This window comes from Candidatus Zixiibacteriota bacterium (assembly GCA_019038695.1).
Lineage (GTDB): Bacteria > Zixibacteria > MSB-5A5 > GN15 > FEB-12 > B120-G9.
In genome coordinates this window covers 230,686-346,028 of sequence record JAHOYZ010000007.1, presented here as the reverse complement: position 1 = coordinate 346,028, position 115,343 = coordinate 230,686, and the positions used below count along the sequence as shown (strand labels likewise).

Below are 115,343 nucleotides of genomic sequence, written 5' to 3'. Positions count from 1 at the left end.
GCCTACCCCGGGATCCCTTCGACGGAAATCCTTGAGACCCTTGCGGTCAAATTCCGATCGGTATATTCGCAGTGGTCACCCAATGAAAAAGTGGCCTATGAGGTAGGCATCGGCTCCTCGCTTGGGGGAGCACGAACGCTGGTGACAATGAAGCATGTCGGTGTCAATGTCGCCGCCGACCCGTTCATGACCCATGCCTACACCGGAGTCAATGCCGGGTTTGTGTTGGTATCGGCGGACGACCCGGAGATGCACTCATCGCAAAACGAACAGGACAACCGTTTCTATGCCCGGTTTGCACAGGTACCAATGCTGGAGCCGTCCGATTCTCAGGAATCCAAGGATATGCTTATCACGGCATTGCAAATCTCTGAAGAGTTCGACACGCCGGTGCTGTTGCGTATGACAACCCGTATCTCGCATTCCATGGGAGTTGTTGAGTTGGGTGAGCAGATAAAGGTCGGGGCGAGAAGTTCGTCAAAGAACCATCCAAGTATGTGATGGTTCCCGGTCATGCTCGCGGACGCCATGTGGTAGTCACTAAGCGTCTGGAGAAACTGAAAGAATATGCCGAAACGACGGTATTGAATGTGATCGAGAACAACGGTTCGAAAATCGGCATTATCTCCGGAGGTATTGCTTACCAGTATGCCAAGGAAGTCCTGCCGGGTGCTGACTATCTCAAGCTCGGGTTTAGCTACCCCCTCCCGATGAAAAAAATAAGCGACTTTATCGCATCTCACGATCAGGTAATCGTAATCGAGGAACTGGAACCGTTCTACGAAGATCAAATGAAGGCGATCAAAACCAGAGTGAAAGAACGATTCGTAGAAATAAATCTCAAAGCATTTGAACGCGGTCGGCAGCTTAACTCAACCGGAGCGAAGGGGTAGGGGGAGAGCAGTGACGAAAAAAATGCTGATAGTCAATCCGGGTTCAACCTCCACCAAGGTTGCTCTCTTTGAAGGTGAGACGCAGCAGTCCGAAGAAGTCATTCGCCACGATGCCGACGAACTGGCCCGATTTGACAATGTTGCTGACCAGTTTGATTTCAGAATGGAGGGCATCAATGGGTGGATCGACTCACTGCATCTTGAAGCGGGATCACTTAGCGCCGTCGTAGGACGTGGCGCTCCTCTCAAACCATTAGAGGGCGGCTCATATGGGATTAACGATGAACTTCTCGAGGCAGTGCGGACCGGCAAATACTCAAATCACGCTTCCAATCTGGGTCCGCTCATCGCGGCTCACCTTGGAGTGAAATACGATATCCCCTCGCTCATAGCCGATCCTATCACGGTCGATAACTTCACCGATGTTGCCCGGGTTAGCGGCTTGCCGGAAATCCCCCGTAAATGTCGCGCCCATGCCCTGAATATCAAGGAAGTATGCCGTCGAGAGGCCATCAAGCTGGGCAAGTGTCTTGAGACCACCAGTTTTGTAGCGGCTCACATGGGCGGTGGTATCTCCGTAGCGGCTCTTCAGCATGGCAAGATCATTGATGTCAACGACGGCTTGCTCGGAATGGGGCCGTTCTCGCCCGATAGAGCGGGTGCGTTACCCGTAGGCGGATTAGTGAAGTTGTGTTTCTCAGGCAAGTATACCGAGAAGGAATTGGTCACAAAACTTTCCCGTCAATCCGGGCTGACGGCTTATCTCGGTGAATCCGACCTACGCGAAGTTGAGAAGATGATCGCCAAAGGTGACGAAAAAGCCAAACTGTGTTTCAGTGCTATGGCTTATCAGATCGCCAAAGAGATTGGCAGTGCGGCGACAGTTCTGTGTGGCGTCCTTGATGCGGTCGTGTTGACCGGTGGTATGGCCAACTCAAAGCAACTGATAGCCGAAATCACCAAGTACATTTCATATCTGGGTGATATCCGGGTTGTGCCTGGCGAGTTCGAAATGGAAGCACTGGCCGCCGCCGGGATGAGATATCTGGGTGGCGAAGAAGAATTGAAAGTCTATTGATCGGGTTGGATCGGTTATGACATTGCAGAAGAATCCTATTCATTCCTCCGATGAACTCGTCGCCCACGCGATTGCTATAGCCGATGCGGGCCGTAAGAAAACCGTTGCTGTAGCGGCCGCGCAGGATGCAGATGTGATCGGAGCTGTGGCTCAAGCTCAGGCCGACGGATTCATCAATGCTATTCTTGTAGGTGATGCAACCGCGATAAACAAACTCGCCAAAGATAACAAAATCGACATCGGTCACCTTGAGGTGATCGACGAGCCGGATATCAGCAAAGCCGCCCATCAGGCAGCGCGGCTGGCTTCTGAAAAAAAAGCCGATCTGATCATGAAGGGCTTTTTGCCTACCTCAGCGTTGCTGCGTACTGTTCTCGACAAAAAATATGAACTGCGCGGCAAGACTACGTTGTCACATTGCGCCGTACTTGATATTCCCGGCTACCACAAATTACTGAATTTCACCGATGGTGGCATGGTGGTCAGACCGGACCCGGAGGCGAAACTAATGGTGTTGGAGAATGCCATCATGGTGGGACGTGCGCTCGGTCTTTCGCCGGTGAAAGTAGCAGTCTCGGCCGCCATTGATCGCCTTTCCGACCGGATGCCGCATACCCTCACCGACCATGACTATGTCATTCCCCAAGCGATGAAGAAGTTTGATGACATTGTTATTCAGGGACCACTGACCTTCGATCTGGCCACTTCCAGCGAAGCAGCCGGCTACTACACCAGTACCGGGCCGGTCGTGGGGGATGCCGACATCTTTCTTGTGGACTCCATCGAGGAGTGCAACATCGTATGTAAAGCTCTCATCGGATTTGCTCAGGCAGTATTCGCAGGAGTGATTGTCGGGGCTAAAGTGCCGGTCTCGCTTGTCTCACGAACAGACACGATCAAAAACAAAAAAGCGTCGCTGGCCATTGCCTGTTTGCTTGCGGATTATTACGACCAGAGCCAGATCTGGGATGATTAGGAGCACGAAGTTATGACTTCCGATATCATTACAGCCGTTCCCGAAGTTACCAGCTTTGACCAGATTCACGCTCTCGCCAAAGAAAAAGCAGCGCGGAAAAAACCAAGAGCGGTACTGGCGGGTCCGACCCATTCAGATATTTTCGAAGCCTTAGCCGGTGCTATGAAGACCGGCCTGATTGATCCGGTCATCGTTGGCGAACGCGCTACGATTGAAAAAAACGCGGCCGAAGCGGGAGTCGCTCTCGATGGTATTGCCATTAATAATTGTACCGCCAATGCGTCGGCGGTGGCAATGGCCTGCGGTATGGTCACAGATGGGAATGCCGATCTTATTATCAGGGGGACAATTCCCACCGATCAGTTAGTTCAGGAACTGTTTGACGATGACACCGGTTTTGTCGGACGCGGACAATTGGCAAGTCATGTGTCGGTGATCGAAGCGGAGCGCTACCAGCGCCTGTTATTGTTGACTGATGCGGTCGTGATGCCCATGCCCGATCTCAAACAAAAAATTGGATTGGCCAACAACCTGATAGCTGTCGGTCATTGTATCGGTATCGACACACCTCGTGTCGCGGTGTTGGGCGCGGTCGAGGTTGTCTATCCGCAAATGCCGGCCACGGTCGATGGAGCAGTGCTGGCTAAGATGTCCGAGCGACACCAGATCAAAGGTGGGTTTGTTGACGGTCCTCTTTCGTTTGATTGTGCAGTAGACCCGGTTGCGGCGGAATCAAAAGGGATCACAACTTCCGAAGTGGCAGGTCGGGCCAACGCTATGCTGGCTCCGAACATCGAGACGGCGCATGGCGTGTACAAAGCGATGGCGCTCTATGGCAATGCCAAAGTCGGTGGAGTAATATTTGGTGGTCGTGTGCCGGTTGCTCTGGCGGCCCGTTCCGACAGCGCGGCGAGCATCCTCAACTCGATTGCCCTGGCTGTGCTGGTGGGGTAAACCAGGTGTTATGCTCGGGAGATGGGTAGCGGTATAGAACTCTTTAATGGATTCGTCATTCACGATTGACAAAGGCCAACACATGACACAAATCACTATCCACGAAGGCGTTGAATCCATCTCCAAAGAATCCATCCTCGCTCTCTACAACTCCGTGGGCTGGTCGACCTACACCAAGGATCCTGACGAACTCATGAAAGCGATCACCAACTCCACCTATGTTGCCACCTGCCATATTGAGGACAAACTGGTCGGGCTGGCCCGGTGTGTCTCCGATGATAGCTCGATTTGTTATCTTCAGGACATTCTGATTGATCCCGACTTCCAGCGCCGTGGCATAGGTCGGCAACTTCTTGAGCGTTGTAATGAACGTTTCAAACATGTGAGAACACATGTCATCCTCACTGATGACGAAGAACGCCAGGCTCAGTTCTATGAATCAATGGGCTACAAAAACACCCGTTCACTCAAACGCACACTACTCAACTGTTTCGTTAAAATGACCAATATGAAGCTGGAATAGGTCCCGTTCGACTCAGGTCGAATTCGAGTTGTGTTCCGAACCTATCCTCTGCAAGCATTAGGTTACTTCCCAACTCGGAAATCTTTTCTTGACTGTCGGTTGAGTCCCTGATATTATCCTGTGAATAGATGGGCTGTAAGTGAGGTTTTGGCTGTGGTTTACGGTGTAATACTGGCTGGTGGACGAGGCGAACGGTTCTGGCCGCTGTCTCGCGCCAAACGTCCCAAACAATTTCTCAGGCTTACATCGGATAAGATGATGCTTGAGGAGACTATCGACCGTGTGCGTCCGCTTGTTCCGTTGGATCAAATCCGTATCGTAACCGGCGAAAAAATGAAGGCGCTAATCCTGGAGAATATCTCCGATATCAGCGAGGATCATATCCTGGCCGAGCCTGTCGGGCGCAACACTGCCCCGGCGATTGGTCTGGCTGCCGCTCATCTGTACAAGAGCGATCCGGAAGCTGTGATGCTGGTGCTGTCCTCCGATCATCTGATCCGTCCCCAGGAGAAACTCCTGAGTATTCTGGAAGCGGCAACACGGATAGCCTCAAGCGATGATGCGTTGATAACTATCGGTATTGTGCCAACGCGACCCGAAACGGCCTATGGCTACATCAAGATGGGTGATCTCTACCGACACGAAAACGGCTACGAGGTACACAAGGTTTCGGCCTTTACTGAGAAGCCCAATGCGGCGGTGGCCAGCGAATACTATTACAGCTCTGACTATCTATGGAACAGCGGCATGTTCGTCTGGTCGGCCGAGACCGTATTGCAGTCTTTTCGAGATTGTGTCCCCGCTTTGGGAGAAGCTCTCGACAGTTATTTAGAGAAGATAGGCACTGCCGACGAGAAGGTTGCCCGCAATGATTTCTATGAGCAGGTTCAGAACATATCAATAGACTTCGCGCTTTTGGAAAAAGCCAACAATGTGTTTACTATCAAGGCTGATATTGTTTGGGATGATGTTGGCGACTGGCGGGCGCTTGAGCGGTATAAGGAATTGGACCGAGAGAATAACATTGTAGTCGGACAGGCTGTCACCGAAGAAACTTACGAGACGACGGTGTGCAACTACTCCGACGGCATAATCGCAACTCTTGGTGTTTCGGATCTTATTATTGTCCGATCCGATGACATCACCCTGGTGGCTCACCGCAGCAAAGCCCAGGATATCAAAAAGCTGCTGGCTCGACTGAATGAGAATGAGGACATTCGTAAATATCTGTAATATCGCACTGGTCCTGATCCTGGCCGTTGCACCCCTCGGGTGTCTGCGCCCCGGACCGGTCGGTGATGAAAAGGCTTCGGAAGCTCCATCTTCGTCCGAACCTGAGCGGCGGTTTGATCCCCTCGATTTACCAGCTGATCTGGAGATTATCCCCGAAGTGTCTCCATTGAATTCCGATCTGACCCGTGCAGGTATTATCGTTACGCGGGACCAGGTCGATACAGCCAGCTCTAATGTCGACTATTCTGAGGTTCCGCTCGGCATTGACAGCGCCAACAGTCAAGCCTTTCGTATTCAACTTCTCACCAGCAAGGTTTATGGTGAAGCCCGTCGGGCGGTGAAAGTGGCCGAAGAGATTTTTGACCGTCCCATCTATTTGGACTACGAGGTTCCGTATTTCAAGGTCCGGGTCGGTAGTTTCCATGACAGGTTCCAGGCTGAGGAATACCTTATGCGAGCGCGGGCGGCCGGTTACAAAGAAGCCTGGGTGGTAGTGACCAACATAGCGGTTCGTGAAGCGGCTCCCCTCTACCTTGATGAACCCTATCCGGCAAGTTATGACAGTATCGACGAAGATAGCTATTATGATCCGATCTTTGAGTCGGATGATGAGCCGGTGACAGATGACTGAACCGAATGTCAAACGGATCGACTCCGGGGAACCAGCCCAGGCTCTGATTGACCAGGCTGTGAGGGTGCTCGAGGATGGCGGATTGGTGGTTGCCCCTACCGAGACCAGATATGGCTTGTTGGCGAGAGCGGATCAGGCGGGGCCGTTGCAGAAAGTGTATCGCCTCAAGAAACGTTCTACCGAGCTACCTACGGCCGTTTTCGTTGGCAGTATTGAATTAATGATACACTATGCCAACCTCAACCCGATCGCGCAACGTCTGGCCCGTCTGTTTCTACCTGGTCCGTTGACGCTTGTTCTTCCGGCCATCGGGACCTATCCTGACGTTGTCGTAACAGAGGACCGGATCGGTCTGAGAGTGTCTTCTTCGCCCGTAATTCAGAAGATTATACAATGCGTTGGTTTTCCCGTCAGTGCTACATCAGCTAATATCAGCGGAGAAGTTACATCGGGGCGGTGTGAAGAAATTGCTGAGATATTTGGTGATGAGATTAACCTGTACCTGGATGCGGGCCGATTGGCCGGCCAGACCTCAACCGTAGTCGATTGTTGCGGCCCCGAACCAGTGGTATTGAGAACGGGCGCGATCAGTGCGGCCGATATTGAGGTGGCAGTCAAGGGAGTGACAAAGTGAGCAGGAAATTTGTGATCCTGTTTGTCTGCACTGGTAATACCTGCCGCTCACCAATGGCAGAAGGTGCTCTGCGTGTGTTGTTGAATAAAGAGCGTCCCGACCAGTTCGAGGTCCTTTCTTCTGGCACAGGGGCGGCGGTCGGATTTCCGGCTACACTGTATGCGATCGAAGCCGCCAAAATCTGGGATGCTGACATATCCAAGCATAAATCGCGACCATTGACCGCTGAGTTGATTGACCGTGTTGATTTGATCTTCGGGATGGCATCCTCGCATGTGAAGGAAGTTCTCCGTTTAGAGGACAAGGTTGAGGACAAGACGTTTCTTCTGAAAAGCTTTCCGGACAACAATCCTGAGGGTGAAGGTGTCGAAGATCCTATTGGTCAGCCTCTTGATCGATATAACGAGACGTTCCTGGAGATCGGTGAATATCTGGGCAAGCATCTCGTTGAAATAGTGAAACGTATAGACGAGAATACCGATGCTACCTAAGTCGATAATGGGGCATGTGTTCCTGTCGGTCCTGATTATCGTGGGGCTGATTCCTCTGGGATATTTTGTAACGGTTGAATTTGAGATTGCCCATGCGTCCAGCGACATTGCGTCCGACAGCACTTCTACGGTCAGTACGCTGGATCGCGTTGTTGAAAACGTTGCCTTTGGAATCGGTGAGAAACTGACTTTTGATATCAACTATGGGTTCATCAATGCGGGTACGGCCACTATGGAAGTAGTAGACCTTATCGAATACGAGGAACGCCCCTGCTATCGCATAGTGACCCGCGCCAGATCGAACAGCTTTTTCTCCAGCTTCTACAAGGTCGATGACCGCGTTGAGTCCATCTGTGATGCGGTCGGCCTATTTAGCTGGCGCTTTGAGAAGAACTTGCGCGAAGGGAAATATCGCGCTGACCGGACGTATGAGTTTGACCCTGTCAATAGCCTTGTCTATTACAAGAAGGACACGATTGAGACGCCCCCGGCGGTGCAGGATGCTCTTTCTGTCTTCTATTGGATTCGCACTCAGGATATGAAAACTGGGAAATCAATCTACGTAGATAACTTCACCGACGGCAAACTCTACCCGATGGAAGTCAGGGTGCTCAAGGAGGAGACTATCACGGTGGAGGCCGGTACTTTCGATTGTCTGGTGGTTGAACCGTTGACTCAATCGGTTGGTGTGTTCAAACACGAGGGAAAACTGAAAGTGTGGTTGACTAATGACCGTCTCAAGATGCCGGTGTTAATGAAATCACAAGTCCTGGTCGGGTCCATTTCGGCCGAGCTGACGGGCTATCAACTGGGCGATATCGATATTTTCTAATCATGACCGACAAGTCACCAAAATCATCACCGGCCGATCTGTCAAAGATCAAACGGCGCCATATTGCTGACCGATCCAACAAAACGGACATCAAGGCTTTTGGTTGCCCGATGGAGCAACTCGACGGTGTAGATTTTTTTGAATCACTGCCTGATTTTCTGAAGGCCGCTGATCTGAAAACATTTATTAACACTGTGGCTCTGTCCCGTCAGAATGCCCGACCCTTTCATTTACTGCTGGGTGCGCATACGATTAAGGTCGGTCTGTCTCCGATCATTATTGATCTGATGCGACGAAGTATAGTCACTGGCATCTCTTTCAACGGCGCAGGCATTATTCACGATCTGGAACTGGCTTTTTTCGGAGGAACATCCGAAGATGTACAGGCCGGCCTAACAAACGGGTCGTTTGGAATGGTTCAAGAGACAGCTAATTTGTATGCCGGAGTGACAGAAATCGCTTCTCAGCGCCAGGTCGGACTTGGAGAAGCCACGGGGCTTCTCATTAATGAACGCAAGGCCGAGTACCGCGAATTGTCAATGTTCGGCGTGGCGCAATCGTTGGGTTTGCCCGTGACGGTACATGTTGGCATCGGAACTGATATTGTGGCTCAGCATCCCGAGTTTGATGCCGCAGTTGTGGGTGCTGCCTCACATCTGGATTTTCGTACGCTGTGTACGATCTGTCATGAAATAGATGATGACGGAGTGGTTGCAAATGTCGGCTCAGCCGTTATATTGCCGGAAGTTTTTTTGAAGGCGCTGACTGTGGCGCGCAATCTGGCCGGCGGGGCGGGTCGTTTGACAACCGCCAATTTTGATATGATTACTCATTATCGACCGACCGTGAATGTGATCAATCGCCCGACACACAAAGTCGGACGAGGGTTTAATTTCGTCGGCCATCATGAAATCATGATGCCGCTTCTGGCCTGGGGCCTGCGACGAAAGTGTAAATGAAACTGTGTTCCGGAGACAACTATGGCTAAGCTCGTTGAATGTGTTCCCAATTATTCCGAAGGTCGTCGCCCCGAAGTTATCGATGCAATCTGCGACGCTATTACTTCCATTGATGGTGTGATCCTCCTCGACAAGGAGATGGACTCAGACCATAACCGTGCCGTTGTTACATTTGTTTGTCACCCATCGTTGGCGGTTGATGCTGCTTTTGAAGGCTACAAGAAGGCTGCCGAACTGATCGACATGACCACCCATTCGGGTGAACATCCCCGCATGGGTGCCTGTGATGTCTGCCCCTTCATTCCCATTTCGGAAATGGAGATCGACGAAGCTATCGAACTGGCCAACCAACTAGGCAAGCGCGTCGGTGAGGAATTGCAGATTCCCGCTTATCTATATGAAGACGCCGCTTCATCACCCAAACGACGTAACCTCGCCAAAGTCCGTAAGGGCGAATACGAAGGTATGCGTGACGCCATTGGTACCGACCCGACTCGCAAGCCTGACTATGGACCGAATAAGATGAACCTGAAATCCGGTGCTACCGCCATTGGAGTTCGGTTCCCATTGGTCGCTTTCAATGTCTATCTCGGCACCAACAATAAGGACATCGCTGACAAGATCGCAGATGCTGTGCGATCATTACGTGGTGGATACCGTTTTGTCAAGGCGCTCGGCTTTGAAATCAAGGAACGCAATCAGGTCCAGATTTCGATGAACCTGGTCAACTATCCCAAGACGCCAATTTTCAGAGTTTTCGAGACCATCAAGGCGGAAGCTGAACGTTGGGGTGTATTGGTGACATCATCCGAAATCATCGGCTTGGTTCCCAACGATGCTATGCTGGCGGTGTCTGACTATTATCTACGACTGGAAAATTTCACCAAAGCACAGGTACTTGAGGAAAAACTGGCCTCGATCGGCGGTAGTGTTACCGTAACCGAGACTTTCTATGATGAGGTCGCATCGTCGTCCCCGGCTCCGGGTGGCGGTTCGGTGGCGGCTTCGGCCGGAGCGCTGGCTGGTGCGCTGGCGGCTATGGTTGCTCGACTAACGGTAGGGAAGAAACAGTACAAGGCGGTCAAGGAAGAACTGTCTGGGGTGCGCGACAAGGCTGATGTCCTTCGCGCTGAACTTGAGACTCTTATCACCACCGACATGGAAGCGTTCAATAAGGTTATGGAGTGTTTCAAGTTACCCAATGGGACCGATGAACAAGCTGCCGCCCGTGACAAGGCTGTCGATGACGCCAACAAGGAAGCCGCCGAAGTGCCGCTTACGGTCATGAAGAAATCGCTCGAAGTAATGGCGTTGGCTCGAACGGTCGCCGAGAAGGGCAACGAGAACTCGATCACCGATGCTGGTGTGGCCGGATTGATGGGTATGGCGGCTGTTGATGGAGCGGGCTATAATGTGCGTATCAACCTGACCTCGATCAACGACGAAGCATTCGTAGCGAAGCTCAAAGGCGAAGCCGAGAAAATTACGACCGAGGCACGGAATATCGATAAGACTATTCGTGAGTTGGTTGAGAGTAAATTGTAGATGAGTTCTTTCGTTGATCTGCATATTCATTCCAATTTATCTGACGGTCTTCACACTCCGACGGATGTGTTGGCCGATGTTCGTCGTCGGGAACTGACCGCCTTTGCGGTTACCGACCACGATACGTTGGCCGGGTACAGAGCTGTTCGCGACCTGACAAATGATAGCGATCCTGAGTTGGTACCGGGCGTTGAATTATCTGTGTCCGGGGGGGAGTATGATCTTCATTTGCTGGCCTATTACCTGGACCCGGACTACACACCTCTCCTGAAGATTTTGGAGGATTTCTGCAATCATCGGAACCAACGTGCCGGGGTCATAGTAGAAAGACTGAACGGCTTGGGGGTCGAGATAACCCTTGATGATGTAATTCGGGTTGCTCAAGCGGCGGCAGTGGGACGTCCCCACATAGCGACTGCCATGCATGCGAGCGGTGCGGTTTCGAGTTATCAGATGGCTTTTGACAAATATCTCGGCAATGGCAAACCGGCCTATGTTCCCAAGAAGAACTTTGACCCAGAACTTGCGATCTCGCTTGTTCATGAAGCTGGCGGCGTGGTTGTTCTAGCCCATCCAGCAATAGAAGAGACATTCCAGCATTTGGAGATGCTGGTGGGGTTGGGACTGGACGGGATTGAAGTCTACCATCCCTCCCACAAACCGAAGCAGGTTGACCAGTTCAAACATCTGGCCGAACGCTTCCGTCTGATTATTACTGGTGGCTCGGACTCTCATGGGCGAGCGGGCCGGTATGGTGAAATCGGGTCGCTATCGGTGTCGGAGGACTTAATGCCGGCGCTCCGTCAACGCGCCCGACAAAGAAAGGAAAGAGCGTGAGAAGCTTTCGTTTTCTGTTGACTGTGTCATTACTTGGTCTGGTTATTGTTTCGTCAGTCGTCGCCATAACCCCCGAACGCCAGCGTGAGATTATTGAAAACTATATGTATGTTACGGGTCAGCTTGATGAACGCCCCGGGCAAGCCCTGACTGATGCCAACGGCGATCCTGTACCGATCAAGTGTGGTATGTCGGCTATCGCTGATTTTGTGCTCAATCGGGATAAGCTTGATGATGGCCTGATGAAATCTCTGGGTGTACAGATCATTGATCGTGATACGCTAATCCAGAACGAACTGACTTATGCCAGCCCTGGTGGGTATTTTCTGATTCATTATACTGTTACCGGACAGGACTCAGTTTATGAGGCCAGCGTCGATATTTCCCCCGCCAACGGTATTCCTGATTATGTTGATGGCGTGGCTATGGTTGGTGACTCAGTTTATAATCACATTGTCAATACGCTTGGTTACGCAGCTCCACCGGCTGACGGCTTCTATACCGATGGGGATGACCGATATGATGTGTACTTGAGAGATATCGGAACTGGTGTCTACGGCCAGACATGGATGGACTCTACTCAAATTGACGGGCCAGGGACTCTCCGCTCTACATCATTTATTGATCTGGACAATGACTACCAGAGTCTCTCTGCTTACAAAGATCGTCCAATGGATGCTGTTCGGGTGACGATGGCGCATGAGTTTTTCCACGCGATTCAGTTTGGCTATGATTTCTCGGAGGCCGAATCGTATCCTAATGACATTGTTGGTCGATACTGGATGGAGATGTCGGCGGTATGGATGGAGGAAGAAATATACGACGAGATCAATGACTTCTATTACTACCTGCCGTGGTTTTTCGACGACCCGAGCAGTTCTATTCAACAGTTCGATTCCTATGGTGACCTGCATCCGTATGCCAGCGCGATTTATCCGATGTATCTCTCCGAGACCTATGGCCGTGACATCATTAAGGACATCTGGGAGCAATGTGGTACAATGGGAATGGGTGCGAGCTTCCTCAAGGCAACTCACAATGCTGTGCTTGCTGCCAGCGGCAATACCGCTGGCTGGGCTTCTGCGTTCCGTGATTTCTCATTATGGAATTTCTTTACCGGTTCCCGAGCAACCATGGCTCCTCCAGGATACGGGTATTCGGAACGCCTAAATTTCCCAGCTTTTCCCGATGACAAATTGGCTATTCATACCAGCTACGAACCTCCGGTTTTCATACCGTCCAACGGCAATCCGTTCAAGCCATGTCACAACGGGGCAGCCATTATCATTCTCGATTACCCTGGGCTGGCCGCCAGGGAAGACACGACCCATTACGTCTGTGATGTCTTCGACTGCATCGATTCAACTGAGGTTCAGGGCTATGAAGACTACGATATGCGGTACCTGGATACTATTACTTGCGAACGCTCGTTCTGGGTTTGCAACGAAGATATTGGATCGGTATGCTTCGATTCTTCGGTCGTGCCACGTGATTCACTGTACGATTTCTTACACGTGGATTCGATGCTGGATATTCACCTGGCTCTGGGAGATGGACTTTGTGCGGGGGAGGAGACATTTCCTTTGCCGTGGGGGCTCAGTATTGTGTATCGCCTTGTCGACAATCCCAATCAGTATGAAATTGACCGGATACTGCTCCCGGATGATATCGTAACAGATATGGCTATTCCTTTTCCGGATTCGTTTTTGTCTATCGGGCTAATACTCACCGCGGCAACATACGAAGAAACGTATTATCAACCTCGTAATCCGCTCCATAGGATAGATCTGGGCTACTGGATAGAAGATCAACAGACTGATACCGCCGCGCCCGACCTGCCGAACGCGGTATTGACACCATATCCAAATCCGGCGGTCGTAGGCAGTATGACCGCAGCCGGTATTACTTTCCGTTTCCAAATAGCTACTGATTCGTTGGGGGTTCCTCTTTTCGGCAAGGTATATTTAAGCGGAGACGATAGACAACTTCCTCCATACCTTTCGGTTAACATCTACAACGTCGCTGGAGAAAGAGTTAAAACACTCGGAGGCTACTCGGAGACTGGTGCCTTGCCTCACCATGGGGAGTGGGAGATCGAATGGGACATGAAGAATCAAGCCGGCAATGATGTCGCCTCGGGAGTCTACGTTGCCTATGCTCGATTGTATTCCTCCGAGGACCGCAAAACACAATTGGCTGAAGAGTTCACTAAGGTAGTTGTGATACGCTGATGCGGCGACCGCACCTGGTCACACGCATAGCGCTTTTTGCGGCGCTGGTGTATGTTCTCTCGTGGGGAACATCCTACTTACCCAACATAAACTTCATTTTCTTCATTGTTTTTTCCGCCGGTTTTTTGTGGGGGGTGGTTCCCGGAGCGCTGGTGGGTATGATTGGCATGGCGCTCTGGACCGCTTTCAATCCGTATGGCCCGGCTATCGCCCCCGTTATGCTTGCACAGATTATCGGTGCCGGTAGCGGCAGTATGGTGGGGGCTGTCTTTCGCAAAGGTAAGTGGCAGAACTGGACCCGGCCGCGACTGATCGTATCCTTGTGGGGCGCTGCATTGATGTGTACAGTGCTATATTATCTGCCGGTGAACATTGTTGATGCCTGGATGTTTGGGCCGTTTTATGAGCGTTTTGTTGGTGGAATGCTGTTCTCCGCCATCTCGCTGGGAGCCAATCTGATCATTTTCCCGTTGCTTTTCACCGTGACACGGCATTTACATGCTCGTGAAAGGACGCGACTGTGAAATACCTTCTTCTGCCGCTATTGTTTGTGATGATGCCGTTACTCGTTGTTGCTGACGACGAGAACCAGGTCGACACATCCGATGTCGGTGACACAAGTTTGGTTACACCTACTGACGTACCGGATACTACGCTCCCCACCTACGGCCCGTTCCTTGATGACGATACACTGGGTACCGACTCGTATCTCTTCGATTCCCTCACAGCCGCCGAACGTACCCAGATAAGTCTTGATGAAAAATACGAGAAGCACCAGGAAGAACTTCGTCGTCGCCGACTTCCATCATTGTCTGTTCATGATACCCTCATTACCTGGTTCACCAGCCAACGGCTGAATCGCCGCGACGACCTCGATCGCTCATTCTATCACGATGCCGGGGACTACTTTCGTTTTGATCCATCGTTTTTCGTTCTCGAACATCAGGTAACGCCGATGCGAAAGACTGTTCAGCCGTATGGTGTGGGTGGTAACCGGTTGAACGTGCTTGCCGATGGCCACCGTTTTGAGCCGTTTGAGCACAACCCGGAACCTGATGGTCTGGTAGATATGAATGATATCCCCACTGCCCTCGACCAGGATGTTTTTGTGCTGAATGGTCCGATCGGACAGGTTCTCGGTGGAACCAGCGCATTAGCCTCGTTGATTACCCGTCCCAAACCGCCAGATACATACAAGTCTGAGAGTTCGTTGTTGGCTGACAAAGGCGGATTGGGGTATGCGTTCGTGCGGGGGCGTTACTCGAAGAAACATACCGACGGCCGTCTGGTGGATATGTCGGTCGGTTATCGAAAAGCCGAGGGACCTACGATTGATCTCCTGCGAGCATCAAATTCCTACCACTACTATGCTGACTTGTTTTTCCCATTGCGCGGCGGCACTGGTCTTAGGGCTTGGGGGCAACTGTATGATCGCGATGGACCTCTGACGGTCCGGCCGGATTCGTACGGGGCAACTATTAAGCGCTACAAGTTTGACCGGTCGGCTAATGTATCATTAACTCTTGACAACTCTACTCGCACCTCGCGCTATGAGATGGGCTACAAACATCTTCGGCAGGGTTCTTATCTCACCGGGATATCTGACGGGCGTTTTGACAAGACCGGGCACGGGGCGTTTGCTCAGCGCCAATGGTTGTGGTGTAAAACAATCATGTCAGTCCGGGTTGATGGCGACTATCTCGAATACGACGATCACCTTAACAAACACGACCACCTCAGCGGCGAAGCACTGTTGCAGATGGGTCTGTTGCGTGATGGCTGGCGATGCGCAGCCAGTATCGGATCTGCCTGGGTCGAAGAGTACGATTTCCTACCTCGTGCAGCCGGTGTGGTATTTCGTGAGGGGGATAAGTCTCTGGTCGTCTTGTCGTTTGGTTACTCAGAGAGAGCGCCGACTATGCATGAATTGTATCTTCGATTTCAGAAATCGCTCCTTTATGGCTCCGGAGCTACCGTGTATGCCGATGGCGGTGACAGTTTGCTTGTACCAGAAAGTCAACTGGTTGGCAGTTTTCAATATGAATATGGATCACTGGATAATCGCATCAGCCTCTCGGTCACAGGTGGGCAGATCACTGACGGTATAAATTGGACCAACGAGTTGGTCCTTGATGCGGATGGGGACTATAAGTTCTTCACGCCTGCCAACGGTGATATTTCTTTCGCCTCGGTAACACTCCAACCTCGATTGCAGCTGCGTGATTTTCTCACTTTCGTGGGTGGTGCGTCTTATCATCACGTGGACTACAAGGATTCTGATTCTCTGGCCTACACTCCGGAGTATCAGGGTTTCTCCGGTTTAGAGTTGCATTGGTTCTGGCGGGACAAGTTGATGGACTTGTTTGCTTATGGCGAAGTTGTGTACATTGGACCGTACGACGGCTACGATGAAAAAGGGTTGGGTGAGACGGCCGTAATCAATGTCAAGCTGTCCTTCGCACTGAAAGATTACCGGATGCACTTTGTGTTCCAGAACCTTTTCGACAATCAGTATCGTGCCCGCGAACGACTCACGTTCCCCGGACGTTTCTTCTACTACGGCTTCACCTGGAATTTTCTGGATTAGCTTCGACTTTCTCGCTGCATAGCTGACTTGCCGGTAAACTTGTTTGGCCGGGTGTACCTTGACACCGCATCAAAGTCTACGTTAATTTGCCTCTATGATCAATCTCCAGTTGTCCCGCAATGTGGCTTATGATCTCGTCGTTGACAAGATAGGAGTCAACAATCTCCTTAAGCATATCCTGGCGGTCGAAGCGGGGATGCGTCGTCTAGCCGAGTATCTCGGCGAGGATGTTGACTATTGGGGTCTCACCGGTCTGCTGCACGATCTCGACTACAATGAAACTGTAGACGATGAAGCGAGGCACTCCTACCTGACAGCCGAATGGCTTGAGCCATACGACTTACCGCAGGACATGCTGCATGCCATCAACGCCCATCCCGGACACATTCCCTGTGAGAGTCGTCTGGACTGGAGTCTCTATGCTGTTGATCCCGCGACGGGTTTCATCGTGGCGTGTGCGCTGATGCATCCCGACAAAAAATTAACCTCGATCGACGGCGACTTCATGTTGCGTCGCTTCAAGGAAAAACGTTTCGCTGCCGGAGCGAGCCGAGAGAACATGGCCGCCTGCTCCGAGGTAGGATTGGAGCTGGAGCAGTTCCTGCTACTGGTGCGTGAAGGTATGTTGACGATTTCAAAACAACTCGGTTTATAACTATGACTGCCAAAGACACCATCTGGAAAAAAGATATTCTGGGGTGGTCGCTTTACGATTTCGCCAACACTATCTACTCGATGAATATCGTCTCGCAGTATCTGAAGCGATATATCGTAGAAGACCTGGGACGGCCTGACTACTGGTTTGATATTCCGTTCACGATCTCGATGGTATTTGCCGCTTTGTTACTACCAGCTTTGGGGGCGATGTCGGATCATTCCACGCGCAAGAAAATATTCCTGTTTCTGTTCACACTCACCTGTTGTACAGCAGCGGGGCTGATGGCGTTTGTACCTCCCTCCCTTTTCATCCTTACTATTGTGCTGTTCATTATTGCCAACTTTGCCTATGAAGCCGGCCAACCCTTTTATAATGCTCTATTATATTCTGTGGCCGATGGTGCTCGTGCCCGGTTTATCTCCGGTTTCGGTGTGGCACTTGGCTACGTGGGATCGATATTGGGTTTGATTCTGGTTCTGCCATTTGTGAGCGGTGATGTGTTTGGCTGGGATGTTCCCTTTCTCGACGGATCGGGGAAGCAAGGGGCGTTTCTTCCGACTGCGATCCTGTTTGCGGTCTTTTCCGTTCCCCTCTTTCTATGGGTAAGGGAGAAGCCGGTCAAAATCCAGCGCCCCGGAGCGGGTTTCCGAGCCGCCTATCGCGATGTCTGGGATGGTGTCCGTCAGACGAAGAAGTATCCCGGCGTTCTGCGCTTTCTCATCGCCGACTATTTTTTCGAGGATGCCGCCACGACTGTGATCCTCAATATCGGGTTATACTGTGCCGTCGTGTTGAGTTTGTCTGACGGCGACATTGCAGGATTCTTAATTGTATCCACCGTGTCGGCTGTGATCGGTTCATTTGTCATGGGTAAAATCGCTCAACACTGGTCGTTGAAAAAACTCCTCGGACTCATCATCTGGGGTTGGGTCATCTGCCTTGTCATCTTTGTAGCAACCAACAGCATGGCTGTGGTCTGGGTTTTGGGATCAGTCATCGGCATTTTGTTAGGTGGTCTGTGGACAACATCACGCCCGCTACTGGCAGAACTGGTACCTCGTGAAGAATTGGGACGGTTCTTTGGTCTGTTCTCATTGTCAGGTCGGGCGGCTGCTGCCATAGGGCCACTTGTCTGGACGGCAGTGGTCTTGCTATTCAATTCCGAGAGACCTATGGGTCGATTGGTCATTGACTTGATGGACATCGATCCATCTGATTACGACAAACTGCCGTATAAAGTAGGAGTGCTCTCACTGGCTCTAATGATGATTGTTGGCCTGGTGATATTTCGCAAAGTTCCCTCAGGGGGGAGTGCAAGCGATGGGTAAGAAGATCGGTGATTGGTATCAGTATTCGGGGGCAGTGCATGTTCACACTACTGAATCCGATGGTACCAAGCCGCTCGAAGAAGTAGTCGCAATTGGGCAAAGGGCCGACCTCGATTTCATGATGCTGGCCGATCATATGACCCTGGCCACTCGCGACAATGGCAGTGAGGGAATGTACGGCAAGATGCTGGTAGTCATCGGTTACGAGCACAACGACCAGGATGATCGGCATCACTACTTGTTATTTGAGACGCCCCGAGTCTACCCGAACACTATGACCGTGCGCGAATACGTCGCCGCCGGTGAGGCTGATGGTGCTCTGGGTATCATGGCGCATCCCGATGAAATCCGCAATCGCATGGCTCAGTTCCAACCGTATCCCTGGACTGATTGGAAAGTGGAAGGTTTCGCTGGCGTTGAGTTATGGAACCAGATGTCGGAGTGGATGGAACGGTTGACCCCATTTAACAAACTTCCAATGGCTTTTTCTCCTCGTAAGTCGATGGTCGGTCCCACGGATCGTATCCTGGGGCAATGGGACCAGTGGAACCTGAAGCGTAAAGTAGTCGGCGTGGCCAGCGTCGATGCGCACGCCTTTCGTATCAAAGTGGGACCGTTTAAGGTTGAGATATTTCCTTACAAAGTTCACTTTCGATGTCTTCGAACCCACATCCTTCTGGACGAATCACTTTCCACTGACTTTGACAAGGCCAGATGTCAACTGTATGATGCCCTGCGGGATTGTAGATCGTTTTGCTCCAATATGCGTTGGGGCTCGGCTCAGGGATTTGAGTTCTATGCCGAGGACGACTCCCGCCGTGTTACCTGCGGAGGTGAATTGCCATCGCATGAGGGTGTACGGTTGGTGGTCAAGCTGCCCTCACGGGCACGTCTGAAACTGATTCACAACGGGGAGCTCGTTCTCCAGTCAAGCACAGACTCGCTGACCTATGCCATTCAAAGTCGGGGCATCTACCGCGTTGAGGCATGGAAGGGACGCCGGGGGTGGATCTTCTCAAACCATATTCGCATAGGAGTGTAACAGAGTGACCGCATCGCTGGCTTACAATTTCGTCGATCTGACGGGTGGTCTTCTCAATGGAGATCGTGGCTCCGCTCCTGATCGTTTCACCTGCAAATTCATGATTGTACGAGGGCCGGATGAAATCGTGATGATTCTCGGTTCCTTAAACGAATACCCCTATCATGCCAATTTGCTTGACCAGTTCTGCCACCGTCGGGAACTGGCCTCGATTTGGGCACGCGAACCCGATGTGGTTGATCTGCACGAACCGGGCTACGATATACTCGGGGGAGGTTACGTCGAGATCCAGCGGGCCGAATGGCGCCTCAGGTTCTCAGGTGCCTCGACAGCCTATGGAGCCTTTCCGCAGTATGAATTAAACGCCCTGGTTGATCATTGTCCCGTGTTTGAGCCTTATCAGATAATGATTACTTCTTGATATTTTTTTCACAACCTCTGGCTTCTGTTCCAATATGGATAATCACCGATAACTCGTACTGATGCATAGTGATAGCGTTCCAATACAATCTCTTGACTGATAAGTATTGACACATATAGTAAGACGCAATTATACTTGACAAGACGGACCAAGCGACTTAAAGTTCGTGGACTTATGAGGAGGATACTGGCCGCGTATGTTTGAAACATTCTATCCGATCTTGTTTCTGGTCGTTGTCGCCAGTGGCATCGCGCTACTTTTGATATTCTTTTCAATATTCCTTGGCTATCGAAGCAAGATGGGGCGCAAGGGAGAACCCTACGAATGCGGTCTGACTCCGGTCGGCTCGACCAAAGAGCCGGTTCCGGTGAAGTTCTACATGGTGGCGATTCTGTTTATTCTCTTTGACATAGAAGTTATATTTCTTTACCCGTGGGCGGTTATCTCTCGTCAGCTTGGATTGTTTGGTTTCTTGGAGATGGTTGTTTTTGTGATCATTTTACTGGTGGGCTATTTCTACATCCTTGGTCGCGGAGCGCTCAAATGGGACTAGAAGAAAAAATCCCCGATTCAATAATCCTGACCACGCTTGAGAAGGTCGCCAACTGGTCTCGCAAGCGATCTATGTGGCCACTTGGGTTTGGGTTAGCGTGTTGCGCAATTGAGATGATCTCTGCCTATGGTCCCCATTTTGACATGGCCCGATTTGGAATGGAAGTTATGCGTCCATCCCCGCGCCAGGCGGACCTGATGATAGTTGCCGGTCGGGTATCATTGAAGATGGCCCCGGTTGTTAAGACCCTATACGAGCAGATGCCTAACCCCAAATGGGTTATTGCTATGGGGTCCTGTGCCTCCTGTGGCGGCGTATTCAACAACTACGCCGTTTTGCAGGGAGTAGATCGTATTATTCCGGTGGACGTATATGTGCCTGGTTGCCCGCCGCGTCCGGAACAATTGATAGATGGAATACTCAAGCTGTATGAGAAGGTAGAGAAGACCTCTCTGAAGAATCATCCCGAAGAATGGGGACGCAGGGTCTGATAATGGAAGAGAAAGTCAGACAGTTTCTTCAAAGCAAATTTGGTGAAATCATCAAACGTGAAGATGGTTTCCGTGGCGAGCAGACATTTATGATTGACGCTGATTCGCTTTTTTCTGTCTGTGAAGCTCTGCACGACAATGACGAACTTGATATCAAGTTTTTGGCGGATATCACAGCGATTGACTGGTTTGGACATGAGTCGGCCGAGGAAGGACGATTTGAAGTCGTCTACAACCTCTATAGCCTGTCATATTGTTATCGATTTTTCCTTAATATCCGTCTTGGTGAAGATAATCCGACAGTGCGTTCGATTACCGATATTTGGGCGGGAGCCAATTGGCTGGAACGCGAAGTTTACGATATGTTCGGGGTCACGTTTGAAGGCCATCCTGATTTGACTCGCATTCTTACACCGGACGATTTTGAAGGTCATCCGTTGCGTAAGGATTTCCGTCAACCGTACGAACAGCCGACCTTTACCTGGAACAAAGATCAACCTCCTGAGGTTACTAAGTGACGACTGAAGGTAGAACATTGACTCTTAACATGGGTCCTCAGCACCCATCGACACACGGTGTGTTGCGCGTGGTTCTGGAGATTGATGGCGAGACGGTTGTCAAAGCCAAGCCGGTGATTGGATATCTTCACACCGGTATCGAAAAAACCATGGAGTCCAAGCTCTACCACAAACTATTGCCAATTACTGACCGCATGGATTATCTCGCCCCTATGTCCAACAACCTCGGCTATAGTCTGGCTGTTGAGAAGTTGATGGAAATCGAAGTCCCGGAGAAAGTCAAATGGGCGCGGGTATGTCTGGCCGAACTCACCAGAGTCAATTCGCATTTGGTCTGGGTGGGTACTCATGGTCTGGATCTTGGTGCCATGTCAATGTTACTCTATGCTTTCCGTGAGCGTGAGTCGGTCCTCGATATCTATGAAGCTTGCGGCGGACAGCGAATGATGACTTCGTATATTCGCATCGGTGGTCTGTCGCACGATCTTCCCAAGGATTTTGACAAACGAGTGCGCCATATGATCAAAAGAGTTCATGAGGGCCTCTCCGATTATGAGAAGTTGCTAACGGACAACGAGATATTTATTAATCGAACTAAGGGTGTGGCAGTCATATCGGCTGAAGATGCCATCAATCTCTCCCTGACCGGCCCGATGCTGCGTGGTAGCGGGGTCAAGCATGACCTGCGCAAGGATAACCCGTACAGCGGCTACGAAAACTTTGATTTCGATGTTCCGATTGGCAAGAATGGCGACGCCTATGATCGGTACATACTTCGACTTGAGGAAATTCGCCAATCATTGCGCATTTGTGAACAGGCTCTTGATGGTATGCCTGAAGGCCCTTTCCGTGCCCACGTACCGGGGGTTGTTCTTCCGCCCAAGGAAGATGTGCTCTCCAAGATGGAATCACTGATATTCCATTTCAAGATTATCACGGATGGTTTTGATGCCCCCACCGGTTCGGTGTACCAGGCGATAGAATCACCCAAGGGTGAGATCGGATTCTTTATTACTGGCGACGGCACCAACATTCCGCGCCGTGTGCGTGTGAGACCGCCCGCTTTTGTCAATTTGAGCTCACTACCCACCTTGGTAGAGGGTAGGCTTTTTGCTGACGTTGTGTGTGCGATTGGATCAATTGATATTATTTTGGGAGAGGTTGATCGATGATTCTGACTGAGGAATCGGTAAACAAGATCACCGAGAAGCTGGCTCAGTATCCTCAGCCCAAGTCCGCTATTCTGCCTGCCCTGACGATTGCCTATCGGCAGGTGGGGCATATCGATGCTGATATTTATACCGAAATCTCCCGCATCATAAATATACCGATGGTAGAGATCGCCGAAGCGGCGACTTTCTATACTATGTTCGCCAAGAAACCGCGTGGGAAATATCTTCTCCAGGTTTGTCATAACATTTCCTGTGCGCTGCTCGGAGCAGATTCCCTGGTAGGTTATCTTCAGGAAAAACTTGGCATTAAGATCGGTGAAACGACCGAGGACAACCTGTTTACGCTGGTGACGGTGGAGTGTCTGGGGTCATGTGCCACCGCGCCCATGATACAGATTAATAATGATTATTATGAGAACCTGACTCGCGAAAAAGTGGATCAGATTCTTGAGGATTTGAGAAACAAAGCGTGATGTTCTATTCTCCGGTAAGAACCAATGCCACCGAAGTGGCTCAGAGTGATCGACTACACCTCTTTAGGCATGTCGAAGACCCGGAGCAGATCAAGGTCGAGAAATACGAAGAGCATGGTGGGTACGTAGCCTGGAAAAAAGTGCTTTCCGGAATGGATCGAGACCAGGTAATCGCAGAAGTGAAAGGTTCCGGTTTGCGAGGGAGAGGCGGAGCCGGATTTCCCACCGGTCTCAAATGGGGTTTCGTTCCCAAGGATTCTCCCAAACCACGTTATCTCTGTTGCAACGCCGACGAGTCCGAGCCGGGTACCTGCAAGGATCGGGTACTCATGGAGCGTGATCCGCATGCGGTCATTGAAGGCATGGCTATTGCCTCTTATGCCATCAATTGCCACCTGATGTTTATCTATATCCGGGGCGAGTTTGCCTACTGTGCGGAACGGATGGAAGCAGCCATGAAAGAAGCACGTGCTGCTGGTCATCTCGGCAAAAACATCTATGGTAGCGGATATGATCTGGACATGATTGTCCATACCGGTGGTGGGGCGTACATCTGCGGAGAAGAGACATCCCTACTTAACTCGATTGAGGGGAAACGCGGCTTGTCCCGTATTCGTCCGCCGTTCCCGGCGGTTGAAGGTCTGTACGCCTGCCCGACGATTGTCAACAACGTCGAGTCGCTCGCCAGTGTACCGCATATTATCAACCGCGGCGCAGACTGGTATAAATCACTCGGGACCGAAAAATCCTGTGGAAGTAAGATATTTTCATTGTCCGGCCATGTGAATCGACCGGGTAATTACGAAGTGGAACTTGGTTTCTCACTGAAGAAACTGATTTATGACGAAGCCTACGGCGGTGGTATCCTTGGCGGCAAGAAACTCAAGGGCGTGATTCCCGGTGGATCATCGACCCCGTTTCTGACACCGGACATGATTGATGTCAACCTGGACTACGAATCACTGGTTGAGGGCGGCTCAATGCTTGGCTCAGGGGCGGTCATTGTGTTCCACGAAGAGTCTTGTATCGTCTGGATCATAAAAAAGTTGATTCATTTTTACCGCCATGAGTCGTGTGGCAAATGTACTCCATGTCGGGAAGGAACTGCCTGGCTGGAAAAATTGATCAATCGCATTGAGGCTGGTCAGGGCAAGCCTGGTGACGTTGAAAAGATAGAAGAAATCTGCGGTAACATTATGGGACGCACAGTGTGCCCGCTTGGTGATGCCGCTGTGATGCCAATCATATCGACACTCAAATTGTGGCGCGATGAATGGCAGTATCACATTGACCATAGCAAATGTATGGTGAGGTCGGAATTTGGATTCCGGTAGATTGTAGATGACCGAAGACACAAAAGATAAAACCCAGGCGAAGGCTCAGACGCCCGCCGTTACTTTCACGCTGAATGGCGAGGAAGTCACGGTTGCCAAGGGTACAACTCTCCTTGAGGCAGCTCGCAGCAACGGGATTCATATCCCCACTTTTTGCTGGCACCCCAAGCTTAAGTCGGTTGGATCCTGCCGGATGTGTTACGTCGAGGTCGAAAAATGGCCCAAGCTGGCTGTATCCTGCGCTACTGAAGCGATGGATGGGATGATCGTCCATACCGACTCCGACCTGGTCAAACAAGGACGAAAAGCGGTGTTGTCATTCATCCTGGCCAACCATCCCCTAGACTGTCCTACCTGTGACAAAGGGGGGGAGTGCGACCTTCAGGATTTGACTTTTACACACGGAATAGACGATAGCGACTTTGATTTCCAGAAAAACCGATTCACCAGCGGGGCGGAAGCCAGCATCTTCGACGACAAGCGTATCGGGCCGGAGATTATTCTCAATCGCAACCGCTGCATTCTCTGTTATCGATGTGTTCGGGCTAACAAGGAGGCCTTTGGCGAATATGATCTGGGCGTCTTTGAGCGGGGCAACATGGCCGAAATCGATGCCGCTCCTGGACGACAAGTCGACAATCCATTTTCAGGAAATCTTTCAGGCAATTGTCCGGTCGGCGCGCTCACCAGTGTTGACTGGCGCTACAAGATGCGTGTCTGGAAGGCCAAAACGACGCCCTCAATTTGTCCTTTTTCCAGTTCGGGTGCTAACACGCTGATCTATTCCAATAAGAACAAGAATATAATTGGCCGCGTAATGGCTCGTTGCAATGACGATATCGATGACGGCTGGTTGGCCGACATTACAAAATATGGCTACCAGATGGCCAATTCCGAAGAACGACTGCAGGTCCCGTTGATCAAGAAGGAAGGGAAGCAAGTCGAGGCTACCTGGGATGAAGCTCTCGAAGTCATCGGTCGTCGATTCAAGGAGATAACTGAGAAGGAAGGCAAAGTCTGTATCGGCGGGCTGGCCTCACCCAATCTTGACAACTCCTCCTTGTTCAGTTTCTCCAAGCTGTTCCGGACCGTACTCAAGAACAACAATATTGATTTCCGTACCGACTACCGCATGTTGCCCGACAAACACGACACCCATTTCGGAATGCTTTGCAGTCGTTCGTTTACGATTGCCGACATTGACGACAGTGATGTGATTGTGGTTGTAGGTTCTGATATGATAAGAGAACACCACAATGAATATTTGCGGATTCGCAAGGCGGTCAATTTCCACAATGCGCGTGTTTTTTCTCTTAATCCCTATGCGGTAAAATCGGCTGATATCGCCGAAGCAGAAATTGTCTATAATATTGGTACCGAAGAGGTTCTGCTGACGGCAATTGGCCTGGCCGCCATCGAGTTAGATTTGGTTGACCGCGAAATGGCGAGTGGTTTCGCAGACAAAGCGAAACTTGGCAGTCTGGCGGAAGCCGTTGGCCAATGCGGCGCCTCGGTCGAGACTGTGAGGATTCTTGCTCGTGCTTTGGTTGAGGCCAGGAAAGTCAGTATTATCCTTGGAGAACTGACTACCAGCTCCCGCAGACGGGAAGCGATTGCGGCGGCCATGTATAATCTCAATCGATTGTTTGGTTTTGATGCCAAGGGGCAGATGGCAGTGCTGGCACGCTATGCTAACTCACGAGGAGCGGAGTTGCTTGGTTTGTTGCCGTATCCGTCTGCATGGCAAACTGAAAAGCTCAAATCGCTATGGGGTGAGTTCCCGGATGCGGAGGCGCGTTCAACTGACGCTATTCTGGCACTGATGTCCAAAGAGGAGATCAGTGGTGGTTTAGTACTGGGCGCCAATCCCGTCATGCTTTATCCAGACCGGCAGTTTGTCCTGGAGGCTCTAAACCGGCTCGATTTCATGGTTGCCTGTGATCTGTTCGAGACTGAGACCACTGAGTTGGCTGATGTTGTTCTGCCGTTGTCCAGTTGGGCCGAGTATGAAGGTACGTATGTCAATCTGGAGGGCTGTCTTCAAGTGGGTGCTCAGGCTATCAAGCCGATAGGTCAATCCAAGCCGGCCTACGAAATTGTCAAACTGATTGCCCAAAAACTGGATGCGACCTTGTTCGAATCAGACCAGCAACTGATCTCCGAGATGGACGAGTTGTTGTCGCACGAACATGATGATGTGACACCGGACGATTTCATTGAAGTGTCAGCCGTGGCTGAGGACACTGAGGAAGAGTATCCGATCCCGTTGGTGGTCTGCGACGATCCGCATCACACCGGCCACTTGACCCAGAAATCCCCTTCACTGAGCAATTTCACCGGCGAGGCGTATGTTGAGATGTCCGCCGACCTGGCTGCTCGATTGGGAGTGACCGAAGGACAGCCGGTGCGAGTTGAATCGCCAGTTGGCAAAATAGTCGTACCAGTCAGGGTGTCGGAGTTTATCGAAAATGATATCGTTCTTATGCCGCGAAATTTCTCCCAGACCTGGGTGACGTCGTTGCTAATGCGTAAGAAACGAATTGACCGGGTTAAGATAACTAAGGTAGACGAGTAGTACTTATGTTGGAATTCTTGATCATAGCATCTCTCAAGGTCATTGTCGTCGTTGTGGCGGTGTTGACTGGATGCGCCTACTCAACCTACCTGGAACGTAAGGTTCTTGGCCGCCTTCAGCACCGCATCGGACCTCTGTATGCCGGTCCGCATGGCATACTCCAGCCAGTGGCTGATGGCCTTAAGCTGATATTCAAGGAAGACCTCGTTCCTGACAAGGTCGAACGTATCACCTACGCTATGGCACCTTTGCTGGCTTTTGTTCCGGCCATGTTGGTTTTTGCTGTGGTGCCGTTCTCCAGTGATTTCGAATTGTTCGGGCGTCCGATAACCGGTATCGTCTCTGATCTCAATATAGGCGTGCTATGGGTATTTGCTGTTACATCACTCGGCGTCTATGGTCTGGTGCTGGCCGGGTGGTCATCAGGATCGAAATACTCACTCATGGGTGCTATCAGATGCTCAGCGCAGATGATCTCGTACGAGGTGGCCTATGGCCTGTCCATAGTCGGTGTCATCCTGATAGCTAACACCCTTTCGATGCGTGAGCTGGTTGAACAGCAGGCAAGCATTACTGACTGGTTTGTATTTAGACAGCCGCTCGGGTTCCTTCTGTTTATCATTTGTGCCGTAGCTGAGACCAACCGCGCCCCGTTTGATCTACCGGAAGCGGAGTCGGAACTTGTGGCCGGCTACCACACCGAGTATTCTTCAATGAGATTTTCGACATTTTTCATAGCCGAATATGCAAACATGATTGCTGTTGCTTGTGTTGCCACCACGCTTTTCTTTGGTGGCTGGCAGGGGCCGTTCCTGCCCCCGGTGTTGTGGTTTTGCATCAAGGTGTTCCTGTTCATGTTTTTCTATATTTGGCTGCGAGCCACCTTCCCGAGGTTCCGCTATGATCAGTTGATGGCTTTCGGGTGGAAGGTGCTGTTCCCTCTGGCGTTGCTTAATACGATGGGAACGGCGGGATTGATAGTGCTGACGGATTGGTTGTGAGGTAGATAAGTAGTGAAGGAAATCATTAAAGCTATTGGCCACGTATTCCTGGCGATGCCAGTGGGGTTGATGACCACACTGAAGCATTTGTTCAAGAAACCTGTGACGCTTGACTACCCCCGCCAGAAAAAACAGATGTTTCCCCGGTATCGCGGACGGCATTTCCTGGAACGTTACGATGATGGTTCCGAGCGTTGCGTCTCTTGCGGTCTTTGCGCCGCTGCCTGTCCGGCGGATGCCATCTATATGGAACCGGAAGAAGGAGAGCATGGCGAGCGTCGTGCCCGGGTATATGAAATCAATTTGTTACGGTGCATCTTCTGTGGTTTCTGTGAGGAAGCCTGCCCTGAAGAAGCCATTTTCCTGGGACAGGAGTACGAGTTCAGTGATGACAATCGCAATTCCTTCCTGTGGGTGAAGGAGGATATGTTGGTGCCTCATCCGCGCAAAGATAATCCTCTGAAAATAATCATTCGTAGGGCAAGGCGAGTGTATGGGGTGACAGAGTAGTATTTATGAATTTAGATATAGCCATATTTGTGATCTCGGCAGCGGTGGCCGTTTTTGGCGCCACCATGATGATTGCCCAGCGAAACCCGGTTGCGTCGGTACTATACATGATTGTCTCACTGATTGCTCAGGCGGTACTGTATATTCAGCTGGGGGCGATGTTTCTTGGAGCCGTATTGATCATTGTCTATGCCGGTGCTATTTTGGTGCTATTTCTATTTATCATTATGTTGCTTAATCTTCGCGGCAATGAAGATCTGGGTAAGAAATCTTCCCCGGTGAGTCAGGCCACTAAATTCCTGGTTTCAATTCTGTTTGTTATTGAATTGGTTTTTGTTGTGCGCAGTGGGTTTGTTGTCGACAGGGTTGTCGGCGAAACAGCCGTGGCCGGATTCGGTTCGGTCGAAGAAGTGGCTATGCTATTGTTTACCCGTTACCTGTATCCGTTTGAGTTGGCCTCGGTTCTGCTGTTGGCGGCCATCGTAGGGGCGGTTGTGATGGCCCGACGTGAACGCCGTGACGATCAGCCGACAACGGTCGGGGAAGGAACGGAATAGAGACTATGATGATACCTGAGTCGGCTTTTGTGATTGTGGCCATGGTTCTTTTTGGAATCGGAACCGTTGGCGTGCTTATCTCGCGCAACATGATTATTATCTTCATGTGCGTCGAGTTGATGCTCAACGCTGCCAACTTGGTTCTGATAGCGTTCTCAAGATCACTGGGAATTATGGATGGCCACGCTTTTGTATTTTTAGTGCTGACCGTAGCTGCTGCCGAAGCGGCCGTTGGTTTGGCGATTATATTGGCAATATACCGAAACCGAGAAACTGTAAATATCGACCGCTTCAGCATTCTGAAATGGTAGGTGCGTCTTAGATGTCCGATAGCTTATATCTCATACCGCTGTTCCCGCTGCTGGGATTCCTGATTAACGGACTCCTGCTGGGACGTTTGCCACGGCCGGTGGTTAATGCCGTAGCATGCCTTTCGGTAGCGGCCTCGTTTGTGGTATCGGTTCTGGTCTTCCTTGGGTTGAAGGCGTTGCCTCCTGACGCACGCATTCTTGAGCAAAGCCTGTTTACATGGATTCCATCTGGGGCTTTGGATGTCAATTTCGGTCTGTTGATTGATCCGCTTTCGGCGGTGATGATTCTCGTAGTTACCGGTGTCGGGCTTCTGATTCACATATACTCGATTGGCTATATGTCCCACGACCCTGGTTTCGGGCGCTTCTTCACCTACATGAATCTGTTCATGTTCTCCATGCTGACATTGGTAATGGCCGACAACTTCCTGCTTATGTTTGTTGGATGGGAAGGGGTGGGGTTGTGCTCGTACCTGTTGATTGGTTTCTGGTTCCACAAGAAATCTGCCTCCGATGCCGGTAAAAAAGCTTTCATTGTTAACCGTATCGGTGACTTTGGTTTCCTGATTGGAATGTTTATCCTCTTCTGGCAGGTGGGGTCGCTTGATTTCCGCACCGTAATGGAACAGGCACCGGTCGTCTTTATCGCAGGGGGATCACTTATTACCGCCGTATGCTTGCTGCTGTTTGTCGGTGCTATCGGCAAGTCGGCCCAGATACCGTTATTTGTTTGGCTGCCGGATGCGATGGAAGGTCCCACGCCGGTCTCGGCCTTGATCCATGCGGCCACAATGGTCACAGCCGGTGTTTACATGGTTGTGCGCACTAATGTATTGTTCATGATGGCCCCCGATGCTCTGATGGTAGTGGCAATTATCGGTGCGGCTACGGCTTTCTTTGCCGCGACTATCGGCCTGGCCCAGAATGACATCAAACGTGTTCTGGCTTATTCAACCGTGAGTCAGCTCGGTTATATGTTCCTGGCCTGCGGGGTGGCATCCTTCGGGGCCGGTATTTTCCATCTGATGACTCACGCTTTCTTCAAAGCGCTTCTGTTCCTTGGTGCTGGCTCGGTCATTCACGCCATGTCCGATGAACAGGATATGCGGTACATGGGCGGTCTGAAAAAACATATCAAGATTACTTACCTGACAATGTTGGTGGCAACTTTTGCAATTACCGGTATCCCCGGTCTGTCGGGTTTCTTCTCCAAAGATGAGATTCTTTGGAAATCATTCTCATCACAGTACGGTCACCCAATTTTCTGGGTCGTTGGTTTTGCTACGGCCGGATTGACGGCGTTCTATATGTTCCGACTGATCTATTTGACTTTCCATGGTCAGGAACGCATAGACGAAGAGAAGCGCAAACATCTTCACGAATCGCCGAAGTCGATGACGGTTCCGTTGATGATATTGGCCGTGCTTTCGGTTGTTGGCGGTTGGGTTGGTATTCCCCATATTTTCGGCGTTACCAACTACTTCGAACACTGGCTCGAACCGGTCATTGGTGGAGTGAGTCATGAGCCGGTTTCCCATGCTCTGGCCTCCGGTGGAGGAGATGTCGGCATGGAGTGGGGGCTGATGGCGGCTTCGGTCGCCCTGGTGTTGATTGCGATTTTCCTGGCCCGTCTGTTCTATAAAACGAAGCCTGAACTTGCGACTGCCTGGCAGGAGAAACTGTCTGGCGTGCATCAAGTTCTGCTGAACAAGTATTATATAGACGAGTTGTATGGAGCGGTGGTCGTTCGACCGCTGGTGGGTCTATCGGAGTTTCTCTGGAAAGTAGTGGATGTAATTGTAATTGATGGTCTACTTAATGGTTCTGCTCTCGTTTATGAAGGTTTCTCGGAACTGTTGAGACGTACTCAGACTGGCCGGTTGCGGAGTTACGCAACCACCTTCGTTGTCGGAGTGGTTTTGCTCCTAGCCTATTTTGTGATGGATTAGAGGATGGAAGATCAGATTCTGACCCTGGTGACATTTTTCCCGCTGTTGGGTGTAATTCTCCTGCTGGCGGTTCCGAAGAATCAACATGATTCTATCAAGTCAGTATGCCTGATCGTGGCCTTTATCACGATGCTGCTGTCGTTCTGGTTGTATGCCATGTTTGATCCGATTTCGAACGGGATGCAGTTCGAAGTTGATATCCCGTGGATCACATCGCTTGGTATTCACTATCACATGGGCATCGACGGTATTTCGCTGCTGCTTATCGTCCTGACTTCGGTTCTAACGGTTCTGGCGATTCTATCTTCGTGGTCCTCAATCACTAAAGCCGTCAAGGGCTACTACATCTGTATGTTGCTGCTCGAGATGGGCATGATCGGCGTTTTCTGTGTACTCGATCTGTTCATGTTCTATGTCTTCTGGGAAGTGATGCTGGTTCCGATGTATTTCATCATCGGTCTTTGGGGTGGTCCACGGCGTTTGTATGCGGCGATTAAGTTTGTTCTGTTCACAATGTTTGGCTCGCTATTGATGCTGGTTGCGATACTGTATCTCGTATTTGCCTACCAGAGCTACTCCGGCGAGTATTCCTTTGATATTCTCAAAATGATGGACATGCCTCTGGCCTTCACCCCGCAACTCTACCTGTTTGCGGCGTTTGCTCTGGCTTTCGCTATCAAAGTACCAATGTTCCCGTTCCATACATGGTTGCCGGATGCTCATGTCCAGGCCCCTACCGCCGGCTCAGTTATTCTGGCTGGTGTGCTTCTGAAGATGGGCACCTACGGATTTCTACGATTCTGCCTGCCCATATTCCCTGAGGCGACAGTAGCATTCCTACCCTATATATGCGTTCTGGCTCTCATTGCCATAATCTATGGTGCTCTGGTGGCTATGGTGCAGAGAGATGTCAAGTCATTGGTCGCATTCTCGTCGGTTTCCCACATGGGTTTCATAATGCTGGGCATATTTGCGCTCAACCTGCAGGGAATACAGGGAGCCGTATTGCAAATGCTCAATCATGGTATTTCCACCGGCGCATTGTTCCTTATTGTGGGAATGATATACGAACGGAGACATACGCGCTTGATTGAAGATTTCGGTGGGCTTGCCAAGGTTATGCCGGTCTTTGCGACGTTCTTTATGATTGCCACACTCTCTTCTATTGGACTGCCGTTGACTAACGGTTTTGTTGGCGAGTTCCTGATCTTATTAGGTGTCTTCAAGGCCAACGTCGTCTATGGTGTCATCGCCTCCAGTGGTGTGATCTTATCTGCGTGTTACATGCTGTGGATGTATCAGCGGGTCATTTTCGGTGAGATAACCAAACCGGAGAACCGGGAACTGAAAGATGTCAATTTGCGCGAGAAGCTGATCCTTGTTCCGATCGTGTTGATGATATTCTGGATAGGCGTTTATCCCAAGCCGCTCCTTGACCGTATTGAACCTGCGGCACGTCAGGTGCTGACGCATGTGAGTCGGGCTGTCACGGTCGATCTTGGGGAAACCTTCCCAGCGGAAGAGGCGCGGTCGCATGATGATGCTGAAGTTGTGCTGAGCGATACACACCCGGTTAAGGTGGATGCGGAGGGAAGTACAAAGTGAGTGATGTAACAATTTACACGAAGGATGGCTGTCCGTACTGTGCGGCCGCTAAGAAAAGCTATACCGAACAGGGGATAGGTTTCGAGGAGATCAACATTAACCGGACGCCAACGGCAAAACAGAAGATTCTGGAGTTGACCGGAGGCGAAGCAATGGTGCCGGTGATTGTTGACAAAGGCGAGGTCAAGATTGGCTTCGGCGGAGGCTGAGGCTTTTAGAGTTCAGGTGGCGGTCGCTGCCTGCAAGATTGAGAAAGAATGATAGATTACACGTCCGCAGGAATAGACTTTGGGCTTATTGCCCCCGAGATTGCGTTGCTGGTAGCAGCGTTTGTGATTCTCCTGACTAGCAGTATCAGGGGGATTAGTGGTTTCTCATCATTAATAGCCCTGGCCGGTTTGGCTACGGCTTTGGTACTGAGTGGACAACAATGGGGACACCAGGCTTCAGGCTTCTTCGGTATGATCTCGTGTGATAACTTCGGTATCGCATTCAAGATCATTTTCTCGGCAACTTCGATTCTGGTCATCCTGCTGGGACAACGTTTCCTGGTTGTTAAAGGGATAGATCGACCGGAGTTTAGTGCGTTGGTGTTGATCTCCACTATGGGGATGATGGTTATGGCCAACACTACTGATTTGGTAGTGATGTTCATCGGTCTTGAGATCATGTCGGTACCTTTATACGTTCTGGCCGGGTTCGCTCGGCGGTCGCTACGATCCAACGAAGCGTCTATTAAATATTTCCTGATGGGAGCTTTTGCCAGCGCCTTCTTATTGATGGGTATCGCTTTCATCTACGGCGCTTCGGGAACCACCGAGCTACGGCGTCTGGTCGCTGACTTCAGTTTCATTATGAGTCGTCACAGCACCTATGTCTATGCCGGAGCGGCTATGATTCTGGTCGGGTTCGGTTTCAAGGTGGCGGCGGTTCCTTTCCATAGTTGGGTGCCGGATGTATACGAAGGTGCTCCGACACCGGTGACGGCCTTCTTCTCGGTAGCTCCCAAAGCGGCCGGATTCGCGGTTATGCTCCGTATCTTCCTGTTCGGACTTGAAGAGTTGGCTCTAATGTCCGACCTGTTCTGGATTCTGGCGGTGGTCACTATGACGGTCGGCAACGTCCTGGCCTTGCGTCAGGAAAACATCAAACGCATGTTGGCCTACTCGTCGATTGCTCATGCCGGGTACATAATGATAGTGCTCGCAGTTGGAGGTCCCGATGCGGTTTCAGCGGCGGTCTTCTATCTGGTAGCCTATGCTTCCTGTAATCTTGGTGGTTTCGCTGTTGTGACTCTGTTGGAAACGCGTTCAGGATGCCGGTCGAAGTTCTCCGAACTACCCGGACTGGCGGCTGCCCATCCGTATCTAGCGGCGATGCTGGCGTTGTTTATGCTGGGGCTGGCTGGTTTCCCACCTACGGTAGGTTTTTTCGGTAAGTTCTTCCTATTCTCGGCAGCGGTCAAAGCGGGCTTCATTTGGCTGGCTGTGATTGGTGTCATGAATTCGTTCATCTCCGTCTATTATTATCTGCGGGTAGTGAAGGCGGCGTATTTTGAGAAACCCGAGGATACCTTTATACCGGTTTCGTATTCTCCTGCTATCATCATCGTACTGATTATTACTTCAGCCGCCACGCTGGGACTGGGTCTTTTCCCGCAGCAGTTGGTGGAGTTTACGCGCGCCGCTTTCTTTGCATTCTTGTAGCGGGTTGACAGGCATCGCCTGTTCTTTGGCAGGCAGTCGCATTCTTATAGATTATTGAATGGCTTATAGATTATTGAGTGGTTTGAAACTGTCTTCGGTTTCGACAGGTATCGCCTGTTCTCTGGCTGAATGATGGCCAACAGCTTGCTGTAACTCAGTTCGATATGATTACACCACTCAGACGCGGTTGACAAGCTGCCATTCGTGTAGGTTGTTTCGCGACCGAGCCTGAGGCTCTACAAAAAGATTTGACAAAAAACAGCCACTCCCCAATGTGGGGAGTGGCTGTTCCAATCTACTCTATTCTATCTGTCCGCAGCTCCTAAGAACACGGCATCGGTGGCGGACCACCAGTGAACAAGTACGAAACCAGATAGGTCAGATCACCTATATTGATCTCGCCATTGCCGTCTATGTCAGCTTCTTCCAAGCATAGTGGCGTAGGACCACCAGTGAACAGATAGGCCACAAGGTAGGTCAGATCAGCAATATTGATTTCATCGAGTTCATCGTTGTCAACATTGCCGCGGATTCCAATACAGCAGGAAGTATTTTCAGTCATAGTCAGATCACCGTCAAGATAGAGAGTGCCAGTGAACGGTGTTGTCTGGAATGGGCTCTCACTCTTGCTTGCCGCAGAATCGAACACGATTGGTGTTGTCCCAATCAGGTAACCCGGCAGATCAGGACACAGACCATCGACGATTAAATATTCTTCCTGTAATTCCCGTAATGGATTAGGGTGGGCCAACCATACTACGAGATCGACAACATAGTAGATGTTAGTAACAATTCCATACGGATCGCCAATCACCGGGATTTCGATGGATATCGGAATCTCGGCGCAGCTGGCCCAATTCCGTAGATGTTGCAGGACCCATCGGTCACCTACCCAGGCAGGCGCGGCGATCTTGATCCAGTCAACGTTGTCGCACCAGCAATGCCAGGCGAAGCGCATCAGAACATCATTCGCCCAGGTTGGCACCGATCCCCGGTACGTGTGACACTTAGCGGCATAACCCTCAAACAACGGATCGTGTCCACTGGTGTCACAGTCCACGGTACCCCAGACAGTCAAGTCACCACCAACACAAGTATCAAACAGAGGATCGTCAATACCCTGATAGTGATACTCCCAGTTGAACGGCTTCAGAGTGTCAGGGCAAATGACATACGCGTACTCAATGGTTGTTATGAGTTCACCCAAGCCAGTATATGCGCCGTCAGCCGGTAGGTTGCAGTCCAGGAAGTTGGCGATATCCGCTGAGCCGACGGGATAGTAGTACACTTCCTCAACCGGGCGCGGATACCCAGGAATCGCGATCGGTGTGATATGGTATGGATCATGCTGGATCTGCGAATGCGGACCGCTGATATTGTCGGCATTGTTATGAATCGTAGAGGCATGAACCGAGCCAGCGGGCGGCTCACCTTCCAGCGCATCAAACCACGGATCGGAGATACAGAGCTGTCGACTATGAGTACAGTAGCCTGCTGTCGTAGTGTAGTGACCTCCGAGACGTGTATAATCGGTGCCAATCTTCTCATAGAAACCGAACAGCAGAATAACATCCTGACATTCCACTAGCTGTTCCACAATGTACTCGTACGTGGGACCTTCGACCAGTGTATCCCTGTAGGCCCATGACAATCCCTTGGAGGCAATGTACTGTCTGGTGCCTGATACCAGGGAATCAATATGGGTACCGTGGTAGATATAATCGCAGGTCTGCATATAAGATTGCAGGTCTTCTATGAAAGGCTGGACATTCATAATGTCATGATCGTCCCAGATAACAGCGTATGACTCCACGAGTGGATAGTTGTCGTTCAGGCCCGTGATGGGAAAGAATGGACGTGGATCAACTGGTGACGATTCGAACTTGGAATCAAACCACCACAGACAGTTCGCCACTGCTGCTGGGCCACACCAGGTCCAGACAGTGGAATCGTCAGGACACTGCCAATCTAACTGTTTCTGATCGAAATCAGGAATACCCTGTGGAGCGAAATCGACATACTGAGGTTTGTACCAATCACACGTATCCAATGGTGGGCCTGGAATTATTTGGGTAATAAAATCCGTTTTGTACGATTCCACATGAAGTTCAATGAGATCCCCGGCATTTGGTCCGTTGAGTACTTCGAATACGAGCCAATCGCAGTAATCAACATACCCATTACCGTTGTCTATCCAATCAACAACGCGCCACCTGTAGCCGATATTCGGCCAAACCTGGTACCAGTAGGTATATAGCGGGGAATACAGAGGTGCCACCATGAAGTTGCCACACTGGTAGTCAAAATAGAACGTATCGACACCATTGGCCAGCTTGAGCGTAGGTGTAACCTCCCAGATCCACTTCCAGATGAAGCAGTTCTTCGCGTGAGGATCCACGAACAGGACAGTATCATCATGTCCCAGAATGCCGTCACCGTTATCCATCCATCTCTCAAGATCCCAGGCTTCGCCGTGGTTAGGATACAGCTCCATCCACTCCGTACCTGTTGGATCCTGGCCGCCAGGTACAAAGTTTCCAATAACTTCATCAAACTCCCACTGGAACGGAGGAAGAGGAGGAGGTTCACCCGGTCCAGGAGGATCATCCGGAATCCATGGCGGTACCGGTTGGGATATGATGTCTGGTTTGTTATCCGTGATATGGTACGAAACCGAGCCTTCTTCCGAAGACATCCCGATGTAGTCACAGGAATCCAAATAGCCGTTACCGTTGTCCTCCCACCACTCAAGCCGGTGGACCACACAGTACTCGGGATACACCTCATGCCAGTACGTTCCGACCGGATTGTATCCAGATTCAGGATCACACAGATATACCGATATGAGTAAATCGACATCAACTCCAAAAAGATCAGATATGGTATACCAAGTACCATCATACGGACATGATGAGCGGAGGTGGCCGGTAGTTTCATCGTCTGAGAGGATGCACTCGTAGTCTCCGTCCGTACCACTACTAGAAAAAGCAATATGGAACTCACCATTAATGATCAGGTCGGTCGAGAAATTGACAGTGGTAGGAGCCGGGTAGAATGGATATGTTCCCCCCGGTATCACTGCCTGATCAACCTGTGTACCAGGGAAACCGCTCCCATCATCGATATAAACCGTCAAGTAGATATCGTCATTGCCACAGAGACCGGAGCCGTCATCAAAGATATACACTTCTGCCGAAACGAGTTCCTCCGGTTGCGTTGTAGTGAAACGCTGGGTATACATCTCTATACCGTAGTCCGGATGAGGCGCCCTCCAATAATAGGCTGGGTCCACAGCAGCCCATCCCTGCCAGTAACATTCGGGCTCTCCACCAAGCTCTTCAGGATCAATCAGATCCATATATATGGGATACTGGGGCGGTGACAACCGCTCCAGCTCGAGTGTTTGTGTTACTTCTTCGATGTGTTCCCAGGACACATTGCCGGTTGCTTGCTCAGTGAATTCAACATAGTCACAGTAATCTAAAACACCGGATCCGTTATCCCGCCAGTCTGTGATCTGCCAGTCGCGGCAATACGTGGGCCATAGCTCATGCCACATAGAACCCACTGGATCATCCTTCTTCGGGGTGAAGCTGTATGCGTGTCTTACCTTACCCAGAACGGGCGGAGGTGCTCCGGGAATGATCTCAAAACAGTGCGGACCATCCCAGTCAGGTAGTATACTGCCACCAGAGTGTGCCCAGAGCCAGGTCCCACTAGGGGGATAAAAGGCCGAATCCACACACAGATGCTTGCCGGAATCAGCAGAAAATACTTCTGTGCCAATCCACCAGATAGTACCATCCCAGCCATTTGGTATACCGGTCCCGGACATCATCTTGGCTCCCGCAAATCCAACCGTATCCTCTCCGGAACCGGTGCAGCTATGGTGATCGATCCAGAAACCGAGATCATAGAATGTGGGGAACCAGTCGGCGTCCATTCCGGACGTGTCACCGTAGGCTGGTGCCCAACTTGCGCCGTCAGGGGAATATATCCTAAATCCATTGGAACTGCCATTTATTGGAAAGCCGCTGTTGTTGCTCCCCGCAAAAACGAATTTGATATCCTGACCGGCCACAATGCGACCCATAGGGTTTAATCCCTCGACATGATCCAGAGTGATCTCCGTTGGTCCCTGGGGACGTTCATCAATCTCAAAGCAGTGTGGACCATCCCATTGAGGGTAGTGGGATCCTATTGATACAAGATTCCAGAGCCAGGTTCCTGAAGGTGGAAAGAAAGCCGAATCAATACAAAGCGTATCACCATCGTGCGCGCAACTCACCTGGGTGGAAACCGTCAGCACGACGTCATCATAGCCATTGGGCACGCCCCCCGTCATTGCAACCCCGCCAATATAGCAGGTATCAGCCCCGGAACCGTCAATACCGAAGCCGCCAGTAAAGACGCCCAAATTAAAATAATTATCCAGACCACCGGCACTGTCATATGTGATTGGCGTCCAGCTTGCTCCTGCTTTGGAATAGACTTCGAAGCCATTGGACATACCTGCCACGACATCGCCGGTGGAGTTAAACATGTTGATGATGAACATGAACGGCTCATCACAGTAAACCGTATTACCCGGTCCTACCGCCCCGGAAAGAGAACAAGACATACCGTCTGGTTGTTTCTCAGTCCGTTGAGCAGTCTGTCCGAATACGGGCAGAGGTCTCTTAACGGGTGTTAAATACTGACTCAGCGGTGCGTCTTTATTGACCGTAGCCGCTTCGGTTCCTTTGGAACCGATCGCCTCGTCAAGAGCCGTCAGCGCCCCACCCGCGAGCAGGATCAAAAGCACCAGTGCAATCGGGTAGATCACCCTAACGCGCCCTTGTTGATTTGTTAGAAGTTTTTTCACATTACTCTCCATAATGTATAGTGGTGTATAATTTTATGGCTACCTAATGCGGTCAGCCGATCTTTGATCCAATACTTCAAGTCTCCGACTTTCCTATTCCGAACCTCCAGGGATGAGCACATCATCAAATAGTATCCCCACCAACCACGAAAAAGCCGCCCATGTTTGGGGCGGCGGAATCTTGATCAATAACTGCCTCAGTTGTCGTTTGTTTTTCTGTCTCGCTGACAGAAAAACAAGCAAGCGAGAGTATACAGATGATACTTGTCAATTTGGTTTCCAATGCGTTCTCCCGAGAGATATCAACTAAGCTGTATAACAATTCTCCCTGTTCATAATGTAGCGCAGTACCCGGATAATTGAAGACACGCACAAAAACAGTACAAAATGGTTCTCACGCGCAGAAAGCATGTCTATCCTAGGTTATCCATTTCAATAATGTTAGTACCTTGGGCTTCTCTCTCCCCCGAAACATTGAGGTCAAATCGGAGGCGAAAGCGAAGGAAGAGAGTAAGAAACCCTGCCACACTCTGTCATAATGTATTGATAATTTAGTTATCTTACGGTGATAGCGCAAGCGGTTTTTTTAATTTCCGCTCATCCAAAACAGGCATTGTCAAATTACTAACCGAGAAACAAGTGAGCTATTTAGACATCCAGACGACGATGATCTACGCCCAAAGGTGGGTACTACCCCGTATAGTGGTCCCATCACATTGCTAAATAGAGACCCGTGGGGTAAGGCTCTATACAATAATATGTCCAATGAAACAGCCACTCCTCGGTGTGAGAAGTGGCCGTTCCAATCAATCATCAAGTCTGTACGTAACTCCTACGGGCAGGCCACTGGTGGTTGTCCACTGGTGAATAGGTATGCCACCAGATAAGTCAAGTCGGCTATATCTATCGAACCTCCGTCACCTGTTATGCCATCAACATTGGCCTCGTCGATACACGACGGTTCCGACCCTCCGGTGAACAGATAGGCTACGAGGTAGGTCAGGTCGGCTATATCAATGTGTCCGTCCGAAGGGGTGATGATGCCATCAACATTACCCCGAATCCCGTCACCGCTACAGCAGCATATATCTCCAACTCCGTCGCCATCGGTATCGATCTGGTCCGGGTTAGGATGATCCGGGCAGTTGTCGCATGCGTCACCAATAAGGTCACCATCTACGTCAGTCTGATCAGCATTGACTGAGTCCGGACAGTTATCACAAACATCACCTACTGTGTCGCTGTCTATATCAGACTGATCAGCATTGGCTGAGTCCGGACAGTTATCGCAAGCATTCCCAAATGAATCACTATCGTCATTGGTTTGGTCTTCATTAGATACATCCGGACAATTGTCGCAAACATTACCCACATTGTCACTATCACTATCGGCCTGTTCTTCATTGTCAACATTGGGGCAGTTATCGCAAATGTCGCCGTAGCTATCGCCGTCTAAATTTTGTTGATTAGTATTCGCATTTGTAGGGCAATTGTCACAAATGTCGCCCACGCCGTCTTCGTCACTATCTTCTTGTCCCGGATTGGGATCGTTGGGGCAATTGTCACAAATGTCGCCCACACCGTCTTCGTCACCATCTTCTTGTCCCGGATTAGGATCATTGGGACAATTGTCTTCCTCATTGACGACCCCGTCTCCATCAAGGTCCGGGTTGTCTTCACAGGCATACGTGACGGCTGAGAAGCCATCTATACCTGCTTCGACAATACTCTGTGGGTCGGCGTCATTGACCGTGAACCTTATCTGCATGGTCGCCGTGAGGCTCAGCCCCACGCCGAGGATGTCAGCGTCGGTGATGCTGTTATGTCGCCAGTTAAGACCGCCACTGGTAATATGGCGGGTCACCTCGACCCAGCCCGTACCGTCGTTAGCCTCCACCAGCAAATGGTCCACACCACCACCTGTATTGGTCAGGTTGAGGAAATAATCATACTCAACGGTACTGTTGCCGGCCGACATGTCGAAAACGGGCGAGGTCAGCCTGACAGCCCCTTCGTCCACATCGGAATTACCGTACTGATTTTCGGTCAGGTAACACTGCCCGCTGCCGTCGCCATCGGTGGCGGGATCGTACGCCCAGCCGGGATCGTTGACCGGTACGCCGCGTTGCCAGTAACCACTACTGGCACCCAGAATCTCGGTCGACCAGCCTTGATCGGTTTCGAAATCATCCTCTATCGCCACGATGGTGCTGTCAGCCACTACAGCTTGATAGCTGCCCCCGAAGGCCGGGTCCGTAATGGTCCCTTCCGTGGCTTCGTTGGCAGTGACATAGAAATCCACGCGACTGTAGCAAACGAAAACCGGCAGGGTGGCGTCGTAGTGATCGGGTGAGGTTTCAACCATGGGGATTGAAGTGTAAGCGTCACCGTCCACAGAATAGTGCAGTTGTCCACTACCTGAGACTTGCGTTCCACCATAAGTCGGCGTCACGACCACTTCGAAGGTCGTGGGCGTTAGTGGCGAAAGGAGCTCTGGAAGACCACCCGGGTAAGTGAAGACGAGCCCCGGACGGGGTCCTTCAGTGGCGTTGAGATAGTAACACGTGGCCAGGCCGGACTTGACCAGCTTTGTCATGTACGGAAAGCTCATCCAAGATGTACTATCCTGGTAAGTGTGGTAAACCGAGGAGAAGATGTACTCGATGATGAAGGTCACGTCATAGCCGTTCTGCTGGAAAGGGTAGTGATCCGACTGCGCGGATGTCCCCGATAGGTGCCCCGTAAGACTCAACAGGGAATCGGACAGGTCGTTGTAGACTTGCGAGTAGGTAACGTCAGAGCTGTGATAAACGGTTACTTCGGCGTCATTATCCTGGAAGCCGATCATGTCCATGTTAAACATGTAGACAATACTGTCACCATTGGCGACCGCTTCATCGGCGAAATGCCAGGAGCCGTGCAGTCCCTGTTCTTCAGCGTCAAAAGTAGCGAAAACGAATGTCATGTCGGTCTCGATATCCTGCAGGATGCGGGCCATTTCCAACACCCCGGATGTACCGGAACCATTGTCATCGGCCCCGGGCGATCCGGACACAGCGTCGCGGTGAGCGCCGACGATGATCTGGTGGTTAGGGAACCGCGTTCCGATCTTGTAGGCCAGGACATTCTGACACTCGGTGGGGGTACCGCTGATGCTGGCTACGAAGCTGTCGATAACTACCGAATCGTACCCAAAGGAGGAAAACTTAGCAGCAATCCAATCGCGCGAGGCGTAATTAGCTGTCGATCCTGTCAACCGGGGTGGATAGGATTGGAGCACCGAGTCATAAGAGTACAATGAATCCTGGCTTACGAGACTTATCAGGGATTCAAGGTCCATCATAGTACGGTCGGTCCGAGGACGGGCTTTGCGCGCTGCTTTGTAGAAGATTCTCAGCGGCTTCTCGCGCAGAGGGTGGAGTTCAGGCATTTCGCCAGCGGCGTAGAGAGCGCCCAGGTCAACCTCATACAGCCTGAGTTGGTCCTTTTGAAAAACCAACGGATAGCGCTCAAGGTTGGCCTCGTCTATCCGACCGTCCAGAGCCAGGCGAGACCTCTGGTGGCCAGCAGCCACAAACTGAATTTCCAGGGTCGAGTTCTGTAGAGCCTCAGCTGCTTCGGTATCGGCAAGAACCAAGTAGCTGTTATCCAGGCGGATGATTGCTTCGGCCTGAGTTTCTACCAGAAGACCCTCGTCGGCTTCGCTGTTGATGGTCACTTGATACAAATCGTCAGCCATCGCGCCTGCACTGACAATGAACACTAGGGCGGCTGCTGAAAAGATGAGCATCATAAGTGAATTTGTTTGGCCGAGCTGTTTGTGACTGGACATCGATGTTCCTCCATTCGATTCAGTGATGCGCTGAGTATTACAATCTGAGCACCTAGAAGTATAGCTCGAAATATACTCCAATGAGATAAAATGTCAAGTTTGAAGCCACAGAGTCACGCGTATGCCTTGACAATACATATAATATCGTCTATATTGATTATTATGGGGCTATGGGGTGGACGGGGTTGTCGCCGGGCGACAACTTACCCATAAGTTCCAGGTAAAAAAACATAAGGCGCAATACACATCTTCTTCGTAAGGGAGAATTGATATGTACCGATTGCAAGTGACACGGATTATTGTACTAACCGTGGCCGCAGTATCTATGCTTACCGCTGCCGACCTTCTTGATGGCGATCGTGGCTCAGAAGTCGTTGGCACCTACGAACCAACATCTCGCGTCTATGGCGAAACAAGTGTTTCTGGGGCTAATGATGGTTTGTCCGGTGATCCGGGAATACCGGATACAGTTGAATTTGTGCACTGGGCTATTCCCGGAGAATTACGTTTGGACATCTATGCTTTCTCAGACGAGAACCTAAAAGGTCTCTCAATGGGTATAACTTGGGACAATCCCAAGTTGCAGATGGATAGTGTCGAAGTCTCATCGCTCATTACCCCCTTTGAGTTTGGTCCATACGTTTTCGAAGATGACGATATTAATATTACCAACACCAATCAGCGTTTCTTACTTGGTGCAGCAGCGATGTCATATTACATACCGGCGGATGCCGGTGGCCGCAGGTTCTGGGCAAGTTACTATTTCACAGCTACTGGTTGGACGGGAAGTGACAGTGTCACATTTGACACGATAACCTACAGCGTAGCAACGGATTGGGCGTTTGTGGAATTGATTGAACCGCAGAATATTTTCTATCCCCATTTTGTAGGGGCACTTACTGTTAGCGAGCTCAATCCTAATCTTCTTGTCGATCCCATAATGCTGAATTTCAATACCATTGAAGGCGGCGCCAACCCCAACACTCAGAGTTTTTCTGTCAATTCCGACGGTGGCCCGATTGCGTTCTCCGTCTCCAACAGCGAAGCATGGCTGACACCGACACCTAGTGTCACAACGACTCCCTCTGTCGTAGACTGTGCCGTTGATATCACAGCGCTAAGCTCCGGTTTCTATATCGACACCGTGACCATCACCTCGACAAACGCCGCAAATTCGCCGCAGTATGTCACGATAAACCTGACAGTACAACCTGACACCGATGGCGACGGAACCGCCGACGCCGACGACAACTGTCCCTTCACCTATAATCCCGGTCAGGAGGACAGCGACGGTGATGGCTGGGGGGATGCCTGTGAAGTTGATCTCATCGCAGAGTGGGATGGTTCCTCAGGGCAGCTACCTAATGAAGCATGTCCTGAGTGGTCGCTCGAAAATACCGCCGACACAGAAGTCCCATATCTGGATGGTGATACTCTTGTTCTCACAACCTCCCAAGATTCCGAAACAATGGTTTATCGTCTATGGGAACCGGATTTAGTAATACCTGACACACTGGTAATCGAATTCGGGCTTAGATACGTCTCAGGAACGCATACAAATCCTATCCGTACTGCCTGTGCGGTGCCCGTACTAAGCGGCGGTAGATATGGAAACTACCTCTGGATTGGGCAGGATGAGATATTCATTCTGGAGGATATAAATACAAAAGGGGATTCCAAAGTTATCGACACTGACGACAGTCTCCATTTATATCGGATAGAAGTTACAAGTACAGGCGATTTTCGGGTGTATCGTGACAACCTTTTGACGCTGTCCGGCAACACGTTCTATTATGCCTCATGGCCTGAAGAAGCGGTGTTCGGTTGGGGCGACGACCAAACTGGATCCTCACAACATGCGACTACTAAATGGACGTTTTTCCGCCACAACGGCGTTGCCGACACAGATGAGGATGGCATTGCTGATTTGTGCGACAACTGCCCGAATACGTACAATCCGGGTCAGGAAGACATCGATAGTGATGGACTTGGTGATGTCTGTGATCCCTGCCCGGAAAGCCCACAACCAGTTACTTTTGATTTCGACGGGGAACTTGGTTCTGGCTGGTCGTGGGTGAGAGAAAACCCAGGAACATGGAGTCTTGATGATTCCAGCAGGTTGGTTATTGACCTGGAGCTTGGTGACCTGTGGAGCACCAACAACAGTTGTAATAACCTTCTATTGCGTGACGTACCCGAAGGGGACTATGCGATTGAGGCCAAACTTGATGTATATTTCGAGTCTGTAGATCACCAGGCCGAAATTCTTCTGTATCAGGATGATAATAACTACTTGCGTTTTTCCTTGAACAATCCGGGCCCAAATGGAATACAGAGTGTGTGGGAAGTAAGCGGCAACCCCGACGCTGTCAATGGTCCTGCTGAAAGTATAGGATCAGGGTTCTTACGTATACAGAAAGTGGGCACCAGTGCCACCTTATTTTACAGCTCTCTGGGAGATGACTGGACATTTCATCGAGAGATACCTGACCTCAACTTTACTCCGACCAAGATTGGACTGGTTGCATTTAAGGCTGATGTAAGTACTGGAGACTCCTGGGCCAAGTATGACTATTTTACGGTATACCAGTATGATGCCGATTATGACGGCATTGCCGACGCCTGCGACAACTGTCCCACTGACTATAATCCCGATCAGGCAGATTCTGATGTAGATGGTACAGCTGATGCCTGTGACAACTGCCCCTACACTTACAATCCCGGGCAGGAGGACACCGATATTGACGGTATAGGTGATGCCTGCGATGTTTCCTATGATGTTACGACGGAAGATTCGGCCCAGATGTATGACATGGTCGTGATGGATCTCGACCGCGATAACAATATGGACATCGCTTATGTTGGTTTGAGCCACCCGGCACTGTTGGTATCGTGGGGTTTGCCGGGAGGTGCGCTTGAGACTGCGGTGGACCATCTGTCGATCGCCGGGGCCGACCTGATGGTTGGATTCTTCAATGGTGACACGCTACCTGATATCATCGCGGTCAAACCGGACACGGTGTTTGTCCTTCGTAATAATAACAACCGACAGTTCATTCCGGACACATCGTTGGTTCCCTCCGGCCCGAAAGGTCGTTCAGAAGTTCCGGTGTCAGCTATGGGGTATTTCAATGATGATGATTTCAATGACCTGTTTGTAGGTCCTGATATCGTCTTCTATGGTGACGGTACGGGTGACCTGGGTGACGCTCACATAGTTTCCATGACGGCTATTGCTGTTGAGGCGGTTGATTTCAACGCCGATGGTTTCGACGATCTATTGATTATCGAGGACGATTCAGCCAAGGTTATGATAAACAACAAAGCCGGTGATTTCGATCGAGCGTCAGCCATGTTTGTTGGCCTACCAACGTTGGAGGTACCACCCTCCCAGGGTGTTGCTGACCTCAGCCACGATGGTTACTGGGATATAGTAGTAGTGACGCCGAATGTTGACGGTACTGAACAGTCGGTGGTGAAGGTTGCCCTTGGCGATGGATACGGCGGTATGAATCGTACCGACAGTCTGTTTATCTCCGGCATTGCTCATCATGTTAGTCTGGCCGATATCAACCGCGACCAGCAACTGGACATTATGGTGGTCGATGGCACGAACCTGGAGTTGTTGCTTTTCTGGGGTGACGGTAGCGGGATATTCAGTGATCCGGATGTGATTCCATTTGATCCTGAATCGGGGATTACCTATGCGTTGGCGACGGCTGATCTTGATCGTGACGGTCAGCCGGACTTTGTTTCCGGTGCGGTTGAAGAGGGAGTAATCATTCTTGGTTTTAGTGAGTTGCCGGACGAGGAGATTCTTGAGGACGAGATGGTCATCACCGGCTACGATGAAGTGACCCTGACGTTGATTAACCCGCTGGGATATGAATTATCGCTCGACTTCCAGACACTTGCCGGTGGTGATGCGTGGCAGGTTGATGTTGACCAGGATGGGACGCTCGATGAACAACTGGTGGACTACAATCTGATGTTGGGTGAATACGAGATTTACATTGATCTTGAACCTGGGGCTGATCCGGGAGGTGACATTTTGGTTTCGGGAGGGATTCGGATCAATGGTTCTCAGCAGATGAACATATTCAATAATTATAACGATGATATGGTGAAGAAGGCAACCAAGCTGGAGAGTAATGAACCGTGGTTTACGTTCTATTACACAGTCGAGGAAGTGTCATCGATGATACCGCCGAATGGTCAGGCGATTAATACCAACCTGCCAGGATTTGCGTGGAACCGCCTTATCGATCCGACCGGGATTGAGAAGTATCACTTCCAGCTTGATCCTTACTACGATTTCAGATCACCGCTATACGATACTGACACTGTCACGAAATCTTACTACATACCAGAGTCGAGTTTGGGCAGTGATTCGGTATTCTACTGGCGAGTTCGTAGTTTCGATGGTTCGGAGTGGTCATACTGGTCGCGAACCTTTGCGGCGTACATAGCAGGAACGGGTTGTTGTGAGGGTCTTCGCGGTAATGTCGATAATATCGGCGAAGTCAATATTGCTGACCTGACCTACCTGGTTGCCTATTTGTTCACTGGCGGACCGCCACCACCCTGTTCGCCTGAAAGCAATGTCGATGGAATAACTTCTGAATCTGGTGGAGAGATAGATATTGCTGATCTGACCCAACTGGTATCCTATCTGTTTACCGGGGGCAGCGCACCTGGTGTTTGTTGGTAGGAATCCGTAATACTGAGTAGATAGCTTGACGGCCACTCCGCACCTGAGGGTGGCCGTTCTCTTTTATGATCATTCTGTGTCCACTGGGAGCGAGAGCACGTGGATCCAGCCTTACCGTGACTTAGTCCAAAACCTACCACAACAAGGCATTGAATCGAAGAGTAATACCTACTGAATGTAATAGCACGGCGCCGGGCCACCGGTGAAGAGAAAGGCAACCAGCCAGGTCAAATCGGCGATGTTGTTATCACCCACACAATCGACGTTGCCGGCGGCATACGGGATTGGATCAGGCCCGCCGGTGAATAGGAACGAGACAAGGTAAGTCAGGTCGGCCACGTTCAAATCGGGGAAACCGTCCATGTCGCCAGCCTGAATCCAGACGTAAGTTGTATTGTGGAACCACACTGCATCACTATTTGAGATCTGATGCTCAATTGGGTCCCCGCCGTTATAGTGACTCAGGGCACGACAATCTTCATCGGAAACACCTACCAAAGCACTCATTTCGAGTCCACTTGTGCCAAGGTTATTGTACTGAAAAACGATCTCACCTCGACCAGTCAGGATAATCTCGAAGTTCATAGTTGTGTCGCCGACTTGATTGAAGTTTGCCGGGTGATACCACTGAATCACCAGCGTGTCGCCAACAGGACTGCGGTACAAGTACAATCCGCTGCCCGTTACCCAATCCCAGTCAAAAATCAGGTCAGCGTACAAGGGGGCGATGAGGGTAGTGATCGGTGTGCCGGGTAGTTCGAAGGGTGAGAAATAGCCATTGACATTGACATTGGAATCGACAAACGAGATAGCTCCATTGACGCCGATGAAAACTTCATTGTAGAATGAGTCATAGAATGGGAATTCAAAGCCAATGTCCCACGGACCAGTCGTGCCATCATCGTTGGGATTGGTCGTGGAATTATAGAAGGATGAATTTGGCACCCTGAAACCATTATCCCGGGCAGATATCCATTGGAATACTGGTCCCTCAGGTTCATCTGATGATACCGAAGCATACGTCGTATCATTACATGGAATCTCCAGGAAGACCGGCAATAAGGAAAGAGAGTCAAGCGTTCCCCCGCTCGGTCCCCAGGTTATTTCCAGAGCTCCAGAATAGGCTCGAATGCGATCTTCGATGACGGACGCATCCAGAGAGACATCAATCGCTACTGAGTCCAGAACACCCACTGTTCCCGAAATCGGCCAGGCTGTCAGCCAGTTGTCATCGACGTATTTTTCCAGTGAGTCATTATCAACAATGGAAAAATCGAGAGCTATGCTAGATGATCGATTGTGAATCCAGATTGACATCGTTGCCATAGCACCTTCAGCAAGTGTAGTGTCAAGCAGCAACGGATCGACGTAGAGCGACGGTGGTCCGGTCAGGACTGCAAAAGCAGCCAGCAGGTCGGGGCGCGGTCCGATGTGTTCCGATGTGTCGCCCAGTTGCTCTGTGCCTGTCGATACAAGAACATCGCGAATCTGGTCGGAAGTCATGGGAGTGCCAAAGGTTGCTTCATAGTACCCCTGTAGGCAGGCCGACGCCCCGGTGATAATAGGCGATGCTGAGGAAGTACCGCCGAATGAGGACGTGTAATATTGGTTTTCATCACCTCCAGCATCGAAGAGGTCACCATAGCCGGTGGTATAGACGCCTGAGCCATAGCCCTGAAGGTTGACTCGCTCTCCATAGTTGGAGAACCCTTGCCGCTCGAGATTGGTTGGCGATGAGGCTGGATACCCGGCGCCTACAATTATGGCATGGGAGTTTCGGTAAGTCGTGTCGAACAGTGAACCGTACATGGCATAGTCGTCGAAATCCTCGGCCCCATTGCCGCCCGCCTCAATCACAACTACACCCTTGGCCCAGGCGTACTGGATGGCGTCAAAATTGGCCTGCCAATACTCCATGCAAATGTACCCGAGCTGATCGGGACGGCTCTGAAAATTGTAACGAGGACCTGCCGCATGAAGCTCAATCAGCATTATATCTCCGGCCTCAAGATTGTCCGCGGCGGTCCATAGTGCTTCGGCAGTTCCAATTGTACCTACCGAAACCATGTTAATATCTGCTCCGGGGCAAATACCGGTAACGCCATAACCGTTGTCTCCGGCAATCATCACTCCAATAACCGCCGTGCCGTGGTTGCGCCAGGAAGGATCGTTGACCGGGGAACCGGCGATCAGACCGCCAAGAGCAGCATCGAGGTCTTCGTGTGTATCCTGCCAGCCGCCTTCTACATCAATGATTCTGACTCCGGCGCCATCACCTCCGGGCAAAGTGTTGGCGTAATCGGCATCAACACCGTCCGGCGCCGCCTCTCGGTAGTCCTGATAGGGGACCCAGTCCGACGTCGGGGGAGCAATATCTCCTGCCGGTTCTGGTACGGGTTCGAAATAGGCCAGTTCTACTTCATCAAGAGCATTCAAGCTGTTGATCAAGAGTTCCGCTTCTGTATGATCAGACACGGCGATTCGGAAGTAGGCGTTCATATCGGCCAAGGCGTGTTTCGATGATAACTGGAGGCTGGACCGGATCTGATCGAGCCTGTCCTCGGCTACACCACTTAGCAGACGTCGGAAACGAGGCGTGCCCAGATATGGCTGGAGGAGATTTTCCGCGGTCGCAAGCGGGGCACCTGATTTAGAGAATAAACGGTCTGAACCGGTTCGCACTGAGAGGTCATCATGAAATTTCACTACAACATGAGATATCGATGATTGGGGAGAAATGCTTGTCGTCAATGGTTTTGTCGGCAACGGTCGAGGACTTAGTTGAACCGATGTCTCTCTGACAGTTTTTCCTGTCTTTGCCTGACCGTTCATCACGATCAGACCGATTCCAATCAGACAGATTGCCAAAGTGCATTTAATGCCACTTGGGTTCACATTTCCTCCGAGTCAGGAATCTGTTCGCTGACGGTTCGACCAGTAAAGTTGACGGCGCAATACGGTAAGGTCCATTACAATATAACACCCTAACCGCATTTTTGTCAACCGAATGTCCACTTATAGGGATTATCGGCAGATAGCTGTCTGACGACAGCCAAAAGACATTACGATGAAATTTTGGGGGTCTTGATATCGAGTCGTAACTTGCCATTGATACGTGGTACTCTGATCGGATATTTCCCCGAAAAGCAACTCGAGCAGAAGCCCGTGTTGGGCAGGGACTTCATGGCCAGCATTCCCTTGAGTGACAGGTAGCGCAAGGAGTCGGCCCCAAGGTATTGCTCGATTTCAGGAATTGTCATTTGTGCCCCAATCAACTCTTTTCTGGTAGGCATGTCGATCCCAAAGAAACAGGGAGCAATGATCGGTGGCGATGAAACCCGGAAGTGTATTTCTTTGGCTCCGGCCTCCCGGATCAACTTGATCAGTTTTCGTGATGTGGTCCCGCGTACAATTGAATCATCAACCACGACTACCCGTCGTCCCTTTAGTACTCCCTTGACCGGGTTGAATTTCACTTTTACGTCGAGGTCTCGGATACTCTGCTTTGGATCAATGAAGGTACGACCGACGTAGTGATTGCGGATGAGGCCGATCTCAAACCGAATGCCCGACTCTTCGGCAAAGCCGAGTGTCGCAGTGTTGGCGGAGTCGGGAATACCAATGACGATGTCGGCATCGACCGGGTATTCTTTGGCCAACCGACGCCCGAGACGACGCCGGATCTTATCAACATTTTCCCCAAATACAATCGAGTCTGGTCGGGAGAAATAGATATACTCAAATATGCAGCATGCCTGTGGTGTTTTTTTGCAGGGAAAGGTCGATTTCAGCCCGTCAGCGGAAATCTCGAGGACTTCTCCCGGCTCAATGTCACGAACATACCGGGCTCCGATCAAATCAAAGGCCGTTGTCTCGGAGGCCACGACCCAGGATTTCTGATACTTACCGAGTGCCAGCGGCCGGAATCCGTGAGGGTCACGCGCAGCAATAATTGAATCCTCGGTCAACAAAAGCAGGGAATAAGCGCCCCGGATACTCCGCAAGGCGTCGCATATACGCTCAAGTGGAGTTGGTTTCGGGGATCGAGCGGCGAGATGGAGGATAATCTCTGTGTCGGATGTGGTTTGAAATATCGATCCCCGGGCATCAAGCTTCTCGCGCAGTTCCAGCGAGTTGGTCAGATTGCCGTTATGAGCGATCGCGGTATAATGGGATTTGTTAGTGATTAAGAACGGCTGAATGTTGATCAACGACGACGCCCCGGTGGTGCTGTATCGTGTATGACCGATAGCCAGTTTGCCACGCAGGGCGGGCAGGACGGACGGTTCGGAGAACACCTCAGATACCAGCCCCATGCCTTTCTTGTAGTGAATCGATCCGTTGTAAGAGGTTACAATGCCAGCCGATTCCTGACCTCGATGCTGAAGGGCGTAGAGTCCGAAGTAGGTCAATTCCGCGGCTTTGGAATGTCCGTAGACTCCAAATATTCCACACTCATCATGTATTGCCGACTCTACCATCAACTACCTCAATTTCCGTTGACAGGAAGCCAACAATGTACAGACTGCTTGAGGGCTTGTCAATGTCTTGATTTGATTCTGCAACACATTATGTGAATCCGATTGCAGGCCTCTATTAACAATAAAATACAGTGTGCAATAGATGCACAGCGGAAAGCAGTGGATAAGTTAGTGATTCAGTAGTATCTTATGGCGTACTTCAGATTTGTCCTCTTTGAGGGTCAGGTGATCGCCGGGGCACTCCATTTGCTCCAAAGGTAGTGACGGCGGAGCCGTAAGAACTTATGAAAGACCATTCGACTGACAGATTCGACATTATTCGGCAGCTTGCCCTGGCCGCTTCCCGAGGGGACCGGTTTGAGCACTTGGCCGAAGCCGCTTTGGCCCAGACATCAGAACTGGTCGGGCTGAACGCGGTAGCTCTGATTTTCTGGGATGAATCTTTCACTCCTACGTTGACCGTAACCCATACTGTCGGCGAAGCGGATAAGGCGCGTCTTATGGAGCTCGAAAAGAGTCTCTTTGACGAACTCCGACGGGATCGAAATCTGACTGCAGCTTTTCTGTCTTTTGGTGGAGATGTTCCAAGACATTCTTTCACGTTACCGTTGGTTTATCATGGAAGATCATTCGGGGCTGTGATCGGTTTACAGGAGGGCGAACGGACGATTGTCTCCGAGGAGGATTTCCTGCAAACGCTTTCGGCATTGGTTGCCTTGCACCATGCTGCCGGCACTGGTGCCGGCGATTCCGAGACGCTTAAGAGCCGACTCGAAAAAGAACGTCTAAGCGGTATTCTTGATACGGCGGTCACTGTGAACCACGAAATCAACAATCCTCTTCAAGCCATTCTGGCCAGTGTCCAGTTGCTAATGTTAGGCCGTAAGGATATTGATGACGAACTGAAATCGAAGCTGAAGACCATCGAAGAAGCAGCGATGAAGATCGGGGATGTCACACAGAAATTGACTCGAATCTCAAACCCCAATCCTGTGAAGTATCTCGACGGTACGAATATGGTCGACCTCAACGCCACCGACGATTCCAGCAGTGACCGGAACACCAAATCAGACGATTAGAGATAGCCTCTCCAAAGTCCAATTGTTTTGGGTTTTTCTATAGAACCGGCTTCCTGTGCCCGGGATTGCAGACGCTGCCCTGTAGATTGCCTACTACCCCCTACCGGTCCAACTCCATGCGAACTGCGGCGGCGACGTCTTTTACCGTCAAAGGTTTCTTGACAAAAGCTCCCGCCCCGAACTTCTGTGCTTCAAGCACCCGATCGGTTTCAGAGAACCCGGAGACAATGATAGCTTTCTGACCGGGGTTGAACTCAGCAACTTGCCGATATGTTTCCGCTCCATCTATTCCCATCGGCATGACCATATCCATAACCAGTAGGTCCTGCGGATTGTCCTTGAGAAACTCAATTGCCTTCTCACCACTCTCAGCTGTGCTTACTTTGTACCCCAGCTTACTCAGGAGCTTCATGGAGACATCTCGCTGAAGCTCATCGTCGTCGACCACCAAGATCGTTTCGGTGCCACCATCAGACTGTTGAATCTCGGATATTCCAACATCCTCGCGTGTTATCGGGAAATACAGGTAGAAGGATGTTCCCTGACCAACTTTACTGCTCAAATCCAGGTATCCATTGTGATCCTTCAGCACCGAATCAACAACACTCAAGCCAAGTCCGGACCCACGTTTTTTGTCGGTTGTCTTGGAGGTGAAGAAGGGATCAAATATTTTCTGGATTATATCATCCGGGATACCGCAACCGGTGTCCGAAAGAGTCATTTTGACATATTCGCCTTTGGGAACGCGACCGTAAGCCACACACATTTCATCGACGTAGTAGTTTTCGGTCTTGACTGTAATCTGTCCAACGTCCTGGATCGCATCCTGGGCGTTGGTAAGGAGATTGGAGATGACCCGATGAATTTGGGCTCCTCCACCCATGACATTCATCAGATCTTCATCCAATTGCATTTTGCATGTCATAGTAGCTGGCAATGCATCCATCTCTTTGACTGCCCGCATAATAATTTCGTTCAGGTTCATAACCTGTTGATTGTAGTGACCTCGTCTTCCCAGCGTCAACAATTGCTGGTTGATATCGGCTATCCGTGCCGCTGAATCTTCAATGCTTGTCAAGTAGGTCAGAGCGGGGTGGTTTTTGGGCAGCTCCTCACGAATGAACTCCGGGTAGGCGATCAACGGTGCAAGGAGGTTGTTAAAATCATGGGCAATCTGACCCGATATCTTACCTGCAGATTCCAACCGTTGAGCCCGTGATTCCAATTCGCGAAGCCGTTTGGTCTCCGTGATATCCGAAATAAAGGCCATTAAGCGGTCTTCAGAGAGAGAGACAGCATCTAATGAGACCCAGATGATCGAACCATCTTTGCGTTTCAACTTGGTTTCTGAATTTTCTCGACCTATTTCCATTAGCCTTTTAAAACTCTCGAGCTCTTCCGGCCGTGCTTTTGGATCAGCCAGATCGAGAACAGACATGCTCAGTAGTTCTGATCTGGAATAGCCAGTAATCTTGCTGGCGGCCAAATTGACATCAACGAAACTGCCCAGAGCATTCGCTATGAATATCGCGTCCGGTGCATGGCTTACGTATGTTCTAAACTTTGTTTCACTTTCCTGCAATGCCTCTTCCGCCTGTTTGCGCTCGGTAATATCCTCTCCTGAACTCAGTGATCCACATATGTTGCCGGCTTCATCTCTAAGTAAAGTGTTATGCCACAAGATAATCTTCTCGCCCCCACTTTTCGTTACAATCGGATTCTCGTACGTTATGACTTCTTCAATCTCTCCTTGCATCAGCTTGTTAAAAACGATACCAACCTCATTTCGCAATCTTGCAGGTAAGCACGTATCGAACCAGTTCTTTCCAATTAAATCGCCCTTATTGTATCCGAGGGTACTATGTCCGCTTTCATTCAGCAGTGTAATCGTACCTTCTGCATTCAGAGATATTATAATCTCAGCAGCAACATTGAGATAGTTCTCGGCGACTTCTTTACTTTTCAGTAGTGCATCATCGTACTGTTTGCGTTCGGTAATATCCTGGGACATGACCTGAATACCAATGGTCTCTCCTGAAGTGTTCTTAACCGGCTGCAGGTTTTCCAGAAACCATCGCTGGAACTGCTCGACGAACATTTCATGGACTTCTCCAACCCCCGTTTCCACAACCCTATTGAGCCTTTCCATAGCCAGTGCCAGATAATCAGGCGGCATCACGTTGCTGATGTTCTTGCCGATTAGGTCCGCTGGAGATATACCCATCATATTTGCGGATCTGTCATTCACTAGAAGGAAGTTGCCCTCTCTATCAATGAGGTTGATGCCAGCATCGACCGAGTCTATAAGCAGACGGTAATTCTCTTCACTCGCTCGCAATTGCTGATTGGATGCCCTCAGTTGTTGCTCTTGGGCTTTCAACTGCTGATTGGCAGCTTTCAGTTGCTGCTCGCCTGCCCGTAACTGTTGATTGGTAGCTTTCAGTTGCTGCTCACTCGCTCGCAATTGGGCAGTGCGCTTATCCACCAGTTCCTCAATGACGGCCATACGGGTCTGTCTTGTGTATACGAATGCTGCCAACAGTGATGTGAGAATCAAGCCACCCAATAGTAATATCCAGTTAATCCATACAGGATGAGATGTTAGATAACCTGATGACGGCGTACAATGCATCTCCCATGTTCGATTGGCTACTTCAAAGGAAGTGACAAATGACAACCCGAAACCGTTTTTCCCTTGGTGTGTGAGATCATCCTCTTCCGCGTTGCGTAAGCGCGATGTGTGGTGGAAGAGGAGTTGTTCTCCCTCGGGCGCGGAAAGGTCGCTCACACTAATATCTATCCCTCCGGGTTGCAGCTCCCCAATCACACTCTCTAAGATATCGCCGACCCCCATGGCGCAGATGACAATCCCTTCAATGGCCGCCCGGCGTTCTTCAACGGTTGTGGTCGGCATGCCCTTCTTGTATACTGGTGCAAAGGTAATGGTTCCGAACCTGTTCTTCAGTTCGCTCGGGAATATGGTCGGCCCTGTGATTACCACTTGATTCATATCACGTGCTTGCTCAATAGCTTCACGCCGAAGCGATTGGGAGAATTGATTCAGACCAATCGCCCAGTCTAGTTGGGGGGTTCGATACAGAACCGGGTAATATTCTTTATGGTGAGCCGCGATTTCCATCTCACCTGGAACTGAGGAATCGTGAATCTGGTAGTTTGCCAATCCCTCCGCTTGCAAAGTCTGCTCGAAAACATTGCGGTCTGTATCAGTTACACGGGGTGCCCAGCCAAACCCACGAAGATCCTGATGAACACAAAAAATTGGCGTGACAAATTGATCAAACTCTTCGCGGCTCACAAACTGCGAACCATCATAGAATCGTTTGAGAGCCATCAACTCGTGAAGATGCTGATGTATTTCGCTTCTGAAGGAATTACAGCGGGACTCAGCCAACTGATCAAAGACGGATTTACGCCACTTGGTCTCCCATTCTCCCACAAAGAAAAACACCGTCAACGATAGCGCCAGGCCTATGAGACCTATAGATATTGAGGTACTGTAGCGTTTGAACAAGCCTCGCTTCAGTGATCTCTTCTTAGTGTTCATTAACTGGTTCCTTCCCTTAAGTCACTTCCCTTGATGCGTAGCGGCTGCGCCGCATGCCTATAATTCATTAGCTGTCCCTTCACCCTCAGTAATAAACACTTGGCCGGATTCAACATCAAGAAAAACAGACCGTCGTTCGATCCCCCCGACCCTTTCTTTGTCCCACCTGAGTCCTATCTCTTTTAAGTAATCCTTAACAGATTTAGTCACTTTGTCAGAAATATCTCCTTCCTGGAGTACATTTGCTCCACCCACGACACAGATTTCAAGGTTATCTGTATCGGTACCAAGTTTCGTAACGGCTTCGAGTACAGTATCAACAGCATCCTCGGCGTATTTCGTTCGGTTCTCACTTTCTGTTTTCATCGATCGACCAGGAAGCATAATATGAGCCAGACCACCAGTCTTATGGGTTCTATCGTACACTACGACCGCGACACAAGAACCAAGTGCAATAGATCGCAGGACGACCGGCTCCGAAGAGGTTCTTACCTCTCCGGTGTCCACGTCAATGGATGTTTTATCCCTTAAGGAATCGATCATATCCATGCCTCTGTAATATAGATTATAATGGTAGATATCTATAAGTTGACGATTGTAAATAGTCAAGTAAAGAGGTGGATGCTCCCCACCGATTTTGAGATGGAACTCTTGACAATCGGTAACTGTTCCGCATATTGAAACTGGCATCGTAAGATCACGGTTATACTACAATATCTTTTGCCATGAGTTCTTTCTGGTAAACGAATCGGTTCCAGTGTTCGATATTGAGAATATGACAATCCGGGACAAACTTGTGCTAATTAGTTGCTGAAAATGGAGTTATCCAAATCGCTAAAGGAACGGGTATTATGAAGATGTCTTGCATCGTTGTTGTCGTTTTCCTCATTTTCTTCGCCGCCAGCCACACTCAGGCACAGATCAGTAGTGGTGGTGTACCGCCGAGTTTCTCCAAATTGGCTTTGGCCGATGCACCGACGGTAGTTACTGCCAATGTCGATAGACTTTCGCTGTTGGCGGAAGATGAGGCAGAGGTGGGCAAGGACATTCCGCTTCGTTTTGGGATGCCGTTTGAGGTTATCTACAATATGGAGAACTCCGGAGTCTGGGAGACACTTGCTGACGGAAGTCATCTGTGGCGACTGAGGATTGAATCGCCGGAAGCCTATTCCATCAATCTTGTCTACCGCCACTTTTGGATGCCACAAGGGGCGAAGCTCTATCTTTACAATGCCGATCACACCATGATTCTGGGCGCATTCACTGATGCCAACAATAAGGAATGGGACCAATTCGCCACTGGGCCAGTGCGAGGGGATGTTACCATTCTTGAATATTGGGAACCCGCCGGTCTGTCGCAATCCGGTATTATCGAAATCGAGCGCGTTATCCACGCCTATCGTGATCTCTTTGACCGTTCGACTCTCAAGGATGCTCAGGGATATGGCAGTTCAGGCTCATGTAATAACAATGTTAATTGCCCCGAGGGAGCCGATTGGCAGGATGACAAACGTGCGGTGGCGATGATTCTGACTTCGGGCGGCTTCCGACTCTGTACCGGCGCACTGATTAACAATGTTCGCGAGGATCTTACGCCCTACTTCCTGACCGCCGAACACTGTCTGGGCGGTGAGGCGACCTGGATATTTATGTTTAACTACGAAAGCCCCGGTTGCGACAATCAGAATGGCCCGACTTGGATGACTGTGTCTGGATGTACCCGGCGTTCGGCCAATTCATATTCTGATTTCGGATTGCTGGAGTTGTCTGCGAACCCTCCAGACAGTTATAATGTATACTACGGTGGCTGGTCGCGAGAGAACAGTGCTTCGAGTTGGTCGGTCGGGATACATCATCCTTCAGGCGACATTAAGAAAATATCCTTCGACAACAACCCGGCTATTGATGCCAACTACGGTGGTTCTTCGGGTGGGAGTCACTGGAAAATTGGCGCCTGGGAAGACGGCACTACCGAACCGGGTTCCTCGGGATCGCCATTGTTCGATCAGAACCATCGCATCACCGGTCAGCTTCACGGTGGCACTGCCTCATGTTCCTCACCGAACTCACCTGACTATTATGGCAAGTTTGCCAAGTCGTGGGACTATGGCTCTTCGGCTTCAAGCCGGCTACACGATTGGCTCGATCCTGATAACACGGGTGTAACTACGCTCGACGGCATAGATCCTTTGGGTATCACTATAGTGGCGGATACTACATACGGTGATGTACCACTCGATGTCCTGTTCACAGGTTCATCATTACTGGATGTAATTGAGTGGAAATGGTTCTTTGGTGATGGCGACAGCGCCCTCACTCAATCACCCGCTCATACTTATGATATCGCTGGCACCTATGATGTATCGCTTCTGGTCGTAACAGCGGAGGGGGATCGCGAGCGCACCAAGGAAAATTATATCATCGCTCTGGCCGATACCATGAAAGCCGCCGACACTAATGTTGTCCCTTACCAGACCTTCGAGGTCACGATCTATGCCACCAACAATGTTTCCGTCAACAGGTTCACTATCCCCTTCGAGATGACCGGCGATCTGGATTTGACGTATGAGTCCTTCTCGGCCGTTGGTTGTCGAACTGAGTATTTTGCCCAGACAGAACTTATTGCCAGTGATCCCTGGAGCGATCGGTACACGATTGAGTTGATTGCGTCTTCCAACGGCAGCCTTCCCGAGCTGGAGCCAGGTAGCGGTCCGATACTTAAATTGACTTTCAGTGTTTCGGACGCGATTACGTCCGGGCAGCAGACGACCATCAGTTTGGCCGGATACAGCACATATACTCCGACATTCTCCGGCAGCCTGTTGACTTACGAACCGAAGATTTTGTCGCCGGTCGTATCATACCTACCTTGTTGTACTGGGTTGCGCGGTAATGTCGATGGTGATCCTTCCGACAATGTTGTAATTTCCGACCTGACCTATTTGGTGTCGTACTTGTTTACGGGAGGATTACCTCCCGTCTGCTACGATGAAGCAGATATTGACGGCATTAGCCCGATCAATTTGGCTGACCTTACGTATCTGGTGGCTTATTTGTTCACCGGTGGTCCACCTCCGCCAGCTTGTTAGGGGCTATCCTGATTGATTTCCCGGCCCTCCGGAATTGTTTCCGGGGGCGTTATTTTCGAATGTACATCCGGTTCTGATAACCTTCACAACCTAAATCCCGGACACAATAAGGGTCCATGTGTCAGTGTCTTGCAGCGTGGTTGCTTGCGCCCTGTGGCTTGATCGAGTTTGATTGGTTTGGATGTTCCGTTGGTCGGGAATCATCTCTGGAAAAAGGCTGCATGGCACAGCCACCGCAATTACCAGATGCCGAGGATGTCCTTGGCGTGGTCGGAGGCCATTGTCTCCGGCTCCCATGGGGGATCCCAAACGAGCACGACTTTCATATCGGTGACGCCATCCATCGTCTCGACCGCCTTATGAACTTCCGTTACCAGCATTTCACCGTATGGGCAGGCGGGGGTCGTGAGGGTCATCTTCACCTGTACCTTACCATCCGGCTCAATCATGACGTCATAGATCAATCCAAGGTCAACAACGCCTATGCGCATCTCCGGGTCCTGAATCGGTTTCAGGGCATCCATAATTTGTTCTTTGGTGGGCAGGGTCATAGTTTTTCTTTCTCGTTGCGTTCCATTATTATTCCCTCAGATCACACAGGACCAGTGATTGTCTCTGGCGGATTCGGAATCGGCACGATTTTCACCAGAAGTCCTGAAAGCGTTTGATTAACAAAATAGTAGTCAGTTGTATTGACAAGAGAACACCAAAAGCAATGAGGTTTCGCTCTCTGAATCGTACAAACAACTCCGAACAAGCAAAGATACACAAGAGCGGAACCAGATAAATCCATAGACGGGCGACTTCTCCCTTGGTTGTTCCGAGGAGTACCAATAGAATCAACCCAATGGCAAGTGATACTGACAATATGTCAAGTTTTGACGGGCATCGACAACATGTGCTTCGGGCAGCTCTGACCAAACCTGCAAGGTAAAGGATAATTATCGGAATACCGGTCCACAAGGCAAACTCGATATAGTTGAGGGTCGCAAACAGGAGAGTGTTTCCTATACCAGGTGTCCAGTTTTTCCAGGTCTGATGAAACTGTATTGCCGATTGATATCGGATGATAGGATCATAATTGAGAAAAACGGCAAGAAGAGCCCACAGGATGATAGCCCCACCAAAAAACCCGGCCAGTGTCCTTAAGAATGGACGAATCCGGCCATAGCCAGAGGTCAACGCCCCTGAAAAAATAGCGATCGAAACCACGGAGAAAAAGACCAGTGGCAATAAGGAAAAAGAGACGTAAAGCGCTAAGTAAAGACCAAACCCAGCGACAGATGCAGACAGAACATTGCCCTTTATAGCGGGGCGACAAGACAGATACATTGTGGCTAAAAATAAGGTCGGGTATAAGACCTGATCAAGATGAAGAGTGATGAGAGTAACATTCGGAACGAATATGAACAAGATACACGGGTAAATAGCCTGGCTCCGTTGAAGAAAGAGCCGACTAAGCCAATAAAGGGGGATAATAACGAGATAGGAAATCAGAGGATAAACGTAGCTGGCAAATGTGACCAGTCGGATGAACTTCTCGCCCCGAGTGTGCGTTGGCATGAACAGATTGGAGATCTTCTGAGTAACCATATGAAACAACAACTGCCCCGGCGGCTTTGTTTGGGCATACTTGATGTCAGGATTTTCAAGAAGCTTCTCATATTCCGTGGCAACGGCAATTAGATCGTTTTCTACAACCGCCAAACGAGCAAACTCAGCGTGTCCAGTATCTATCATCCGAGAGCGAATGCCATCTATCCCATTTCCCTCAATTAATCCAAACCCCATTTGAACGCACCAGCCCAGTAGAATAAGCAGAAGCAAGCAGAGTTTATGCCTGTCAATGTACCTTAAAACCAGAGCAATGATTGCAACACTTAGCACTACGATCAATGGGAATATCCACAGATCTCCAAGTGGTTTGTCCACCGATGCCATTGCATGCCAGAAATAGCCGGGTACACTTCTGAAAACCGGTAAGTTCCAAATCAGTATAACCCAATATGCCCCCGTCAGAGAAAGAGCAATACCGAGGAGTATTCCATTGTTTCTGTTTATTACCGTAGGTAGTTTCCAGGATGTCTTGCTGGAGACCATCGCTCGCCTTTCCTACTATGCTGCGTTTAATATCAATCCGTCAATCGCAAGGCTCGTGTCCCAAACGAATATCAAAAAACTGAAGACAGATTTCGACCTACTCGACTATTTATCTATTTCCGTTGTTACACTACTTCCGGTTTCCCCGCTTTCGTAGACGTCGAGGCCTTCCATGAACGTTACCCACGCTAACAGAGCGCATTTGATTCGTACCGGAAATTTTCTCACTCCCTGTAGCGCATCAAGATCCTCCAGGTCATCCGGTAATTCGAAATCCTCACCTTTGAGCATCTTCTTAACAACCTCGGCAATACGCTTGGCATCAGCAACGGACTTGCCTTTAACTGCTTCGGCCAGCATCGAACCCGAAGCAACGGAGATAGCACAGCCCTTACAGTCGAGATAGATATCCTTCACGATGCCATCTTCGAGCTTGACTTGTAGTTTCAGTTCATCACCGCAGGAGGGGTTGTGTCCGTTGGAAGAAAAATCCGCCATGGGTAATTCATGCCGCCCGCGCGGAGCGCGGTAATGATCCATGATGATGTCACGATACATGTCGTCGAGAGCAGCACTCATAAGCCGAAGTACCTCCTCATACCTTTTAGGGCTGTGACCAAAGCATCAATGTCAGCCTCACTGTTATATACATAGATCGAAGCTCGGGCAGTAGCGATCTTGCCAAGCACCCGCATCAGCGGTTGGGCGCAATGATGACCAGCCCGGATCGCGATCCCTTTGGAGTCAAGATAGGTACTGATATCGTGGGGATGGAGGTCATTGTCGGTAAACGAAACCGCTCCGCCTCGCAACTCCACTTCCTGTGGCCCCTGGATTTCAAGACCGGGAATTGCCGACAGTTGGTCAAGGGTATATTGCGTCATGTCCATCTCATGTTGTCGCAAGCGATCCATACCGATTTCTTCGAGGTAGTGCAGAGCGGCATCAAATGCTACAACGTCGGCGATGTTCGGTGTACCACCCTCGAACTTATGGGGAAGATCGGCCCAGGATGAGTCCTCGAAAGTTACCTCCCTAATCATCTCTCCGCCCATATTGAACGGTGGCATCGCTTCCAGCAATTCTTGGCGACCGTACAGAATCCCGACGCCGGTCGGACCAAGCATCTTGTGCGAAGAGAAAGCGTAGAAATCAACACCCAGTTCCTTGACATCTATCGCCATGTGCGGTGCTGCCTGTGCTCCGTCGCCCAATACTACTGCGCCATGTTTGTGAGCCTTGGCCGCGAGTTCGGCCATCGGATTGATCGTCCCCAGAACGTTGGACATGTGGCTGATCGCCAGCAATTTCGTCCGGGGATTGATGATCTCGTCTATATTGCTCAAATCTAGATGGCCGCAGAAAGTAATCGGGATTCGTCTCACAATGGCTTTTTTGCGCTTGGCCAGTTGCACCCAGGGAACCAGATTGGCATGATGTTCCATTTCGGTAATCACGATCTCGTCACCTTCTCCGATGTTCTGCTCACCCCAGGTGTATGCCACGAGATTGATTGCTTCGGTCGTACCGCGTGTAAAGATAACCTCGCGTGGATCGACACCTCCAATAAAATGGGCGGAGTGTTCGCGAGTGTGTTCATACATCTCGGTGGCTCGTTCGGCAAGGTAGTGTAGTCCCCGATGGATATTAGCGTTGTACTTGCGGTAATACTCAAGGATAGCGTTAATCACAACACGCGGTTTCTGGGTCGTGGCAGCGTTATCCAGATAGATCAGACGGTTGCCATCAATAACCTGATCCAGAATCGGAAAATCCGCTCTAATGCGTTCAATATCTACCGGGGTTAGCCGGGATTGAACCGGCCTTGTCACACTTTGAACCTTTTCTTCCATTCGTTTGCCCTCAACCGTTATTCAGTCAACCTCTATGTAGACATTGTTGTCTTCTATCTTAGTCTTGAATGTCTCAATCGGCACCACTGCCGGTGGTCCCAGAACCGATCCATCAATCACGCTGAAACGGGCACCATGACGCTGGCAGATAATCTCATTGTCCATGAGACGACCGTTGGCCATTGAGACCTCCTCGTGTGAGCACTCGTCGGCCACGGCATAGAAATGTCCCTCGACGTTGCAGATTAAAATCGGTGTAAAATCTACTTCAAAAGCCTTTATCGTCCCCGGCGGGATTTCATCGACACTGGCTACTTTCACAAATCCAGCCATGACTCAGTTTTCCTCTAACCGTTTCCGGACGACTTCTACAAGGCGGTTTCGCAGAGTTTCGGGAATGTGTTCCAGTGTTCCCGCAACAAAACCCGACACAATCATGGCGATTGCCTGCTCTCTCGCTATGCCTCGAGCTTCAAGAAAAAACACCATCTCCGGATCAACAGGGCCAATCGTGGCGCCATGCGAACACTGGACATCCTCGTTGAGGATTTCCAGTTCAGGAATAGTCTCGGCTCTGGTTCCCGTATTAAGCAGCAGATTGCGATTTTCCTGATACGCTTCGCATGCCCGGGCTGGCTGATCGATCCGAATCAGACCGGTATAAGCCGAACGAGCCTTGTCGCGAAGAACCACTTTGAAATCAATGTTCGAGATTGTGTGACCAGCGCCATGATGATGCAGTGTGTGGTTGTCGAACTGCTGACGCCCGGCACCAAAAAGCAGACCATAGATGTTGCTCTCGGCTCCTTCGCCGTTGAGATCGACACCGAAGCTCTGCTTGGAGATGCCCCCACCCAGCGCAAGCGGAATAGTGAAAGCACCAGCTCCTCGTTCAATACGGCTCCGATGACTAAGGTACATTCTCGTACCCGTTGCCTGTCTCTGCAGAGAAACGTAGTTGCATCGGCTGTTTTCTCCACCGAAAATCTCAACAGCACCGTTGACAGCAGCATAGCCGTCATCGGTCATGGCACTACCGCCGATGTACTCGTCAATCAGAGTGAGCCGGGCATTTCGACCAAGTACGACCAGCAGACGCGGTAAGTATGTCGTTCCAGCACCGCAGGCGTACCGTAACAGGTGAATCGGTTTTTCAACTGCCGTGTTGTCGGGCACGTAAACAAACAGACCGTCCTGCCATAATGCGGTATTGGTAGCTTCGAACTTGCCCGTCTTACTGTTAACAAGCTGTCCCAGATATTTACGAATCAGGTCTTCGTGCGTATCCATGGCCGATATCAAAGAGGACAAAATTACTTTGTCTCCCAGATTACTGCCAGCATTGATTTCAATCTCCCGGCCACAGCAGTCCGTGACAAGAGCGGCAACACGGTCAATATCCACTCGATCACGATCACTGACAGCCAGCTCATGGCAACTATCGCTCGATGATTTTGCAACAAGTTGGTCCGGGTCAATCAGGAAACGAGTCGGGTCGGTATAACGCCATAGCGCTACTCCGCGCGGTGGCAGAGCTGCTTCATTGTAGTCCTTCAGAGCCGCGATGCGCATCTCGTGCAACCACTGCGGTTCGCCATTTGAACTCAACGCTGATTCCGGGATAAGGCTGGTGGTTTCTATTGATGTGTCTGTAATAGATTTGTTCATATCAACCCACCGAACCTTCCATCTCAAGCTCAATGAGGCGGTTCAGTTCCACCGCGTACTCAAGTGGCAATTCCTTGGTGAATGGTTCCATGAAACCGTTGACGATCAAAAGCCGGGCTTCATCTTCGCTCAAACCACGACTGGTCAGATAGAACAATTGTTCCTCGGCCACCTTGGAGACGCGGGCTTCGTGTTCAACTCGAATCTGATCCTGGTCAATCTCCATTGTCGGGTAGGTGTCGCTACGGGCCTCTTCGCCAATAAGCAGAGCATCGCATTCCACTGACACCTTAACGTCTGTGGCATTCTTATGAACCTTGATCAAACCACGGTACGAAGAACGTCCGTTGTCCTTGGAAATTGACTTCGAGGTAATGCGCGATGACGTATTCGGAGCGGCGTGGATCATCTTGCCGCCAGTATCCTGATGTTGATCGACTCCGGCAAAGGCAACCGTCAGCATTTCCCCCTTGGCACCCTCCCCCAGTAACTGGATGCAGGGATACTTCATCGTCAAGCGCGAGCCGATGTTACCATCAACCCACTCGATAGTGGCATCCTTGAAGGCTGAAGCCCGCTTGGTGACGAGATTATAGATATTGCGCGACCAGTTCTGAATCGTTGTGTATCGAATGTAGGAGCCTTCAAGGGCAACCAATTCTACGACAGCCGAGTGCAGCGAGTCGGTCGAGTAAATTGGTGCGGTGCAGCCTTCTATGTAATGCACACGCGAACCCTTATCGGCGATTATCAGCGTCCGTTCAAACTGCCCCATGTTCTCGGCATTGATTCGGAAATAGGCTTGGAGTGGGGCAGCGACTTCAACTCCGGGGGGAATGTAGATAAACGAGCCACCCGACCAGACCGACGAATTGAGCGCGGCAAACTTGTTGTCGGTCGCGGGAATTACAGACCCAAAGTACTTCTCCACGATATCAGGGTGTTCCCTCAAAGCGGAATCCATATCGAGGAATATAACACCTTGCTCTTTGAGATCTTCGCGCATTGAGTGGTAGACAACTTCCGATTCATATTGGGCTGAAACTCCTCCGAGGAATTTCTTCTCGGCTTCGGGAATCCCAAGCTTGTCAAAAGTGTTCTTGATATAGTCCGGGACATCATCCCAACTGTGCTGTTGTTCTTCAATAGGCTTCATGAAGTAGTAGATGTTGTCGAAATCAATCTCTCCGAGCAACTTAGTGTTGCCCCAGTTCGGGATTGGTTTAGACAGGAAAATATCCAGCGCCTCATGTCGCTGCTTTCGCATCCAGTCCGGTTCCTTTTTCATCCGGGAGATCATCTCTACCACTTCGTGATTGATGCCTCTGGCACCCTTGTGAAAATAGTCTACCGGATCGCGAAAGCCATAACGGACCGCATAGTCATCTCCCAGGCCCGACAGGTCTTTGTTTCTCTGACGGTTTACATCGGACATGGCTAAGCCTCGGATCCTTCCCGGACCTGCTCTTCGATCCATTCATATCCTCGATCCTCCAGCTTGAGGGCCAGTTCGGGTCCGCCAGAAATGACCAGTTGCCCGTCATACATCACATGAACACGATGCGGCTTGACATAGTTCAGCAGTCGTTGATAATGGGTCACCATGAGGATTGCGTTGTTCTCATTGTGGTAGCGGTTAATCCCCTCGGAAACGAGTTTGAGGGCGTCGATATCCAGTCCGGAATCGGTTTCATCAAGAAGGGCCATCTTCGGTTGTAGCATTGATAACTGTAATATTTCGATCCGTTTTTTCTCACCGCCGGAGAAACCGTCATTAAGGTATCGGGTAGCGAAAGATCGGTCTACATGCAGCTCTTTCATATGCGCTGTGAACAGCTTGCGAAAATCCGTCATGTCAGCATCCTTGCCACGATGAGCCTGCACTGCGGCCCGCATAAAATTAGCCACCGTCACTCCGGGAATAGCAAGTGGATATTGGAAAGCCAGGAACAACCCGGCGCGTGAGCGCTGGTCGGCTGACATTTCCAAAAGGTTCTGACCGTTAAGATGAACTTCCCCTTTGGTTATCTTGTAAGCGGGGTGGCCCATCAGGGCGTTAGACAACGAGGATTTACCGGAACCGTTGGGTCCCATTATGGCGTGGACTTCGCCGGGTTTGACCTCAAGCGATACGCCGCGAACAACTTCTTTGTCCGCTACCTCGACATGGACATTGCTAAACTTGAAAAGCGTTTTTGACATCGTCAGTCTATCCTTTATAGTCTATGTGACGCTAATAATCTACCGTTTCAACGAGCCAGGCCTAATCAGTTCCTTTTGCCAATGATTCAACCGAAATCGTAGTCTCGTCCGCACAGCAACTTGAATCTTGCTTGATCATACTCGCCAGAGTTGTCTGGCCTAGAGTTGTCGCAATCAAGCTGGCCAGACTATCCAGAACACCATGCACCGAGCACGACTCGACGTGAACACATTCGTCCCGTTGACCTGTGAATTTGGTGCAGTGGTCAGGATCAATCAGCGGACCACCCAAAGCGGTCAGGACATCCAGTAGTGTTATCTCCTCAAGGGCACGACTGATACCAAATCCCCCGCCTCGCCCGCGGACAGCTGTGACCAAACCGGCCTTGCGCAACACCGACATCAGCTTGGAGGCGTAAGGGACCGATAGCCCTTCCGAGGCAGCTATTTCCGAAATGGAAAGCTGTCCGTTGGGACCGGTGCGGGCGATTGCCAGCATACATCTCAGTCCGTATTCCTCAAGCGATGTAATTCTCATCCGTCAGTTGCTTTCTTTCTTAGTCCGCCTTCATCAGGGCGGGGCGCTACTATACAAAAAGAATACTATTTTGTAAAGTTATTTCGTATAACCCGGCAAAAAAGATTTTGTTCCCCGATTTAGTCCATTATCGCAATAAGTTCACAGTCACCAATAACTGTCTAATATGGTAGGCAACTCTGCCCTTTGATGCCGATCACAAGCATTGTCGGTAGTAATATTAACTTGAGTTTTGGGATCATCGGCCTATCTTCCGTGCAAAGTTGAAGTGAGCCGAATTTGGGAGTGGAGGGAAGAAATTATGAAGTTGGAACTAAGATCAATTAGCCTGTGGAGTTTCATCAAGATCTCGGTCTTCGTGAACCTGATTATTGGTTTCATCGGTGGGCTGATTTATGCCGTATTTCTCGGTATGTTCATGTCTCTCTTTGCAAATCTGGGTGGGCTGGGAATACCTGAGTTGGAAGATGCCGATATGCCCATCGGATTTCTGCTGATTGCGATGCCGATTATGATGTCGCTGGGCGCGGCGCTTTTTGGGACTATTTGGGGAATCGTTTGTGTTCTCACCTACAACCTGGTGACTATGCTCACCGGTGGCTTGGAGATCAATGTCAATGATGTCACAGTGGCAGAGCCACAAGTGGCCTCACCGCAAGTGGTCTCACCACAAGTGGCCTCACCACAAGTGGCCTCACCACGAGTGGTACCTTCTCCTCCAGCCACAGCGCCGACAACAAACAACATAGCCGATATAGCGCAAGAACAGCCTTCGGCTGTTAAGCCACCGAAGCCTTTAGACTTTGACGATGACAATCAGAACCCCTCAACATGAGATAGCTTCCTATGTCTGACACACCTGTAAGAGTTCGCATTGCCCCCTCCCCAACCGGCTACCTTCACGTCGGCGTCGGTCGCACGGCTGTTTTCAATTGGCTACTGGCCCGTCATACGGGCGGCACATATGTCATACGGATCGAAGACACCGACCAGAAACGCAACCGCCCGGAGCTGATCCAGCCTATTCTGGATGCTCTCAAGTGGATGGGGTTGGAGTCGGATGAACCCGAAGTGCGCCAATCAACACGCACTGATATACACAAGGAATACACAAAAAAGATTCTCGAATCCGGGCATGGCTATCGTTGTTTCTGTAGCCCTGAAGAACTCAAGGCGGCGAGAGAGAAAGCTCGGAAAGAAAAAGGTATCCAGAAATACGACAGGCGCTGCCTGCATCTTTCCGATGACGAAATTAAGAGTCGTGTGGATGCTGGCGATAAATTCGCAATTCGGATCAAAGTGCCCGACGGAGAGTCCAACTTCTCTGACTTGATCTGCGGCGATCTGACTCGTAACAACGAGGAGATTGAGGATTTCATTATCGCCCGCTCCGATGGCAGCGCCACTTACCAGTTGGCTGTGGTCGTGGATGATCACGACATGGGGATAACCCATGTGATTCGTGGCAACGACCACATCACCAATACGTACAAGCAAATCATGATCTACCACGCGCTTGGGTTTGATATTCCTGCCTTTGGTCATATTCCGATGATTCTCCGTCCCGACAAGCGTAAAGTCTCCAAACGGCTCGGCGACAAAGACGTGAACGAGTACTCCAGTGAGGGCATTCTACCCGAGGCGTTGTTCAACTATCTGTGTACGCTGGGTTGGTCCTCGAAACGGGATAACGAGATACTAAGCATTGATGAACTGGTCGAGATTTTCACAACCGATAATTTCAGTGCCGCGAATTCTATCTTTGATGAAGAGAAGCTCCTTGCGTTTAACAAGGAACACATCAAACGAAAAAGCGATCACGAGCTGGCCACAATGGTCGCTCCCATGCTGGTCGAGGCTGGCCTTACGTCAAAATACTGGCTGGAGACTCGCTGGGACTACCTTCGGTCTATCATGACAGCACTCAGGGAACGTGCGCATCGGATGGGTGATTTCATCACGATGAGCGGTTATTTCTTCTCGGCCGACTTCACCTACGACGATAAGGCAGCCAAGAAACATTTCAAGCCTGAGGCTGCGGATCGGCTTGAGGAATTAGCTGATCGTCTTGAGCAATTACCGGAGTTCTCACTAGAAAATGTCGAAAAGGTCCTGACTGAGTTGGCCGATGAACGAGAAGTCGGCCGCGCTAAATATATCCACCCTACCCGCCTGGCCGTCTCGGGAACTCCAGCTGGTCCGGGATTGTTTGACTTACTAGTGATTTTATCCAAACCGGTAGTACTGGAGAGAATGCGGAAAGCGGCAGAGCATATTCGCACCCTGAGTAATTAGAGTTTTGGAATTTACAAACAAACACACCCTGTGTGTGGAGAGAGAATAGATAGTGTATTATTCGTTGCCCCAGGAATATCGTGAAGCCAAACCGGACGAGATTCGGTCCCGGCTGCACGAAGTTAAGGATAAGCTGGGCAGCAAGCTACTTGTTCTTACCCACCATTACCAACGCATTGAGGTTGTCGAGTTTGGGGATCATCTGGGTGACAGCTATGGTCTTTCAAAGATCGCTGCGGACCAGAACGAAGTAGAAATCATCGCCTTTTGTGGCGTGCATTTTATGGCCGAGGCGGCTGACATTCTCACTTCTGACCGGCAGACAGTGTATCTACCCAATCCGTTAGCCGGTTGCCCGATGGCTGATATGGCGGACATGGCTGATGTTATGGAAGCCTGGGAATGTTTGCAGGAGTTCGGCGGGGCAGAAAAAATCACACCCATTTCATATATGAACACAACCGCCGCGCTAAAGGCTTTCACCGGTCGTAATGGCGGACTGATATGTACTTCGTCGAATGCCGATGCCGCTCTGAAGTGGGCGTTTGAACAACGCGAGAAAGTATTCTTTTTCCCCGATCAACACCTGGGCAGGAATACTGCTTTCAAGATGGGGTTTGGTCCCGATGAGATCATAACCTGGGATTTCACTCGTTCCAATGGGGGATTGACCGGTGATCAATTGACCGCCGCGAAAGTTATCCTGTGGAAAGGACATTGTCACGTTCATACGAATTTCCGTCCTGAGCATGTTAGCGAAGTCCGTGAGAAATATCCCGACGCGAAAGTGATAGTGCATCCTGAATGTGCCAATGAGGTTGTCCGTCTGACCGACGGAAGCGGCTCTACTTCGTATATTGTCAATTACTGCGAAGAAGCCCCCGCCGGGTCAACAATCGCCATTGGAACTGAGATAAATCTCATCAATCGGATGGCGCAGAAATATCCCGACAAGACAATTTTTGAACTCTCCGGCCAAACCTGTCCCGTCTGCGCTAATATGTACCGGACAACGCTTGGGGACCTGCTGTACACTCTCGAGCATCACGATGAATTAACACCAGTGCATGTGGACGAGCCGGATCGATCTGAGGCCCTCGTGGCGTTGGAGAAGATGCTCCAGATAGTGTAGTTCCATTATCAGATTGGCAAACAACCTGACCCGCTAAGCTGAGCACATGGGTAACACTTTACACTCTCACCCCTTCTTCATTGCCTTCTTGCGTATATCAGCCGGGAGTTTTTCAATCGCATATCGTAGGGCCGTGCGCGGCATCCGGTCTTTGTGTTTCATCACATACGCGAAAACTTCATCCGGGAACTCATGCGTCGCTTCCTTGAGCATCCAGCCATACCCCTTTTGAACAAGATCGTCGTCATCCATTAGCAAGATATCCGCAGTCGCAAACACCTCATTAAGTAGTTCCCGTTGTCGAACAGGTACGATGAGACTGACAGCCGAGGCACGGCGGAGCCATCGGTTTTTCGACCGCGTCCATTTCATCGTCCGGCGGACATCGTCGGGGAACTGGAGAACATGACAGCCAATAGCCCCGGTACAGAGGTGATCGCATGACCCCCAGTTGTCGACATATTTCTTCAGCCAGACCTCGAAGAGATTGATATCTTTGACGACGTAACCGTTCTTTACTTTCAATGCCCAGTCGAAGGCAAAGAACCGCATATATCGGTCACGAGTGGCCAATATCCCGTCACAAAGTTTCAGTACATCAGACACGGTAAGCGGTTTCACGTCTTTGAAGCAGCGATTGGAAATCTTCCTCAGAATTGGTGTCTTGAGACCTTCGGGGTCTTTGAGTTTCTCTTTGTGGAAGCGTTGGTAATTGGACCTGTTTTCAGGTTTGTCGTTCTCGGCGATTTGTCGTCTAAGTTCGTTTAAGATCGCGTTACAAGTTGGTTTCATAATACTCCCCCTTACATCAGTTCGCCCAGTTTGTATGCCTTGAGGAAAACAAACCAGGTCAGTGACAAGCCTGTGACGCCATAAAGCGGTAGGAGCCATTTTCTCCGTGTTTCAATCGCGAGGGCGATCATCACAAATAACGGGAAAACGACGATGATGTGGCGGTAGTAACAATCCGTCGTCCCTGCCGCCGGAGTGAACAGCAACACGCCAAACATATAAAGCTGCCATGACACCGGGATGATCCGACGATAGAAAACAGTCGTTGTCGCGATAACGAACACGAGCATAATGAAAACAGGATTATTTAGAGGCAGGTCAATCAATGACTGAACCACCGATACCAACGGAAAAATAGGTTCATGGCTGTAGTACGGTTTGGCTTGAAAATCAAAATAGAGCCAGAAATTGTCAAACTGCCACCAGTTGTACAAAAAGTAGGCCACCAGCGCCAATCCCACGGTGATGGTTGCGACACCAAGCGCTGGCCATCGGGCTGTCCACTTTCCCTGAGAGACCAGCCTATCGCTCGACTCGGCGGGGAAGTGACGATTGTCGAACCATTCCCGTAGCATCATTCGACCCAAAGGTAGCGCAATAATGATCCCGGACGGATATGTGATAGCAAGAAGTCCGGCCGGAATAGCAACGAGCAGATATCGTTTTTCCTCAAGTAACGAGAACACGACTGTCACTAGAAGCAGATACAAAGAATATGGAAAAGCAGTTGCGTAGTAAAACGAAGTTGGGAAAAGAAGCAGAGACAGGATTGACCACAGAGCCACCCGTTGTCCGTATTTCATCTTTACCAACCGATACAGGACGAGCAGAGCCAGCCAGAAACAGATCAATGACGTGATAATCATAACCCAGCGCATCTCAAGCCCCAGAGGAACCAATAACTTGCCCGCCATTGCAGCAGCTAACGGGTACAGTGGAAACCAACCAGCATTGCCGCAGATATACGATGGGTTCTCCGGGCAGGGGAACACTTCGTAGCCGTTATGCGCGATTGAAAAATAGTGTTGTCCATCCCATTGAATCAGAGTTCGGGCCAACGAGTTGTGTTTTCCCTCATCTGCGCCGAGCCCGATGACCACGGCAACGACAAATAGAACCCAACAGAGAGTAGGAATCAGGAAAGTTTTGCTTTTCAAGAATGAATATTTCACTAAGTTGCCACCATCGTTCATTTGAAGTCAAGTTAGCATCTGTTATGGACTTTAGAAAGCCAAAACTCCTATTCCCGATAGCCAGTCTTGTGCTGGCCCTTTACTATACTTTGCCAATGTTGCTGAACCTCCGCAATTGGGGGGGGCGCGACTGGGACCTGTTCACCTGTATAGCGGCCATTCCGGTCGGGTCGGTTCTTGATTATGGTCAGTTTCCGTTTTGGAATATGTATCTTGGAGGCGGTAACATCCTGTTCCACCACCCGGAAGTGGGTGTTCTGACTCCGTTTTTCCTGTTGTACTTGGTTTTTGGTGCCGTCATAGGACTCAAACTACAAGTCTTCATCTGCTACTTCCTCGGCTTCTGGGGGAGCCAGAGGCTCTTTAATAGACTCGGTATATCAACTCTTGTTTCAATAGTGTCATCGGTGGCCTATTTTGGGTCGGTTCATTTTGCGTTGCATTTCGCCGAGGGGCATATGCCGTTTACGCATTATGCTTTTCTTCCCTGGTTCTTGTTCTTCGTGTTCACGGCTGCCGAGAACCGTCTTAGCCTTTTGTGGGCAGGTGGTATACTGGCCCTGATGATTCTTGGCAATGGAGCGGCGGTGCCGTTGATGTACACCATAATGTTTTCGTTCATGCTGATCGGTCTGCGAGCCATTCAGGGCCGATCCATGATTGAACTTAAGAACCTCATCCTGGCCACTATTGCCGGTCTGGGGCTGGCGGCAGTCAAGCTGGTACCAATGATTGTCTACATGCTGCAGAATAAGTGGGCAGGCAATCCAGACGAGTCTATCCCGTTTCACTCGCTGGGGACAATTTTCTTTGGTCTCAAACATTCCATGTTCACACGCAACTTCCCAGAGCAGTTCTGGGCGTGGCATGAGTATGGCGCTTACCTTTCCCCGCTATTGGTAGGTGTGGCTGTCCTGTTGCTGATATGCCGTTTTCGCCTGGGTATTGTTTGGGCCATAGTGGCTGGTTTTTTCCTGCTTCTGGGAATGGGAGACTTTGGAGCTTTCTCACCCTGGTCTTTGCTGACTCAGTTGCCTGGTTTTTCTTCAACTCGTTGTACCGGCCGCGCGTTTCAGTTTGTGATTCTGAGCACGGCTGTATTGGGTGGTTTCGGATTCGACTGGTGGCGCCATCGATTCAAAGATATACGATTCAAGCGAGAGTCCAGAATCGCACTATGGCTTGCGATGAGTTTGGTTGTCGGTACAAATCTGGTCCTGGCCTGGCCGATACTTGATCGGGCGCACTCCTGGCCACCAAGGGAGGTTCATCGGTCTCCACAGTTTAAACAGGTGGTAGATGAAGATGCTTTGGCCTATGAGAATTTCCTCGCCAACAGAGGATCATTGATCACTCCCTGGCTGTCGGCATACCCTCCCAGTCGAGGATTGGTCGGCTCGGGCGATGTGGTTCATCCTGAGTTTGTCACAACAGGGAAGGTGCGCATGATCTCGCGGGAGTATACTCCCAACATCATTGTGTACGAGTTCGAAGGCATTGCTGCGGGGGAGATGATGATCGGGATGGGGTACGATCCGGGTTGGAGAGCATCCAATGGCCGTAACCTGTATGCTCGTGATGGACTGATCTGTTTCAACTTTGACACAGGTCGGCAGACCGTTGTATTGAACTACCGTCCGCCGTTTTTCTATGCCGGATGCGCTGTTTCACTGGTGACTCTTATTCTCTTGGCGACAATAGCAGTTAGACTTCCGCGTTCAAAATTCCAGTCGCAGTCCTGAAGCTCATTGCGGTTGACATTGCGACGATTTTGGGCTATTGTTGGCGACAAATCTGAAGGTGATACTTTTGATGGAGTTTTCTGGTAATTTGAGACTTGGATTTTCCCTGAGCATAGTTATTGCTCTACTAATAGTGTGTCCCTTGAGTATCGGGGCTGTAACACCTCTCTCAGGTGATAACGCCTCGATGGGACTGATCCGTTCAGGCCGGAATTATGATCGGCCGGTAAACCCTGACCGGTACCTCATCCGGCCCGGTGACGTTTTTGGCATAACCTTCATTAATGCCAATCTGAGCCCACTTCAGCTCGCTGTCGATCCCGAAGGTAACATCATCAATTCAACCCTGGCCATCCATGGCGTGTCAGGCAAGACGTTGACTCAAGTACGTATGATTCTGAAAGAAGAACTAACAGCTCTCTACAATGCCGACGAAGTGATTATTTCCATCGGTGAACCGATGAAAGTAGCTATTTCGGTGAGTGGAGCTGTACGCTACCCGGGGTTGCACACAGCCTGGTCATCGCAACGGGTATCGGAGATCATTGATTCGGCGGGGGGATTGACCTGGACTGGTTCGCAGAGATCTATCATCCTCTCCGGCGGACCGGAAGACATCCTGGTTGATCTTGATCGAGCCCGGTTCCTTGGCAATGTCGAGGCCAACCCGTGTTTGTATGCCGGGTACAGTATCTATGTCCCCAGCAAATCGACAAGTTGTGTTCAGGTTGTTGGTGAGTTGAATTTCCCCCGTGAAATTGAATTAATTCCGGGTGATGACCTGGATCTTCTCCTGACACTGGCCGGTGGTTTGCGCGCTAGTGGCGACCGTGCAGCAACGATGGTTATTCGCAATGCAGAGCAGCTGGATGCCGACAGTGTACAGCTTATCCCCGGCGATATTATCGTCGTTCCACCTTTGATTGATGCAACCGGGTCCGATGGGCTGATCGTCTTCGGTGCCGTAAACCAGCCCGGGCGGTACGCCCACACGACCGGCATCACTCTACCCGAACTTATCGAAACGGCTGGCGGTTTCACCACCGATGCGGCCTGGGGACATACTGTGCTATTCAGACAGGCCAAGACAGATGAACGTGGACGTTTGACGAAGCTACGATATCCCATATCCTGTTCCACGCCTGACCGCAAGGGGATGAGCGACATCGCCCTCCAACCAGCCGATTCGGTTTTTGTTCCTACCGCCATGGGCTATGTACGTGTTCGTGGAGCCGTTCATAATCCGGGCTATTACATGTTTGTGGAAGATGAGGATGCTCTGTTCTATGTGAGCGCGGCTGGCGGCTATCTGCCCAGCGCCGACAAGAGCCTGGTAGAGATACTGAATAACATCTCCAATGTTACAGAAACTCACCCTCCCAGGGTCATGGTCCAGGACAGTGACGAGATTGTGATCAGGATTCGCGAGGAACTACAATGAGCAGGACCGAGACCAGCAATTTCTGGTTATTCCTTGAACTGATGGCGCGAAGACGTACCTTAATCGTCGGGTTGGTTATGGTCTGTACTCTGATTGCTGTCGTGACATCGTTCCTGCTGCCCAAGTGGTACGAGGCTAAGGCGATGTTGCTTCCCCCCAAAGATCTGTCTTTCGCCAGTCCGGGACTCGGGTATCTGGCGGAGTTATCCTCGCTGACCAAGGGACTCGATTTGCCCGTGATGGTCACCCCCTCGGATGTGTACGCCCGAATGCTCAAGAGTAGATCTATAGCCTTCCGCATTATTGAGCAATTCGATTTGTTAGCTCGCTTCAAAGACGACAATCTGACCGAGGCGTATGAAACCCTGATGTATCGCGCTTCTTTCAAAGTCACTGGCGAAGGACTTCTCGAAGTGACCTACCTGGATCGCGATCCCCAGATGGCAGCCGATGTTACCAATGCCTTTGTAAATGAATTGGAGCGTGTCAACGAGGAGATCGTTACCGCCCGGATTCGTCAGAATCGCGTATTCATAGAGGATCGTCTTGAGGGCGTCAAAGCAACACTCGATTCTGCTCGACAGGATTTCGAGGAGTTCCAATTGACTCACAAAGCCATCGATTTCAGCCAGCAGACACGACTGGCAATCGAGCAGGCAATTGGCCTTAAGGTCCAACTGGCCGAGTTGGAGGTCAACCTGGAGCTAAGTGAAAGTAAATTGGGCAGTGACAACAGCGCCCTCCTGGAGCTTCAGCAGCGACGGAATACAATTAAGGAGCAGCTACAGTTATTGGAGCACAGCAACCCCGACAGCTCTTTTTTCTCACTTCCTATTTCATCAATACCGTCATTAAGGGGCAGGTACGAGGTCCTCTATAGCCGTGTGCAAGTAAACGAGTCGTTGTACCAGATACTTCTTGAGCAATACGAGCAGGTGAAGTTCCAGGAACAGGAGTATACTTCAACTCTTTCCGTGTTGGATTGGGCGACACCGCCCGAGATTAAGAGTCGCCCCAAGCGAACCCTCATAGTAGTCGCCACGTTCGTACTGTCCCTGCTGTTGGCGATCTTCCTGGGGGCTGCCGCCGAACACTTGTCGCGCATGAAGGACTCCAACCCGGAGAATTATCGTCGGATGGAGATGTTTGCCTCAGCTTATCTGAGTTGGCTGCCTGGAGTCAAGCGATCTGGTCGAACTTGACAGCCTTGAGCTGAGTATAACCTGAGATACGTTGCGGATCTTTGACTGACTTCCGAAGGCGGGGACGATCCGGAATCACGTTTGTCGAGGGAAACAAATGACGACCGGATGATTGAAATGATCCAAAGTCGGAGATACAGATGAGCAACAAGTCTACATCAATTATTTCAGCCACTGCCAGTCTCGGGTCCGAAACACGTCTGGGTGAGTTCTGTGTAGTGAGTGACAATGTCAGGATAGGTACTGGATCGGTGATAGGACACCATGTCACAATTTATGAGGGGACGGTAATCGGCGATAATGTCCGCATTGACGATGGTGCTGTGATCGGCAAACTACCCATGCGAGCGGCCAATTCGGCGGTTACGAAGGTACAAAATTTACCACCATGTACGATTGGCTCCAACGGTATTATTGGAACCGGGGTCGTGATTTATCGCGGGGCGGAAATTGGAGATAAGGTTCTGGTGGCCGATCTGGCTACCGTTCGGGAAAATGTCAAAGTCGGGTCGAGTACGATTGTCGGGCGCGGCGTGGCTATTGAGAACTACTGTACTATCGGTCGCTATGTCAAACTGGAGACGAACTGCTACATCACCGCCTACTCGGAAATCGAGGACCGCGCTTTTGTGGCTCCGTGCGTGGCAACGTCCAATGATAATTATCTCGGCCGTACCGAAGAGCGATTCAAACATTTCAAAGGCGTGGTAGTAAGAAAAGGGGCTCGGATTGGAGTCCACGCGACCATTCTGCCGGGTAAGGAAATCGGCGAGGACGCCCTGGTGGCGGCCTCCGCTCTGGTCAACAAAGACGCACCGGCGCGAAAAGTCGTAGCAGGAATTCCCGCCCGGGCAATCAAAGATGTACAGGAAGATCAGCTTCTGGAAAACCAGGGCTGGAAAGACGACTAAGGAGACGATGATGGCTGTTCCGTTACTCGATATTTCACGGCAGCACGAGCAAGTACGCTCGGAGCTTGAAGCGGCCGTTATGGCAGTTCTGGACCACGGCAAGTACATCCTTGGCCCCGAGGTTACCGACCTCGAGAAGAAAATAGCCTCGCTGTGTGACGTTGCCCACGGAATCGGCGTAGCTTCGGGTACCGATGCTCTGCTCTTGGCTCTGCGTGCCGCCGGTGTTCAACCGGGTGATGAAGTTATCACGACCGATTTTTCATTCTTCGCAACCGCCGGGGTAGTGGCCCGACTGGGGGCCAAACCGGTCTTCGTTGACATTGAACCTGACACCTACAACCTTGATCCCAATCTGATTGAAGCCGCAATCACCAAAAAAACTACCGCCATTTTGCCGGTTCATCTGTTCGGACAAGTAGCTGATATGGCCCCGATCATGGATATCGCCCGGAAGCATGACCTTAAGGTAATCGAAGATGCCGCTCAGGCTATTGGGGCTGAGTACGGGGGACAGAAAGCAGGTTCGATTGGCGACTATGGGTGTTTTTCATTCTATCCGTCAAAAAATCTCGGTGCCACTGGCGATGGCGGCATGATTGTGACCAATGATGACGACAATGGTGAGATGTGTAGGATTCTGCGTTTTCATGGAGCCAAACCAAAGTACTATCACAGACTCGTAGGTTACAACTCGCGGTTGGCAACCATTCAGGCGGCTGGTCTGCTGGTCAAACTCAAACACCTGCAACGTTGGTCGCAACAACGGACAGAGAATGCCAGGCGCTACGATACGGCCTTTGGCGATGTGGCCAATATCAAGACGCCGATTGTCAAAGATTACTCAACATTCCACATTTTCAATCAATATACCATTGCTGTTCCGAATCGAGATGAAGTCATAAACGGTTTACGCGAAGCCAATATCGGGTGCGACATATACTATCCGGTACCGTTCCATAGTCAGGAGTGTTTTGCACCACTCGGCTACGCGGCGGATGCCTTCCCGGTATCTAATAAGGCATCATCGGAAGTGCTATCGATTCCCATCTATTCGGAATTGACGACGGACGAGCAGGACGAAGTGATAGCAACCGTTATAAGGCTTGTCTCGTAGACATTCTGACATGGTGGCGTGGTTTTCCAGGTGATGAGACCAATGCGCAAAATCCTTTCGGTGGTTGGGGCGCGACCACAGTTTGTAAAGCTGGCGCCGCTGGTCCAGCCGTTAGCTAAACGATTCGAACATCTGATAATACACACCGGCCAGCATTTTGACGACGACATGTCGGCTGACTTCTTTCGTCGCCTGCACCTTCCCGAAGTACATTGCAACCTGGGAGTGCGTGGAGGATCGCACGGGGCTATGATCGGGCGAATGCTGATCCGTCTGGAGAAAGTGCTCGCTCAGCTACAGCCGGATCTGTTACTCGTATACGGTGATGCCAACTCCACACTGGCCGGCGCGCTGGCGGCTGCGAAACAGGCGATTCCGGTTGCACACATTGAGGCTGGGATGCGAGCCGATGGCCCTAATCTTCCCGAGGAAACCAATCGACGTCTGACCGATCAAGTGGCCGGGTTACTCTTCGGTGTGACCCATCAAGCGGTCAATAATCTTCATCGGGAGAAGTTGACTGGAAAGACAATTCTAAGCGGTGATCTGATGCTTGAATTGCTACACAGCCTGCGAGGTACGATACGCGACAACCGACACCTACTCAAAAAGCACGGGTTAGAAGCAGAACAGTATCTTTTACTTACTGTCCATCGGCCTTCATCCACCGATACCCGCGAATCACTGAACCAACTGGCAGGTATTCTTGAGAGTTTGACCGAGCCGGTGTTGTTTCCAGTGCATCCGCGGACCGACAAGATGCTCCGCAGGTTCAAACTCCTGACCCGGCTGAAGAGGATACCGCATCTGGTTTTGACTGGCCCGCTCCCATATCTCGATAACCTTACTGCCGCGCGTTTTGCCAGAGCTGTTCTGACAGACTCAGGTGGCCTTCAGAAGGAAGCGTTGGCGCTCGGTACCCCGGTGTTGACTCTGCGCAATGAGACCGAGTGGCTTGATACCCTCAAGCGAGGCAACACTCTGGTCGGACTTGAACGGGAACAGATTTTGGACTGTCTCGGCGCGCTTCCCAAAGTACCCCGTACCAGTTTCCGAATCAATAACCAGCGACCGTCACAGATAATCGTTCGAGAGATTGCACGCTTCCTTGAGGAAGGCTGAAATATGACGATGCTGGACAAATACTTGCTCTCCTGCCAATCCCGCATCAATCGCAGGGAGTCCCGATGAGCCCCCGGTTCGCCAGACAATCGCTACTGGCCGCCACCGTCATTACGGTGGGAACCAACGTCTTCGGACGAATCCTGGGGTATGCCCGCGAAGCAACGATCGCGGGGTATTTCGGAACAAGTTCGATCTTTGACATCTTTCTACTGGCCTTCACAATACCTGAGTTGTTGACGTTCGTAGCGTTTGCAGCCCTCCCTCCGGCTTTCATACCGCTCAAGAAAAAACTCGGTGGGGACGATGAGGAAGCCGGCCGCAGATTGTTTGTGGCCGGCACAGTGACTTTCACAGCTATATTCGGACTAGTCGCCGTGGCAATCTACGTGCTGAAGGCACCAATCATCAACCTGCTGGCTCCACGGCTGACCGGAGAAGATTGTGCAACTGCCTTGAGGTTAATGTCGATTCTGGCCTGGTTTGTGTTTTTCCGGGGTATGGAGGCATATTTCCGTGCCGTGCTCTTTGACCGCAAGCATTTTGTGGTACCGGCGTTTTCGCCTATGGTAGCCAATTTACTCGTTCTCGGAATTGTATTGTTCGGATATGATCAACTCAACATCGATGCCCTGGCCTACGGCTGGCTGGCCGCATCAATAGCCTTATTCGTGATCAATGGAGCCACTGCTTATCGCCTTGTGAATCCGAGTACCTCTTCCGGTGTGGATATGGGTATTGCAGGGAAGCTGATGAAATCAGTGCTGGCTGTGGCAGCGGTGGAGTGCATCGCTTTGGCCTATCCATTGGTCGATCGGTATCTCGCCGCCGCCTACCTGGGTGAGGGACAGATCGCAGCTCTCCGGTACGCGACTTTTCTGATCATGTTGCCCGTAGGAATGTTCGTGGTGTCGGCTGCTGCTGCTTCTTTCCCCTGGATATCTGATTTCAACTCGGACGCCAATGGCAAACGACTTCACGAAATGTTTGCCGGAGGATTGCGTCTGGTCATGTTTGTCATGGGTTTGATGGCGCTGAGTTTTTATCTGTTTCCGCTTGAGATTGTTCGCATTGCGTTTCAAAGAGGAGCCTTTGACTCCCAATCGCTGGTTCTAACGGCTGACCCCCTGAGATACTTCGCCCTCGGGATCTGCTTTTATTCAATGCTCTGGTTTCAGATGCGGTTTTACTATGCTCGTTCCAATCTTCTTCGGGTCGGCACAATTTTGTTTGTTGTTCTCGTGGTGAAGATACTGTTGAGCGTGTTTCTGATAGGACCAATGGAGCAAAACGGCCTGGCTCTGGCATCTTCGATAGCGTGGCTCGTCGGATTTATTATCATGACCATCGACTTGCAACGGCTAATGGGGTTTTCGCTAGGGAGGATGTTTGGGCTGGCCCTGGTGAAGATAATGGCCAGCCTGTTAGTAACAGCCTTACTGTGGTTCGGACTTATCGCACTCTGGCCCGGATCAATGTCGTGGCCCCTTCTACTTGTGGCTATCCGTTTGGCTCTGCTGGGAGGAGTGGGGGCAATAGTGTACATGTCGCTGGCCACGGTTATGAATCTACCGGAACCCAAAAAGCTGCTTGAATTAGTGCGTTCCAAACTCAAATTCAATTCCAGATAGGAAAACAATAGTCGACTTTATCGAGGGGAATGCCTTGCTCGTCAAACATACTCGAGGAAGTTGTCCAGTATTTCCTTGAATTGAGCCATACTGCATGTTACCGAGAAAACGTCTCGGTATCAAGGCATACAAACACCCCACCACATTGACTTTTGGGCTGTTTCGGCTTATACTGTTCAAGAGCAGGGTGGCAACGCGCCACCAACTGGGAATGATAGCTTACTCATGGTTGTTTGCCTGGAGGATTATGTGAATACTATCCCCTTTAACAGATTTCGCATTTGTAGGTCAGGACCCCTTGCGGTCCTGACAATCTAGATGGCGGAACCGCTAAGGGGTTTCTACAGGAAATCATGCCCAAACGAGTTTGAGCATGGCACCCGGCTGACCTAACCCATCTGGTTGCATACTTGTTCACTGGAGGTCCTGCTCCGGTGGCGTGCCCGTAGGAACTGCGAATAAAATTGAAAACAGGAACGGCCATCTCTTTTATAAGGGGTGGCCGTTTTGTGTTTGTGTTTTCCAGATGAAACCTGTTCCCTGAGCAGTAGAACCGAATTGAAAGGATGATCCTCCTATGTTCCGTTGTTTTGTACTAGCTTTATTCATCCTGATTAGCGCTGATGCATCAGCCACGAATCTCGACTCCCTGTTTATCAAATCAGTCGGGGGAAAAACGGCGTTTGATTCGCTACAACGGATATCTTCCTTTCGTGCCGAGGGGACAATCAATCTCAACGGTCAGGCCGGGCGATTTGTTGAGATATTTTCCGCGCCGGACCGGCTCTATCTTGAAGTTGCCATTGGCAGCGTCGTTCTAATTCAGGCTTATGACGGACACCAGGCCTGGCAACAGGACCACAACGGACGAGTCTCGGAGTTGACGGGATACGAGAAGGACGCCCTGCTATCCAATATCTATTTTGAGTCCTTCTCCTATCTTCTGAAGGACCGGATGAAGGGAACCTGCGAAGACCTCGGCGAGTTGGAATATGATGGCATGAAGTATCATCAGGTAGCTTTCTATCCACTCAACAACGACACCGTGCGGATTCTTTTTGATCCCGACGACGCCATGAGGCGCTACTCGTTCAGCAAACTGGATAACCTCAGGTCGATCTCCCAGATGGGTGACTATCGCTTTGTCGGCGGAGTTGCTGTACCACATTTTGTTCACACATCGTTTGAAGATATTCCGCTCTTCACATCGCTTGAGACCGACAGCATTACGCTGAACATCGAGATTGACCAATCGGTGTTCTCGATGCCGGCTCGTGCCGTCGCTGACTATTCCTTTGCCGATTCATCGGCATCGGTTAGAATCGGATTTGAGTATCGCCTCGGTCATATCTGGTTGCCTGCTACGATTAATGGCACAAAGAAGGTCTGGTTCATTCTCGACTCCGGCGCTTCAGCCAATATATTTCACACTGCAACCATTGCAGACCTGAACCTGCCTGTTGAGGGCAGTCTGCCGGTCGTAGGTATGGCGGGGTACGAAGAAGTGCAGTTGGTGCGGTCCGACTCCATCTCAATCGGGGCTCTTACTCTGTATGCCCAGGTCGCTGGTTCGATGGACCTCTCGGCCTTTGTCCGTTCAGTGCCCCATAAGCAGGAGCTGGGAGGTATGCTGGGCTATGATTTCCTCTCTCGCTTTCCGGTTCTGATTGACTATCGTGACTCATCGCTCACAGTCTTTGATCCACAGGCTTTTGAATTGCCACCGGGAGGAATCGCGGTGGATTTCAATCTGACTATGCTGGTTCCCTCTGTCACCGGAGAACTCAACGGTATCAAGGGGGAGTTCATTGTTGATCTGGGTAACGCTTTTGGTCTTATACTGCACCGCAACTTTGTGGACAAACATCATCTGGAAGAGGTGTTGGACGATGTTAAGACCAACCCGGTGGGTATGGGCGGCGTCGGGGGGGCGATTGGCAGCAAAACTGCCTTTGCGGCGACCTTCCGGTTTGGCGAGATTTCCCTACAGTCACTGCGTGTAATGTTACCCGAAGAGGGGCTGGGATTGGCTGGCTCGGAGGAGTTGGCCGGCAATATCGGCAACATGATTCTGGAGAATTTTCAAGTCCTGTTTGACTACGAGGGAAGACGGTTAGTATTCTATGAAAACGTTGATATTGCGAAGTAAATACCTTGATTTGTCTTCTGCCACTCCAGGTGGCCAGATTTTGAGACAGAAAGTAAAGGTATTTTATTCCCCAATGAAACCTTTGGGGACATTAGGGGTTAAAAAGGGAGAATTGATACAATAAGTCCATTTTTTTGTTACTGAACGCTCGAATTGGTTGACCAATCGAGCTGATTACACTATATTTGACAATTATATGAGAATCCGATATTTAAGTACCACAAAAGGAGAAACATCGTGAAGAAAGTATTAACCGTAGTTATCTGTGCCGCCATCTGTGTGGCCATCGGTAGCGTCGATATCCAGGCTGGTAAGGGCTGTGCGGCGAGCAAAGATGGCAAAGATACCAAAGCTGCCGGCTGCGCCGGTCACTCGAAAGCTGCTTGTGACGGTTCTCAGCTTGGCGCCGCCTGTGGTGTGCTGGGCAAATACTGTACTCCGGAAGAATGCGCCAAATGGGCCGAAACCTGCAAAAAGTACGATGGTAAGTGCGAGACTGTTGCTTTGACGGTTAAGGGCATGACCTGCGGCGGCTGCGAAAGCAGTGTCAGTGGAGCCCTCTCAGAAATTGAAGGCGTGATTGATGTTTTCAAGGTTTCGCATCAAGCCGGGGCAGCGGTGGTCTGTTACGATCCCGCCAAGCTGACCGACAAGAGCTTGCTGACCAGTGCTGTTACCAAGAAGGGTTTCAAAGCTGAGCTTTTTGTAGCCAACACTACTACCCAATCCAAGAAGGCCGCTACCTGCGCCAAGACTTGTACTCCCGCCCAGCAAAAGGCTTGTGGAGTTAAGACGGCGGATGCTTCCAAGGAAAAGGACTCCGGCACCAAATAGATCATTTCGATTGAGATGTCTATCATAGACAAAAGGCGGGAGGTTATCCTCCCGCCTTTGTTTTATCAGTTCGATTACCGAATAACGTACTTAATGGACGTCCCAAACCAGGGGAATGCCGATAGCAAGTATAGTGGCATCGCGACGGTCATTTGTGTATAATGGCCAAGAGTGAAACTCAAATTATGACCCTTTGTCGATACATATTCATTGGACTGCTGTTGATATACGGCGGTCATGTCCAGGCGGCCAAGTATGCCGGTGACGCTTTCTCACTCGGTGTGGGCGGACGAGGTTTAGCTCTTGGCGGGGCTGTTGTGGCCGGACCGTTTGATGGCACCTCAGCCTACTGGAACCCGGCCGGCATGAACCGACTGCAGGGGCGGCAGGTGGTGGCTATGCACGCCGAGACGTTTGGCTCTCTGCTGAACCATGATTACGTGGCGTACATCGACGCCCGATCAGAAGGCCGTTCAACAGTGCGAGCCTTTGGCTTCTACCTGTACTATTTGGGAGGCGGGGGAATTAAAATTACTCAGCTCAATGAGTTTGGGCGGCAATACGCTGTATCCGAAGAGTCGCACGGCGATTTCCTGTTGTCGGCGGCTCTGGCGGGCAGATTGGGACAACGACTCGATTTTGGCCTGACAGCCAAGATCATCTATCGAGACATCGGGACCGAATCCGGCAAGGGGCTAACACTGGATGCAGGCCTGTTGTACCAACTCACTCGACACACCGATCTGGGCTTGATGGTAACCGACATCAGCACCGGTTTCATCCGTTACTCAGGAGAGACATTCGATTCCGGTTCCCACACCGAGTCGATTTACCCAACGATCAAACCCGGCGTTGCACTGGCATTCTCCCGCTGGGATTTCACCGGCCGTTTCCTCTTCAGCGGGGATATCAAATTCGAAGGACTGAAGGAGTCGGCGCAGTACTCGTCAGGGTCGTTCTCGCTTGATACCCATTATGGCTGGGAGGTTGGCTACCGGGAGAAAGTTTTCGGACGGGCAGGATTTGATATCGGGCGTTTTACAGCCGGGGCCGGAGTTGATGTTGGCAAGGTTATCATTGACCTGGCTTATCTTCATCATGGCGATCTGGATGCTACCTTCCGCGTCAGCGCCGCCTATCGGTTCTAGCGTAGTAGGTCAAGCCGCCTGTCGGCTTGACATGTGAATCATTCTCCGCAGTCGTCAAGCAGCAAGCCGCTTGACCTACATGACTGAGACACCACTTTTTCATCAACCGGATCTAAAACTCGAACCCCACCCGGATGTAAATTCGGTCGAGGTCATCTTCCGTAGCGCCGTATCCAATTTCAGCAGGTCCGAGGGGGGTGTCGAGCGACAGGCACACTCCGAAAGCTCGTCGCAGATGGGAGAGCTTTATTTCGTCGGTGCTGCCATAGATATTACCCAGATCAAAGTAGCCACTGAGATAGAGCCAGAGCGGTAGCTTGATCCGAAGTTGCTGGCTGAGCAGGAACATCTTGTCGCCGCTGAGTTGGCCGCTGCGGTAACCATGAAACGACCGCAACCCCCCCATATAGAATCGTTCGGACATCGGTAACCCTGAGCGTGAAATCCCCACCCCAAGGCGTGGGTGGTAGTTCAGGTACTTCCCCAGCGGAAAATAGGCTTCGATTGACGTGAAGAAACGAGTATAGTCAACATCCCCCCCAAGTAGCCGTCCGGCAAACTGTAGTTCGAAAAAGTGCTTCTTGCCTCGGTGTGGAAAAGGAATGCGATCAAAGTTCTCGACCAGCGATTCGAGTTTGAAAATGCGCAGCCCCAGTTCTTCATCTATCTCCCTGTTTTCCTGGAAATAATCAATCTCTTCGATAACCAGAGCCATCGCTACTGTCCCCAAACGCGAAATCTGTCGCCCGATACGAAATTCCGTTCCAAGTTTGAGTTCCTGGTGCTTGCCGGTCAGCGAATCGTTGCCATCATAAAGATGACGATCAAGTTGCGTATGGTAAAAACGTATGGCTCCGGTCATGTAACTGGAAAAGATACGATCTGCCTTGAAATTCAAAAAGTAGTGTTGCCGATCCGGGGAGTATCGAGCGTGACCCAGCAGTTCCAGACCCACCCCACCGATGTTGTCATCCAGCAGTTCAATGAACTCCTCGGACTGGTATTCATCATCCCAGTGCCAACCAAGCCGCATCTGAAATGGCTTTTTCTCCCGGACAACGATTCTGACCACCGCCCCGCTATCCTCAGGGACAAGATCAGCAGACACCCGATAGAATAGATCGGTACCATAGATGTTGTTAATACCCTGAGCTGCCCGTCTCGTTGAATACGGCTCGCCTGCCTTCATCGGGAACAACGATCGAATGAACCATGCCTTGGTCCGGCCATGGCCGGCTATTTCGACCCTCCTGATAACAGCCTCATCAATTGTTGCCGCAGCAGAGTTCGAGACCGGATCCACATTAACACTACGAATGTCTGCCAGATCATACCCGTCTGCCCGGTAGCGATTCATCGCCGAGTGTAAAACACGATCCAGTCTCAAAGGAGTAAGCGCGGAATCAGTAAGCTCCATCTGCGAAACAAGTACGGAGTCACTGAAAACCTGATTGCCTACAAACGAGAACTTCACCCGCGCCGGGTCCAGGCATTCAAATCCGCTCAGCGACACACAAGTGTGCTTTCCAGTAGAGTTAGAGTCCGTGGAAATACCGACCTCAAGCTGGAAAAAGCCGAGTTCTTCCCGAAGGGACTTAAGGGCAGCCAGGAACTCCGGCCGGTTCAATTGTTGTTGCAGCAATATCGCTTCAATCTGCGCCCGATGGGGCGATAAGCCGGTGTCCAGACGAACTACACTGAAAGTGTAACGGGTGGTATCACGGCGTTGGCTGAGCAAACTCAGAATGCTATCGACGGCCATCAGACCAGCCTGATATCCTAACTCGATAATGCTGTCCTTAAGCCTGAAGTCGGTCGAGTGGATATTGTTCCCGACCGGTGTGATTACAAAATCGGCAGACGCCAGCCCCTGACGCAACACTCTTTTTGTCATGATTGAAGTCGCCTGGTTTACAATATCAACTGGAGTCGCGATTTCATCACGCTTAAGAAGGGGACTGGAAGTGTTGATCGCTATGGCCAGTACCGGCACATCACACAGAGACCGGGCTACGTTTACCGGCATGGGATTGACCATGCCACCGTCTACCAACAAACGACCATTGATCTCAACGCCCGTAAAGGCCAGGGGAAAAGCAAGAGTCGCCCGCATAGCATCGGCCAGCGAACCATGATCCAGGATGACTTCCTCACCAGTAATCATATCTGAACTGACAGTTGCGAACGGGATTGGCAGTTGTGAGAAATCGCCGCCCGATCGATAGGTAGCCCGAGTCGTCAAACGGGTTAGAATTTCGGTTAGCTTCTGCCCGGTAGTCAGCGCCTGGGGAATTATGGGGAGAAAACCGTCAAAGCGAAGGGTCAGTAAATCCCGTCCACGTCCGCGCCGTTTAGTCTGGAACATAGTCGAGCGATCCGGAGCATTGCCGAAGAGACCGTCGAAATCAAGATTATGTACGATAGATGTCAGTTGTTCAGCGGTGTAACCGGTAGCATACAGTCCACCCACTATCCCTCCCATGGAAGCGCCAGCGATAGCGGCGATACCAATGTCCTTCTCCTCGAGTGCGCGCAGTATGCCTATTGTGGCCAATCCACGCGCCCCCCCGCCCGAGAGAGCCAACACTACGCCCCGGGAGGGTTCTTCGCAAGAAGGAAACCGTTCCTCAAGTCCACCGACTACAAAACGTTCCTCCGCGCCTGCGGATACCGAAGCCAGTATCCAGGAACACAACAGTAGTAAAGCGACAGTTTTCACTTGCAAATCAAACCCGCCGAACGAATCATTGTTTTCGAAGGCGAAACTAAGTGAGGATAATAAACAATGCCGCTGTCCCAGACGGAATTAAAAAATCTACGAGCCTTGCTGACCAGGAAGGGACGACGCAAGCAGGGCGTCTTTCTGGCCGAGGGAGTTCGTCTTCTGGAAGAATCCTTGCGGCACCATTTTTATCCCCGCGCCATCTATTTTGCTCCGTCCCTGTTACCAAACCGAGGCAAGAGCCTCGTGGAACGCTTCGGTAGAAAACAGACCAAACTGGTACAGATCCCGGCGCGTCAACTGGAAGTTCTAACGGACACCAGAACCCCCCAGGGGCTGGTCGGTCTCTTTGACTTGCCGGCCCATGGACTCAATGAACTTTATACACCTAAAATGCGTAACATACTGGTGTGTGACAGTATTTCGGACCCCGGCAATCTTGGCACGCTGCTGCGTTCGGCCATGGCCTTTGACTTTGACCTTACAATATTGTGCGGTAGTTGTGTAGAGCCTTATTCTCCGAAAGTAGTCCGTTCGTCAATGGGCGCCATTTTTGGCTTACCGATTGCAAAAGTCGAAATGGACAAGCTGGAACAGTTTGTAAAACAGAGGAGCGGCACGGTTGTGGCGACTGGACTTGAAGGTCGAAGCTGGCGATCATGCTACCAGCAATTACGCGGAGCTCAGATACGGCTCATGGCTGTCGGTTCTGAGGCGGAAGGATTGTCAGATGAGATGCGATCTCTGGCCTCGGTGATCCTGCGTATCGGGCATTCTCGCCGCGTGGAGTCGCTTAACGCCGCAGTGGCGGGGTCTATAGTTATGAAACAAGTTTATGATAGCTTTGTGAGCGGGTAGACAATGCAAAGAACAGGAATCGTGTTACTTGTCCTCACCGGCCTCCTTATTATGGCCGGATCGGGATCGGCTCAGAAAATCACACAGGACGAGAACGGTATGTTCTCGACCGGATTGCTGTCCAGAGTAATCGGCCTTGAGGAAGGCAACAGGGTCGTGATTCAGTCGGCGGCAACTATGACCGGCAGCATTCGCATACGCACGGTGCCGGAACAAAAGGTCTCGCTGGAGTATTTCTTGAAGTCCAGGTCCTCCGACCGATCGCGAGCGATTGATCATATCGACATGGTCGCAGTTGATCTGGATCGGGTCGCCGGTGGAGTTCGTCTCCAATTACGAGCGCCGAACCCACCACCATGGGAGACGGATGAAGCAACCACTATCGAGATCGAGATTTCTGTCCCCGTGAACTCATTTCTTGAGGTCAATGCCACTTACTTCGATCTGAATGCTGTCGGACCGTTCTCAGGATTCGTAGTACCTTCTTCGTTGGGCCGTCTGCAGGTTTCAGATGTGACTGGACAGGTTGATCTGACAACTGCCAATCGGCGTCTGACGATCTCCCGCATCTCCGGCGAAGTCTCAGTCGAAACATCCAATTCTACTCTTGAGGCTCGTGAGATTTACAGCCCTGACGATCAGGCTGTATTCCGCAATCAGGGAGGAGATATTCGTATTGACGGTTTTGACGGTCAAATAAGCGTCAAGAACAGCTTTGGTCGTATCGAATTGATCGATTTCCGTCCGCGTGGTGACCGCAATATCATCCGCGGCAGGTCAGCTCCTGTTGTCATAGAGATCGCCGACATGACCGGAGAACAGATTGTAGTCAGCAATAGATTTGAAGATATTGACATTAGCGTGCCAGACGACCTGTCGGCGACGTTATCACTATCGGTCGGTGACGAGGGTAAGATTGAGGTGAGTGGGCTTCGGTTTCTGGCCGATCTCATCCAACGGGACAGGTTAAGCCTCGTTGCCGGTAGCGGTGCAGGAGGTATCAACGGTTTAATCAGAGGTGACGGCAACATTTTTGTCCGTGGCATCGACATGGAGGAGGAATGAGAATGACCATCCGTCGCCGGGTAATACTCTGGCTTGTTGTGCTTGGTGGTCTCTCCGTCGGGTCGCTATCAGCAACCCGGATAGCTACACCGACAGGTATTTTTCATTATCATCCAGCAGCAACTGTCTATGGGTCGGAGGCAGTCTGGTGTAATCCATCTATGCTGGGTTGGTTTGATGCCGTTGAGTATCAGTTGATGGCTCAACACGATGACGGTTCATTTACCAGGAGTTGGGGCACGGTTGTTGCCAATAAGGGTTTGTCCACAGCCTACAGACGACTCTACAATCCCAATGAGCGTAATTATCAGGAACATATCTTCGCCTCCGGCTTTCCTCTGGGACGTTCGCTGTGTGTGGGAGGAGCGTATCGGTATTATAAGGAGGGACCGACAGGATACCATAAACGCCATTTCTGGGACATGTCTGTGTCAGGTCGACCAGGGGGACCGTTTAGTTGGGCGGCAGTGTTCTCCAACCTTAATCGGGGTCGCCTCGACGGCGATCGGACCGAGACTCAACAGCGATACTCATTGGCCTATCGACCGCTACCAGGCAAGCTGACAGTGGCTGTTGATGCTTTCCTCTCCACACGCCAGAGTTTCAAGGATGCCCATTACAGCTACCATGCTGAGCTTGTTCCGGTGCCGGGTCTGTTTGTCGAAGGTCAAATTGATTCTGATGGAGCTTTCCAGTTGGGGTTTCGCGTCAATTTACGGAAATACTTCACTGGTGGACAGAGTGATTTCACCAGGGCAGGGGACCACACCCGCTCCATTGTGTACATGGGAGCTAGCTCGCAACGTCAAGCATCGATTATTCCCCCTCGGAAAAGAAGATTACGCTTGGCAGTTTCGGGGCGGCCGGAAGAGAATCCCGTTCGGCCAGTAATCGGACGTCAGAAAACACCGTTTTGGTCTGTCCTGTTGAACATCTATCGGGCTGCTGATGACCATTCAATTGGTGAGATGGTTATTGGTCTGAACAGCCTGTCACTTGGATTTGGACAGGCCCAGGAACTACGCGATGCGCTGTCATATTTCCGTCGGCAGGGAAAAGAGGTGATCTGCCATATTAGCCGCCCCAATAACATTGGCTACTATGTAGCGAGTGTAGCCAACCTGATACTTATCCCGCCGGTGAGCCAGTTGAACCTCATCGGGCTCAGGGCAGAATTGACCTTCTATGCCGGGACAATGGAGAAACTGGGGATTAAAGCTGATCTGGTTCGATTTGGCAAATACAAACAGGCAGCTGAAGCATACACTCACAAGACAGCTAGTGAGGAAGGTTGCGAGGCCACCAACCGACTGTTGGATGATCTTTATGATCAGTTTGTAATTGGAATAGCGGAGGGTCGTGGTCTGTCGCCGGATTCGGTGAAGTCCATGATTGACCTGGGACCGTTCACATCCGAGGAGGCGTTGTCGCTTGGCCTCGTCGACGGCCTGAGTTATCGAGACAAGATGCATGACGATATTCTCCGTTCCATGACCGAGATTAGCTTTCGGCGCTATCAAACCGACACATTGTTAAACGATGGATGGCCTCGTCTTCCCGTACTTGCAATAGTAGTAGCCGAAGGCGAAGTGACAGACAGTCGTAGGTCGTCCAGCCCATTCAATAGCGGTCGACGTGTAACTCCCGGTACAATGGCAGCAGCGCTCGAAAGTGTCCAATGCCAACCGGATGTTAAGGGCGTGGTCTGGCGTATCAACTCTCCGGGTGGACTGGCGATGGCCGGAGAGCGTATTTATCACAGCGTTGACGAACTTTCCCGACATAAATCATTGGTCGTATCGATGGCCAACGTGACCGCCTCGGCAGGATACTATTTCTCGACACCGGGTCGTCGTCTGTTCGCCAGTCCGGGGTCTGTCACAGGCTCGATTGGTATCTATGGCGGCAAGGCTGACTTGAGCGGGCTCCATAAAAAAATCGGTCTGGGAAAAGAGATGTACACACGGGGAAAGTTCGCTGGTATGCTCAGCAACATTCGACCCTTCACCGACGAAGAGCGTGCGCGCTACCGGGACCAACTGGGAGCATTCTACAATCATTTCGTTCGGCTGGTCGCTGAGAGTCGTGGCTTGTCTATTGATTCGACGGATGCTCTCTCGCAGGGTCGGGTGTGGACCGGCCGAGAGGCGCTTGAGATTGGATTGGTCGATGAACTCGGTGGGTTGCGACGCGCCCTTGATTACACTGCCAATGCACTGGGACTCACTGACTATAGAGTAGAAGTTTACCCTCAGCGTCGATCATGGTTTGCCTTTCCCGGTCTTTCTTTGTTCACATCTATGGCCAAACTGTTTGACGGGGAGGCTGACCCGGTCGAGGCCGTGTCCGACATGTTGTTCCCGGTTGGGGAGGGGATAATCCTGGCTAGAATGCCGTACGATATTGAGTTTGAGTAGCCGAGTAATCTCATTCCCCGGCAAGATCTATTTGGTTCCAAAAGAAAAGCCCGCCAAAGAAGGCGGGCTCATCTGCGAAGCAACGGATCAAGATCTGGCCCCTATAACCCTACGAACTCCTGTTTCCATCCAGTCCGCTGGAAGATAAGCACAACAGGCGCTTCAGGTGGATGATTGGCAATGTCATCAAGGTCGGTGTCATAGCTCCAAACTCTGTCCGGCTCGACGTAGTACACGCCATGACTCCAGGGACCGACGGCTTGGACCGATTTCCATAGATTGATAGCTGATCCGGACCAAACGAAGTCACGGTTGTTCCAGTTCTCCAGGAAGCGTGGTAAATTCTCGAAACCCCCACTGTAGTTACTTCCGCCACTGGGTACGTTTCCAGTTACAAATGACATATTCACGTCTGTGTTGGTGGCACTATTCAGCGCCGGCACGAGTTGATTGACGTCATCCCAGTTGTTGGAAAGGAAAGTGACCGCATCAGCCATAATAGCCACCGGTTTCTTCAGAGAATCGTTGAAATCTCCCCAGACATAGACCGGGTTCTGAGAGGCAATTGTAAGGCACGTATCGAGTTCACCACCGTTTTTCAGGCGCAGAGCCGGGAAGTTCACCGTCGGAGAGTTCACCGAGAAGTATATAATCTGGTTGGCGGGCGCATAACCGGAATCATACATCAATCCGATATCGAGGTCCATCAGTTCGACGAATGTTCCTTCGCGACTATCCCAAAAACGGTTGGGTCCGATCACATACGAAATAACACTGTCGGCAATCATGTTGGCGGTTATATCTGTCCAGATTCCCCCGATCAGCTGGAATGCTCTTCCATTGATGAACTTCAAGGAAGCTCGGTACTCGTATGAGTTGACATTTCCGCCAGCGGCCGGTTCGATGAATTTGTGTAAATCAGTGCCTGTCCCGCCTGCCATAGGAATTCGCAGGACGCCCTGTCCATGAGTTTGGTCCTGAGTTCTACCCTGCCAGGTTGCCACCGACAAATCATACCAATCCGCGTGAGAAGCGTCCAGCCAGGATCCGTTGGCCTGCTTCATATTTCTGAAAGTCCCTCCGGCATCCTTGATAAAAACATCACTTCCATTGACAAGCATGCCCGAACCCGGGTGAACGCCATGGAGAATGTTGGCTCCTGAAGTTACATAGCTGGCCAGCTCCAGAGCTGTGTTTGACTGTACGTATACGTTGTCGTTCGAGTGAACACGTCCAAGGACCGACATTAAATTATCTGCGGATATTTCCAGTTCGTTGTTATAGAAGATCGCCCACTGGTAAACGGGCACCAGGGCAATTTCAAATGTCTGCGTGAGAACTACTTTTGTGTTCTCTACAGGATTGACAGCCGTCGATGAAAGTGAAAATGCCGTTACCCGTGCTTGCAAGCCGGATACAGTCCCATTGGACAGACTCTTGTAAGTCGGTGTACCGTCAATGGCGGCTGAGTAGGTTACAGCACAGTTGTTAATGTTCAGACTATCGTCAATGGCCGAAAGCGGCGGAGTTATCGTGCTGTCATAGACGGATTGTAGAGTAGCCGAGGCGAGCTCCATTCCCGCTTCGGCAGCGTAGAAGGCTTTCATCTCCTGGAGCTCGTTGCTGGTAATCGTGATTTCATCACTGGACTGCTGCACGACAGCCAACCCCAGGAGAGTTAGCATGATTACCATAATGAGGGCTATCAAGGTGGCGAAACCGCGCTGTGATCTAATCAAACTTCTTTTCATCATATGCCTGCCTTAATGTTAGATGCCAACATTGCGTAAAAATACCGATGTTGAAAATGTACGTCTTCGGAAACCATCCCCTTCGCCCAGGTCAGCCACGTCGGTATCCTCGTACATTGAGCGTCCGGTAAGGCTTAGTTGAACCTCGCGAACATCATCCGGGACAATAATCGAATCCATCACCACACCGTTTTTCATCCGATACTGAAATTGCAGATCAATGATGTTGTCGGCGAAAATCTGCGGTCCCTGTCCCGGCAACTCGATCATGAGATACGGATGATCCGGATCTGTGGTGTTGTCCACATAGAACTTGATTGAGACCATGGACATAAGAATGGCGTCCTTGCCATACTTCTTGGACAACGACATGGTATTGTGTTGTAAGTGCTTGGCTGCTGCCTGAACATGTGTTATTTCAAACCACTCGCCGCCTCCTGAATCTGGCTCAAAGATATACACCCACTGGCCATCAGAGAAACAGGACACATCAGTTGCACATTTCAACTCGGCTGAAGGCTGGGGCATAGCAGCAGCGAGGTATGTATCGCAGTCGTTGTTGCGGTAGCAGATTGCGATTGTGTCAGGATTAGTGTTTGACGACGTAATGGCTGGAACACCAAGCGGCAAACCGTAGCCCGCCATACGAATTTGACGAGTTAGTACGTCGATTGACGCCCGAGCACTTTGCTGTACGTTGATCACCTCATTCTGAGCCATGTAATTCTTGTGGGAGGTTATGTATAGCTTGAATATCGCTGCTGTTATGACACCCATAATGGCCAGTGCCACCATAACCTCGAGGAACGAGGTCCCGCGCTGATTCGCGATTCTGTTATTTCGTTTTTTCATCTCGTCCCTCTATATGGAATCGGTCTTGATGAAGGCCGTTACATTAGTGTACTTGTATTCCGAGGTCATGTCCTCCCACATTGCTGATAGATAGACTTTACGCAAGTGGTTCTGTGGCTTCGAAATGGTCCAGTATAGATTCACACCATCGACAGTTTCCATTCCGCTAACCGGGTTGGCTGTACTGCGGAGCTGCTCCATTTTTTGCTGAATAGCCTGGGTCGCGGTTGTGGCTTGGTTTGACCAATCATTACCGGTAACCGCCACCATGGCCATGTTCAGCAGTACCAGTATCGCGATTCCGAGAATAACCATGGAGATCAACACTTCGAGTAGAGTGAACCCGTCTTGAATCTTTAAATGTCTTATTTTCATAGTCCTTTCCTCTCGTTTGACCGGATAACTGTAAATCTCGTGCCACCCATGCGCAAATCTTTAAGGGCTGATTCTCGTGTACTTATCTAATGGAACGACAATGATTTAACCAAATGGTTGCGTAGCTCATGTATGATTTCAGGGGTGTCTGAAACGAGCCGGACAGTCAACAGAGTATGGGGCTTAGACTACACTAACCCCTGATTCGCGAAAGGCTGGATGGATTGAATAGACGTGGCAGCAGATGGGTTGAACGTCTCTGGTGTGGACAAACACCAGTGGCAATTGCTCTCTGCGCGACTTGGTGAAGTCCTACACCAGCGAATAGCCCCCATCCACAATAATTGTCTGGCCTGTTACCCAGCTTGCTCCCGGTCCACAGAGAAAAACAACGACATCAGCCACTTCTTCCGGGCGGCCAATGCGTCTGTAAGGTGTGCGTTCGATAACCCGCTTTTTCATCTCTTCGAAGTTTGGAAACACCTTAAGAGCGCTCGTATCAATGAATCCACCGGAGACACAATTAACGCTGATCTTCTTTTCAGCCATCTCAACTGCAGTGTAGCGTACCATGTTTTCAACGGCTGCCTTGGATACGCCAATAGCTGCGTAGCCAGGAATGTATCTCATGGATCCGAGCGAAGACAAGGCTACAATGCGGCTGTCCTCAGGCATCATCGGCGTTCCCATTTGGATGCATTGTAGAAAAGCCCGAGCGTTGGTGTGCATGGACAACTCCCAGGCCTTGCGGTCGATGTTCATCATGTCGGAATAAACCCCCAGGGCGGCGTTGGATACCATGATATCCAGCTTACCGAATTGCTTCCCGATGGCCTCGAATATCCCCGGCACCTGTTCGTGGTTGCCCATATTGGCTCGGTATGCAATGCACTCTACACCGTAGCCGCGAATCTTCTCCTCCATTGCCTGCGCATCTTTGCGACTGCGAAAATATGTGCCGAATATGCTGGCTCCCCTTTGGGCCAACTTCTCAGCAATAGACAATCCGATCCCCCGTGTGGCGCCCGAAACAAAAGCTACCTTGCCTTTTAGCTCCATACAATTTCCTTCCTCTTTCGTTTTCAAATAAGACTAAGTGGATAGCTAATCTCCATATTATATATAACATATACCATTGTTGTCAAGTTGCAAAAAAGTCAGATTGTTTGCTAACAGAATAATACTGTTTTTCAATGTCACGTTGAGCAGAGTTGAAACATGACGGCTGGGGAAGTGTAGTTGGGTTGATGTTCTCCTCTCACACCAACCTCAATCTCCCTCCATCGAGCGTATACAACTTGTCCGAGACGTTCTCCACAAATGAACGGTCATGGCTGATTATCACAAACCCTCCCGGGAAGTCTATCAAAAGTTGTTCCAATACTTCTATCGATTCGATATCCAGATGTGAAGTTGGTTCATCCAGTAACAGAAATTCCGCCTTCTGCAATATGCACTTAACAATCGCCGCGCGTACTAGTTCACCATAGGAAAAATTCGTTACCGGCTCGTTGACTTTCTCACCTCTTAGCAACGCCGCGCCCAGATGATAACGCACGGTTGTTTCATCGCTACCGGTATCGCGGAAGTTGTCAAGCAGGGTCGGTTGATCAAAGAATCCGGTTAGTCCCTGTGGAAGATGACGCAGCTTGATGGCGTCGTTAATTCGTCGTGTACCACACAGTGGTTTCAGTCGTCCCATTATCAAGGACAGCAAAGTTGATTTGCCCGCTCCGTTGGTGCCCATCAAACACAACTTGTCGCTGGTCGTGGCTGCCAGATCGATTGCTTCAAGAAGGTTCCCGCCGTTTTCTGACTGAGCTTCCCCATAGGAGAATGACACGTCAGCAAGTGAAAACACTTCGCGGTTTCGAACTTCGTATTCCGGCAGTCTCAGCACCAGTTTCTTAGGGATAATCGGTTTGGTCTTCTTGAGTTGATCAATCTCTTTTCTAGCTTTCAGGCTTGCCGCGCGCGCACGGGCCGCCAGTTTGGCGGCCAAGCGACTGATATGCCCCTTATCCTTTTTGGATCCCGTCTTCGTCTTTTCCTTCTGCTCCGCCCAGTTCATTTTGCGTCGCACTTCGTTCTGAAGGCGACCGATCTTAGTGCGAATCACCCGCGCCTGTTTCAGTTTGGAGTTAAAATCCATCCCCGCCAGCGACCAGGCATCGGAGAATCCACCCTCAGTTTGGAAAATACCATTGCGAGCCATGTAGATTGTACGGTTGGCCAGGTTGTTGATAAGCGTTCGATCATGCGAGACTAGTAGTATCCCCCGACCGCGCCGCCGCAGCAGTTTAATCTGTTCTTCAAAGGCGGTAATACCGGCTATGTCGAGATAGTTGGTCGGCTCGTCCAGAAGCAGCAGGTCGGCGTCGGACACTAGTGCCACCACAATTGCCTCTTTCTGTATCTGTCCGTCTGAGAGGGTGTCGCCGTCGGATGATCTCTGATGCAGTCCAAATGACTCAGCCAGACGTTCAAACATTGCAGCGAGAGAGTAATCAATCTCAGGGATGTCACTTTTCACCATTTGTGGCAGGTAACTCAATCCGATTCCTGTCGCCAGGTTCAGATCGCCTTTGACTCGCAGTTCGAATTGATTCAGGTAGTCACGGTTCTGCGCATAAGTATGACTGACAAGTTCCAACAGGGTCGTCTTGCCGCAACCGTTGGCGCCGATCAACGCTACTACTTCACCCCGACCTATTGAAAAGGACAGCTTGTCAATAATGACTTTTTCGAGAAACGAAACGGAGAGATTCTTAATATTTACCAGTGGTCTTGAAGACATAATAGCTCCCGGCTTTGCCTGCTCGGGTCGTATCAATGCGTACCCTCGGGCAGGCGTTCCAAACGATAAGATTGGAGTGGCGATGTTTTGTCGCCGTGCAGGTTATGCCGCAACGCGGCTGTAGGAGCTTAGTCGTTCACCGGTTCTCCTTGGTTAAGTCGACAGTATAGGCAATTGTACGTTCTTACGCAACTGGTACTCACTCGGCGGTTGAGCTATCCGCTAACACGCAGGCGGTGTAGCACCGCCTGTGAAGAGGTACGCCACAAGGTACGTCAAGTCAGCGATATCTATCGGTCCGCCAGTATCGATTATTCCGTCAATGTTGCCTTCCTCTTCACAGGGAGGAGGGGGACCGGATCTAAAGAGGTAACTCACAAGGTATGTCAAATCGGCAATGTCGATTGGTTCACCAGTACCATTGTTATGATCCACGTTTCCGCGATTTTCACAGCAAGCAGGATTCTGATTGTACAACACCGTCACATTGGCGTCGTACTGATTAGCTGTGGCCAGATCGATATCACCGTCACCATCCAGGTCGGCCGCAATCAACGCTGCCGGGTGGGAGCCGACGGTGTAATCGGTATAGGTTCCAAACGATCCATACCCGTTGTTTAAGAGGATGTCGAGCCCGTCGTAGTCCAACGTCACGGCCAGATCAAGAGTGCCCTCGTTGTCAAGATCAGCAGCACATATCGACAGGCCCATACTGTACCCCAGGTATTTGCTCGCGAAGGAGCCAAAGGTGCCATCGCCCAGATTAGGGACAACCGAAAGGAAACCCATGTACTCTCCGTCTTCGCTGGCGGTGGCGATATCAAGATACGAATCGCCGTCGAAATCGGCTACTACGATTGAGCGCGGATGATCGTAGCAAGCGTAGGTTGTGTGCGGAGCGAAAGTGCCATAACGATTGTTGAGCAAAACGGAAAAACTGTTGGTGTAGATGTTGCCAACCATCAGATCAATATCAGCATCGTTATCAATATCGGCGGCTCGTATAACGCCTGGTCCCGGGCCAACAGCATACTCGGTAAAAATAGAGAAACTACCATCACCGACGCCCGACAGCACTGACACAGTGTTGTCCCCATTGTTGGCCGTGGCCAGGTCAGGATAGCCGTCGCCATTGAGATCGGCGGCCGCGATCGAGACCGGCTGGCCGCCTGTCGTCCCGGCCACATAATTCATGAACGAGGCGAAAGTGCCGTCACTATTGTTCATCAGGATCGAGACATAGACCTGCAGCTCGGTGGTTTCGTTGACCGTGGCCAGGTCGATGTGACCATCCAAATCGAAATCAGCAGCGCATATCCCGAAGGGCCACTGACCCACCGGATAGACAACCTCATCGTAAAAGGAACCGTCGCCGCCGTTCATCAAGACCGAAACATTACCGGAACCGACCACGGCGAGATCGACATAGTTATCTCCGTCGAGATCGGCCGCAATCATGGCCAGCGGATACTCTACCACGCTGTGATTTGCGCCGGGACTAAAGAGGCCGGTGCCGGCCTCCACCTCAACCGTAAACGACCAGGTGTAGCTGCTGTCGAGGGGGATGTTCTCATTGGATTCGATTCCGGTGGTTATAACAACCGTCACAATCTCACCTACGGCAAACGGCACGGCCGGGACAAACGTCGCCCGGTTCGCAGGCGGTCCTGCAAAGCTATAGGAACCGTTATGCAGGCCGGTGAATTGACCTGCGACCACAAAGGAAGGGCTGCCTATGGTGGCAGCGTCCATGTCATGATCGAACGTCACCGTAATGTCAGAGTTCTTGGATACATTAAGCTCGTTGACTGTAGGTAATGTTGTAACTATATGAGGGATAGGGTCTTGCGATGGCGACCACCCGGAAACACGGGCCATCATCCACCACCATGCTTTCCCTTTGAGATAACAATTGAAACAATGTGAGTGGGCACAACTGCCGCAGCTGGGACATGTGTGAGTAGCGCACCAATCATTGCACCAGTTACAGGCGTCGGTTTCGTCGGGATAGTAATTGCCGTCAGGGTCCCAACTTTCTATGTCGGCAAAGTCAAACAACACTTTGTCGTTGGTTGTGCAGTAGTCTCTGATCTGGTTGTTGCATGCGTACAAGTTACCGCCTGTCCCGGTTCCGTCAAGGTGCCCCGTCATATATATAAACTGCACCGAAGGATAATCCGCTTCGAGTTCATCCATCTTATTCAGATAGATGTTGATCCCTTCGACGGTATTGTCCGAACATCCCCCACACCAGGAGAACATAGCCATATTGCATTCGGCGTGGTTGTTAAGATAGACACGAGTACTCGGTACCCAGGAAGTGTCACCATTATGTCCGAGGTCATCACCGGGTCTGTAGAAAGGAGGAGGATCGTATGTTGGATCTTCGATCTCCACCATGTCAATACCGGTCACTATTTGGCTGCCGTGAGATGTATGTACGTAGTAGATATTGAAGTTGGATCCTATGGCGACAATCGTGTCAGTGGGAATATTATCAAACTGAGTGACCGCCACATGGTCAGCGATTATCGGCTCGGCCTCAATTGTAGATACGGAACACAAAAGATTCAGAATCAGTACAATTGCCAATCGTGCAACTACCTTGTATTTCGGGCACATACTTCTCTCCTAATATCGGAGGTTCTGGATTGATTTGCAACACAATCGAAAAGTGGTCAGTATCAAAAGATAAAATAGCACATTACAAAATGCGGTATTGCTACTTTTAACTGACTAGTAAGCAAAATAGCTCCATTAAGCAATTTTGTCAAGGGGGTAACCGCTTCGAAAAAGGGTCCCAATGACCATGATTTACTGATGAGTATTACGATGTCAGAGCGGATAGATGTGGAGTCAATAATCCACTGTAAACAGGACGAACCGCCTTGACAAATTTCAGAAAATACCTATTTTACTTGAAAATACTAAGACCCCCAAGAAGTCCTGTCTGTATCCCTCCCGTGTGCTCAAGCCCAAACAGACAGGGCTTTCTCCTTGCTTGTTTAAGCAAGGACGCACCCATTCCAATTTATCCCTCACCATCCCCGTTGCGTCTAACTTCTTTGAATATTGCCTGATTATGTGTATCTTAAGGTATGCGGAACGAATCACGTCGCCGTTCTGTCGGCTATTATTCTTCGTGGATTATTGTGATCCTCTCTTTGTGTCTGTTGGCTCTTGCACTCGCCTGTATGCCGAGTGAAGAGGAGGAATACACTTTTCTGGATAATACGGACGTCGATCCTCTCCTGCTCCCATGGCGTTTTGTTATCAGTTCTAAATTATCTGACCTATCAAGCAGGGGAGAGTCGATCAGAAGCAAGATTGTTCACCTGGCCGACTGCTCAGGCTCTTCCTCAATCAACTACCACATTCAGAACAACTGGAAGCCCGACGATACCATCACGGCGATCGTGTTCTATGACGATTTTGCAAAACGAAAAGCCATCAGTCATTACAACGTGAAAGCAGCCAGTATCTCGTATGACTATTCGTTCGATTTGGACGGTGATGGGTTGTGCGAAGTAGCTTTTATTTACGTTCACCTCGATTCCCTGTGGCTTGATATTTATAGCCCTCGGCAGGGGAGGAAAGCTCACCTCCTGCTTGTTGTGGGAGACGACCGCAACGGAAACGGATATTGGGATGGTCGGGGGATCATTTGTGGTCATTGTGATATAGATAAAGACGGCTTGGCTGAGTTATTGGTGGGGGTTGATGTCGGTTATGATCTGTATCCACGCGAGCTACTATGTGTTGATGCGCTTGGTGAGGAAATTCTCTGGCGCGTGCCATATGCCGGTATAATCTCTCGGTCCAATGTTTACGTGGAACCAAATGGAATGGGGAAAGACCCCTTGATTGTGTTTGGTCTGACATCAAAGGGGAATGCCGCCGAGTCGCCGACAATGGACGACCAACATGCTTACGTCGTAGGAGTTAATCGAAGTGGTGAGCTGATGTGGCAACACGAGGTTGGGGGCGTTTTCGACCGCGCACTTCCGGTGGTTATAGATATCGATGGTGACGGTTTGCCGGAGATCGTTGTTCCTCGCCTGTCGGAGCCTACTGCCCCGAACACAGACAGCCCAGAGAAGCCTGTCCAGTCGTTTCTGGTTCTGTCAACAACCGGGGAATTGATAGACAGCGTTGCAGACATCCCGCAGTCGATCATGTACAGCTGTTCTCTGGCGGATGTGGACAACGATGGTAGACCGGAGATTCTAACGCTGTTTTCCGATAAGCAGCTGGTAGTATATGATCAGAAATTCGTCGTCAAATGCAGAACCAGGTTGACTTCGCAGGCCGAATTCTGGACGGTTGACGATATCCTCGGTAATGGTCGTCACCAGATCCTGCTGTCAAACCGTGATAACAATCTGCTCCTTCTGGACCGGAATCTGAATCTTTTGGCTCAGCTTCATCTTGAGGCAGTGCCGCAGGTACGGGAATCATCTGTCGGAATGAGGGAGCACTCCGAGGGAAGACTTAGTCTGGTGCTTTCCGTAGATAGGGGGCTGGTTCACTATGTTCTTGAGCTGGAGCAGAGACAATGGAGCACAGTCTTTCTGCGCCGTCCCGGATTATTGGCCATGGTTGCATTGTTGCCGACGGCCGTTGTCATTATCCTGCTTGTTATGTCCTGGTTCAGGATAAAGCGCAAGAACAGGCTGATCTCAGCCCAGAAGGATACTGTCGATGGGGCGCGGGAGAAGTTGGAACGCCGGGTCGATGAACGGACGGCGGAGTTGTCGGTTCTGAATGCGGAGCTTCGGTCCAGCGAAGAGAAGTATCGTCTTCTCGTTGAAAATGCCGGGGCCACAGTTGCCCTTATTGACCGTACTGGTCATTTTCTTTTCGCAAACGAACTGGCTGCCAGAGCCAAGGGGCTGACACCCGATGAACTGGTGGGCAAAACAATGTGGGATGTCTTCCCCAAGGAAGTAGCTGACCGGCAAGTTGAAGGCGTTCGAAGGGTTATCGACTTCGCACAGGGGACAAATACTGATGTACTGACGTGGGTTTCTGATCAGTGGCGATGGTATGCTACTAATCTGCAACCCTTCCGTGATGACTCTGGTCGAGTGGTCTCAGCACTGGTCATAGCTCATGATATCACCGATCTCAAGGTGCTGGAAAAAGAACTGCAGCACAGCGTATCCCGATTTGAATCAATCTTGTCTTCAATGGACGATCTGGTATTCGTGATTGATAAGGAGGGTGTTTTTGTGGAATACCATCAGCCTGAGAAGGCTAGTGGTTTGTATGCGCCCCCCGAAGTTTTTCTGGGGAAATCTTACAAGGAGATACTGCCGGCAGATGTTGCAAACAGCTTCGAGAGTGCTCTTGAGGCGGTATCCAACACGAACGAAGTACAAGAGATCGATTATCCCTTGGAAATCAGCGGTAAGGAACGGTGGTTTGATGCAAAGATATCCCCACGTTTTGGTGTGGACCATGAGTTGACCGGTTTCACCGTTGTTGTTCGTGATATTACTGACCGCAGGGAGGCCGACGAAGCTCTGAGGGAGAGTGAGGAGCGATACCGTTCCATCGCCAATTCGGCTCAAGACTGTATTTTCTGCAAAGATATGGATCACCGCTATACATATGTCAACCCCGCCATGGAACGCCTTTTTGGATGTTCAGCCTCGGAGCTACTGGGACACACTCCAGAGGAACTCTTTGATCCAGAATCTGCTTCCACAATAAGGGAGATAGACAACATTGCATTTAGTGGTGAAGTAGCAACTGCTATCCGTATCTTGCCAATTAACGAAGAAGCACATCTCTTTCACACTATCCAGGCACCGATAAGGGATGCAGAAGGAAATGTCGTAGCAATCAGTGGTATCGTACGAGACATCACCGAATGGCGTGAAGCTGAGACTCAATTGCATCTTCTGGGTCAGGCGGTTGAACAGACTATGGATGAAGTCGCCATAGCCAACCTGGACGGCCATATCCAGTTCGTTAATGTCTCCTGGGCATGCGCCCACGGTTACAGCCAGGACGAATTGATCGGTAAACACCTCTCCATTTTTCATACACCGCAGCAGAATGTGGATGAAGTTATTCCGTTTAATGAACATGTGTTTCGCGATGGGACTTACGAAGGAGAGATCGGGCATGTCCGCAAGGATGGTACCACCTTTCCCACTTTCATGACCTGTTCGCTAATCTCGGATGAGGATGGCAAACCAATAGCTATAGTTGGCATTGCCCGCGACATCACGGCACAAAAACACGCCCTGGAAGCTCTCGAAGCATCAGAGGAAAGATTCCGCGAAATGGTCGATTTGCTGCCTCAGGCAGTCTATGAACTCAACTCGCACGGTCAGGTGACCTTTGCTAATCGTAGCGCACTGGAATCTTATGGTTACGACCAGAGTGATGTCGAGGCCGGGGTTAACGTACGGCAGCTTTTCATGCCCGAGGAGATCGAGAGACTCCTGGTTAACATGCAGAAACGTCTGCGGGGCGAACTTCCGGATGGCCACGAATACATCGCTCTGAGAAAGGACGGCAACACTTTCCCCGTTCTAACATATACCAATCCGATTGTACGCAACGGCAAAACGGTTGGGCTCAGAGGTGTCGCTGTAGATATGACCGAACGCAAAGAGGCAAGTGATCGACTTGAAGCGTCACAGGTACGCTACCGCGAACTCTTCAACTCGGTCGTGGAAGGTTTGGCTCAGGTTGATGAGAACGAGATTATTCAGTTCTGCAACCCGGCTATGGCTGACATTTTCGATGAGGACTCCGTTGACGACCTTGTTGGGAGACAAGTCACCGATTATCTTTCTGACGAGCAGAGTATAATTCTGACAGACCAGACAGCTATGCGCCGGACAGGAGTTTCATCATCGTATGAACTTCGGATTAATACCGCTAAGGGAATCACAAAGACAATCATGGTTTCGGTGGCTCCCCAGTTTGACGATGATGGCAACTACACCGGCGCGTTTGGTGCTGTGCTTGATATTACCGAACGCAAACGGGCCGAGGAAGCGCTGTGGGCGAGTGAAGAGAAATATCGAGGGATATTCGATGAATCTGTTGCTGCCGTTTACATCTTTGATTTTGACAAGAACTTCATAGACTCAAACCAAGCCGGCCTTGAACTTCTGGGCTATTCCAGGAGCGAGCTGCTGAGTATGAGCATTCCCGATGTTGACGCAGACCCAACATTGGTAATAGATGCTCACGCCCAGCTTAACTCCGGTGAGCGTATTGTTAACTATGAACATCAACTGGTCCGAAAGGACGGGCGAGTCATCACCGTTTTGAACAATTCGTTGCCCTTGACCGATGCTGACGGGTCAGTCATAGGTATGCAAAGCACGCTTATCGACATCACCGAGCGCAACCGTGCCGAAGATGCATTGCGAGAGAGCGAGACGCGTCTGGATATGGCTTTACATGGTGCCAGCCTTGGATTGTGGGATCTTAATCTAAAAACGCGTGCAGTCATTCGCAATAACGAATGGGCTGAAATGCTTGGCTACACCTTGGAGGAGATCGACGGCGACGTTCAGTCCTTCAGAGAGCTCGTCCATCCGGACGATAGGGCGGCTCTGAGAAGGGCTGCGTATGTGCACTTTGCCGGGGAGACACCGGCTTTTGAAGTAGAGCACAGGATGAGAACGAAAAGCGGTGAGTGGAAATGGGTTCTCAATTGTGGTCAGGTAACCGAACGGGATAGCAACGACGAACCAGTTAGAATGGTCGGAATTCATCTCGACATCACCGACCGCAAACGAGCCGAGGAAGAGATTCGACGGGCAGAGCAAGTACGGTACAACCAGATTAGAGAGATCGCCGGAGGAGTGTCCCACGAAATATACAATTCTCTTTATCCGGCCATGGTAGCCCTGGAGAAACTTCAAACCGAGATCAAAGGGGCACCGACGAATCACAAAGACAAGCAATCCAGACTACTACGAATGACCTCCAGCGCGGTTGAGCGGGCCATCAGTATGACAGAATTGGTCACCGAATATGCCCGCTTGGAAAACCGTAAGAAGCAGGAATCGGTTAATATCATGTCCGTGGTGCAGAATATCATCGATGACCTGCGTTTTCGTATCGAGGAGATCGGCGTCGAACTATCGGTCGATCTGCCTGATGACCTGTCCTGTGTTTGTAGTGAGGAACACGCCCACAGTGTGTTTAACAATCTGATAAATAATGCCCTGGATGCGTTGGCTGATGCTGACCAGCCTCGCCTTAACATTGCGGGTGAGGTAGTGGATGACGAGAGAATGCGGATCAGGATCACAGATACGGGAACCGGTATTCCTGACGAGAACCTCCCGAAAGTCTTTGATGCGTTTTTCAGTACCAAGCCTCGAACCGGAACCGGACTGGGTTTGGCCATCGTCAAGAAAATAGTCACTCTATACGGCGGAGAGATCACCGTTCGATCCAGTCTTGACACTGGAACGGAATTCGTTATACTACTTACACGGTTCATAGATAACACCGCGTAACGTGCTGGATATCAATGAATAAGCTTGGCAAAATCTTAATTGTCGATGATGACCCCGCTGTTCTTGAGGCTATGTCTGAGTCGTTCTCAGATGAGTTCGAGGTTAGCCTGGCTTCCTCCGGACCGGAGGCGATTTCGACTCTGCTGGACGATCAGCACTTTGACGCTGTCGTACTTGATATTCGCATGGCTCAGATGGATGGTCTCGCGACTGCCTCTCGGTTGAAGGATATTGTTCCCAATCTCCCCATTATCTTTCATACCGGTTATCCAGGTGACTACAGCGAAGATGAAATTGAGCAGGATTATCGCCCGTTCGATTATGTGGGTAAGAATGAACGCCCCGTTCGACTTCAGCGGGCGGTGAAAAACGCAGTTGCTTTCCATCAACTCAAAGCCAATCGAATGGATCTGATTCAGTTGGCCCGCTCCCAATATGATATGGTGGGCTCATCGTCCATTATGTTGAAAGTCTTCCAGACCATCGAAAAAATTGGTCCGACCGGATCCAAAGTGATGATCCTTGGTCCTACTGGCACAGGCAAGGAGTTGGTCGCGCAAGCCATTCACAAGAGGAGTCTTCTGGCTGACAAACAGCTGGCCATTTTCAGCTGCGATCACAAATCGTCGGATCTGGTGGAGTCTGAACTCTTTGGGCATCTGCGCGGTTCCTTTACCGGGGCTGTTGCCGATCGTCAAGGGATGTTCGAGTATGCGCATGGTGGCACCCTGTTTTTAGATGAGATCGGCGACTTGGACATGACGACCCAGGGCAAAATTCTCCGCGTCATTGAGACCGGAGATATGCATCGAATCGGCTCCCCGGAAGTTGTAAAAGTAGATGTGCGCCTGATTTGCGCCACTCATCACGATCTAGACAGGGCGGTGGAGGAGGGTCGATTCAGGAAGGATCTGTACTATCGACTGAAGGGAGTGGTGATCGAGTTGCCTCCCCTGAAGGACCGCCGTGAGGACATACCTGAGTTGCTTGACTATTTTGTGGAGCGATACTGTGCAAAGACCGACTGCAGCCTGAAAGTATTTGAACCATCTGCGCGCGATTTTGTGATTGAGTTTGACTGGCCGGGTAATGTCCGGGAGTTGAGGGAGATGGTCGAATCGCTGATTGATCTTTCCCCTTCATACTATATCACTCATAAGGAGGTATCCGACTACCTGAACCCAAGTGTCGGCTCCAGTCACTCGGAAGGAACGTTGTCTGAGCGGACCCGCGATTTCAAGCGAACGACCTTAATCCAGGTTTTGGATCGCAATAGCCGGAATATCAGTTCCTCGGCTCGGGAACTCGGTGTCGATCCCTCCAATTTGCGCAAACTTATCAAGGACCTTGATATCACCCTGTCCTAACAACCCGACTCGATTGGCCAAACCAACCCTGTATATTAAACCGGACTCTGAGTTTAGAAAACAACAGGGTTGGATCAACAAGGACACGCTGCGGCAGTGATTCCAGATGCCAGAGGGAAGCGGATACGGAAAGTTGTTCCCTCTCCAGGGATCGAGTCAACTTCAAGCTGGCCGGAATGACCATCGACAATACGTTTGCATACCATCAGACCAAATCCATGACCGCCCTTTTTGGTAGTAAACCGTTCATTGAACATTCTGGCCAACCGCTCGGGCTCAATGCCGATGCCGGTGTCGGAGATAATGAGCTTAAAGTGCTGGTTGTCAGGATCGAGGTTTACCTTGACTGAGATCTGACGCAATTCACAACCCTGTGTGGCATCAGCGGCATTATTGAAGATATTGTAAAGTAGTTGTTGAATGTGAGTTGGATCGGCTTCGAAAGGAATGTTAGTCTCTGTGACGACGAGATCAATGGAGACATCGCTGAATCTCTTCTGTGGTTTTAGAAAATCGATGACTTCGCTCAGGAGGTCCTGAAAGTCCACAATCTCTTTCTGGGAAGCGGTGATGGATAGATCCATGAGATTGGTGGTGAAACGCTTCATCCTCTCGATCTGGTCAAAGATGGTTTTTAGGTGCCGGTCCACATTGTCGTAGGATTTCTTGATCAGCAAAGCTTCCAGGAGGGAGAAATTGCCCACCACGACACCCAGAAAGTTGTTGAGTTCGTGACCGATTTCAGCCGACATTTCGCCTCGCGTAGCCATCTTCTCCAGGGAGATTGTCTGGTCCTGAAGTTCCTTCAAATGCGCATAGGCAGTCTGAGTCTCCTCCAGCAGGAACAGGTTCTCAAGCGACAGAGCTAGTTGATTGGCGGCCATATTCAAAAGATTGATATCGGTTCCACCGACCGTAGGAGAACTCTTTGTCACCGGCGTCGTGATCGCTCCATACAGCGACTCCCCACGGCGAATGGGGACTACGAGCATTTTATCATTTGTCTCAAACCAGGGAGGAAGAGTTAGGCGCACGTCGATGGGTTCCAGTGCAATCTGAAAAAGTGGATGCTCCTCGGGTATTGAAGCCACCATCGGTTCGCAAAATACGGTAGTCGGGCAGTTATTGATCGACTCCGCCAGATCAGTGTCATCGAACGTCTGACTATCGATCTGATCACCGATAATGGTCGTACATCTGAACTGTGAATTTTGTCGGTCCCAGTAAAGCACTGTCCCGCGGTCGGTACCACATTGCAACATGGCGAAGTGCAGTGACACTGTGCTAATCGAATTGTGATCTCCAGCCGTATGAAGCATCTTGTTGAGATCAGACAGGCGCTCCAACCGCTCACCGGATGTCTTGGCGGCTGAGTCCTCGTGAATCTTATCTGCCGCTTTGCGGACGGCCTGGCGGATTTCGAGTAGTTCGAAGGGCTTCATGATATAGTCAAAAGCCCCGTGTTTGATGGCATCCTTGGCACTATTGAGATTGGCATACCCGGTCATGAAAATGACACCGGTACGGGGATGATTTTCTCGAATCTGCTTTACCATCTCGATACCATTCATATGAGGCATACGGATATCGGTAATAACCAGATCGGCCGGCTCTGAGGCCAGCATATTGAGAGCCTCGGCCGCGCTCTCAGCGGTGCGAATAAGATAACCCTCATCTTCAAGGGCATCGCTGATTAGCGATAACACAATACTCTCATCGTCGACAGCGATGATGCGTATTGATCCTTTCGAGGGTTCGCTCATGTTTTCTTCGTTTCTTCCAATAACTGTCTCATTGTCTCACCCACCTGGTCCAGATCAAAGGGTTTGGTCAAGCAGGCGTGAGCACCATGCTCGAGAGCCTTATCAGCCAGTTCGTCGGGTAAGGAATCGGTCATCACGAATCGAACCGTCGGTTTGACGGCTACTACACTACGGAAAACTTCGTACCCATTCAGACGTGGCATATGTACATCACAAAAGACAGCGTCGTAATCTCTCTCCAGAGCCATCGTCTGACCCTGGCGACCATCAGTAGCAATATCAACTTTGTGCCCGATTTCGGACAAGTACTCTCTGAGGAGACTGCGAATAACTTCAGAATCGTCAATGACTAAAATGTGTGCCATTGGTTAGTCCTTCTCTTCCATAGTGGTCGCAACCGTCTGCATAAGTTCCTTTATGGAAAACGGCTTGGACAGGAACGCACACGCTCCATTGTTGATCGACTGGCTAACTGTGTGCAGACTCGAAAAACCCGAGATGACAATTATCTTATAGTTTGGGTCAGTATCGCTGGCGAACTTGACCACTTCTTCACCAGAGATACGCGGCATCTTTAAGTCGGTGATGATCAGGTCGTAGCGGTACTCTTTGATTTTCTCGATGGCTTTGTCGCCATCCTCTGCCAGGCTGACATCATAATCGTCGCTAAGAACTTCAGAGAGAAACGACCGGATTATCTCCTCGTCGTCAACCACCAGTATCGATTGTTTGTCTGAGCGTTCCATTCAGAATACCTAGATTTCTTCAGTACCTACAGATGTAAATATCTTCCCAGTTGTCTTATCGGTATCGACAATGCTTCTCTGAACCGGTAGGATTACGGTAAATGTTGTTCCTTCGCCCACCACAGAATCGACCCTTATCTCACCGCCGTGGTCGGCGATAATGCCATAGCTGAGCGATAAACCCAAACCAGTACCCTTGCCGACTTCCTTGGTAGTGAAGAACGGCTCAAAAATCTTTTTCAGAGTTTCCGGCGGAATCCCATGTCCCTGGTCGATCACCTTCATCTCCACCGTGCCGCCGAATTCACCTACTGCCGGACTGAAATTGGTAGCGACCGTTATTTCAGTATCCGGTGCGGAGGCATGCATGGCGTTGATTATCAAGTTAGTGAGAACTTGCTGAAGCTGACCGCCGTTAGCCTGAATCATAGGCAGTTTGGAAGTCAGGTCGCGCTTCAACGTGATCTGATTCATGTGGAGTTGATGTTCCACGAAAGTAACTGTATCATCAACTACCTGATTCGGGTTGATATCCTCGACATCAGCCGCATGAGAGGAGCGAGAGAAGCGCAATAGATTTTGGACGATCGCCTTGCAACGTCGTGCTTGTGTTTCGATGTATGTAATATAGCGAACGTAACCCTCGATCTCCTTGCGAGGTCCATGCTCTTTGGTACTCTTATGCATCTTCTCCAGTGCAAACTGTGCATAACCCAGTATCCCCCCGAGAGGATTATTGAGCTCGTGCGCTACACCAGCAGCCAGTTGGCCGATGGCACCCATTTTCTCTGACTGGATTAGTTGAGACTGAGCTTCCTCGAGAGCTATAGTACGGTCGATTATCTTCTCCTCGAGGTTGCGGTTGTATTCCTCAATCTCATTCCGTGACTGTCGCAGAGACTCAATCATCTTATTGAAGGTATTGGCCAGATGACCTATTTCATCCTTCTGATTGATATTTACAGTTTGTGAAAGGTCACCGTGCGCAACTTTGTCCGTCACTTCAACCAGCATGCTTACTGGTTTTGTAATGACCCTTATCAGGAAGGTCAGCATGAGAATGGCTAGTATCAGTACCATGAGAGTTGTCATGATGGCAGTATTACGGGCTGAGGAAATTGCCTCATTCACCGACTGCAGTGACAATATCAGCCTGATTGAACCGATCACTTCTGTCGATGCCTGGTACCCGGTTGACGGGTTGAAACCGGCTGTGACCCCGAGCGTTTCGCGACTTAGTGATTCTTTGCGCGAGACCACTGGTGCCCACAATTCGACATATTCACTCCCGTTCTCAAGAGTGAGGTAAAGATGACCATCCGCTGGATCTGACCTATTTAAGGAATACATTTTTAGCTCAGTTGACGGACTATCATCCCAGACTCCCAAACTGGTAAGTATCGTCCCATCAAGGTTATGGACAGAGGCATACTTAAACGCCTCGAAGCCATGCAGAACATCCACAAGTTCGTCGAGTTCATACTTCGACTCGAAGATAACTCCACTCTCGGCGTTGACGGCTAGGATACGAATCATTGTCTCGCCGCTGGTCGTAAGTTCCCGGTGGAAACCTTCAGCCTGTCGCTGAATCATGAAGCCGCTGGTAACGACCATGCTCGCGATCAGCATCGTCGAGACAGACAGAACAAATTTTGTTTGTAGACGGATGCTATGGAGGCGTTCGAAGATACTCATCGATATACCTCCTTCGCTATGGCCACCAGATCTTCTGGGATCTCGATATTTATATGATGAGCCGTTCTCTCATTATAATGGAACCAGATGACGTCAACGATCGAGACCTTGATTTTTCCTGCCGCTTCTCCTGCCAAAACTCTGGATGCGATTTCTCCTGCCTGGTGGCCGACCGCTTTGTGATCAAAATCAAGGGCGAAAAGAGCACCCGACTCCACGACATACTGTGAAAACCCCATAAAGGGTATCCCTTTACGCAGCGTGTTGAGGAGAATGTACCTGGTTGATTTGGGGTCAAAAAGTTCCGGATCTGCTACCGACCAGATGCCTTCAACTATTCCTGCCAGAGAGTCCAGCGCTGATGGAATCTCCTTGTCATTGGAGATCAGTACTGGAGTTAGCGTCAGCCCCATGTTTTGTGCTACCACCGTGGCCGGACGAATAAGACTGGCGGTTGCCTCGGTGTACAGAACTCCAACCTTGCGCAATTCGGGAACGATCTGCTTGAAATACTTGAATTGTATTTGAACTGGAATATCCAGCGATGCCCCGGTGATATTTCCTCCTGGTCGACCTACCGATTCTACGAAACCTGATAGCACTGGGTAGAGTACGCCCGCAAAAACAATCGGAATATCCTCTATCTTCTGCTTGGCCAAACTGGTCGCGGGGCTTCCAATAGTCAGTACCAGTTTCGGTGATAATGATCTAAGGGAGTCGATGACCAACTTGTTGTCGTCAGCCGCCTGGGTTAGATAGAAGGTGTGAAGGATAGCGTCCGGGTGAGTGCGCACGATCATCTTACGGGCACCATGAAGCGTTCGCTTGGTGGATGTCAGCGAGTCGCTCATCAACACCGCGATAGGTGTTTCAGCCCGGGCTGATTCGACGATTCCGGACAGACCGAGAACAGTCGCAATTAGCCAGATAAGGATGTATCGAGTTTGGTCGATCATCGTGCCAGCAAGATTTCCTATTCGTTCAAAGATGCTTCACGCTGTCGGTAGGTGACTCCTGCCGATAGCTCTGGTTCACATATTATTCATAACTATCGGTCTGTGTTGCCGAAACTTGATCTGAAGACGTTAAAAGGCACGATAATCTGTAGCATTTACAGAGAATTGGAGCTTATCTCTGA

General features: G+C 50.6%; 84 protein-coding genes and 3 pseudogenes (1 of these 87 running past the window's edge). 58 read left to right on the top strand and 29 right to left on the bottom strand.

Translation table 11 applies throughout. From position 1 onward, the window contains the following. From KOO62_03390 to KOO62_03220, 35 genes and pseudogenes are all read left to right on the top strand, one after another. A pseudogene (locus KOO62_03390) lies at nucleotides 1–893 on the top strand (hypothetical protein) (it extends 72 nt beyond the left edge of the window). A gap of 10 nt (nucleotides 894–903) precedes the next feature. After that, nucleotides 904–1,971 (top strand): butyrate kinase, encoded by a 1,068-nt coding sequence (gene buk / locus KOO62_03385; GenBank protein ID MBU8933030.1) that lies wholly within the window; start codon nucleotides 904–906, stop codon nucleotides 1,969–1,971. 16 nt (nucleotides 1,972–1,987) lie between these two features. Beyond that, nucleotides 1,988–2,947 (top strand): phosphate butyryltransferase, encoded by a 960-nt coding sequence (locus KOO62_03380; protein ID MBU8933029.1) that lies wholly within the window; start codon nucleotides 1,988–1,990, stop codon nucleotides 2,945–2,947. A 12-nt stretch (nucleotides 2,948–2,959) separates the two neighbouring features. Continuing rightward, a complete protein-coding gene (locus KOO62_03375) occupies nucleotides 2,960–3,901 on the top strand; it encodes a phosphate butyryltransferase (GenBank protein MBU8933028.1) in 942 nt (313 codons plus the stop codon). A gap of 82 nt (nucleotides 3,902–3,983) precedes the next feature. Then, the gene (locus KOO62_03370; GenBank protein ID MBU8933027.1) at nucleotides 3,984–4,424 is read left to right on the top strand and encodes a GNAT family N-acetyltransferase; all 441 of its coding nucleotides are present in this window, start codon (nucleotides 3,984–3,986) and stop codon (nucleotides 4,422–4,424) included. Between the two features lie 120 nt (nucleotides 4,425–4,544). After that, entirely contained in the window at nucleotides 4,545–5,657 is a 1,113-nt protein-coding gene (locus KOO62_03365; protein MBU8933026.1) for an NTP transferase domain-containing protein, read from the top strand. After that, on the top strand, nucleotides 5,632–6,288 hold the full coding sequence (locus KOO62_03360; protein ID MBU8933025.1) for an SPOR domain-containing protein: 657 nt from the start codon (nucleotides 5,632–5,634) through the stop codon (nucleotides 6,286–6,288). Before KOO62_03365 ends, KOO62_03360 begins: the two co-directional genes overlap by 26 nt. Continuing rightward, entirely contained in the window at nucleotides 6,281–6,922 is a 642-nt protein-coding gene (locus tag KOO62_03355; GenBank protein ID MBU8933024.1) for a threonylcarbamoyl-AMP synthase, read from the top strand. The genes KOO62_03360 and KOO62_03355 overlap by 8 nt, the downstream gene beginning before the upstream one ends. Continuing rightward, entirely contained in the window at nucleotides 6,919–7,413 is a 495-nt protein-coding gene (locus tag KOO62_03350; protein MBU8933023.1) for a low molecular weight protein arginine phosphatase, read from the top strand. The genes KOO62_03355 and KOO62_03350 overlap by 4 nt, the downstream gene beginning before the upstream one ends. Continuing rightward, the gene (locus KOO62_03345; GenBank protein ID MBU8933022.1) at nucleotides 7,403–8,245 is read left to right on the top strand and encodes a DUF3108 domain-containing protein; all 843 of its coding nucleotides are present in this window, start codon (nucleotides 7,403–7,405) and stop codon (nucleotides 8,243–8,245) included. Before KOO62_03350 ends, KOO62_03345 begins: the two co-directional genes overlap by 11 nt. Before the next feature lie 2 nt (nucleotides 8,246–8,247). Continuing rightward, nucleotides 8,248–9,204: a hypothetical protein gene (locus KOO62_03340; GenBank protein MBU8933021.1), complete on the top strand. Its 957-nt coding sequence runs from the start codon at nucleotides 8,248–8,250 to the stop codon at nucleotides 9,202–9,204. A gap of 21 nt (nucleotides 9,205–9,225) precedes the next feature. Continuing rightward, complete coding sequence (ftcD, locus tag KOO62_03335; protein MBU8933020.1) at nucleotides 9,226–10,749, top strand: glutamate formimidoyltransferase; 1,524 nt, start codon at nucleotides 9,226–9,228, stop codon at nucleotides 10,747–10,749. After that, on the top strand, nucleotides 10,750–11,586 hold the full coding sequence (locus tag KOO62_03330; protein MBU8933019.1) for a PHP domain-containing protein: 837 nt from the start codon (nucleotides 10,750–10,752) through the stop codon (nucleotides 11,584–11,586). Next, nucleotides 11,583–13,817 (top strand): hypothetical protein, encoded by a 2,235-nt coding sequence (locus KOO62_03325; protein ID MBU8933018.1) that lies wholly within the window; start codon nucleotides 11,583–11,585, stop codon nucleotides 13,815–13,817. Before KOO62_03330 ends, KOO62_03325 begins: the two co-directional genes overlap by 4 nt. Then, nucleotides 13,817–14,341: a hypothetical protein gene (locus tag KOO62_03320; GenBank protein MBU8933017.1), complete on the top strand. Its 525-nt coding sequence runs from the start codon at nucleotides 13,817–13,819 to the stop codon at nucleotides 14,339–14,341. Before KOO62_03325 ends, KOO62_03320 begins: the two co-directional genes overlap by 1 nt. After that, nucleotides 14,338–16,404 carry a hypothetical protein gene (locus tag KOO62_03315; protein MBU8933016.1) on the top strand — a complete coding sequence of 689 codons (2,067 nt, stop codon included), beginning with the start codon at nucleotides 14,338–14,340 and terminating at the stop codon, nucleotides 16,402–16,404. Before KOO62_03320 ends, KOO62_03315 begins: the two co-directional genes overlap by 4 nt. A 94-nt stretch (nucleotides 16,405–16,498) precedes the next feature. Next, the gene (locus KOO62_03310; GenBank protein MBU8933015.1) at nucleotides 16,499–17,059 is read left to right on the top strand and encodes an HDIG domain-containing protein; all 561 of its coding nucleotides are present in this window, start codon (nucleotides 16,499–16,501) and stop codon (nucleotides 17,057–17,059) included. Nucleotides 17,060–17,061: 2 nt separating this feature from the next. Next, nucleotides 17,062–18,390, top strand: a complete 1,329-nt coding sequence (locus tag KOO62_03305) for an MFS transporter (GenBank protein ID MBU8933014.1) — start codon at nucleotides 17,062–17,064, stop codon at nucleotides 18,388–18,390. Then, nucleotides 18,383–19,432 (top strand): histidinol-phosphatase, encoded by a 1,050-nt coding sequence (locus tag KOO62_03300; protein MBU8933013.1) that lies wholly within the window; start codon nucleotides 18,383–18,385, stop codon nucleotides 19,430–19,432. Before KOO62_03305 ends, KOO62_03300 begins: the two co-directional genes overlap by 8 nt. 4 nt (nucleotides 19,433–19,436) lie before the next feature. Next, nucleotides 19,437–19,853 (top strand): hypothetical protein, encoded by a 417-nt coding sequence (locus KOO62_03295; GenBank protein ID MBU8933012.1) that lies wholly within the window; start codon nucleotides 19,437–19,439, stop codon nucleotides 19,851–19,853. 196 nt (nucleotides 19,854–20,049) lie between these two features. Next, nucleotides 20,050–20,406 (top strand): NADH-quinone oxidoreductase subunit A, encoded by a 357-nt coding sequence (locus KOO62_03290; protein MBU8933011.1) that lies wholly within the window; start codon nucleotides 20,050–20,052, stop codon nucleotides 20,404–20,406. Continuing rightward, a complete protein-coding gene (locus KOO62_03285; protein ID MBU8933010.1) occupies nucleotides 20,397–20,897 on the top strand; it encodes an NADH-quinone oxidoreductase subunit B in 501 nt (166 codons plus the stop codon). Before KOO62_03290 ends, KOO62_03285 begins: the two co-directional genes overlap by 10 nt. A gap of 2 nt (nucleotides 20,898–20,899) precedes the next feature. Next, on the top strand, nucleotides 20,900–21,415 hold the full coding sequence (locus KOO62_03280) for an NADH-quinone oxidoreductase subunit C (GenBank protein MBU8933009.1): 516 nt from the start codon (nucleotides 20,900–20,902) through the stop codon (nucleotides 21,413–21,415). A gap of 29 nt (nucleotides 21,416–21,444) precedes the next feature. Beyond that, a complete protein-coding gene (gene nuoD / locus KOO62_03275) occupies nucleotides 21,445–22,587 on the top strand; it encodes an NADH dehydrogenase (quinone) subunit D (protein ID MBU8933008.1) in 1,143 nt (380 codons plus the stop codon). After that, nucleotides 22,584–23,060 (top strand): NADH-quinone oxidoreductase subunit NuoE, encoded by a 477-nt coding sequence (gene nuoE, locus KOO62_03270; GenBank protein MBU8933007.1) that lies wholly within the window; start codon nucleotides 22,584–22,586, stop codon nucleotides 23,058–23,060. The genes nuoD and nuoE overlap by 4 nt, the downstream gene beginning before the upstream one ends. Continuing rightward, nucleotides 23,060–24,394 (top strand): NADH-quinone oxidoreductase subunit NuoF, encoded by a 1,335-nt coding sequence (nuoF, locus tag KOO62_03265; protein MBU8933006.1) that lies wholly within the window; start codon nucleotides 23,060–23,062, stop codon nucleotides 24,392–24,394. Before nuoE ends, nuoF begins: the two co-directional genes overlap by 1 nt. Before the next feature lie 7 nt (nucleotides 24,395–24,401). Next, on the top strand, nucleotides 24,402–26,969 hold the full coding sequence (nuoG, locus tag KOO62_03260) for an NADH-quinone oxidoreductase subunit NuoG (protein ID MBU8933005.1): 2,568 nt from the start codon (nucleotides 24,402–24,404) through the stop codon (nucleotides 26,967–26,969). 5 nt (nucleotides 26,970–26,974) lie between these two features. After that, complete coding sequence (nuoH, locus tag KOO62_03255) at nucleotides 26,975–27,970, top strand: NADH-quinone oxidoreductase subunit NuoH (GenBank protein MBU8933004.1); 996 nt, start codon at nucleotides 26,975–26,977, stop codon at nucleotides 27,968–27,970. A 54-nt stretch (nucleotides 27,971–28,024) separates the two neighbouring features. Then, on the top strand, nucleotides 28,025–28,480 hold the full coding sequence (gene nuoI, locus KOO62_03250; GenBank protein ID MBU8933003.1) for an NADH-quinone oxidoreductase subunit NuoI: 456 nt from the start codon (nucleotides 28,025–28,027) through the stop codon (nucleotides 28,478–28,480). 5 nt (nucleotides 28,481–28,485) lie between these two features. Further along, nucleotides 28,486–29,037, top strand: coding sequence for an NADH-quinone oxidoreductase subunit J (locus KOO62_03245; GenBank protein ID MBU8933002.1), 552 nt, complete (start codon nucleotides 28,486–28,488; stop codon nucleotides 29,035–29,037). Between the two features lie 8 nt (nucleotides 29,038–29,045). After that, on the top strand, nucleotides 29,046–29,348 hold the full coding sequence (gene nuoK, locus KOO62_03240; GenBank protein ID MBU8933001.1) for an NADH-quinone oxidoreductase subunit NuoK: 303 nt from the start codon (nucleotides 29,046–29,048) through the stop codon (nucleotides 29,346–29,348). Between the two features lie 11 nt (nucleotides 29,349–29,359). Next, nucleotides 29,360–31,297: an NADH-quinone oxidoreductase subunit L gene (gene nuoL / locus KOO62_03235; GenBank protein MBU8933000.1), complete on the top strand. Its 1,938-nt coding sequence runs from the start codon at nucleotides 29,360–29,362 to the stop codon at nucleotides 31,295–31,297. Between the two features lie 3 nt (nucleotides 31,298–31,300). Next, nucleotides 31,301–32,902 (top strand): NADH-quinone oxidoreductase subunit M, encoded by a 1,602-nt coding sequence (locus KOO62_03230; protein MBU8932999.1) that lies wholly within the window; start codon nucleotides 31,301–31,303, stop codon nucleotides 32,900–32,902. Further along, nucleotides 32,899–33,111, top strand: coding sequence for a glutaredoxin family protein (locus tag KOO62_03225; GenBank protein MBU8932998.1), 213 nt, complete (start codon nucleotides 32,899–32,901; stop codon nucleotides 33,109–33,111). The genes KOO62_03230 and KOO62_03225 overlap by 4 nt, the downstream gene beginning before the upstream one ends. A 48-nt stretch (nucleotides 33,112–33,159) precedes the next feature. After that, complete coding sequence (locus tag KOO62_03220; protein MBU8932997.1) at nucleotides 33,160–34,608, top strand: NADH-quinone oxidoreductase subunit N; 1,449 nt, start codon at nucleotides 33,160–33,162, stop codon at nucleotides 34,606–34,608. A gap of 322 nt (nucleotides 34,609–34,930) precedes the next feature. Here the strand turns inward: KOO62_03220 and KOO62_03215 are convergent, their stop codons facing one another. Both KOO62_03215 and KOO62_03210 read right to left on the bottom strand, forming a co-directional pair. Further along, nucleotides 34,931–39,472, bottom strand: a complete 4,542-nt coding sequence (locus tag KOO62_03215; protein ID MBU8932996.1) for a dockerin type I repeat-containing protein — start codon at nucleotides 39,470–39,472, stop codon at nucleotides 34,931–34,933. An 832-nt stretch (nucleotides 39,473–40,304) separates the two neighbouring features. Then, nucleotides 40,305–43,304, bottom strand: coding sequence for a M28 family peptidase (locus KOO62_03210; protein MBU8932995.1), 3,000 nt, complete (start codon nucleotides 43,302–43,304; stop codon nucleotides 40,305–40,307). Nucleotides 43,305–43,857: 553 nt separating this feature from the next. On the opposite strand from KOO62_03210, the pseudogene KOO62_03205 reads away from it, so the two are divergent. The 3 genes and pseudogenes from KOO62_03205 (at nucleotide 43,858) to KOO62_03195 (ending at nucleotide 48,015) form a co-directional block, all read left to right on the top strand. Then, a pseudogene (locus KOO62_03205) lies at nucleotides 43,858–44,628 on the top strand (thrombospondin type 3 repeat-containing protein). Nucleotides 44,629–44,772: 144 nt separating this feature from the next. Next, nucleotides 44,773–45,315, top strand: a pseudogene (locus tag KOO62_03200) (hypothetical protein). 1,341 nt (nucleotides 45,316–46,656) lie between these two features. Further along, nucleotides 46,657–48,015, top strand: a complete 1,359-nt coding sequence (locus KOO62_03195; protein ID MBU8932994.1) for a VCBS repeat-containing protein — start codon at nucleotides 46,657–46,659, stop codon at nucleotides 48,013–48,015. Between the two features lie 168 nt (nucleotides 48,016–48,183). Here the strand turns inward: KOO62_03195 and KOO62_03190 are convergent, their stop codons facing one another. Both KOO62_03190 and purF read right to left on the bottom strand, forming a co-directional pair. Next, on the bottom strand, nucleotides 48,184–50,910 hold the full coding sequence (locus tag KOO62_03190; protein ID MBU8932993.1) for a S8 family serine peptidase: 2,727 nt from the start codon (nucleotides 50,908–50,910) through the stop codon (nucleotides 48,184–48,186). A gap of 167 nt (nucleotides 50,911–51,077) precedes the next feature. Beyond that, nucleotides 51,078–52,496: an amidophosphoribosyltransferase gene (purF, locus tag KOO62_03185; GenBank protein ID MBU8932992.1), complete on the bottom strand. Its 1,419-nt coding sequence runs from the start codon at nucleotides 52,494–52,496 to the stop codon at nucleotides 51,078–51,080. 284 nt (nucleotides 52,497–52,780) lie between these two features. Between purF and KOO62_03180 the strand changes: the two genes are divergently transcribed. Beyond that, entirely contained in the window at nucleotides 52,781–53,575 is a 795-nt protein-coding gene (locus KOO62_03180) for a hypothetical protein (GenBank protein MBU8932991.1), read from the top strand. A 100-nt stretch (nucleotides 53,576–53,675) separates the two neighbouring features. Here KOO62_03180 and KOO62_03175 read toward each other — a convergent pair whose 3' ends face one another. Both KOO62_03175 and KOO62_03170 read right to left on the bottom strand, forming a co-directional pair. Then, nucleotides 53,676–57,140, bottom strand: a complete 3,465-nt coding sequence (locus KOO62_03175; GenBank protein ID MBU8932990.1) for a PAS domain S-box protein — start codon at nucleotides 57,138–57,140, stop codon at nucleotides 53,676–53,678. A 57-nt stretch (nucleotides 57,141–57,197) separates the two neighbouring features. Then, the gene (locus tag KOO62_03170) at nucleotides 57,198–57,683 is read right to left on the bottom strand and encodes a chemotaxis protein CheD (protein MBU8932989.1); all 486 of its coding nucleotides are present in this window, start codon (nucleotides 57,681–57,683) and stop codon (nucleotides 57,198–57,200) included. Nucleotides 57,684–57,991: 308 nt separating this feature from the next. On the opposite strand from KOO62_03170, the gene KOO62_03165 reads away from it, so the two are divergent. Then, entirely contained in the window at nucleotides 57,992–60,229 is a 2,238-nt protein-coding gene (locus KOO62_03165) for a trypsin-like serine protease (GenBank protein ID MBU8932988.1), read from the top strand. A 239-nt stretch (nucleotides 60,230–60,468) separates the two neighbouring features. On the opposite strand, the gene KOO62_03160 is transcribed toward KOO62_03165, so the two are convergent. From KOO62_03160 to KOO62_03120, 9 genes are all read right to left on the bottom strand, one after another. Beyond that, nucleotides 60,469–60,780 (bottom strand): metal-sulfur cluster assembly factor, encoded by a 312-nt coding sequence (locus tag KOO62_03160; GenBank protein ID MBU8932987.1) that lies wholly within the window; start codon nucleotides 60,778–60,780, stop codon nucleotides 60,469–60,471. 91 nt (nucleotides 60,781–60,871) lie between these two features. After that, a complete protein-coding gene (locus KOO62_03155; GenBank protein MBU8932986.1) occupies nucleotides 60,872–62,329 on the bottom strand; it encodes a hypothetical protein in 1,458 nt (485 codons plus the stop codon). A 105-nt stretch (nucleotides 62,330–62,434) separates the two neighbouring features. Continuing rightward, a complete protein-coding gene (locus KOO62_03150) occupies nucleotides 62,435–62,908 on the bottom strand; it encodes an SUF system NifU family Fe-S cluster assembly protein (protein MBU8932985.1) in 474 nt (157 codons plus the stop codon). Continuing rightward, on the bottom strand, nucleotides 62,905–64,182 hold the full coding sequence (locus KOO62_03145; protein ID MBU8932984.1) for a cysteine desulfurase: 1,278 nt from the start codon (nucleotides 64,180–64,182) through the stop codon (nucleotides 62,905–62,907). The genes KOO62_03150 and KOO62_03145 overlap by 4 nt, the downstream gene beginning before the upstream one ends. 21 nt (nucleotides 64,183–64,203) lie before the next feature. Beyond that, nucleotides 64,204–64,515, bottom strand: a complete 312-nt coding sequence (locus tag KOO62_03140; GenBank protein MBU8932983.1) for a non-heme iron oxygenase ferredoxin subunit — start codon at nucleotides 64,513–64,515, stop codon at nucleotides 64,204–64,206. Nucleotides 64,516–64,518: 3 nt separating this feature from the next. Continuing rightward, on the bottom strand, nucleotides 64,519–65,850 hold the full coding sequence (gene sufD, locus KOO62_03135; GenBank protein MBU8932982.1) for a Fe-S cluster assembly protein SufD: 1,332 nt from the start codon (nucleotides 65,848–65,850) through the stop codon (nucleotides 64,519–64,521). Between the two features lies 1 nt (nucleotide 65,851). Beyond that, complete coding sequence (sufB, locus tag KOO62_03130) at nucleotides 65,852–67,285, bottom strand: Fe-S cluster assembly protein SufB (GenBank protein MBU8932981.1); 1,434 nt, start codon at nucleotides 67,283–67,285, stop codon at nucleotides 65,852–65,854. A 2-nt stretch (nucleotides 67,286–67,287) separates the two neighbouring features. Continuing rightward, nucleotides 67,288–68,052, bottom strand: a complete 765-nt coding sequence (sufC, locus tag KOO62_03125; protein MBU8932980.1) for a Fe-S cluster assembly ATPase SufC — start codon at nucleotides 68,050–68,052, stop codon at nucleotides 67,288–67,290. 61 nt (nucleotides 68,053–68,113) lie between these two features. Beyond that, the gene (locus tag KOO62_03120; GenBank protein ID MBU8932979.1) at nucleotides 68,114–68,590 is read right to left on the bottom strand and encodes an Rrf2 family transcriptional regulator; all 477 of its coding nucleotides are present in this window, start codon (nucleotides 68,588–68,590) and stop codon (nucleotides 68,114–68,116) included. 301 nt (nucleotides 68,591–68,891) lie between these two features. On the opposite strand from KOO62_03120, the gene KOO62_03115 reads away from it, so the two are divergent. From KOO62_03115 to nadA, 3 genes are read left to right on the top strand one after another with little or no spacing between them, the layout of a single operon-like run. Further along, the gene (locus KOO62_03115; protein MBU8932978.1) at nucleotides 68,892–69,425 is read left to right on the top strand and encodes a hypothetical protein; all 534 of its coding nucleotides are present in this window, start codon (nucleotides 68,892–68,894) and stop codon (nucleotides 69,423–69,425) included. Nucleotides 69,426–69,436: 11 nt separating this feature from the next. Then, the gene (gene gltX, locus KOO62_03110) at nucleotides 69,437–70,885 is read left to right on the top strand and encodes a glutamate--tRNA ligase (protein MBU8932977.1); all 1,449 of its coding nucleotides are present in this window, start codon (nucleotides 69,437–69,439) and stop codon (nucleotides 70,883–70,885) included. 52 nt (nucleotides 70,886–70,937) lie between these two features. Then, nucleotides 70,938–72,017, top strand: a complete 1,080-nt coding sequence (nadA, locus tag KOO62_03105; GenBank protein ID MBU8932976.1) for a quinolinate synthase NadA — start codon at nucleotides 70,938–70,940, stop codon at nucleotides 72,015–72,017. Nucleotides 72,018–72,083: 66 nt separating this feature from the next. On the opposite strand, the gene KOO62_03100 is transcribed toward nadA, so the two are convergent. Then, on the bottom strand, nucleotides 72,084–72,809 hold the full coding sequence (locus tag KOO62_03100; GenBank protein MBU8932975.1) for a DNA alkylation repair protein: 726 nt from the start codon (nucleotides 72,807–72,809) through the stop codon (nucleotides 72,084–72,086). An 11-nt stretch (nucleotides 72,810–72,820) separates the two neighbouring features. Further along, the gene (locus tag KOO62_03095) at nucleotides 72,821–73,966 is read right to left on the bottom strand and encodes a hypothetical protein (protein MBU8932974.1); all 1,146 of its coding nucleotides are present in this window, start codon (nucleotides 73,964–73,966) and stop codon (nucleotides 72,821–72,823) included. A 59-nt stretch (nucleotides 73,967–74,025) separates the two neighbouring features. On the opposite strand from KOO62_03095, the gene KOO62_03090 reads away from it, so the two are divergent. From KOO62_03090 to KOO62_03045, 10 genes are all read left to right on the top strand, one after another. After that, complete coding sequence (locus tag KOO62_03090) at nucleotides 74,026–75,744, top strand: hypothetical protein (GenBank protein MBU8932973.1); 1,719 nt, start codon at nucleotides 74,026–74,028, stop codon at nucleotides 75,742–75,744. Nucleotides 75,745–75,832: 88 nt separating this feature from the next. Next, on the top strand, nucleotides 75,833–77,185 hold the full coding sequence (locus tag KOO62_03085; protein MBU8932972.1) for an SLBB domain-containing protein: 1,353 nt from the start codon (nucleotides 75,833–75,835) through the stop codon (nucleotides 77,183–77,185). Beyond that, complete coding sequence (locus KOO62_03080; protein ID MBU8932971.1) at nucleotides 77,182–78,387, top strand: hypothetical protein; 1,206 nt, start codon at nucleotides 77,182–77,184, stop codon at nucleotides 78,385–78,387. Before KOO62_03085 ends, KOO62_03080 begins: the two co-directional genes overlap by 4 nt. Before the next feature lie 140 nt (nucleotides 78,388–78,527). Then, nucleotides 78,528–79,298 carry an N-acetyltransferase gene (locus KOO62_03075; GenBank protein ID MBU8932970.1) on the top strand — a complete coding sequence of 257 codons (771 nt, stop codon included), beginning with the start codon at nucleotides 78,528–78,530 and terminating at the stop codon, nucleotides 79,296–79,298. Nucleotides 79,299–79,308: 10 nt separating this feature from the next. Further along, complete coding sequence (locus tag KOO62_03070) at nucleotides 79,309–80,415, top strand: DegT/DnrJ/EryC1/StrS family aminotransferase (GenBank protein MBU8932969.1); 1,107 nt, start codon at nucleotides 79,309–79,311, stop codon at nucleotides 80,413–80,415. 42 nt (nucleotides 80,416–80,457) lie between these two features. Further along, entirely contained in the window at nucleotides 80,458–81,537 is a 1,080-nt protein-coding gene (gene wecB / locus KOO62_03065) for a UDP-N-acetylglucosamine 2-epimerase (non-hydrolyzing) (protein ID MBU8932968.1), read from the top strand. Nucleotides 81,538–81,602: 65 nt separating this feature from the next. Then, nucleotides 81,603–83,168, top strand: a complete 1,566-nt coding sequence (locus tag KOO62_03060; protein MBU8932967.1) for a polysaccharide biosynthesis C-terminal domain-containing protein — start codon at nucleotides 81,603–81,605, stop codon at nucleotides 83,166–83,168. Between the two features lie 577 nt (nucleotides 83,169–83,745). After that, on the top strand, nucleotides 83,746–85,317 hold the full coding sequence (locus KOO62_03055; protein ID MBU8932966.1) for a retroviral-like aspartic protease family protein: 1,572 nt from the start codon (nucleotides 83,746–83,748) through the stop codon (nucleotides 85,315–85,317). Between the two features lie 519 nt (nucleotides 85,318–85,836). Further along, nucleotides 85,837–86,151 carry a cation transporter gene (locus tag KOO62_03050; GenBank protein ID MBU8932965.1) on the top strand — a complete coding sequence of 105 codons (315 nt, stop codon included), beginning with the start codon at nucleotides 85,837–85,839 and terminating at the stop codon, nucleotides 86,149–86,151. Nucleotides 86,152–86,336: 185 nt separating this feature from the next. Continuing rightward, nucleotides 86,337–87,299, top strand: coding sequence for a hypothetical protein (locus KOO62_03045; GenBank protein ID MBU8932964.1), 963 nt, complete (start codon nucleotides 86,337–86,339; stop codon nucleotides 87,297–87,299). 112 nt (nucleotides 87,300–87,411) lie between these two features. Here the strand turns inward: KOO62_03045 and KOO62_03040 are convergent, their stop codons facing one another. Beyond that, the gene (locus KOO62_03040; protein MBU8932963.1) at nucleotides 87,412–90,018 is read right to left on the bottom strand and encodes a patatin-like phospholipase family protein; all 2,607 of its coding nucleotides are present in this window, start codon (nucleotides 90,016–90,018) and stop codon (nucleotides 87,412–87,414) included. A 66-nt stretch (nucleotides 90,019–90,084) separates the two neighbouring features. Between KOO62_03040 and KOO62_03035 the strand changes: the two genes are divergently transcribed. From KOO62_03035 to KOO62_03025, 3 genes are read left to right on the top strand one after another with little or no spacing between them, the layout of a single operon-like run. Then, nucleotides 90,085–90,879: an RNA methyltransferase gene (locus KOO62_03035; GenBank protein ID MBU8932962.1), complete on the top strand. Its 795-nt coding sequence runs from the start codon at nucleotides 90,085–90,087 to the stop codon at nucleotides 90,877–90,879. 3 nt (nucleotides 90,880–90,882) lie between these two features. Further along, nucleotides 90,883–91,944 carry a hypothetical protein gene (locus KOO62_03030; GenBank protein MBU8932961.1) on the top strand — a complete coding sequence of 354 codons (1,062 nt, stop codon included), beginning with the start codon at nucleotides 90,883–90,885 and terminating at the stop codon, nucleotides 91,942–91,944. Beyond that, the gene (locus tag KOO62_03025; protein ID MBU8932960.1) at nucleotides 91,941–94,361 is read left to right on the top strand and encodes a S49 family peptidase; all 2,421 of its coding nucleotides are present in this window, start codon (nucleotides 91,941–91,943) and stop codon (nucleotides 94,359–94,361) included. Before KOO62_03030 ends, KOO62_03025 begins: the two co-directional genes overlap by 4 nt. A gap of 101 nt (nucleotides 94,362–94,462) precedes the next feature. Here the strand turns inward: KOO62_03025 and KOO62_03020 are convergent, their stop codons facing one another. The 6 genes from KOO62_03020 to KOO62_02995 all read right to left on the bottom strand — a co-directional run bounded on the left by KOO62_03020 (nucleotide 94,463) and on the right by KOO62_02995 (nucleotide 102,758). Next, the gene (locus KOO62_03020; GenBank protein ID MBU8932959.1) at nucleotides 94,463–96,115 is read right to left on the bottom strand and encodes a hypothetical protein; all 1,653 of its coding nucleotides are present in this window, start codon (nucleotides 96,113–96,115) and stop codon (nucleotides 94,463–94,465) included. A gap of 15 nt (nucleotides 96,116–96,130) precedes the next feature. Continuing rightward, entirely contained in the window at nucleotides 96,131–96,964 is an 834-nt protein-coding gene (locus tag KOO62_03015) for a prepilin-type N-terminal cleavage/methylation domain-containing protein (protein MBU8932958.1), read from the bottom strand. 9 nt (nucleotides 96,965–96,973) lie between these two features. Next, entirely contained in the window at nucleotides 96,974–97,339 is a 366-nt protein-coding gene (locus tag KOO62_03010; protein MBU8932957.1) for a prepilin-type N-terminal cleavage/methylation domain-containing protein, read from the bottom strand. 312 nt (nucleotides 97,340–97,651) lie between these two features. Further along, nucleotides 97,652–98,398 (bottom strand): SDR family oxidoreductase, encoded by a 747-nt coding sequence (locus KOO62_03005; protein MBU8932956.1) that lies wholly within the window; start codon nucleotides 98,396–98,398, stop codon nucleotides 97,652–97,654. Between the two features lie 199 nt (nucleotides 98,399–98,597). Continuing rightward, nucleotides 98,598–100,136 carry an ATP-binding cassette domain-containing protein gene (locus KOO62_03000; GenBank protein ID MBU8932955.1) on the bottom strand — a complete coding sequence of 513 codons (1,539 nt, stop codon included), beginning with the start codon at nucleotides 100,134–100,136 and terminating at the stop codon, nucleotides 98,598–98,600. A gap of 222 nt (nucleotides 100,137–100,358) precedes the next feature. Next, nucleotides 100,359–102,758 (bottom strand): VCBS repeat-containing protein, encoded by a 2,400-nt coding sequence (locus KOO62_02995; GenBank protein ID MBU8932954.1) that lies wholly within the window; start codon nucleotides 102,756–102,758, stop codon nucleotides 100,359–100,361. A gap of 476 nt (nucleotides 102,759–103,234) precedes the next feature. On the opposite strand from KOO62_02995, the gene KOO62_02990 reads away from it, so the two are divergent. After that, complete coding sequence (locus tag KOO62_02990) at nucleotides 103,235–108,634, top strand: PAS domain S-box protein (protein MBU8932953.1); 5,400 nt, start codon at nucleotides 103,235–103,237, stop codon at nucleotides 108,632–108,634. A gap of 14 nt (nucleotides 108,635–108,648) precedes the next feature. Beyond that, nucleotides 108,649–110,001 carry a sigma-54 dependent transcriptional regulator gene (locus tag KOO62_02985; protein ID MBU8932952.1) on the top strand — a complete coding sequence of 451 codons (1,353 nt, stop codon included), beginning with the start codon at nucleotides 108,649–108,651 and terminating at the stop codon, nucleotides 109,999–110,001. Between the two features lie 74 nt (nucleotides 110,002–110,075). Here the strand turns inward: KOO62_02985 and KOO62_02980 are convergent, their stop codons facing one another. From KOO62_02980 to KOO62_02960, 5 genes are read right to left on the bottom strand one after another with little or no spacing between them, the layout of a single operon-like run. After that, complete coding sequence (locus KOO62_02980; GenBank protein MBU8932951.1) at nucleotides 110,076–111,764, bottom strand: response regulator; 1,689 nt, start codon at nucleotides 111,762–111,764, stop codon at nucleotides 110,076–110,078. Then, nucleotides 111,761–112,129 (bottom strand): response regulator, encoded by a 369-nt coding sequence (locus KOO62_02975; protein ID MBU8932950.1) that lies wholly within the window; start codon nucleotides 112,127–112,129, stop codon nucleotides 111,761–111,763. The genes KOO62_02980 and KOO62_02975 overlap by 4 nt, the downstream gene beginning before the upstream one ends. Nucleotides 112,130–112,132: 3 nt before the next feature. After that, nucleotides 112,133–112,510, bottom strand: coding sequence for a response regulator (locus KOO62_02970; protein ID MBU8932949.1), 378 nt, complete (start codon nucleotides 112,508–112,510; stop codon nucleotides 112,133–112,135). Nucleotides 112,511–112,519: 9 nt separating this feature from the next. Further along, nucleotides 112,520–114,205 carry a HAMP domain-containing protein gene (locus tag KOO62_02965; protein ID MBU8932948.1) on the bottom strand — a complete coding sequence of 562 codons (1,686 nt, stop codon included), beginning with the start codon at nucleotides 114,203–114,205 and terminating at the stop codon, nucleotides 112,520–112,522. After that, on the bottom strand, nucleotides 114,202–115,161 hold the full coding sequence (locus tag KOO62_02960; GenBank protein MBU8932947.1) for an ABC transporter substrate-binding protein: 960 nt from the start codon (nucleotides 115,159–115,161) through the stop codon (nucleotides 114,202–114,204). The genes KOO62_02965 and KOO62_02960 overlap by 4 nt, the downstream gene beginning before the upstream one ends. Nucleotides 115,162–115,343: the final 182 nt, after the last annotated feature.

What these genes read in the sequence shown, in the direction of transcription:
- KOO62_03080 (MBU8932971.1), top strand. Translation starts at nt 77,182, where the DNA reads ATGAGCAGGACCGAGACCAGCAATTTCTGGTTATTCCTTGAACTGATG.
- nuoG (MBU8933005.1), top strand. Translation starts at nt 24,402, where the DNA reads ATGACCGAAGACACAAAAGATAAAACCCAGGCGAAGGCTCAGACGCCC.
- nuoD (MBU8933008.1), top strand. Translation starts at nt 21,445, where the DNA reads ATGGGTCCTCAGCACCCATCGACACACGGTGTGTTGCGCGTGGTTCTG.
- nuoH (MBU8933004.1), top strand. Translation starts at nt 26,975, where the DNA reads ATGTTGGAATTCTTGATCATAGCATCTCTCAAGGTCATTGTCGTCGTT.
- KOO62_03330 (MBU8933019.1), top strand. Translation starts at nt 10,750, where the DNA reads ATGAGTTCTTTCGTTGATCTGCATATTCATTCCAATTTATCTGACGGT.
- nuoF (MBU8933006.1), top strand. Translation starts at nt 23,060, where the DNA reads ATGTTCTATTCTCCGGTAAGAACCAATGCCACCGAAGTGGCTCAGAGT.
- KOO62_03020 (MBU8932959.1), bottom strand. Translation starts at nt 96,115, where the DNA reads ATGATGAAAAGAAGTTTGATTAGATCACAGCGCGGTTTCGCCACCTTG.
- KOO62_03310 (MBU8933015.1), top strand. Translation starts at nt 16,499, where the DNA reads ATGATCAATCTCCAGTTGTCCCGCAATGTGGCTTATGATCTCGTCGTT.
- KOO62_03030 (MBU8932961.1), top strand. Translation starts at nt 90,883, where the DNA reads ATGCAAAGAACAGGAATCGTGTTACTTGTCCTCACCGGCCTCCTTATT.
- KOO62_03060 (MBU8932967.1), top strand. Translation starts at nt 81,603, where the DNA reads ATGAGCCCCCGGTTCGCCAGACAATCGCTACTGGCCGCCACCGTCATT.
- KOO62_03280 (MBU8933009.1), top strand. Translation starts at nt 20,900, where the DNA reads ATGGAAGAGAAAGTCAGACAGTTTCTTCAAAGCAAATTTGGTGAAATC.
- KOO62_02965 (MBU8932948.1), bottom strand. Translation starts at nt 114,205, where the DNA reads ATGAGTATCTTCGAACGCCTCCATAGCATCCGTCTACAAACAAAATTT.
- KOO62_03140 (MBU8932983.1), bottom strand. Translation starts at nt 64,515, where the DNA reads ATGGCTGGATTTGTGAAAGTAGCCAGTGTCGATGAAATCCCGCCGGGG.
- KOO62_03360 (MBU8933025.1), top strand. Translation starts at nt 5,632, where the DNA reads ATGAGGACATTCGTAAATATCTGTAATATCGCACTGGTCCTGATCCTG.
- KOO62_03195 (MBU8932994.1), top strand. Translation starts at nt 46,657, where the DNA reads ATGTTTGTTGGCCTACCAACGTTGGAGGTACCACCCTCCCAGGGTGTT.
- KOO62_02975 (MBU8932950.1), bottom strand. Translation starts at nt 112,129, where the DNA reads ATGGCACACATTTTAGTCATTGACGATTCTGAAGTTATTCGCAGTCTC.
- KOO62_03290 (MBU8933011.1), top strand. Translation starts at nt 20,050, where the DNA reads ATGTTTGAAACATTCTATCCGATCTTGTTTCTGGTCGTTGTCGCCAGT.
- KOO62_03150 (MBU8932985.1), bottom strand. Translation starts at nt 62,908, where the DNA reads ATGAGTGCTGCTCTCGACGACATGTATCGTGACATCATCATGGATCAT.
- KOO62_03300 (MBU8933013.1), top strand. Translation starts at nt 18,383, where the DNA reads ATGGGTAAGAAGATCGGTGATTGGTATCAGTATTCGGGGGCAGTGCAT.
- KOO62_03010 (MBU8932957.1), bottom strand. Translation starts at nt 97,339, where the DNA reads ATGAAAATAAGACATTTAAAGATTCAAGACGGGTTCACTCTACTCGAA.
- KOO62_03015 (MBU8932958.1), bottom strand. Translation starts at nt 96,964, where the DNA reads ATGAAAAAACGAAATAACAGAATCGCGAATCAGCGCGGGACCTCGTTC.
- KOO62_03115 (MBU8932978.1), top strand. Translation starts at nt 68,892, where the DNA reads ATGAAGTTGGAACTAAGATCAATTAGCCTGTGGAGTTTCATCAAGATC.
- KOO62_02970 (MBU8932949.1), bottom strand. Translation starts at nt 112,510, where the DNA reads ATGGAACGCTCAGACAAACAATCGATACTGGTGGTTGACGACGAGGAG.
- KOO62_03345 (MBU8933022.1), top strand. Translation starts at nt 7,403, where the DNA reads ATGCTACCTAAGTCGATAATGGGGCATGTGTTCCTGTCGGTCCTGATT.
- KOO62_03025 (MBU8932960.1), top strand. Translation starts at nt 91,941, where the DNA reads ATGAGAATGACCATCCGTCGCCGGGTAATACTCTGGCTTGTTGTGCTT.
- KOO62_03305 (MBU8933014.1), top strand. Translation starts at nt 17,062, where the DNA reads ATGACTGCCAAAGACACCATCTGGAAAAAAGATATTCTGGGGTGGTCG.
- KOO62_03375 (MBU8933028.1), top strand. Translation starts at nt 2,960, where the DNA reads ATGACTTCCGATATCATTACAGCCGTTCCCGAAGTTACCAGCTTTGAC.
- KOO62_03320 (MBU8933017.1), top strand. Translation starts at nt 13,817, where the DNA reads ATGCGGCGACCGCACCTGGTCACACGCATAGCGCTTTTTGCGGCGCTG.
- KOO62_03220 (MBU8932997.1), top strand. Translation starts at nt 33,160, where the DNA reads ATGATAGATTACACGTCCGCAGGAATAGACTTTGGGCTTATTGCCCCC.
- nuoE (MBU8933007.1), top strand. Translation starts at nt 22,584, where the DNA reads ATGATTCTGACTGAGGAATCGGTAAACAAGATCACCGAGAAGCTGGCT.
- KOO62_03035 (MBU8932962.1), top strand. Translation starts at nt 90,085, where the DNA reads ATGCCGCTGTCCCAGACGGAATTAAAAAATCTACGAGCCTTGCTGACC.
- nuoL (MBU8933000.1), top strand. Translation starts at nt 29,360, where the DNA reads ATGTCCGATAGCTTATATCTCATACCGCTGTTCCCGCTGCTGGGATTC.
- gltX (MBU8932977.1), top strand. Translation starts at nt 69,437, where the DNA reads ATGTCTGACACACCTGTAAGAGTTCGCATTGCCCCCTCCCCAACCGGC.
- KOO62_03045 (MBU8932964.1), top strand. Translation starts at nt 86,337, where the DNA reads ATGACCCTTTGTCGATACATATTCATTGGACTGCTGTTGATATACGGC.
- KOO62_02995 (MBU8932954.1), bottom strand. Translation starts at nt 102,758, where the DNA reads ATGTGCCCGAAATACAAGGTAGTTGCACGATTGGCAATTGTACTGATT.
- KOO62_03070 (MBU8932969.1), top strand. Translation starts at nt 79,309, where the DNA reads ATGGCTGTTCCGTTACTCGATATTTCACGGCAGCACGAGCAAGTACGC.
- sufB (MBU8932981.1), bottom strand. Translation starts at nt 67,285, where the DNA reads ATGTCCGATGTAAACCGTCAGAGAAACAAAGACCTGTCGGGCCTGGGA.
- KOO62_03340 (MBU8933021.1), top strand. Translation starts at nt 8,248, where the DNA reads ATGACCGACAAGTCACCAAAATCATCACCGGCCGATCTGTCAAAGATC.
- KOO62_03370 (MBU8933027.1), top strand. Translation starts at nt 3,984, where the DNA reads ATGACACAAATCACTATCCACGAAGGCGTTGAATCCATCTCCAAAGAA.
- KOO62_03050 (MBU8932965.1), top strand. Translation starts at nt 85,837, where the DNA reads ATGACCTGCGGCGGCTGCGAAAGCAGTGTCAGTGGAGCCCTCTCAGAA.
- ftcD (MBU8933020.1), top strand. Translation starts at nt 9,226, where the DNA reads ATGGCTAAGCTCGTTGAATGTGTTCCCAATTATTCCGAAGGTCGTCGC.
- sufD (MBU8932982.1), bottom strand. Translation starts at nt 65,850, where the DNA reads ATGAACAAATCTATTACAGACACATCAATAGAAACCACCAGCCTTATC.
- KOO62_03355 (MBU8933024.1), top strand. Translation starts at nt 6,281, where the DNA reads ATGACTGAACCGAATGTCAAACGGATCGACTCCGGGGAACCAGCCCAG.
- nuoI (MBU8933003.1), top strand. Translation starts at nt 28,025, where the DNA reads ATGCCAGTGGGGTTGATGACCACACTGAAGCATTTGTTCAAGAAACCT.
- KOO62_03000 (MBU8932955.1), bottom strand. Translation starts at nt 100,136, where the DNA reads ATGTCTTCAAGACCACTGGTAAATATTAAGAATCTCTCCGTTTCGTTT.
- KOO62_03100 (MBU8932975.1), bottom strand. Translation starts at nt 72,809, where the DNA reads ATGAAACCAACTTGTAACGCGATCTTAAACGAACTTAGACGACAAATC.
- KOO62_03075 (MBU8932970.1), top strand. Translation starts at nt 78,528, where the DNA reads ATGAGCAACAAGTCTACATCAATTATTTCAGCCACTGCCAGTCTCGGG.
- nuoK (MBU8933001.1), top strand. Translation starts at nt 29,046, where the DNA reads ATGATACCTGAGTCGGCTTTTGTGATTGTGGCCATGGTTCTTTTTGGA.
- KOO62_02985 (MBU8932952.1), top strand. Translation starts at nt 108,649, where the DNA reads ATGAATAAGCTTGGCAAAATCTTAATTGTCGATGATGACCCCGCTGTT.
- KOO62_03230 (MBU8932999.1), top strand. Translation starts at nt 31,301, where the DNA reads ATGGAAGATCAGATTCTGACCCTGGTGACATTTTTCCCGCTGTTGGGT.
- KOO62_03170 (MBU8932989.1), bottom strand. Translation starts at nt 57,683, where the DNA reads ATGATCGATTCCTTAAGGGATAAAACATCCATTGACGTGGACACCGGA.
- KOO62_03380 (MBU8933029.1), top strand. Translation starts at nt 1,988, where the DNA reads ATGACATTGCAGAAGAATCCTATTCATTCCTCCGATGAACTCGTCGCC.
- KOO62_03285 (MBU8933010.1), top strand. Translation starts at nt 20,397, where the DNA reads ATGGGACTAGAAGAAAAAATCCCCGATTCAATAATCCTGACCACGCTT.
- KOO62_03175 (MBU8932990.1), bottom strand. Translation starts at nt 57,140, where the DNA reads ATGAACACTAAGAAGAGATCACTGAAGCGAGGCTTGTTCAAACGCTAC.
- KOO62_03090 (MBU8932973.1), top strand. Translation starts at nt 74,026, where the DNA reads ATGGACTTTAGAAAGCCAAAACTCCTATTCCCGATAGCCAGTCTTGTG.
- KOO62_03055 (MBU8932966.1), top strand. Translation starts at nt 83,746, where the DNA reads ATGTTCCGTTGTTTTGTACTAGCTTTATTCATCCTGATTAGCGCTGAT.
- KOO62_02990 (MBU8932953.1), top strand. Translation starts at nt 103,235, where the DNA reads ATGCGGAACGAATCACGTCGCCGTTCTGTCGGCTATTATTCTTCGTGG.
- KOO62_03155 (MBU8932986.1), bottom strand. Translation starts at nt 62,329, where the DNA reads ATGGTCTCCAGCAAGACATCCTGGAAACTACCTACGGTAATAAACAGA.
- KOO62_03145 (MBU8932984.1), bottom strand. Translation starts at nt 64,182, where the DNA reads ATGGAAGAAAAGGTTCAAAGTGTGACAAGGCCGGTTCAATCCCGGCTA.
- KOO62_03165 (MBU8932988.1), top strand. Translation starts at nt 57,992, where the DNA reads ATGAAGATGTCTTGCATCGTTGTTGTCGTTTTCCTCATTTTCTTCGCC.
- wecB (MBU8932968.1), top strand. Translation starts at nt 80,458, where the DNA reads ATGCGCAAAATCCTTTCGGTGGTTGGGGCGCGACCACAGTTTGTAAAG.
- KOO62_03245 (MBU8933002.1), top strand. Translation starts at nt 28,486, where the DNA reads ATGAATTTAGATATAGCCATATTTGTGATCTCGGCAGCGGTGGCCGTT.
- KOO62_02980 (MBU8932951.1), bottom strand. Translation starts at nt 111,764, where the DNA reads ATGAGCGAACCCTCGAAAGGATCAATACGCATCATCGCTGTCGACGAT.
- purF (MBU8932992.1), bottom strand. Translation starts at nt 52,496, where the DNA reads ATGGTAGAGTCGGCAATACATGATGAGTGTGGAATATTTGGAGTCTAC.
- KOO62_03120 (MBU8932979.1), bottom strand. Translation starts at nt 68,590, where the DNA reads ATGAGAATTACATCGCTTGAGGAATACGGACTGAGATGTATGCTGGCA.
- KOO62_03005 (MBU8932956.1), bottom strand. Translation starts at nt 98,398, where the DNA reads ATGGAGCTAAAAGGCAAGGTAGCTTTTGTTTCGGGCGCCACACGGGGG.
- KOO62_03210 (MBU8932995.1), bottom strand. Translation starts at nt 43,304, where the DNA reads ATGTCCAGTCACAAACAGCTCGGCCAAACAAATTCACTTATGATGCTC.
- sufC (MBU8932980.1), bottom strand. Translation starts at nt 68,052, where the DNA reads ATGTCAAAAACGCTTTTCAAGTTTAGCAATGTCCATGTCGAGGTAGCG.
- KOO62_02960 (MBU8932947.1), bottom strand. Translation starts at nt 115,161, where the DNA reads ATGATCGACCAAACTCGATACATCCTTATCTGGCTAATTGCGACTGTT.
- KOO62_03180 (MBU8932991.1), top strand. Translation starts at nt 52,781, where the DNA reads ATGAAAGACCATTCGACTGACAGATTCGACATTATTCGGCAGCTTGCC.
- KOO62_03160 (MBU8932987.1), bottom strand. Translation starts at nt 60,780, where the DNA reads ATGACCCTGCCCACCAAAGAACAAATTATGGATGCCCTGAAACCGATT.